Origin of the sequence: Herbihabitans rhizosphaerae (assembly GCF_004216555.1) — a bacterium.
GTDB classification, from domain to species: domain Bacteria; phylum Actinomycetota; class Actinomycetes; order Mycobacteriales; family Pseudonocardiaceae; genus Herbihabitans; species Herbihabitans rhizosphaerae.
The window spans coordinates 172,375-284,881 of the sequence record NZ_SGWQ01000007.1 but is presented as its reverse complement, the minus strand read 5'-3'; the positions used below and the strand labels follow the sequence as shown (position 1 = coordinate 284,881).

General features: G+C 69.8%; 111 protein-coding genes (2 of these 111 running past the window's edge). 48 read left to right on the top strand and 63 right to left on the bottom strand.

The genetic code is table 11. The features are described 5' to 3' along the window. The 3 genes in view from EV193_RS21800 to EV193_RS21790 are tightly spaced (at most 16 nt apart) and all read left to right on the top strand, a layout consistent with a single transcriptional unit that may run on beyond the window. Positions 1–529: the 3' end of a helix-turn-helix transcriptional regulator gene (locus tag EV193_RS21800; RefSeq protein WP_165401451.1), read on the top strand. 2,327 nt of this gene lie to the left of the window's left edge; the window shows 529 of its 2,856 coding nt (coding positions 2,328–2,856); the start codon falls outside the window, past its left edge; it ends in the stop codon at positions 527–529. A 16-nt stretch (positions 530–545) separates the two neighbouring features. Then, positions 546–1,388: a metallophosphoesterase family protein gene (locus EV193_RS21795; RefSeq protein WP_130346040.1), complete on the top strand. Its 843-nt coding sequence runs from the start codon at positions 546–548 to the stop codon at positions 1,386–1,388. Next, entirely contained in the window at positions 1,385–2,050 is a 666-nt protein-coding gene (locus EV193_RS21790) for a 4'-phosphopantetheinyl transferase family protein (protein ID WP_130346039.1), read from the top strand. The genes EV193_RS21795 and EV193_RS21790 overlap by 4 nt, the downstream gene beginning before the upstream one ends. Here EV193_RS21790 and EV193_RS21785 read toward each other — a convergent pair. From EV193_RS21785 to EV193_RS21775, 3 genes are read right to left on the bottom strand one after another with little or no spacing between them, the layout of a single operon-like run. Beyond that, the gene (locus EV193_RS21785) at positions 2,047–2,343 is read right to left on the bottom strand and encodes a WhiB family transcriptional regulator (protein ID WP_130346038.1); all 297 of its coding nucleotides are present in this window, start codon (positions 2,341–2,343) and stop codon (positions 2,047–2,049) included. The two genes, EV193_RS21790 and EV193_RS21785, sit on opposite strands and share 4 nt — an antisense overlap. Before the next feature lie 10 nt (positions 2,344–2,353). Beyond that, complete coding sequence (locus tag EV193_RS21780) at positions 2,354–2,770, bottom strand: CBS domain-containing protein (RefSeq protein ID WP_130346037.1); 417 nt, start codon at positions 2,768–2,770, stop codon at positions 2,354–2,356. A 46-nt stretch (positions 2,771–2,816) separates the two neighbouring features. Continuing rightward, entirely contained in the window at positions 2,817–3,008 is a 192-nt protein-coding gene (locus EV193_RS21775) for a hypothetical protein (protein ID WP_130346036.1), read from the bottom strand. Between the two features lie 94 nt (positions 3,009–3,102). Between EV193_RS21775 and EV193_RS21770 the strand changes: the two genes are divergently transcribed. Both EV193_RS21770 and EV193_RS21765 read left to right on the top strand, forming a co-directional pair. Then, positions 3,103–3,576 (top strand): hypothetical protein, encoded by a 474-nt coding sequence (locus EV193_RS21770; RefSeq protein WP_130346035.1) that lies wholly within the window; start codon positions 3,103–3,105, stop codon positions 3,574–3,576. Between the two features lie 14 nt (positions 3,577–3,590). Beyond that, a complete protein-coding gene (locus tag EV193_RS21765) occupies positions 3,591–4,148 on the top strand; it encodes a type 1 glutamine amidotransferase domain-containing protein (protein WP_130346034.1) in 558 nt (185 codons plus the stop codon). A 16-nt stretch (positions 4,149–4,164) separates the two neighbouring features. On the opposite strand, the gene EV193_RS21760 is transcribed toward EV193_RS21765, so the two are convergent. The 6 genes from EV193_RS21760 to EV193_RS21735 all read right to left on the bottom strand — a co-directional run bounded on the left by EV193_RS21760 (position 4,165) and on the right by EV193_RS21735 (position 13,217). Then, entirely contained in the window at positions 4,165–5,346 is a 1,182-nt protein-coding gene (locus EV193_RS21760; RefSeq protein WP_130346033.1) for an HNH endonuclease signature motif containing protein, read from the bottom strand. A gap of 252 nt (positions 5,347–5,598) precedes the next feature. Beyond that, on the bottom strand, positions 5,599–6,615 hold the full coding sequence (locus EV193_RS21755) for a YdcF family protein (RefSeq protein ID WP_130346032.1): 1,017 nt from the start codon (positions 6,613–6,615) through the stop codon (positions 5,599–5,601). 39 nt (positions 6,616–6,654) lie between these two features. Continuing rightward, positions 6,655–7,863 (bottom strand): FAD-dependent monooxygenase, encoded by a 1,209-nt coding sequence (locus EV193_RS21750; protein WP_130346031.1) that lies wholly within the window; start codon positions 7,861–7,863, stop codon positions 6,655–6,657. A gap of 116 nt (positions 7,864–7,979) precedes the next feature. After that, positions 7,980–8,651, bottom strand: coding sequence for a hypothetical protein (locus EV193_RS21745; protein WP_130346030.1), 672 nt, complete (start codon positions 8,649–8,651; stop codon positions 7,980–7,982). A gap of 115 nt (positions 8,652–8,766) precedes the next feature. Beyond that, positions 8,767–12,708: an ATP-dependent RNA helicase HrpA gene (gene hrpA, locus EV193_RS21740; RefSeq protein ID WP_207222738.1), complete on the bottom strand. Its 3,942-nt coding sequence runs from the start codon at positions 12,706–12,708 to the stop codon at positions 8,767–8,769. Between the two features lie 83 nt (positions 12,709–12,791). Continuing rightward, positions 12,792–13,217 (bottom strand): uL11 family ribosomal protein, encoded by a 426-nt coding sequence (locus EV193_RS21735; RefSeq protein ID WP_130346029.1) that lies wholly within the window; start codon positions 13,215–13,217, stop codon positions 12,792–12,794. A 246-nt stretch (positions 13,218–13,463) separates the two neighbouring features. Here EV193_RS21735 and EV193_RS21730 point away from each other — a divergent pair, with 246 nt between their 5' ends. Together EV193_RS21730 and EV193_RS21725 are read left to right on the top strand one after the other, a co-directional pair. Further along, a complete protein-coding gene (locus tag EV193_RS21730; protein WP_341273185.1) occupies positions 13,464–16,682 on the top strand; it encodes an arabinosyltransferase domain-containing protein in 3,219 nt (1,072 codons plus the stop codon). A gap of 79 nt (positions 16,683–16,761) precedes the next feature. Further along, positions 16,762–17,778 carry an alpha/beta fold hydrolase gene (locus tag EV193_RS21725; RefSeq protein WP_130346028.1) on the top strand — a complete coding sequence of 339 codons (1,017 nt, stop codon included), beginning with the start codon at positions 16,762–16,764 and terminating at the stop codon, positions 17,776–17,778. Here EV193_RS21725 and EV193_RS21720 read toward each other — a convergent pair. Then, the gene (locus EV193_RS21720) at positions 17,767–18,636 is read right to left on the bottom strand and encodes an esterase/lipase family protein (protein WP_130346027.1); all 870 of its coding nucleotides are present in this window, start codon (positions 18,634–18,636) and stop codon (positions 17,767–17,769) included. The genes EV193_RS21725 and EV193_RS21720 overlap by 12 nt on opposite strands. Before the next feature lie 66 nt (positions 18,637–18,702). Between EV193_RS21720 and EV193_RS21715 the strand changes: the two genes are divergently transcribed. Both EV193_RS21715 and EV193_RS21710 read left to right on the top strand, forming a co-directional pair. Further along, positions 18,703–19,371: a TetR/AcrR family transcriptional regulator gene (locus tag EV193_RS21715; protein ID WP_242613561.1), complete on the top strand. Its 669-nt coding sequence runs from the start codon at positions 18,703–18,705 to the stop codon at positions 19,369–19,371. A 70-nt stretch (positions 19,372–19,441) separates the two neighbouring features. Beyond that, on the top strand, positions 19,442–22,033 hold the full coding sequence (locus tag EV193_RS21710; protein ID WP_130346026.1) for a WD40 repeat domain-containing serine/threonine protein kinase: 2,592 nt from the start codon (positions 19,442–19,444) through the stop codon (positions 22,031–22,033). A gap of 3 nt (positions 22,034–22,036) precedes the next feature. On the opposite strand, the gene EV193_RS21705 is transcribed toward EV193_RS21710, so the two are convergent. Genes EV193_RS21705 through EV193_RS21690 form a run of 4 tightly spaced genes read right to left on the bottom strand, consistent with a single transcriptional unit; the run spans position 22,037 to position 24,782 of the window. After that, positions 22,037–22,735: a GntR family transcriptional regulator gene (locus EV193_RS21705; protein WP_423202204.1), complete on the bottom strand. Its 699-nt coding sequence runs from the start codon at positions 22,733–22,735 to the stop codon at positions 22,037–22,039. A gap of 6 nt (positions 22,736–22,741) precedes the next feature. Continuing rightward, complete coding sequence (locus EV193_RS21700) at positions 22,742–23,512, bottom strand: maleate cis-trans isomerase family protein (protein WP_242613560.1); 771 nt, start codon at positions 23,510–23,512, stop codon at positions 22,742–22,744. Next, entirely contained in the window at positions 23,509–24,273 is a 765-nt protein-coding gene (locus EV193_RS21695) for a maleate cis-trans isomerase family protein (protein WP_130346114.1), read from the bottom strand. The genes EV193_RS21700 and EV193_RS21695 overlap by 4 nt, the downstream gene beginning before the upstream one ends. A 14-nt stretch (positions 24,274–24,287) precedes the next feature. Further along, on the bottom strand, positions 24,288–24,782 hold the full coding sequence (locus tag EV193_RS21690) for a DUF3830 family protein (protein WP_130346024.1): 495 nt from the start codon (positions 24,780–24,782) through the stop codon (positions 24,288–24,290). 255 nt (positions 24,783–25,037) lie between these two features. Between EV193_RS21690 and EV193_RS21685 the strand changes: the two genes are divergently transcribed. The 5 genes from EV193_RS21685 (at position 25,038) to EV193_RS21665 (ending at position 31,193) form a co-directional block, all read left to right on the top strand. After that, on the top strand, positions 25,038–26,051 hold the full coding sequence (locus tag EV193_RS21685) for a D-2-hydroxyacid dehydrogenase (protein WP_165401449.1): 1,014 nt from the start codon (positions 25,038–25,040) through the stop codon (positions 26,049–26,051). Next, the gene (locus EV193_RS21680) at positions 26,048–27,466 is read left to right on the top strand and encodes an amidase (protein WP_130346023.1); all 1,419 of its coding nucleotides are present in this window, start codon (positions 26,048–26,050) and stop codon (positions 27,464–27,466) included. Before EV193_RS21685 ends, EV193_RS21680 begins: the two co-directional genes overlap by 4 nt. Positions 27,467–27,797: 331 nt before the next feature. After that, on the top strand, positions 27,798–29,081 hold the full coding sequence (locus tag EV193_RS21675) for an acyl-CoA dehydrogenase family protein (protein WP_423202199.1): 1,284 nt from the start codon (positions 27,798–27,800) through the stop codon (positions 29,079–29,081). Further along, entirely contained in the window at positions 29,078–30,292 is a 1,215-nt protein-coding gene (locus EV193_RS21670; protein ID WP_130346022.1) for an acyl-CoA dehydrogenase family protein, read from the top strand. The genes EV193_RS21675 and EV193_RS21670 overlap by 4 nt, the downstream gene beginning before the upstream one ends. Before the next feature lie 4 nt (positions 30,293–30,296). After that, on the top strand, positions 30,297–31,193 hold the full coding sequence (locus EV193_RS21665) for a PfkB family carbohydrate kinase (RefSeq protein WP_130346021.1): 897 nt from the start codon (positions 30,297–30,299) through the stop codon (positions 31,191–31,193). Here the strand turns inward: EV193_RS21665 and EV193_RS21660 are convergent. Both EV193_RS21660 and EV193_RS21655 read right to left on the bottom strand, forming a co-directional pair. Then, complete coding sequence (locus EV193_RS21660; RefSeq protein ID WP_207222737.1) at positions 31,177–31,554, bottom strand: nitroreductase/quinone reductase family protein; 378 nt, start codon at positions 31,552–31,554, stop codon at positions 31,177–31,179. The genes EV193_RS21665 and EV193_RS21660 overlap by 17 nt on opposite strands. 117 nt (positions 31,555–31,671) lie before the next feature. Then, a complete protein-coding gene (locus EV193_RS21655; RefSeq protein WP_130346020.1) occupies positions 31,672–32,727 on the bottom strand; it encodes an alpha/beta fold hydrolase in 1,056 nt (351 codons plus the stop codon). Positions 32,728–32,849: 122 nt separating this feature from the next. On the opposite strand from EV193_RS21655, the gene EV193_RS21650 reads away from it, so the two are divergent. Further along, positions 32,850–33,677 (top strand): SAM-dependent methyltransferase, encoded by an 828-nt coding sequence (locus EV193_RS21650; RefSeq protein ID WP_130346019.1) that lies wholly within the window; start codon positions 32,850–32,852, stop codon positions 33,675–33,677. Between the two features lie 164 nt (positions 33,678–33,841). Here the strand turns inward: EV193_RS21650 and EV193_RS21645 are convergent, their stop codons facing one another. Together EV193_RS21645 and EV193_RS21640 are read right to left on the bottom strand one after the other, a co-directional pair. After that, positions 33,842–35,077, bottom strand: a complete 1,236-nt coding sequence (locus EV193_RS21645; protein WP_130346018.1) for an SAM-dependent methyltransferase — start codon at positions 35,075–35,077, stop codon at positions 33,842–33,844. A gap of 26 nt (positions 35,078–35,103) precedes the next feature. Then, positions 35,104–36,474: an FAD-binding oxidoreductase gene (locus EV193_RS21640; protein WP_130346017.1), complete on the bottom strand. Its 1,371-nt coding sequence runs from the start codon at positions 36,472–36,474 to the stop codon at positions 35,104–35,106. A gap of 126 nt (positions 36,475–36,600) precedes the next feature. Between EV193_RS21640 and EV193_RS21635 the strand changes: the two genes are divergently transcribed. Further along, a complete protein-coding gene (locus EV193_RS21635) occupies positions 36,601–37,272 on the top strand; it encodes a hypothetical protein (protein ID WP_130346016.1) in 672 nt (223 codons plus the stop codon). A 58-nt stretch (positions 37,273–37,330) separates the two neighbouring features. Here EV193_RS21635 and EV193_RS21630 read toward each other — a convergent pair whose 3' ends face one another. Continuing rightward, a complete protein-coding gene (locus tag EV193_RS21630) occupies positions 37,331–38,161 on the bottom strand; it encodes an isocitrate lyase/PEP mutase family protein (RefSeq protein WP_130346015.1) in 831 nt (276 codons plus the stop codon). Positions 38,162–38,298: 137 nt separating this feature from the next. On the opposite strand from EV193_RS21630, the gene EV193_RS21625 reads away from it, so the two are divergent. The 4 genes from EV193_RS21625 (at position 38,299) to EV193_RS21615 (ending at position 41,281) form a co-directional block, all read left to right on the top strand. Next, positions 38,299–39,732 carry an acyl-CoA carboxylase subunit beta gene (locus EV193_RS21625; RefSeq protein ID WP_130346014.1) on the top strand — a complete coding sequence of 478 codons (1,434 nt, stop codon included), beginning with the start codon at positions 38,299–38,301 and terminating at the stop codon, positions 39,730–39,732. Between the two features lie 13 nt (positions 39,733–39,745). Next, a complete protein-coding gene (locus EV193_RS21620; RefSeq protein WP_130346013.1) occupies positions 39,746–40,498 on the top strand; it encodes a thioesterase II family protein in 753 nt (250 codons plus the stop codon). A 67-nt stretch (positions 40,499–40,565) separates the two neighbouring features. Then, positions 40,566–40,712, top strand: a complete 147-nt coding sequence (locus EV193_RS33450) for a hypothetical protein (protein WP_165401448.1) — start codon at positions 40,566–40,568, stop codon at positions 40,710–40,712. 8 nt (positions 40,713–40,720) lie between these two features. Then, positions 40,721–41,281: a hypothetical protein gene (locus EV193_RS21615; protein WP_130346012.1), complete on the top strand. Its 561-nt coding sequence runs from the start codon at positions 40,721–40,723 to the stop codon at positions 41,279–41,281. A gap of 61 nt (positions 41,282–41,342) precedes the next feature. Here EV193_RS21615 and EV193_RS21610 read toward each other — a convergent pair whose 3' ends face one another. Both EV193_RS21610 and EV193_RS21600 read right to left on the bottom strand, forming a co-directional pair. Continuing rightward, complete coding sequence (locus EV193_RS21610) at positions 41,343–42,317, bottom strand: hypothetical protein (RefSeq protein WP_207222736.1); 975 nt, start codon at positions 42,315–42,317, stop codon at positions 41,343–41,345. Positions 42,318–42,406: 89 nt separating this feature from the next. Then, complete coding sequence (locus EV193_RS21600) at positions 42,407–42,694, bottom strand: YiaA/YiaB family inner membrane protein (RefSeq protein ID WP_130346011.1); 288 nt, start codon at positions 42,692–42,694, stop codon at positions 42,407–42,409. A 99-nt stretch (positions 42,695–42,793) separates the two neighbouring features. Here EV193_RS21600 and EV193_RS21595 point away from each other — a divergent pair, with 99 nt between their 5' ends. From EV193_RS21595 to EV193_RS21585, 3 genes are read left to right on the top strand one after another with little or no spacing between them, the layout of a single operon-like run. Continuing rightward, positions 42,794–43,540, top strand: a complete 747-nt coding sequence (locus EV193_RS21595; RefSeq protein ID WP_130346010.1) for a class I SAM-dependent methyltransferase — start codon at positions 42,794–42,796, stop codon at positions 43,538–43,540. 21 nt (positions 43,541–43,561) lie between these two features. Further along, positions 43,562–43,909: an MmcQ/YjbR family DNA-binding protein gene (locus EV193_RS21590; RefSeq protein ID WP_130346009.1), complete on the top strand. Its 348-nt coding sequence runs from the start codon at positions 43,562–43,564 to the stop codon at positions 43,907–43,909. Further along, on the top strand, positions 43,902–44,945 hold the full coding sequence (locus EV193_RS21585) for a DNA polymerase IV (protein WP_130346008.1): 1,044 nt from the start codon (positions 43,902–43,904) through the stop codon (positions 44,943–44,945). The genes EV193_RS21590 and EV193_RS21585 overlap by 8 nt, the downstream gene beginning before the upstream one ends. 282 nt (positions 44,946–45,227) lie before the next feature. Here EV193_RS21585 and EV193_RS21580 read toward each other — a convergent pair whose 3' ends face one another. Continuing rightward, the gene (locus EV193_RS21580; RefSeq protein ID WP_242613559.1) at positions 45,228–46,769 is read right to left on the bottom strand and encodes a peptide ABC transporter substrate-binding protein; all 1,542 of its coding nucleotides are present in this window, start codon (positions 46,767–46,769) and stop codon (positions 45,228–45,230) included. A gap of 43 nt (positions 46,770–46,812) precedes the next feature. On the opposite strand from EV193_RS21580, the gene EV193_RS21575 reads away from it, so the two are divergent. Then, positions 46,813–48,138, top strand: a complete 1,326-nt coding sequence (locus EV193_RS21575) for an LVIVD repeat-containing protein (RefSeq protein ID WP_242613558.1) — start codon at positions 46,813–46,815, stop codon at positions 48,136–48,138. Here the strand turns inward: EV193_RS21575 and EV193_RS21570 are convergent. Beyond that, positions 48,113–49,072: a GlxA family transcriptional regulator gene (locus EV193_RS21570; protein ID WP_130346007.1), complete on the bottom strand. Its 960-nt coding sequence runs from the start codon at positions 49,070–49,072 to the stop codon at positions 48,113–48,115. The genes EV193_RS21575 and EV193_RS21570 overlap by 26 nt on opposite strands. 86 nt (positions 49,073–49,158) lie before the next feature. Between EV193_RS21570 and EV193_RS21565 the strand changes: the two genes are divergently transcribed. Genes EV193_RS21565 through EV193_RS21555 form a run of 3 tightly spaced genes read left to right on the top strand, consistent with a single transcriptional unit; the run spans position 49,159 to position 52,452 of the window. Further along, complete coding sequence (locus tag EV193_RS21565) at positions 49,159–49,407, top strand: hypothetical protein (protein ID WP_130346006.1); 249 nt, start codon at positions 49,159–49,161, stop codon at positions 49,405–49,407. 51 nt (positions 49,408–49,458) lie between these two features. Further along, complete coding sequence (locus EV193_RS21560) at positions 49,459–51,969, top strand: DEAD/DEAH box helicase (RefSeq protein WP_130346005.1); 2,511 nt, start codon at positions 49,459–49,461, stop codon at positions 51,967–51,969. A 33-nt stretch (positions 51,970–52,002) separates the two neighbouring features. Next, entirely contained in the window at positions 52,003–52,452 is a 450-nt protein-coding gene (locus EV193_RS21555) for a GNAT family N-acetyltransferase (protein ID WP_130346004.1), read from the top strand. A gap of 213 nt (positions 52,453–52,665) precedes the next feature. On the opposite strand, the gene EV193_RS21550 is transcribed toward EV193_RS21555, so the two are convergent. After that, on the bottom strand, positions 52,666–52,899 hold the full coding sequence (locus EV193_RS21550) for a hypothetical protein (protein ID WP_130346003.1): 234 nt from the start codon (positions 52,897–52,899) through the stop codon (positions 52,666–52,668). 86 nt (positions 52,900–52,985) lie between these two features. On the opposite strand from EV193_RS21550, the gene EV193_RS21545 reads away from it, so the two are divergent. Beyond that, positions 52,986–54,644, top strand: a complete 1,659-nt coding sequence (locus EV193_RS21545) for a bifunctional lysylphosphatidylglycerol flippase/synthetase MprF (RefSeq protein ID WP_242613557.1) — start codon at positions 52,986–52,988, stop codon at positions 54,642–54,644. Between the two features lie 7 nt (positions 54,645–54,651). Here EV193_RS21545 and EV193_RS21540 read toward each other — a convergent pair whose 3' ends face one another. Further along, positions 54,652–55,341, bottom strand: coding sequence for a GntR family transcriptional regulator (locus tag EV193_RS21540; protein ID WP_130346001.1), 690 nt, complete (start codon positions 55,339–55,341; stop codon positions 54,652–54,654). Next, positions 55,314–56,615 carry an aspartate aminotransferase family protein gene (locus EV193_RS21535; RefSeq protein WP_130346000.1) on the bottom strand — a complete coding sequence of 434 codons (1,302 nt, stop codon included), beginning with the start codon at positions 56,613–56,615 and terminating at the stop codon, positions 55,314–55,316. Before EV193_RS21535 ends, EV193_RS21540 begins: the two co-directional genes overlap by 28 nt. A gap of 57 nt (positions 56,616–56,672) precedes the next feature. Here EV193_RS21535 and EV193_RS21530 point away from each other — a divergent pair, with 57 nt between their 5' ends. Beyond that, complete coding sequence (locus EV193_RS21530; protein WP_242613556.1) at positions 56,673–57,938, top strand: cytochrome P450; 1,266 nt, start codon at positions 56,673–56,675, stop codon at positions 57,936–57,938. Here the strand turns inward: EV193_RS21530 and EV193_RS21525 are convergent. After that, positions 57,902–58,429: a CGNR zinc finger domain-containing protein gene (locus EV193_RS21525; protein WP_242613555.1), complete on the bottom strand. Its 528-nt coding sequence runs from the start codon at positions 58,427–58,429 to the stop codon at positions 57,902–57,904. The two genes, EV193_RS21530 and EV193_RS21525, sit on opposite strands and share 37 nt — an antisense overlap. Before the next feature lie 47 nt (positions 58,430–58,476). Here EV193_RS21525 and EV193_RS21520 point away from each other — a divergent pair, with 47 nt between their 5' ends. Continuing rightward, positions 58,477–59,850, top strand: a complete 1,374-nt coding sequence (locus tag EV193_RS21520; RefSeq protein ID WP_130345999.1) for an MFS transporter — start codon at positions 58,477–58,479, stop codon at positions 59,848–59,850. Here the strand turns inward: EV193_RS21520 and EV193_RS21515 are convergent, their stop codons facing one another. The 3 genes from EV193_RS21515 to EV193_RS21505 are packed head-to-tail and all read right to left on the bottom strand — an operon-like array spanning position 59,851 to position 62,590. Beyond that, positions 59,851–60,459, bottom strand: a complete 609-nt coding sequence (locus EV193_RS21515) for a LutC/YkgG family protein (RefSeq protein WP_130345998.1) — start codon at positions 60,457–60,459, stop codon at positions 59,851–59,853. Continuing rightward, positions 60,456–61,904: a LutB/LldF family L-lactate oxidation iron-sulfur protein gene (locus EV193_RS21510; RefSeq protein ID WP_130345997.1), complete on the bottom strand. Its 1,449-nt coding sequence runs from the start codon at positions 61,902–61,904 to the stop codon at positions 60,456–60,458. Before EV193_RS21510 ends, EV193_RS21515 begins: the two co-directional genes overlap by 4 nt. After that, positions 61,901–62,590, bottom strand: a complete 690-nt coding sequence (locus EV193_RS21505) for a (Fe-S)-binding protein (protein WP_130345996.1) — start codon at positions 62,588–62,590, stop codon at positions 61,901–61,903. Before EV193_RS21505 ends, EV193_RS21510 begins: the two co-directional genes overlap by 4 nt. Before the next feature lie 61 nt (positions 62,591–62,651). On the opposite strand from EV193_RS21505, the gene EV193_RS21500 reads away from it, so the two are divergent. Continuing rightward, complete coding sequence (locus EV193_RS21500) at positions 62,652–63,353, top strand: FadR/GntR family transcriptional regulator (protein WP_130345995.1); 702 nt, start codon at positions 62,652–62,654, stop codon at positions 63,351–63,353. A 4-nt stretch (positions 63,354–63,357) separates the two neighbouring features. Here the strand turns inward: EV193_RS21500 and EV193_RS21495 are convergent, their stop codons facing one another. From EV193_RS21495 to EV193_RS33445, 9 genes are all read right to left on the bottom strand, one after another. Then, a complete protein-coding gene (locus EV193_RS21495; protein ID WP_130346105.1) occupies positions 63,358–64,173 on the bottom strand; it encodes an amidohydrolase family protein in 816 nt (271 codons plus the stop codon). A gap of 11 nt (positions 64,174–64,184) precedes the next feature. After that, positions 64,185–65,150: an aldo/keto reductase gene (locus EV193_RS21490; RefSeq protein WP_130345994.1), complete on the bottom strand. Its 966-nt coding sequence runs from the start codon at positions 65,148–65,150 to the stop codon at positions 64,185–64,187. An 88-nt stretch (positions 65,151–65,238) separates the two neighbouring features. Then, positions 65,239–66,282 carry an ABC transporter permease gene (locus tag EV193_RS21485; protein WP_130345993.1) on the bottom strand — a complete coding sequence of 348 codons (1,044 nt, stop codon included), beginning with the start codon at positions 66,280–66,282 and terminating at the stop codon, positions 65,239–65,241. Continuing rightward, on the bottom strand, positions 66,275–67,783 hold the full coding sequence (locus tag EV193_RS21480) for a sugar ABC transporter ATP-binding protein (RefSeq protein WP_130345992.1): 1,509 nt from the start codon (positions 67,781–67,783) through the stop codon (positions 66,275–66,277). Before EV193_RS21480 ends, EV193_RS21485 begins: the two co-directional genes overlap by 8 nt. 125 nt (positions 67,784–67,908) lie before the next feature. Then, positions 67,909–68,952 (bottom strand): sugar ABC transporter substrate-binding protein, encoded by a 1,044-nt coding sequence (locus tag EV193_RS21475; protein ID WP_130345991.1) that lies wholly within the window; start codon positions 68,950–68,952, stop codon positions 67,909–67,911. 29 nt (positions 68,953–68,981) lie between these two features. Then, on the bottom strand, positions 68,982–69,734 hold the full coding sequence (locus tag EV193_RS21470; RefSeq protein ID WP_130345990.1) for an SDR family NAD(P)-dependent oxidoreductase: 753 nt from the start codon (positions 69,732–69,734) through the stop codon (positions 68,982–68,984). After that, the gene (locus EV193_RS21465; RefSeq protein WP_130345989.1) at positions 69,731–71,035 is read right to left on the bottom strand and encodes an L-fuconate dehydratase; all 1,305 of its coding nucleotides are present in this window, start codon (positions 71,033–71,035) and stop codon (positions 69,731–69,733) included. Before EV193_RS21465 ends, EV193_RS21470 begins: the two co-directional genes overlap by 4 nt. Then, positions 71,032–71,895 carry a fumarylacetoacetate hydrolase family protein gene (locus EV193_RS21460; RefSeq protein WP_130345988.1) on the bottom strand — a complete coding sequence of 288 codons (864 nt, stop codon included), beginning with the start codon at positions 71,893–71,895 and terminating at the stop codon, positions 71,032–71,034. The genes EV193_RS21465 and EV193_RS21460 overlap by 4 nt, the downstream gene beginning before the upstream one ends. A 3-nt stretch (positions 71,896–71,898) precedes the next feature. Next, entirely contained in the window at positions 71,899–72,042 is a 144-nt protein-coding gene (locus EV193_RS33445) for a hypothetical protein (protein WP_165401447.1), read from the bottom strand. A gap of 121 nt (positions 72,043–72,163) precedes the next feature. Between EV193_RS33445 and EV193_RS21455 the strand changes: the two genes are divergently transcribed. Continuing rightward, positions 72,164–73,162, top strand: a complete 999-nt coding sequence (locus EV193_RS21455) for a GlxA family transcriptional regulator (protein WP_130345987.1) — start codon at positions 72,164–72,166, stop codon at positions 73,160–73,162. Between the two features lies 1 nt (position 73,163). Here the strand turns inward: EV193_RS21455 and EV193_RS21450 are convergent, their stop codons facing one another. The 7 genes from EV193_RS21450 to EV193_RS21425 all read right to left on the bottom strand — a co-directional run bounded on the left by EV193_RS21450 (position 73,164) and on the right by EV193_RS21425 (position 79,925). Next, positions 73,164–74,333 (bottom strand): cytochrome P450, encoded by a 1,170-nt coding sequence (locus tag EV193_RS21450; RefSeq protein ID WP_130345986.1) that lies wholly within the window; start codon positions 74,331–74,333, stop codon positions 73,164–73,166. Between the two features lie 6 nt (positions 74,334–74,339). Further along, entirely contained in the window at positions 74,340–75,047 is a 708-nt protein-coding gene (locus EV193_RS21445) for a TetR/AcrR family transcriptional regulator (protein WP_130345985.1), read from the bottom strand. Positions 75,048–75,364: 317 nt separating this feature from the next. Continuing rightward, positions 75,365–75,568 (bottom strand): hypothetical protein, encoded by a 204-nt coding sequence (locus EV193_RS21440; protein WP_130345984.1) that lies wholly within the window; start codon positions 75,566–75,568, stop codon positions 75,365–75,367. Positions 75,569–75,649: 81 nt separating this feature from the next. Then, on the bottom strand, positions 75,650–76,795 hold the full coding sequence (locus tag EV193_RS21435) for a DUF371 domain-containing protein (protein ID WP_165401446.1): 1,146 nt from the start codon (positions 76,793–76,795) through the stop codon (positions 75,650–75,652). A 201-nt stretch (positions 76,796–76,996) separates the two neighbouring features. Beyond that, the gene (locus EV193_RS34480) at positions 76,997–77,131 is read right to left on the bottom strand and encodes a hypothetical protein (protein WP_278044206.1); all 135 of its coding nucleotides are present in this window, start codon (positions 77,129–77,131) and stop codon (positions 76,997–76,999) included. Between the two features lie 2 nt (positions 77,132–77,133). Further along, positions 77,134–78,621, bottom strand: a complete 1,488-nt coding sequence (locus tag EV193_RS21430) for a DHA2 family efflux MFS transporter permease subunit (protein WP_130345982.1) — start codon at positions 78,619–78,621, stop codon at positions 77,134–77,136. Positions 78,622–78,626: 5 nt separating this feature from the next. Then, a complete protein-coding gene (locus EV193_RS21425; protein ID WP_130345981.1) occupies positions 78,627–79,925 on the bottom strand; it encodes an FAD-binding oxidoreductase in 1,299 nt (432 codons plus the stop codon). Positions 79,926–80,082: 157 nt separating this feature from the next. Between EV193_RS21425 and EV193_RS21420 the strand changes: the two genes are divergently transcribed. Continuing rightward, positions 80,083–80,742 carry a TetR/AcrR family transcriptional regulator gene (locus EV193_RS21420; protein WP_207222734.1) on the top strand — a complete coding sequence of 220 codons (660 nt, stop codon included), beginning with the start codon at positions 80,083–80,085 and terminating at the stop codon, positions 80,740–80,742. Between the two features lie 198 nt (positions 80,743–80,940). On the opposite strand, the gene EV193_RS21415 is transcribed toward EV193_RS21420, so the two are convergent. The 8 genes from EV193_RS21415 to EV193_RS21380 all read right to left on the bottom strand — a co-directional run bounded on the left by EV193_RS21415 (position 80,941) and on the right by EV193_RS21380 (position 91,894). Next, a complete protein-coding gene (locus EV193_RS21415; RefSeq protein ID WP_130345979.1) occupies positions 80,941–82,566 on the bottom strand; it encodes an acyl-CoA dehydrogenase family protein in 1,626 nt (541 codons plus the stop codon). Beyond that, entirely contained in the window at positions 82,553–83,161 is a 609-nt protein-coding gene (locus tag EV193_RS21410; RefSeq protein ID WP_130345978.1) for a TetR/AcrR family transcriptional regulator, read from the bottom strand. Before EV193_RS21410 ends, EV193_RS21415 begins: the two co-directional genes overlap by 14 nt. A gap of 12 nt (positions 83,162–83,173) precedes the next feature. Then, a complete protein-coding gene (locus EV193_RS21405; protein ID WP_242613554.1) occupies positions 83,174–84,397 on the bottom strand; it encodes an MFS transporter in 1,224 nt (407 codons plus the stop codon). Then, complete coding sequence (locus tag EV193_RS21400; protein ID WP_242613553.1) at positions 84,394–84,882, bottom strand: MarR family winged helix-turn-helix transcriptional regulator; 489 nt, start codon at positions 84,880–84,882, stop codon at positions 84,394–84,396. Before EV193_RS21400 ends, EV193_RS21405 begins: the two co-directional genes overlap by 4 nt. A gap of 38 nt (positions 84,883–84,920) precedes the next feature. Continuing rightward, positions 84,921–88,304 (bottom strand): error-prone DNA polymerase, encoded by a 3,384-nt coding sequence (locus EV193_RS21395; RefSeq protein ID WP_130345976.1) that lies wholly within the window; start codon positions 88,302–88,304, stop codon positions 84,921–84,923. Beyond that, entirely contained in the window at positions 88,304–89,935 is a 1,632-nt protein-coding gene (locus EV193_RS21390) for a DNA polymerase Y family protein (RefSeq protein WP_130345975.1), read from the bottom strand. The genes EV193_RS21395 and EV193_RS21390 overlap by 1 nt, the downstream gene beginning before the upstream one ends. Before the next feature lie 2 nt (positions 89,936–89,937). Next, on the bottom strand, positions 89,938–90,690 hold the full coding sequence (locus tag EV193_RS21385) for a hypothetical protein (protein ID WP_242613552.1): 753 nt from the start codon (positions 90,688–90,690) through the stop codon (positions 89,938–89,940). A 121-nt stretch (positions 90,691–90,811) separates the two neighbouring features. Next, complete coding sequence (locus tag EV193_RS21380) at positions 90,812–91,894, bottom strand: epoxide hydrolase family protein (protein WP_130345974.1); 1,083 nt, start codon at positions 91,892–91,894, stop codon at positions 90,812–90,814. Between the two features lie 112 nt (positions 91,895–92,006). Between EV193_RS21380 and EV193_RS21375 the strand changes: the two genes are divergently transcribed. After that, positions 92,007–92,480, top strand: coding sequence for a MarR family winged helix-turn-helix transcriptional regulator (locus tag EV193_RS21375; protein ID WP_130345973.1), 474 nt, complete (start codon positions 92,007–92,009; stop codon positions 92,478–92,480). Here EV193_RS21375 and EV193_RS21370 read toward each other — a convergent pair. Together EV193_RS21370 and EV193_RS21365 are read right to left on the bottom strand one after the other, a co-directional pair. Further along, complete coding sequence (locus EV193_RS21370) at positions 92,472–93,302, bottom strand: DMT family transporter (protein WP_130345972.1); 831 nt, start codon at positions 93,300–93,302, stop codon at positions 92,472–92,474. The genes EV193_RS21375 and EV193_RS21370 overlap by 9 nt on opposite strands. Next, positions 93,299–93,817 (bottom strand): MarR family winged helix-turn-helix transcriptional regulator, encoded by a 519-nt coding sequence (locus EV193_RS21365; protein WP_130345971.1) that lies wholly within the window; start codon positions 93,815–93,817, stop codon positions 93,299–93,301. Before EV193_RS21365 ends, EV193_RS21370 begins: the two co-directional genes overlap by 4 nt. A 131-nt stretch (positions 93,818–93,948) precedes the next feature. Between EV193_RS21365 and EV193_RS21360 the strand changes: the two genes are divergently transcribed. Together EV193_RS21360 and EV193_RS21355 are read left to right on the top strand one after the other, a co-directional pair. Beyond that, positions 93,949–95,499 carry an alpha/beta fold hydrolase gene (locus EV193_RS21360; protein WP_165401445.1) on the top strand — a complete coding sequence of 517 codons (1,551 nt, stop codon included), beginning with the start codon at positions 93,949–93,951 and terminating at the stop codon, positions 95,497–95,499. Then, the gene (locus tag EV193_RS21355) at positions 95,496–97,043 is read left to right on the top strand and encodes an alpha/beta fold hydrolase (protein WP_130345969.1); all 1,548 of its coding nucleotides are present in this window, start codon (positions 95,496–95,498) and stop codon (positions 97,041–97,043) included. The genes EV193_RS21360 and EV193_RS21355 overlap by 4 nt, the downstream gene beginning before the upstream one ends. Here the strand turns inward: EV193_RS21355 and EV193_RS21350 are convergent. Continuing rightward, on the bottom strand, positions 96,964–97,848 hold the full coding sequence (locus EV193_RS21350) for a hypothetical protein (protein ID WP_130345968.1): 885 nt from the start codon (positions 97,846–97,848) through the stop codon (positions 96,964–96,966). The two genes, EV193_RS21355 and EV193_RS21350, sit on opposite strands and share 80 nt — an antisense overlap. A 61-nt stretch (positions 97,849–97,909) precedes the next feature. On the opposite strand from EV193_RS21350, the gene EV193_RS21345 reads away from it, so the two are divergent. Genes EV193_RS21345 through EV193_RS21335 form a run of 3 tightly spaced genes read left to right on the top strand, consistent with a single transcriptional unit; the run spans position 97,910 to position 99,417 of the window. Next, positions 97,910–98,542 carry a DJ-1/PfpI family protein gene (locus tag EV193_RS21345; RefSeq protein ID WP_207222733.1) on the top strand — a complete coding sequence of 211 codons (633 nt, stop codon included), beginning with the start codon at positions 97,910–97,912 and terminating at the stop codon, positions 98,540–98,542. Beyond that, complete coding sequence (locus tag EV193_RS21340; protein ID WP_130345967.1) at positions 98,539–98,979, top strand: MarR family winged helix-turn-helix transcriptional regulator; 441 nt, start codon at positions 98,539–98,541, stop codon at positions 98,977–98,979. The genes EV193_RS21345 and EV193_RS21340 overlap by 4 nt, the downstream gene beginning before the upstream one ends. An 18-nt stretch (positions 98,980–98,997) precedes the next feature. Further along, positions 98,998–99,417, top strand: a complete 420-nt coding sequence (locus EV193_RS21335) for a VOC family protein (protein WP_130345966.1) — start codon at positions 98,998–99,000, stop codon at positions 99,415–99,417. A gap of 34 nt (positions 99,418–99,451) precedes the next feature. On the opposite strand, the gene EV193_RS34205 is transcribed toward EV193_RS21335, so the two are convergent. Beyond that, positions 99,452–99,724, bottom strand: coding sequence for a hypothetical protein (locus EV193_RS34205; protein ID WP_242613551.1), 273 nt, complete (start codon positions 99,722–99,724; stop codon positions 99,452–99,454). A gap of 9 nt (positions 99,725–99,733) precedes the next feature. On the opposite strand from EV193_RS34205, the gene EV193_RS21330 reads away from it, so the two are divergent. Together EV193_RS21330 and EV193_RS21325 are read left to right on the top strand one after the other, a co-directional pair. Then, positions 99,734–100,504, top strand: coding sequence for a DUF4037 domain-containing protein (locus tag EV193_RS21330; RefSeq protein ID WP_242613550.1), 771 nt, complete (start codon positions 99,734–99,736; stop codon positions 100,502–100,504). A gap of 78 nt (positions 100,505–100,582) precedes the next feature. Then, the gene (locus tag EV193_RS21325; protein WP_130345964.1) at positions 100,583–101,458 is read left to right on the top strand and encodes an SDR family NAD(P)-dependent oxidoreductase; all 876 of its coding nucleotides are present in this window, start codon (positions 100,583–100,585) and stop codon (positions 101,456–101,458) included. A gap of 31 nt (positions 101,459–101,489) precedes the next feature. Here EV193_RS21325 and EV193_RS21320 read toward each other — a convergent pair whose 3' ends face one another. Continuing rightward, entirely contained in the window at positions 101,490–102,956 is a 1,467-nt protein-coding gene (locus EV193_RS21320) for a DHA2 family efflux MFS transporter permease subunit (protein WP_130345963.1), read from the bottom strand. A 147-nt stretch (positions 102,957–103,103) separates the two neighbouring features. On the opposite strand from EV193_RS21320, the gene EV193_RS21315 reads away from it, so the two are divergent. From EV193_RS21315 to EV193_RS21300, 4 genes are read left to right on the top strand one after another with little or no spacing between them, the layout of a single operon-like run. Beyond that, positions 103,104–103,493, top strand: coding sequence for a VOC family protein (locus EV193_RS21315; RefSeq protein WP_130345962.1), 390 nt, complete (start codon positions 103,104–103,106; stop codon positions 103,491–103,493). 5 nt (positions 103,494–103,498) lie between these two features. Further along, a complete protein-coding gene (locus EV193_RS21310) occupies positions 103,499–103,882 on the top strand; it encodes a VOC family protein (protein ID WP_130346102.1) in 384 nt (127 codons plus the stop codon). Between the two features lie 5 nt (positions 103,883–103,887). Next, positions 103,888–104,910, top strand: a complete 1,023-nt coding sequence (locus EV193_RS21305; RefSeq protein ID WP_130345961.1) for a sigma-70 family RNA polymerase sigma factor — start codon at positions 103,888–103,890, stop codon at positions 104,908–104,910. A gap of 9 nt (positions 104,911–104,919) precedes the next feature. Beyond that, the gene (locus EV193_RS21300; RefSeq protein WP_130345960.1) at positions 104,920–105,501 is read left to right on the top strand and encodes a TIGR03086 family metal-binding protein; all 582 of its coding nucleotides are present in this window, start codon (positions 104,920–104,922) and stop codon (positions 105,499–105,501) included. Between the two features lie 75 nt (positions 105,502–105,576). On the opposite strand, the gene EV193_RS21295 is transcribed toward EV193_RS21300, so the two are convergent. Together EV193_RS21295 and EV193_RS21290 are read right to left on the bottom strand one after the other, a co-directional pair. Then, positions 105,577–106,434: a poly(ethylene terephthalate) hydrolase family protein gene (locus EV193_RS21295; RefSeq protein ID WP_242613549.1), complete on the bottom strand. Its 858-nt coding sequence runs from the start codon at positions 106,432–106,434 to the stop codon at positions 105,577–105,579. A gap of 79 nt (positions 106,435–106,513) precedes the next feature. Continuing rightward, positions 106,514–107,143 (bottom strand): TetR/AcrR family transcriptional regulator, encoded by a 630-nt coding sequence (locus tag EV193_RS21290; protein WP_130345959.1) that lies wholly within the window; start codon positions 107,141–107,143, stop codon positions 106,514–106,516. Positions 107,144–107,237: 94 nt separating this feature from the next. Between EV193_RS21290 and EV193_RS21285 the strand changes: the two genes are divergently transcribed. From EV193_RS21285 to EV193_RS21275, 3 genes are read left to right on the top strand one after another with little or no spacing between them, the layout of a single operon-like run. Next, entirely contained in the window at positions 107,238–108,476 is a 1,239-nt protein-coding gene (locus EV193_RS21285; protein ID WP_242613548.1) for a lipase family protein, read from the top strand. After that, the gene (locus EV193_RS21280; protein ID WP_130345958.1) at positions 108,466–109,224 is read left to right on the top strand and encodes an SDR family NAD(P)-dependent oxidoreductase; all 759 of its coding nucleotides are present in this window, start codon (positions 108,466–108,468) and stop codon (positions 109,222–109,224) included. Before EV193_RS21285 ends, EV193_RS21280 begins: the two co-directional genes overlap by 11 nt. Then, positions 109,221–111,068, top strand: coding sequence for an AMP-dependent synthetase/ligase (locus EV193_RS21275; protein WP_130345957.1), 1,848 nt, complete (start codon positions 109,221–109,223; stop codon positions 111,066–111,068). Before EV193_RS21280 ends, EV193_RS21275 begins: the two co-directional genes overlap by 4 nt. Positions 111,069–111,088: 20 nt before the next feature. Here the strand turns inward: EV193_RS21275 and EV193_RS21270 are convergent, their stop codons facing one another. Both EV193_RS21270 and EV193_RS21265 read right to left on the bottom strand, forming a co-directional pair. Next, on the bottom strand, positions 111,089–111,955 hold the full coding sequence (locus EV193_RS21270) for a GNAT family N-acetyltransferase (protein ID WP_130345956.1): 867 nt from the start codon (positions 111,953–111,955) through the stop codon (positions 111,089–111,091). A 75-nt stretch (positions 111,956–112,030) separates the two neighbouring features. After that, positions 112,031–112,507, bottom strand: partial view of a TetR/AcrR family transcriptional regulator gene (locus tag EV193_RS21265; protein WP_130345955.1) — the 3' portion only. Its footprint extends 141 nt past the window's final position; only the last 477 of its 618 coding nucleotides appear in the window; its start codon lies off the right edge, out of view; its stop codon occupies positions 112,031–112,033.

The following is a 112,507-nucleotide window of genomic DNA, read 5'->3' as shown; positions in this document are numbered from 1 at the left end:
ATCGGTCGACCTGTTGCAGGCCAGCGGCGACCGGCTGGAGCTGGCGCACACGCTGGCCGACCTCAGCCACGCGCACCACGCGCTCGGCGAGTTCAAGCGGGCGCGCATGATGGCCCGCCGCGCGATGCACATCGCCAAGGGCTGCCAGGCCCAGCCGCTGTACCGCACGCTGTCCGCGGCGTCCGGCGAGACCGGTGACTCCGAGTCCACGAACGAGACCCCGACCGAGGGCGTCGCCGCGCTGAGCGACGCCGAGCGCAGGGTCGCGATGCTGGCGGCGCAGGGGCACACCAACCGGGAGATCGGGCGCAAGCTGTACATCACGGTCAGCACCGTGGAACAGCACCTGACCAGGGTGTACCGCAAGCTGAAGGTGACGAGGCGCACCGACCTGCCGACCGGTCTGCCGCTGCAGGCGATGACCTGGGAGCCGGACTTCGGCGAGAACCGCCAGCAGCAGCCGCGGCACCCCGGCCCGCCGAGCCCTCGGGTGAACCCGGTCTCGACGGCGCCGAGGCCGAGGCGGTGAGGGATACGGTGAAGGCGTGAACTTGCTCGCTGTCAGTGATCTGCATGTCTCGTACGCGGAGAACCGCGACATCGTGGACGGGCTGCGGCCCGGCTCCGACGGCGACTGGCTGATCGTGGCCGGGGACGTGGCCGAGCGGATGTCGCTGATCGAGGAGACGCTGCGGCGGCTGCGCGACCGGTTCGCGCAGGTCATCTGGTCGCCGGGCAACCACGAGCTGTGGACCACGCGCGACGACGAGGTGCAGCTGCGCGGGGTGGCACGCTACGAGGCGCTGGTGGAGATGTGCCGGGGCCTCGGCGTGCGCACGCCGGAGGACGATTTCCTTGTGTGGCAAGGAGAACACGGCGAATCCGACCGTGTAATGATCGCGCCGCTGTTCGTCGGGTACGACTACACGTTCCGCCCGGAGGGCTGTGACACCAAGGAGCAGTCACTGGCCAAGGCGCACGAGACGGGCGTGGTGTGCACCGACGAGTACTTCCTGCACCCCGATCCGTACCCGTCGCGAGAGGCGTGGTGCGAGGCGCGGGTGGCCGAGTCGGAGCGGCGGCTTTCGGCGTGCGACCCGGAGATCCCGCTCGTGATGGTGAACCACTATCCGCTCGTGCGGGATCCGACGCGGGTGCTCTACTACCCGGAGTTCGCGCAGTGGTGCGGAACCGTGCGCACGGCCGACTGGCACACCCGGTTCAACACCGCGGCGATGATCTACGGGCACCTGCACATTCCGCGGATCACCTGGCACGACGGGATTCGCTTCCAGGAGGTGTCGCTGGGCTACCCGCGCGAGTGGCGGCGGCACGGCAACCCGCACGGGATCCTGCGGCAGATCCTGCCCGCGCTGGAGTCGGTGTGATCGCCGAGTTGCTGCCGCCGAAGGTGGCCTCGGCGGAGGTGTTCACCGACGACCCGGACGTGCGGCTGTTCCCGGAGGAGGAGGCGCTGGTCGCGAAGGCGGTGGCCAAGCGCCGGGACGAGTTCGCCAACGCCAGGGCGTGCGCGCGCCGGGCGCTCGGCGAGCTGGGCTATCCGCCGGTGCCGATCCTGTCCGGGCCGAAGCGGGAGCCGCTGTGGCCGGATGGTGTGGTGGGAGCGATCACGCACTGCGCCGGTTATCGGGCGGCGGCCGTGGCCCGCGCGTCGGACGTGACGACCATCGGGGTCGACGCCGAGCCGCACGCGCCCCTGCCGGACGGCGTGCTGGACGCGGTCAGCCTGCCGGCCGAACGTGCTCGAGGACGTGCGCTCGCGGTCGCGGCACCGGACACCCACTGGGACCGGATTCTCTTCTGTGCCAAGGAAACCGTGTACAAGGCGTGGTTCCCGCGCACGAAGCGCTGGCTGGGCTTCGAGGACGCGGACATCACGATCGACGGCGACGGCACGTTCGACGCGCGCATCCTCATCGACGGGTCCACTGTGGACGGTGGCACGATCGCCGGCTTCACCGGACGGTGGATCGCCACGGACGGCTTGATTCTCACCGTGATCGCCGAGCCGTCCACAGTGGACGGTTAAGCCGACTGGAGGAACTGCCGGCGGCGCTTGACCGCGTGCCGGCGCTCGGACTCGTCCAGCCCGCCCCACACGCCGTACGGCTCCTGCACGGTGAGCGCGTGGTTGCGGCACTCCACGAGGACCGGACAGCTCTGGCAGATTTCCTTGGCCTTGGCCACCCGCAGATCGCGGGCGGCGCCGCGCTCCCGGTCGGGGTGGAAGAACATCGCGGTGTCCAGATCGCGGCACGAGCCGCGCAGTTGCCAGTCCCAGGTCTCCGTGGCGGCGCCCGGCAGGCGAGTCAGGTCCGACATGGCGTTCTCCTCAGGGGATCGAGAGGGCTTGGAGCAGTTCGCCGACCTTGGGTTGGTCGAGTGCGCGCGCGACGTCGGCCTGCGCGACCATGCCGATCAGGTTCGTGCCGTCGAGTACCGGCAGGCGGCGCACCTGGTGGCGTTCCATCACGCCGAGTACGGATGCGACGTCGTCGCCGGCGTCGACGGTGATCACTTCGCCCTGGGCGAGTTCACCGGCGTGCAGTGACCTCGGGTCCTTGCCCGCGGCGATCACCTTCACCACGATGTCGCGGTCGGTGATCATGCCTTTGAGCTTGTCGTCCTCGCCGCACACCGGCAGCGCGCCGATCCCCCGATCGGCCATGCTGCGCGCGGCGTCCAGGATCGTGTCGCTGGTTCTGGCACAAGTCGGGTCGGCCGTCATGATTTCTCGTGCGGTCGTCATGGTGATCCTTTCGTTGTGCGCCAACGGCTGTGCGCCAACGGCTGGGCTACCGGTAGGTGTCGCGGTCGTCGTCCGGGTCCAGTGCCCGGGACTGCTCGGCGGCGTCGGCCTCGGCGGCCTCCACCGGCGTCTCGCCGGTCGGCCCGGGTTCCCCGTGCTCGGCGTCGTCCTGACGCTGTTCGAGCACGTCGGTCGCGGGCTGTTCCGGCGCGATGTCGTCCTTGGGCACCTCGTGCATGGACTTGAGGTACCCACATGCGCGCGAACCAACCATCAGTTTGTGAGGGTGGACCTGGGGTACCCCTCGGTCACAACCCGTTGGAGGTGCTCTGGTGGACACCAACAGCTACCTGGCGTTCCTGTTGATCGGCGTGGTGCTCGTGGTGATCGACGGGCTGATCATCTATCGCAGTGGGCAGCGTTACCTGTCCGGTCCGGACGGGGAGGACGGCACGAGCGCGTCGTTGGCGCGGATGGTGACGGTGCTGTTTCACCTGGCGGTGCTGGGCGTACTGGCGTTGATATCGACGATCGACGTGCCGGCCGACAGCGCGGCCGAGGCCATTGTCCTGCGGCTGGGCATCGTGCTGCTGGTGCTGGCGGCGGCGCACGCGATCACGATCGGCGCGTTCACCCGAATGCGTGACCGCCGGGAGGCGGAGCGCATCAGTCGGGAACGCGCGGCACACGAACGTGGAAACCGACACCCCGAGCCAGTCGTGACGCCGGTCCCCGGCCAGGCGAGCAGCGCACAGCCGGCCGTCGCGCCGCCGATCGAACGCGGCAGGTATTCCGGTACGAGTTGAGGAAGGAGAGCTGAATGCTCCCGACGATCACCGGCAAACGAGTGGCGTTCGTGGCCACGGACGGTGTGGAGCACGTAGAGCTGGAGCGCCCCTGGGAGGCGGTGCAGAGCGCGGGCGGTCAGCCCGAGCTGGTGTCGCTGAACAGCGGTGAGATCCAGACGTTCAACCACCTGGACAAGGCCGGCCGCTGGCGCGTGGACGCCGTGGTGGACGAGGCCAGCCCCGAGAACTACGACGCCCTGGTACTGCCCGGTGGTGTTGCGAACGGCGATTTCGTGCGCGCCGACGACCGGGCCGTGTCGTTTGTCGGCGAGTTCACGAAGGCCGGCAAGCCGGTAGCGGTGATCTGCCACGGCGGCTGGGTGCTCGCCGAGGCGAACGTGGTGCGCGGCAAGCGAATGACGTCGTGGCCGAGCTTGAAGACCGACCTGCGCAACGCGGGCGCGGACTGGGTGGACGAGGAGGTCGTGGTGGATGGCGGCCTGGTGTCCAGCCGCAAACCGCAGGACCTGGAAGTGTTCTGCGACAAGACGATCGAAGAGATCGCCCAGGGCATTCACGCCGTCGCGTAGAAGTGGTGCGCCACTTCTACGCGACACCGACGTGCATCGTGTTGCGGATGGGTTTGCGCTGCGGATCGACCCACGCTGGCGGAATGTAGTACGGGAACCCGCCGCGCATGATGATTTCCCAGTCTTGTTCGTGAATGATCGTGTGGTGGTATCGGCAGAGCAGGGCCATGAGTTCTGCTGAGGTTATTCCGCCCTCGATCCACGGGATGATGTGGTGTGCGTCGGTCCACTCCGGCGGCCGATCGCATCCGGGAAAGCTGCAGCCTTTGTCTCTGGCGATGAGCGCCGCCCGAATCGTTGCGGTGACGAGCCGTTGTTCGCGTCCCACGTCGAGTGGTTGGCCTTCACTGTTCAACACGATGGGTGTGATCCCGGCATCACACGCGATCTGCCGAATCGATTGTGGAGTGATGAACGCACCGAAGTCACCTCGGCCGAGCCCGATCTGGTCACGAAGTTGTTCGTAGGAAATCGTGACCGCGAGGTGCGGCCGCCGCCCGCCGTCTTGCGGAAGCGTGTCCGAGTTGAGGATGCGGTGCGCCAACTCGACCAGCGCGTCGGCCCACCGCCGTGCAGCGGAGCGGTCGTCGTCCTTCCCAGCTGGCTTCGCCAACGGTGACAGCGCGGCTTTCAACACCTCGGCACACTCGGGTGAGAGCCGCCCGCGCACAAGGATCGTGCCGTCGATGTCTTCGACCATGGAGAATTCCATGCGCTTGCGCGCGGCTTGTTCTTCCAGGACAACCTGTTCAGGTTGCAGGTGCGCACGAGTGCGGGTGGCGAGCTTGCCGAGCTTGACCGGGTCGAAGCGCTCGGCTTCCTCCACGAGCAGTTGCTCCACGTCGGCGTGATGCTCGACCGGGAGTTTGTCGATCGTGGCGCGCACAACCTGCACGTGATCTCGGCTGATCACCCCAGCGGCGAGCGCCTGCGCCGCCACGGGGAGCTGCGCCCCGATCGGCTGCCCGGTCAACGTGGTCGACCCGAACAACGCGTTCGCGTCAGCGACTCGCCGTCGTGCGTCTGCGGGTGTGATCCGCACGGTGTCCCGCAGGAATGACGCTGTGGAGTAGGCGCCCATTTCTTTCGCGAGGCCTTGCTCATGGATTTCGTGGACGAGTTGAAGTCGCTCGTATTCGAGTTGTCGAATATGGGTTTCGCGAGCCCGGAGCTCGTCGATTAGTTGTTGTCCCCTCATACCTCGATTCTACCCAATTCGATCGACCACTATGGGGTGAACAATAGGAGCAAGGTGGCGGCGCGGAACAAATGGGGCAGGCCCCCGGCCTGCCCCATGTTCGCCTGCCGTTAGGGCCGATCGAGGCTCGCAAGTCCAGGGCGAGGCCCTCCAGGGCCGAGTCGGCGAAGCCGACGCCGAAGGCGCCCTTGACTTGCGAGTATCGGCCCGCACAATTCCGCGCCGCCACACCCCAAGCCACAACGCCGAGAACTAAGACCAAGCCCCAGTATGCCAAGCCAGCAGAGGAAACACCAAAGCCACCAACAACGTAGACACACCCACCGGCACCCAATACTGCACCAACAAAGCAACGAATTCCCGCAACAAGGCATTCGGCAAGTAGTACCGCGCCGTCCGCGCCCCCCGCACGTCCGCCACCATCCCCGACCGCCGCGTCAGAATAGCCGCCCGCAACACATGAAAATTGCTCGTCACGACAAGAACCCGCCCCTCAACCCCCCGCTCCGCCAACAACGCAGCCGAAAACTCCACATTCTCCCGCGTAGAAGTCGACCGCCCCTCCTCCAGCACCGCCCCCGCCGGAATCCCCCGCGACCGCAAATAGTCCGCCATCACCCGCGCCTCCGAAGCCGGCTCATCAGCCCCCTGCCCACCCGACGTCACCAGCACCGGCTCACCCCCAGCAGCCCGCTCAGCCCGATACAACTCCGCCGCCCGATCAAGCCGATTCGCGAGCAAGGGCCGCACCCGCCCCTCCCGCACGCTCGCGCCCAACACCACGATCGCCCCGTGCCGACTCCGCTGCGGCATCCGCCCGTAGATCACCGAATACAACAAGAACGCCGTGAACAAGAACCCGATATAGCTCGCCACCATCACCACACTCGCGGCCGCCACCACCAGAACCACGCTCTCCGTGTCCAGCGCGAGCACCGCCACGGCGGCGAGCACCACGATCAGGCCGATGATCCCGAGACCGGTGATCAGCGTGAGCGCGTTGGCCGGCCGCCGCCCCTCGCGACGCAGCAGAATCCACCCGTTGGCGACCAGGAACGCGGCGAGCACCACCACGAACAACGGCGACCCCGCGAGCAGCACGGACACGACCAGGTTCCTGGTGTCGAAGTCGACCAGGGTCAGCAGCCACATTCCGAAGAACAGCAGGAACAGCAGCAGATAGATCCCATTGCTGAGCCGCCGCGGCTCCCGGTACAGCCGCACGAGCAGGACGGCGAGCAACAGCGCCGAGATGATCAAGAGCCCCACAGCCCGCCAGCCTATTCAGAATCGGGCCGTGCCGCCCGCTCAGCGACGTGCCGGCGTGCGGTAGTCCTTGAGCGTGATCCCGTTGCTGGTCTCCTGCAGGTCGCCGGTGAGCATGGTGCGCCACGGTCCGGCGAGCATCAGCCGCATGGTCTGGGTGCGCAGCCACAGCCCGGCGCGACTGCTCGGCAGGAACGCGCGCACCCCGCCCGGCATACCCTTCTGGTTGGTGCGCACGTATTCGGCCATCTCCCGCTGGTAGGCCGGGAACGCCACGGTGTGGTCGCCGCCCGCCGCGGCCAGCTCGCCGGCGAGCACGTACGCGCCGACCACCGCCATGCTGGTGCCCATGCCGATCGAGCCGGCGAACACCGAGTCACCGACCAGCGCCACCCGCCCGGCGTGCCAGGTGTCCAGCCGCACGATGCTCTCCCGGTCCAGGTAGAAGTCCTCGGCCCGCCACATCTGCTCGAGCAGCTCCGGCACGTGCCACCCGGCGTCGGCGTACACCTCGGCAACGAACCGCTTCTGCGCGTCGATGTCGCGGCGGTCGATCGGGCGCACCGGCCCGCCGAAGTACAGCAGCGCGCGGGAACGCTCCGTGTCCGTCAACGGGTACACGCTCGCCATCCGCGAGCGCGGCATGTTGTGCATGACCTGCCAGCCGGCGCGGTCGACGTCCACGTGCGCGCTGAAGATCGTCTTGTAGAACCCGCCGTCGGTGGTCAGCCCCGACTCCGGACCGAACGCCAGCGAGCGCACCACGGAATGCAGCCCGTCCGCGCCGATCACCAGGTCGAACCGGCGCGGATCGCGATTCTCGAACGTCACGTCCACGCCGTCGGCGTGCTGGGTCATCGTGGTGATCGTGTCGTCGAACAGGTACTCCACGGCACCCTCGGTGGCGCCGTACAGGATTCGCACCAGGTCGCCGCGCAGGATCTCGATCTCGGCGATCACACCGCCCGAGTCGCCGAGCAGGTCGGCGGGCATCTCGACCAGCGGCCGGTCACCGCCGTCCACGTGCACCATGCCGGCGGCACCCGTGTGGTGCGCGCGGACCTCGTCCAGCACGCCCATCCGCTCGGCCACCTCGCGCGCGGCGCCACGCAGGTCGATCGCCTGGCCGCCCGGCCTCGGCGCGGGCGCGCGCTCGACCACGGTCACCTCGAAGCCGTGCTCGGCGAGCCAGTACGCCAGCGTCGGACCCGCCACGCTCGCCCCCGAGACGAGCACCTTCTTGATCGCCACAACCTTCTCCTAGTGCACTCGATGTACGTTGTACGCGTCAACAGTATGCGCACAACGTACACGAGTACACAAGAAGGTTTTCGCAGGTCAGCGCGCTAGTACACCGTACGAGTGCACTAGGACGCGCAGGTGGCGGGGTCGGCGACGAGCAGCGGGTCGTCCCGCCCGGCCTGGCGGATCGGCGTGACGGACTGGACGGTCACCGAGTTGCCGGTCACCTTGTAGCTGGTCCGCTCGCCGTCGTAGCGCGGGTTGCCGGACGGCGGCCCCACGAGGTGGGCGTTCACGGTGACGAACTGGCGCCCGTCGTGGTCGGTCGCGCATGTGTACCCGGACACGGCGGCGATGCCGCCGCCCTCGAACACGTCGAACGGCCCTCCGGCGTTGGTGGTCAGCGGCACGATGCCGCGCACCTGGTCGAACTTCCACACGGTGAAGGTGAGCGTGTTGGCGCCGACCACCTTGGCCACGACCACCTCGTCCCGCCCGTCAGCGTCCACGTCGACCACGCGCGGCGGCTGCAGTGGCGGCGCGGTGTCCGCCTCGAACGACACGTCCAGCGCGTCCTCGGCGAACGCGAAGATGAGCGCCTGCCGGTTCGGTGACACCTCGTTCACGGTCACCGCGTTCGGCTTCCCGTCACCGTCCACGTCCGCGTACACGGTGGTCGACTCGTAGCCCGGCTCTTGGGCCGACGCGGTCCCGGACGCGGCCACGGTGGCCAGCGCGGTGCCGGCGACGGCGACCACCGCGCCGGCGGCTGCTATCCGAATTCCCTTGTGCGGCATGCGAAATCCCCCGACCTCGGACGGGCCTCCACACGATCGTGCGGCAGCCCGTTGCTTTTATGCCTACACTGGGAAGACGTAACGAACCGCGCCGAGGTTGCCCCACGAAAGTGGGTTATCGGTCAGCCTCGAGGTCGTCCATGGCGCGGTGGATCCGCTTGACAGAAACCGGGTACGGGGTGCGCAGGTCCTGCGCAAAATAGCTCACCCGCAGTTCCTCGATCATCCAGCGAATCTTGGTGAACCGGTCGTCGGCGAGCAACCGCTCGGGCAGATCCGCGCGCAGATCGTCGTAGTCACGCTGGACGGCGTGCACGTCGGCCATCCACCGCACGTCGCGCACCGCGTCCCGGTTCACCTTGTCCAGCCTGATCCGCGCGGCCTGCAGGTACCGCAGCAACTCCGGCAGCTGTTCGGCACCCGTGTCGGCGACGAACCCGTTGTACACCAGCGAATCGAGCTGCTTGCGGACGTCCGCGACCGCCTCCCTCGGACGGTCCACCGCGGACAGTTTGGCGCGCGCGGCGGCATCCGCGCCGAGCACGTTCTCGGCGTCGCGCAGCACCGCCTGCGCGGTCGGCACCAGGCCGGCGCGCACCACCGCGAGCAGCCGGTCGAAGCCACGCTGGTCCCACGCCGGCCCACCGGCGGCGGCGATGAGCGCGTCGGTGGCGCAATCGATCACGTCGTCGAGCAACGTTGCGATGCTGCCGTGCGGATTGCGCGACAGGACGAGCTTGGCCGACTGGTCCAGCCCGGAGATGAGCGCCTTGACCGGCGACGGCGTGTTGAGCAGCAGCAACCTCCTGGTGCCGCGCCACATCCGCCGCCGCTGCTCCACCTCGCTGGCCAGCACCCGAACGGCGACCGTATCCCCACTGTCCACAAGGGACGGATAGCCGCGGGCGAGCTGGCCGTCGATGGTGCGCTCGAACGTCTTCGGCAGCTCCCCGATCGTCCACACCGTCAACCCGGTGCGCTCGATACCTTGTGCCACACGGGAAAGCGCGGTGGTGCTGCGTTCGGCGAGCTTGCTCTTGAGCGCACCGAGGTCCTTGCCGTGCGCCAGCTCCTTGCCCCCGCTGGTGATCCGGTAGGTGACCTTCAGGTGCTCGGGAACGGCGTCCAGCCGCCACTCGCCGGTGGGCACCACGATCCCGGTCACGTCGGTCAGCGCACTGGCCACGGAATCGAGCACCGAGCCGGACACGTCCCGGTTTCCCAACTGCGCCAACACCTTCTCGGCATGCTCGGGCACCGGCACGAAGTTGCGCCGCAGCGCCTTGGGCAGCGACCGGATCAGCGCGGTCACCAGCTCACGCCGCAGACCGGGCACATGCCAGGCCAGCCCGTCACCGGCGACCTGGTTCAGCACCTCGATCGGCACGTTCAGCGTGACGCCGTCGTCGTCCGCGCCCGGCTCGAACTCGTAGTCCAGCCGCAGCGCGAGGCCCTCGGTGCTCCACCGGTCCGGGTACGCCTCCGGCCCGACCTCGTCGGCCGCCGCGTTGACCAGCATCGACCGGTCGAAGGTGAGCAGCTCGGGCTGCGTACCGCGCGCCTTCTTCCACCAGGTGTCGAAGTGCCGCGCGGAGACGACCTCCTTGCCCACCCGCTGGTCGTAGAACTCGAACAGGGTGTCCTCGTCGACCAGGATGTCCCGCCGCCGCGCGCGGTTCTCCAGCTCGCCGATCTCATCGAGCAGCTCCCGGTTACGGTGGAAGAACCGGTGCCGGGTCTCCCACTCCCCCTCCACCAGCGCGTGCCGGATGAACAGCTCGCGGGACACCTCGGGGTCGATCTTGCCGTAGTTGACCTTGCGGTTGGCCACCACCGGGAGGCCGAACAGCGTCACCCGCTCGATCGCGGCGACCGCGCCCCGCTTCTTCTCCCAGTGCGGCTCGGAATAGGTGCGCTTGACCAGATGCTCGGCCAGCGGCTCGATCCACTCCGGGTCGATCTTGGCGGCCAGCCGCCCCCACAGCCGCGAGGTCTCCACCAGCTCGGCCGCCATCACCCAGCGCGGCTGCTTGCGCGCCAGCGTCGACCCCGGCCAGAGCACGAACTTCGCGTTGCGCGCGCCGAGGTACTCCCGGCCGGCGGTGTCCTTCAGCCCGACGTGCGACAGCATTCCGGCCAGCAGCGACTGGTGGATCCGGACCGCGTCCGGCTCCTCGGCGATCTGTCCACTGTGGACCTTCACGTCCACGGTGGCGGCCACCTGACGGAGCTGACTGACCAGGTCCTGCCACTCGCGCACCCGCAGGTAGTTCAGGAACTCCGTGCGGCATAGCTTGCGGAACTGGTTGGAGGACAAGGCTTTCTGCCGCTCGCGCAGGTACCGCCACAGGTTCAGGTAGCCGATCAGGTCCGAGTCCGGGTCGGCGAACCGGGCGTGCTTCTGGTCGGCCGCCTGCTGGTGCTCGGCCGGCCGCTCGCGCGGGTCCTGGATGGACAACGCGGCGGCGATCACCATCACCTCGCGAGCGCACCCGTTGCGATCCGCCTCCAGCACCATGCGCGCGAGCCTCGGGTCGATCGGCAACGCGGAAACCTTGCGCCCCAACGGAGTCAGCCGCAAACCGTCCGCTGTGGACTTCGCGGTGGATTGCTCCAGCGCGCCCAGCTCGTGCAACAGTGCGATTCCGTCGTTGATGTTGCGCGCATCGGGCGGCTGCACGAACGGGAACGCGGCGATGTCGCCCAGTCCGATCGCGGTCATCTGCAGGATCACCGACGCGAGGTTGGTGCGCAGGATCTCCGGGTCGGTGAACTCGGGCCGCGCCTCGAAGTCCTCCTCGGAGTACAACCGGACGCAGATGCCGTCCGAGGTGCGGCCGCAGCGGCCCTTGCGCTGGTTCGCCGAGGCCTGCGACACCGGCTCGATCGGCAGCCGTTGCACCTTGGTTCTGTTGCTGTAGCGGGAGATCCGCGCCGTGCCGGGGTCGATCACGTACTTGATGCCCGGCACGGTGAGCGAGGTCTCCGCGACGTTGGTGGCCAGCACGATCCGCCGGCCGGCGTGCGGCTGGAACACCCGGTGCTGCTCGGCCACCGACAGCCGCGCGTACAGCGGCACGACCTCGGTATTGCGCAGATTGCGGGCGTTCAGCGCGTCCGCGGTGTCCCGGATCTCGCGCTCGCCGGACAGGAACACCAGCACGTCGCCCGGCGCCTCGCCGGCCAGCTCGTCCACCGCGTCGGAGATCGCCTGCGTCTGATCGCGTTCGACGGCGATGGTCTCCTCGCCGTCCGAGTACTCCTCGACCAGCGGGCGGTAGCGCACCTCGACGGGATACGTCCGGCCGGACACCTCCACGATCGGCGCGTCCCCGAAGTGCTGGGAGAACCGCTCCGGGTCGATCGTGGCCGAGGTGATGATCACCTTCAGGTCCGGCCGGCGGGGCAGCAACTGCTTGAGATAGCCCAGGATGAAGTCGATGTTGAGGCTGCGCTCATGCGCCTCGTCGATGATCAGCGTGTCGTACTGGTGCAGGTTCCGGTCGTGCTGCAGCTCGGTCAGCAGGATGCCGTCGGTCATCAGCTTGACCAGCGTGTTGTCGCCGATCTTGTCGGTGAACCGGACCTTGAAGCCGACCGCCTCGCCGAGTTCGGTGCCCAGCTCCTCGGCCACCCGGTCGGCCACCGTGCGCGCGGCGAGGCGCCTGGGCTGGGTGTGCCCGATCGTGCCGAGCACTCCCCTGCCCAGTTCGAGGCACATCTTGGGCAACTGAGTGGTCTTGCCCGAGCCGGTCTCACCGGCGACGATCACGACCTGATGGTCCCGGATCGCGGCCTTGATCTCCGCGCGCCGTGCGGCGATCGGGAGCTGCTCTGGGTAGGTGATCTTCGGTAGCGCGGCCCGCCGGCGCCGCACCCGCTGCTCGGCCTGCTCCACGTCGGCGGTGATCTTCGCCAGCGTGCCGGCACGCTTGCCGTCGTCGCGAATCTTGCGCGCGCCCTCGAGCCGGCGCCGCAGCCGCACGCGGTCGCGCGACATCAGCTCGGGCAGGCGCGAGCGCACCTGCCCGAATTCGTCGTGCTTCGGAGAACCCATTTGTGTCAAGGGTATTCGTGTTCAAGTAGCAAGAACCCCGGCAGCCGGGAAGCTACCGGGGTTCTCGTGCGTCAGCGAGTGAATTAACCGACCTGCACGCCCATCGAGCGAGCGCAGCCGGCCACGATCTTCATCGCGCCTTCCACGTCGGTGGCGTTCAGGTCGGGCATCTTGCGCTCGGCGATCGCCTTGACCTGGTCCTGGGTCAGCTTGCCCGCGGTCTCGTGCCCCGGCTTCTGGGAACCAGACTTCGCGCCGAGCGCCTGACGGATCAGGAAGCTCGTCGGCGGCGTCTTGTAGCGCAGCGAGTGGCTGCGGTCCTCGTAGACGGAGACCACGACGGGGAGGATCTCGCCGCGGTGCGCGGCGGTCGCCTCGTCGTACTCGAGCTTGACCGCGCGGGTGTTGACGCCAGTCGGGCCGAGCATCTTGCCCAGGTCGACCATGGCGGCGTTTCCGGCCTCCAGCTCCAGGGTGACCTCGAACGTCTTCTTCTGCTTCGGTGGCATCTCAGCGGTCCTTGTTTGTACGTCTCGTCCGTGTCGCCAGCCGGAGCCGCACACCGTCGAACCAGCGGAGAATGCCGGAGTCTTTCGATGAGGCGCCGGGCGGCCTTACACGATGGGCTCACGCCCTAGCGAGAACAGGCTAACAGAGCACGCCCCTGCCGTTCGCGCCGGTACAGGGCCGGTCCGAACACCCTCTTACCTACCTGCCTGTCAAGCGCGAACCACCCCTCCGTTAGCGTGATTCGAGTGTCGGCTCCTCCACGTGGTTCAGCTGCCTCGGACGAGGCGGAGAACGCGCCGGGTGAACGCGATGGCGACGACAAGTCGTCGGTGCGGTCCGGAACGCGTCGCAAGCGGCTTCTGGCCGCGTTCCTCGGGATCTTCTCCGGTTTGTGCGCTCTGGCCGTGCCGTTCCTGCCGGTCGTGCACGAGACGGCGCGGATCACCTGGCCTACGGCTGGTGACACGACGCCGGTGAACGCGCCGTTGGTGGCGTACTGGGCGCAGGATCTGACCGCGGAGTTCCCGTGCGCGACGATCCAGAACCTGGACCGGCGCACGCCGAGTGAGAGTTCGGTGCTGTTTTCCACCACGCCCAAGGAGCGCAACGTCTACGGCGCCGGCATGCAGCTGGACGTGGACGGCGGCAAGTTGGTGGTGGTCAACCGGGGTGAGCGGCTCAAGGAGCAGCCGCTGCCGGCCACGGGTTGTGATCTGCGGCTGACCTCGACCAGTAGCGCCACGAAGATCACCATGGGTGACTTCACGGTGTGGGAGGCCTCCGGTGACGTGCGCCCGCGCATCGTGGGCATCTACACCGACATCGACGCGGCGAGGGGCGATCCGGCAGCGGGCCTGAGCGTGGACATCACGCCGGACACCCGCTATCAGTCGCACGCCACGCTGCTCAAGGTCGTCGCGATCATCTTCGCCGTGCTGGCCGGTCTCGGCTGTCTGCTGGTGGTGTGGCGGCTGGACTCCGCCGTGGCCCGCAGAGCGCCGCGCTGGCTGCCGACCAAGTGGTGGCGCCCGACCTGGCGCGACGTGACCGTGGTCGGCGTGCTCGGCCTGTGGGTGATCATCGGGCCGGTCACCGCGGACGACGGCTACACGTTGACCATGTCCCGCGTTCTCGAGGACGCGGGCTATATGACCAACTATTACCGATGGTATGGCGTCGCGGAGGCGCCCATCGGTTGGTATTTCCACCTGCATCAGTTGATGCAGTACATCTCCACCTCACCACCGTGGATGCGGCTGATTCCGTTCGTCATCGGGGTCGCGAGCTGGGTGTTGATCAGTCGTGAGGTGATGCCGCGGCTGGGCAAGAACGTGCGGCTGTCCCCGGCGGCCGGGTGGGCCGCCGCGGCCGTGTTCCTGGTGTGGTGGCTGCCCTACAACAACGGTCTGCGCTCCGAGCCGGCCGCCGCGGTCGGTGTGCTGCTGGTGTTGTGCGCGGTGGAACGAGCCGTGGTGACCCGGCGGATCCTGCCCATCTGTCTGGGTCTGATCGCCGCCGCGTTCTCCGTGGCGGCCACGCCGACCGGTGTGATCGCGGTGGCGCCGTTCCTGGTCGCCGGGCGCCCCCTGTTCAAGCTGGTGCGCAGCCGCGCCCAGCAGCAGGGCGGCTGGCTGCCCGTACTCGGGCCGATCTTCGCCTCCGGGTTCCTGGTGCTCGTGGTGATCTTCGCCGATCAGAGCTTCGCGTCGGTGTCCGAGGCGACCCGCCTGCGCACCACGGTCGGCCCGGCGCTGTCCTGGTTCCAGGAGCTGGAGCGCTACCAACTGCTGTTCAGCCAGTCCGCGGACGGCGCGATCGCCCGCCGGTTCCCCGTGCTGCTGCTGTTGCTCTGCGCGGCGACCTGCATGGTGGTGCTGCTGCGCCGCGGCCGGATCCAGGGCGCCTCGCTGGGCCCGAGCCGCCGGCTGATCGGCACGGTCGGGGTGTCGTTCCTGATGCTGGCGCTCACCCCGACCAAGTTCACCCACCACTTCGGGGCGTTCGCCGCACTGGGTGCCGCGATGGGCGCACTCACCGCGCTGGCGATCTCCTCGACAGTGCTGCGCTCGACTCGCAACCGCACCGCGTTCCTGTCCGCGCTGCTGGTGATCGCCGCGCTCGCGACCACCGGTCCGAACGCGTACTGGTACGTGTCGCAGTTCGGTGTGCCCTGGTTCGACAAACCGCCGTCGTTCAAGGGCATCTCCCTGTCCACGGTCCTGCTGGCCGCGGCCGGGGTCACCGCGATCATCGCGTTCGTGGAGAACGTGCGCGCCGAACGACCCGGCGCGCCACCCGAACCACCCGAACGCAGCGGCAGAGCCCTGCGCCTCGGATCGGCGTCACTGGTGATCGTGTGCGGTCTGGTGGTGCTCGGTGAGTTCGCCAGCATGGCCAAGGCGATCCACAAGCAACGCGACAGCTACAGCCTCGGCGCCGCGAATGTGCGGCACCTGTCCGGCGGCACCTGCAACATGTCCGACTACATCCGCGTGGAGAAGGACCCGGCATCCCGGGTGCTGCGGCCGCTGCCGGACAACGAGCAGACCACCAAGCCCAAGGAGCCGAAGGAGCCGCCGCCGCAGCCGCCGGGCCAGCCCCCGCTGCCGCCCGAGTCGACCGACAACGGGCCGGCGATGACCGGGTTCCACCCGATCGCCAGCGAGAGCAGCGACCCGATCGTCAAGCCGCCGCACGACTTCCAGCACAACACCGTGCTGATGTGGAGCAGCTACTCCGGTCAGAGCCTGGTCGGCAAACTGCGCACACCATGGTTCGCCCTGTCCAAGGAGGACCTGACCAAGCAGATCGTGATGGCGATCGCCGGCGAGACGGGCACCGGGATCACGCTCAACGCCGAGTTCGGCAAGCGCGGGCCACAGGGCTTCGAGGTGGTCAAGTCCATCCAGGTCCGCTCGCCGCGCGACCCGGTCAGCGTGTGGCGGGACAACCGGCTCGACCTGGGCGGCGTGGTGCCACCCGACGTCGAAGCCGTGCGGCTGACCGCCGAGGACAACGACCTGCGCACCGGCGGATTCATGGCGGTGACCGCACCCCGCGTGCCGGAGCTGACCTCGCTCACCGAGCGGCTCAAGGGCAAGCCGGTGTACATGGACTGGCCGGTGTCGTTCGTACACCCGTGCCTGTCCCCCGCCAAGTTCCGCGACGGCATCATGGAGGCCCCGGAGTACCGGATCACCGCCGGCACCATGGTGGACAGCGACATCTGGTCCAACGCCAAGGGCGGCGGTCCGACCGGCCTGCTCGAGGAGACCTACCAGATGCCGGAGATCCCCACCTTCCTGGTCGGCGACGAAGGCCGCGACTGGGGCGAGCTGCGCCAGCTCAAGCCGTACGACGAGGCGGCGAAGGCGCCGACCGTGGTGCGCGGCAGCGAGGTGCGGTCCGGGCTGTGGGCCCCCGACAAGGGCCCACAGCAGGCACGGCCGGCCGACAAGTGGTGATGGTGTTCCGCGGTCGTTCACAGAGAACTCTCAGAACGGCCGCAGAACACCGTGAGAACGCCGTGATGTCCTTGAGGGCATGAACAGAAAAATCGCGCGCGTCGTCGTCGCTGCCGTCGTACTGATGTTTCTCACGTCGAATTCGGCAGTGGCGGCGCCGACGGGACAATGGGAAACGCGTTGCACGGCGCATCGGCTCGCGGGAGAGCGAATCCATGGCGAACTGTGTTTCCGAGGCAGGCTGACCGCGGATACCCCGATTCAGATTCTGCTGCACGGTGGCACCTATGATCGCGCCTACTGGGACTGGCCGTACGAGCCGCGCAGGTACTCCTACGTCGAGAACGCCACGCGGCGCGGGTTCGCCACGCTGAACCTCGATCGGCTCGGCTACGGCGGAAGCGACCATCCCGACCCCACGACCCTCGACTTCACCGCGGGAGCGGACGCCGTGCACCAGGTCATCGACGAGGTGCGCGGCGGCGCGCTCGGCCCGTCCTTCACCACGGTCGTGCTCAACGGGCATTCGATGGGTGGAATCGTAGCGCTGAACGCGGCGGCACGAGGTGGCGCCGACGCCGTCATCGTGAGCGGAATACCGCGGAATCCGGAAACGCGCGGCAATACCGCGAGCACCGATCCCCTGTTTCCCTTCTATCCGGCGGAGCAGGACCCGAAGTTCGCCGGAAACGGGTGGGCGCCCGGTTATCTCACCACCCGACCTGGCACCCGAATGGACGCGTTCCATTACCCGGGCACCTACGAGCCCGCGATCGCCCGGCTGGAGGAATCACTCAAGGACACCCTGACCGTCGCGGAGCTCTGCTCGCTGCGGCCCTGCGGATCGGCGCCGCCGCGCCAGCAGGCCACCGCGCCGGCGACCGTGCCGGTCCTGCACGTGCTCGGCCGCAACGACATGATGTTCTGCCGGACGACCGGGGACTGCGCGACCGACCCGGGCGCCGGCGACACCGAGCACCTGATTGACGGCAGTGGGCACTCGATCAATCTGAGCCGGGGCGCGCCGGAGTTCTACCGGCTCACGTTCCGCTGGCTGACTCGGCAGGGCATCGCGCCGTCCCGATCAGCCGGGTGAGCCGACCGAGCACGGGTTGATCGGCGTGGCGTTGGCCGGATCGAGGGCGTTGCGCACCAGGTGCCAGACGTTGGTGTCATACGCCTCGCCGATGTGGCCGACCGGGTCGAGCGGGCAGAAGTCCTGCACGTACTGGTTGGTCACGCCGGGCTCACGCACGAACGACGTCTCGGTCGGGGTCACCATCTCGTCGTAACGCGAGGTGATGATCGTGTAGGTGACGCCCGGCCGGGTGATCGGCCCGTCGTTGAGCACCTTCACGGCGCGGCCGTCCGGGCCGAGGTCGGTGCACGCCGGACAGCCGAACAGCCGCAGCACCTGGTCGATCAGCTCGCGTGACACCGATCCGAACAGGTAGGCCAGCTTGTACAGGCCGCCGAACGTGGTGCCGTGGGTCGGCGGCGCGATCGCCACGACCTTGTCGATCAGGTGCGAGATGCCCTGCGTCTTGGTCACGTACAGCGACTGGAATCCGCCCTCGGAATGCCCGACGATGTCGACCTTCTGCGCGCCGGTCGCCTTCGCGACGCGCTGGACGAACGCCTTGATCTCCGGCGCCGAGTCGGCGATGGCACGCAGGCCGCCGACGAACGGGAATCCCGGGTAGGCGCCGTAGGTGAGCGAGAAGGTGCACCAGCCGCGCTGGGCCAGATCGGCCTGCAGGAAGTTCAGATCCTCGTAGTAGGTGGCGCCGAGGCCGTGCAGCACCACGACCGGCCGAGGATGCTCCGGACTCAGCCGGCAGGAGAAGTCGTTGTCGCCCCCACCGGGATCCCCGCCGGGAGCTGCCGCCGAGCTGGTCACGCCGACCGCCAGCAGACTCAGTACCGCGAAGAGGACCGTGATCGTGCGACGCATCCGCCCACCTCCAGGGCCATTCGATACCTGCCGGTATCGAGTTCGATACTCGGTAGTATCGGGTCTGTGAACCCGTTGTCAACACCGGACGTGCGGATGACCCGATCCACCAAGAGCGCCACGCGCACGCGGCCGACCCGCGCCGAGACCCGGCAGCGCATCCTGGACGCGGCGATCGAGGTGTTCGGCGAGCGCGGCATCGCGGCCAGTTCGGTCAGCGACGTCGCGGCGGCGGCCGGCATGACCAAGGGCGCGGTCTACTCCAATTTCACCGGCAAGGACGAGCTCGTGCTCACCCTCATGGAGGAGCACGCGATGCAGCGGTTGACCGCCGCCCTGGCCCGTTTCGCCGAGGCCGACGACCCGCGCACCGCGATCGGCAACGTGGGCGCGGTGCTCATCGACGCGATCCGCACCGACGCCGTGTGGCACCGGCTGCTCGCCGAGTACTTCGCGCTGAGCCACCACGATCCGCGCACCAGGGAGCAGTTGCGCGATCGTCGCCGGGAAGCGCGCGACGCGGTCACCCGCGCGCTGGAGCGGGTCTCGGACAACGCGGGCGTCCCGCTGCCGCTGCCGGCGCCACAACTCGCCGTGGTGTTCTTCGCGCTGAGCAACGGCCTCGGCATCGAGTCCGGCATCGATCCCGACGCGGTCCCCGACGACCTGCTGGGCAACGTGCTCGCGCTGATCACCCGGGACTTCGTGGCGGCACTCGGCCGGCAAGACGAGTAATCCCCACCGCACCGGCCAGGGTGTACGGCAAGATGTTGCGAACAACGCCGTACATCGAGTGGAGCGGGCCATGGAGCCAGGACAGGTGCTGGCCGACCAGTACCGGTTGGACGAGCGTCTTGGCGCAGGGGGCATGGGCGAGGTCTGGCGCGGCACCGACCTGCGGATGGAGCGCCCGGTCGCGATCAAGGTCGTGCTGACGCACCTCGGGCCGGAGCACCGTCTGGTGGAGCGGCTGCTGCGCGAGGCGAAGGCGGCCGGAGGGCTGCAGCACCCCGGCATCACCGTCGTGCACAACATCGGCGAGCACGACGACCGTCCGTTCTTCGTGATGGAGCTGCTCGGTGGCGAGAACCTGGCCACCGCGCTGCGCCGGCACCCGGACGGACTCGCGCTGGACCAGGTGCTGTCGGTCGCCGAGCAGGTCTGCGACGCGCTCGCCGCCGCGCACGAGCAGGGCATCGTGCACCGCGACGTCAAGCCGGCCAACCTGATCCTGCTGCCCAACGGCAGCGTCAAGATCTGCGACTTCGGCGTGGCCAAGCTCGCCGACGCCACCACCGGCCTGAGCCACGGCAACATCATCGGCACGCCGAGCTACATGTCGCCCGAGCAGGTCAAGGGCACCGAGCTCGATGGTCGCACCGACCTGTACTCACTCGGCTGCGCGATCTACGCGCTGCTGGCCGGCACCCCGCCGTTTCGCGGCGACCAGGCCCCGATGGCGATCGCCTACCAACACCTCAACGAGCCGCCGCCCCCGCTGCGTGATGCCCGCCCGGACGTGCCGCCCGCCGTGGCGGAGCTGATCACCGAACTGCTCGCCAAGGACCCCGCCGACCGTCCCGCCGACGCCGCGACGGTCCGTGACCGGTTCCGCGCGCTCCGGACGACGACCCCAGCGAACTCGCCCGAAACGATCACCGAGGTCGCGCGACCGCACGAACCGGCCACCCCGACCAAACACCTGCCTCCGCCACCCGAACCGCCGACCCGGGCGCCCACGACGGCGTCCGTTCTGACTGCGGTCCTGGCCGTCGCCACGCTCGCCATGGCCGTCCTCGACCTCACGATCTACACCGACCTGGCCCTCCCGGCACTGGTCGCCTTCGGGGTCGTCGCGGCGGCGGTCCTGCTCCTGCCACACCCCAAGGCCCGGCCGCGGCTGCTGATCCTTTACGCCACCGCGGCCGCTGTCGCCGTGGCCATCGTCGTGCTGGACGACCAGCTCGGCAGCAGCCGGTTCCCCACCGCGCCGGTGGCGATCGGCGCCGGCTTCGGCGCTGGCGTGGCCGCACTGGCGCTGCTGCGCGCCCCGGCCCGCCTGTTCCTCGTCCTGCTCGTCACGGGTTCGGCCGCGACGGTGGGCGCCTTCGTCGACCGGGGCGGCCCGATTCAGACGCTCCTTGTGCTCGCGGCCGTCGGCGGAGTCGCGGTGACCGTGCTCGTCGTGCTGGACGCACCGGCCCGCCAACTCCACGTCGCGCTCGTGACCGTGTTGGCTCTTGGCGTCGCGGTCTTCGTCCTGCGGGAAACCCAGACCACACAGGAAGTGACGACCGGCGTCGCCGCCACCCTCGCGGCGGTCACGGTGGCGGGCCTGATCGGGCTCGTCTCGCCACTCAGAGTGGTCCCCGTCGCGCTGGTCACCGTGGCGTCGATCGCCACGAGCGTCGTCGTCGCCGTGAACCCGTTCGCACCGCCGGCAGCGGCCGATACCGGGTCCGACACCGGGTCCGACTCCTGCGCGGCGTGTCCCGGCGAGCTGCCGGCCAGCCCGGTGTCGACAACGAGAACGTCGTCCGTGGCGTTCAGTCCGGACGGCAACACGATGGCCAGCAGTGGCGGCGACGCCGGCCCCGGCGCGGTTCGCCTGTGGCCGTTGACCGGCACCGCCACCACACCCGTCGACTTCCATGGTCCCGGAGGAGACTTCACGTCGGTGGCGTTCAGCCCCGACGGCGGCACGCTCGCCTTCGCCGGATCCAACGCAGCGGGCATCGGAATCCTGCACCGCGCCACCGGGCAGGTCCCGGTGCGGATGGCGAGCGAGGCGAAGAACGTGTACTCGGTGGCGTTCAGTCCGGACGGCAAGACCCTGGCCGGCGCCGGCACCGAGGCGGCGGTTCGGCTGTGGGACCCCGTGACCGGGCGCGAGTTGGGCGTGCTCACCGGCGACATCACCGGTTCGCTGTCCTCGCTGGCGTTCAGCCCGGACGGCACGAAGCTCGCGGGCGCCGGCGGGAGCAACGTGATCTACCTGTGGGACGTGTCGACCGGAAACATCGGCAGCCCGGCGGTGCTGACCGGCCACACCGGGTGGATCAACTCCGTGGCGTTCAGCCGGGACAGCAGCACGCTCGCCAGCGGCAGTCGCGACACCACGGTGCGGCTGTGGGACGTCGCGACACAACGAGCGACGGCCACGCTGACCGGGCACACCGGGCCGGTCAGCTCGGTGGCGTTCAGTCCGGACGGGAAGACACTGGCCAGTGGAAGCTGGGACTACACCATTCGACTGTGGAACATGGCGACCGCGGCCAGCACCGGCACGATCGAGGAACACACGGGCGGGGTCGCCTCGGTGGCGTTCCGTCCGAACGGCAGGACATTGGCGAGCGGCAGCTACGACGGAACGATCCGGTTCTCGACGATCGAGTAGCGATCAGGCCGGCTCGGACTCCGGCACGGTCGACTGCGGCAGGTTCAGCCGCAGCACGGCGTCGGCCATGTGCTTCTCGATCAGCAGCAGCAGGCCCCCGGTGTCGCCGGCGGCGATCGCCTCGACCAGGATGCGGTGCTCGGCGACCAGATCGTGCGGCGCCGGGTAGCGCTTCTGCAGCGCGTCCAGGCACAGCCGGGTCTCCACCAGCAGCGTGTGCGCCATGCGCTCCAGCCGCGAGTTGCCCGACAGGCGCACCAGCGTCTCGTGGAACTCCTGGTCGGCGTCGCTCATCGCGATCCGGTCGCGGGACTTGGCCGCCACCTTCAGGCCCTCCATCGCGGCGGTCAGCTCGGCCACGGCGGCGCTCCGGTCGCCCTCCATGATCAGCTGGCAGGCCATCCGCTCGATCGCCAGCCGCGCGTTGTACACGTCGCGCACGTCCTCGGCCTCGAGGCTGATCACGAACAGCCCCCGGTGCGGCTCGGCACGCAGCAGGCCCTCCTGGACCAGCCGCTGCATCGCCTCGCGTAAAGGCCCCCGGCTCACCCCGAACCGGGCGGCCAGATCGGCCTCGCCGAGCTGCGCACCCGCCTCGAGCGACCCGTACATGATCGCCGACCGAAGCTGCTCGGCGATGATCTCCGCGGTCGACTGACGTGCGACGGGTTCCAGCTCACCCTGGCCGTTCACGACACTGATCAACTCCTATGACGGGCGCACCCCCGTGGTGCCCCGGTCCCCGCATCGGAACAGCGTTCCCAGCCCTTCCCGGGTGCTGTGATCGCCGATCAGCCGCAAACCCTCCCAGACAGTGACCTGGTTCGCGGTGAGCACCGGCTTTCCGATACGAGTCTCCAAGTCTTCCAAACAGTCCGCCGTGTGCAGCGCGGTGTCCGGCACCAGCACCGCTTCGGCGTCCGGGTGGTCGTTGGCCGCGACGAAGTCGATCACCTGCTCGCGGGTCAGCGTGCCGACCTCCGCCGCGGTGAAGATGCCCTCGTAGGACAGTGAGGTCACCTCGATGCCCACGTGCCCGAGGAACTCCACGAACCGGCTCGCCACGTCCCGCGGATAGGTCGCCGCCACCGCGACCCGCCGCACGTCCAGCGCCCGGCAGGCGTTGACGAAGGCGAACGAGGTGCTGGACGCCGGCACGCCGGACGCCGTCCGCACACCCTCCACCTGCGCCTCGGCGCCGTCCCAGCCGAACACGAAGCTGCCCGACGTGCAGGCCCACACGGCGGCGTCCACACCCTGGGCGCGCAGCGCGTCCGCGCCCTCGCCGAGCACGTCCTCGCCGCCGATGTCCAGCAGCGCGTTCACCTCGTGCGCGTCGGTGCGCATCAGGGTGTGCCGCACGACCAGGCGCACGTTGCCGAGCATCCGCTCGAAGGTCGGGTAGTCGTCCTCGGCGCTGTAGCCCGGGTACAGGAAACCCACCGTCGGCACGGGTGGCACCTCCTCGAGATCGGTCACGCTGCGTGCATCGGGGTGAGGGTGACGAGTTGCTGCCCGTCGGCGACGGCGGTGCGGCCCATCGAGCGCAGGGCCGACCAGATCGTCACCTGGTTGGCGGTGAGCACCGGCTTGCCGAGCATCCGCTCGAGCGGCGCGATGATGTCGTAGGTCGGCACGTTCGTGCAGCTGATGAACAGGCCCTCGGCCTCGGGCACGTCGACAGCCGTGGCGGCCTGCATGACCTCGGCGTAGCCGACCTTCCAGATGTGGTCGAGCAGCCCGAGCCCGACGCTGGAGACGACCTCCACGCCGTACTCGCCGAGGAAGTCCAGCAGCCGCTGGGTAACGCTGTCGATGTACGGCGTGACCACGGCGATCCGGCGCAGGTTGAGCAGTTCCAACGCGTCGATCAGCCCGCCGGACGGGGTGGTGGCGGCCGGCGCGCCCGCGTCGATCATGGTGCGCCGCAGCCGCCGCTCGCCGATCGCGCCGCCGACGAAGCTGCCCGACGCGCAGGCGTAGGCCACCACGTGCGGCTCCGGCGCGAGCACGTCCTTGGTGGCCCGCTTGACCCGCTTGCGGTTGCTCAGCGCGGTGGCCATCTCGACGGTGACCGGCACGGGCACGAACGGCAGCCGTGTCATGTAGAGCGACACGTCGTCCGGGGCCCACCGCCACAGCTCGCGATCCAGCGCGAAGTCGAACGGCGCGACCACGCCCACCCCGGACTGGGTGAGCAGTTCTGGCCCGGGGTGGATGTCCACCGGGTGCGGCGTCATGGTGAGTACGCCCGTCATTCCGAGTGCCGTTCGTAAACCAGGCGCTCTCCTAAAGCACCGGCGCGCCACACGTCATGACAGGCTTCGGCGATCCGGTCGAGGCCCTCCACGATGGTGCCGTAGACGTTGCCGGGCACCCAGCCGACATCGCCGTTGAGCAGCAGGTTGTTGCGGCCGTAGAAGATCGCCAGGTCTACCACCCCGGCCAGCTCGTGGATGCCCTTCTCCTCCTTGAAGGCGCGATCGAGCATGCCTCCGTGGAAGTCGAAGTACACCAGGTCGCCGGGGATCGGGGTGACGGTCGGGTTCTCCTGGCCGACCGCCTCCTCGGCGAACCGCTCGACCATCGTGTAGACCTCGTTGCGCGCGTACTTCGCGTGGTAGGCGGGGCCGCCCTGGGGCAGGCCGCGCCACACCGCCTCCGCTGTGCGCGGAGCGTCCTTGTCGAGCAGTTCGGCAACGCAGGACACGCCTCTGCGCTCCAGCGTGATCTTGACGTATCTCGGCATCTCACACCCCCATGGGCTCGGGGTAGGCGTCATACCTACGACGATTGAATTTGCCCACAGAGCGCTTTGGGATCCGTCCTCGCCCCGACGCGATCGCGACGATCTTGCAGCACACTGTCGAAATTAGAAACTCTCGCGGGCTGCGACGGCCGCGCTGATTGTTGACAATCATACGAGCGGTTCCTAGCGTGTCAATCCCCTACACACAGCGTGTCTGCCCCTGCTAAGAATCCTCTAAGAGCGGACCATCGAGTCATGCCCGAAACCCACGCCAGCACGGTCGCCGTGCTCTACGGCCGCACCGCGGACGCCGAGAAACCCCCTGCCATGCAAGGGATCCAGCGCGCCGCGGAGGTCCGCTACGCCACCGACGAGACGCTCGGCGACGCGCTCGACGGCGCTGACGTGCTGTTCGTCTGGGACTTCAACTCCACGGCGCTGTTCGACGCGTGGCCGCACGCCGGGGCGCTGCGCTGGGTGCACGCGGCCAGCGCGGGCGTCAATCACGTGTTAACGCCCGGCGTGGTCGACGGCGACATCGCGGTCACCAACTCGCGCGGGATCTTCGACGAGCCGATGGCCGAGTACGTGCTCGGGGTGATCCTCGCGTTCGCCAAGGACCTGGCCGGCACCGTGCGGCTGCAGGCCGAGAACCGGTGGAAGCACAGGGAAACCGAGCGTGTCACCGGTGCTCGTGCGCTGGTCGTGGGCACTGGACCGATCGGGAGGGCGATCGGAAGGCGGCTGCGCGCCAACGGGCTCGTGGTGACCGGCGTGGGGCGCACAGCCCGGTCGGGCGATCCTGATCTGGGTGACGTCGTGGCGTTCGCCGACCTGCCGGACGCGCTGCCGGACGCCGACTACGTGGTGCTCGCGGCACCCCTCACCGACCAGACCCGCGGCATGATCGACACGGCCACGCTGGCCAGGATGCGGCCCACCGCGCGGCTGATCAACGTCGGACGCGGCCCTCTGGTGCGCGAGGACGACCTGGTGACAGCGCTGGCACATCGGCGGATCGCCGGTGCCGCGCTGGACGTGTTCGAGGCCGAGCCGCTGCCCGCCGACTCTCCACTGTGGACGATGGACAACGTGATCGTGTCGCCGCACATGTCCGGCGACGTGATCGGCTGGCGGCACGAGCTGGTGGAACTGTTCGCCGACAACCTTGCCCGCTACGGCGACGGACAGCCGCTGCGCAACCTCGTGGACAAATCCCGTGGGTATGTTCGATCAGAGGCCCGATCGGAACAGAGGGGGCAGGGATGACCGCACCGTCCACTGTGGACGCCGCAGAGTTGAGCGCGACCGACCTGCTGGCCGCCTACCAGGCGGGCACGCTCTCGCCGGTCGAGGCCACCCGCGCGGTGCTGGCGCGCATCGAGGAGCGCGACCCGTCGGTGAACGCCTTCTGCCTGGTGGACGCCGAGCGGGCGCTGGCCTCGGCGCACGAGTCCGAGCAGCGTTGGCTGGCCGGCTCGCCGCGCGGCCTGCTGGACGGCGTGCCGGTGTCGATCAAGGACATCCTGGTCACCAAGGGCTGGCCGACCCTGCGCGGCTCGCACACCGTGTCGCCGGACCAGAAGTGGGACGTCGACGCGCCGTCCGTGGCCCGGCTGCGCGAGCACGGCGCGGTGCTGACCGGCAAGGTCACCACGCCCGAGCTGGGCTGGAAGGGCGTGACCGACTCGCCGCTGTACGGCGTGACCACCAACCCGTGGGACACCAGCCGCACGGCCGGCGGATCCAGCGGCGGCAGCGCGGCCGCGGTGGCACTGGGCATGGGGCCGCTGAGCGTGGGCACCGACGGCGGCGGATCGGTGCGGATTCCCGGCTCGTTCAGCGGCGTGTTCGCGCACAAGCCGACCTACGGGCGGGTGCCGCTGTTCCCGGCGAGCCCGTTCGGCACGCTCTCGCACATCGGGCCGATGGCCAACACGGTGGCCGACGCCGCGCTGATGCTCGACGTGCTCTCCGGCGCGGACAGCCGGGACTGGTCGGCCGCGGCACCCGTCACGGCCGGCACGTTCAGCTCGGCGCTGGCCGACGGTGTGGCCGGCAAGCGGATCGCGTTCAGCCCGACGCTCGGGTACGCGGACGTCGACCCGAAGGTGGCCGGCGCGGTGGCCGACGCGGTGCGGGTGTTCGCCGACCTCGGCGCGACCGTGGATCAGGTGGATCCGGGGTTCGCCGATCCGGTGGAGAGCTTCCACGTGCTGTGGTTCTCCGGCGTGGCGGCGTCGGTGGAGGCGTTGGCCGACGAGCAGCTCGCGCGGATGGACGCCGGGCTGCAAGAGGCCGTCGAACTGGGGCGCTCGTACTCGGCGCTGGACTACCTGCGGGCCACCGCGACACGGATGGCACTGGGGCAGGCGATGGGCGACTTCCATCAGCGGTACGACCTGCTGGTGACCCCGACGATGCCGATCACGGCGTTCGAGGCCGGGGTGGAGGTGCCGGCCGGCTCACCGTCGCCGAGGTGGACGAGCTGGACGCCGTTTACCTACGCGTTCAACATGACCCAGCAGCCGGCGGCGAGCGTGCCGTGCGGGCTGGTCGACGGCTTGCCGGTCGGGTTGCAGGTGGTCGGGGCCAGGTGGGACGACGCGGGAGTGCTGGCCGCGTGCCGGGCTTTCGAAGCGGCCCGGCCGTGGAGCCGCCCCCCGTTCACCCCGTCCCCCTGACCCGCGAGTCCCGCGCCCCGCACACCCGCGAGTCCCGCGCTGTGCACCGGCGAGTCCCGCGCTGTGCACCGGCGAGTTCCGTGTTCGCGCGGCTGATCACAAGACCGCGCCACACCTTTGGCAGGTCGTGCGCACTCTTCGTGACCGACTTGGCACGCGCGTGTCGAACGTGTGCGATGAGTCATAGCCCAGCCGACTCGGCTGATAGCCTACTCTGGAGTAGGTTAGCGGCCTGGCAGCGATGACAGCGCGGAAATGGAGTTGGTGCGCCGTGGCGCGGAGCAGTGGTCCTGGCGAACAGCCGCACAGGAGAAACGCCATCGGGGTGGCGATGGGCGCACTCAACAAGGTGGCGTCCGCCCCCATCGTGGGGCGCCTCGGCTTGAAGAAACCCGTCGAGAAGACCGTCTACCAGGCGACCAAGACCGGATTCACCACGCTCGGCGCCGCGACGCGGACGTTCTCCGCCGCGCAGAAGCTCACCAAGCCCAAGCGGCTGCCGAGCGCCGGCAAGGCGAGCCTGTTCGACCTCACCCCCACCGACGAACAGAAGATGATCACCGAGACGGTGACCGAGTTCGCCGGGGAGCAGCTGCGCCCCGCCGCGGCCCAGGCCGACGACAAGTGCGCCGCGCCTCAGGAACTGCTCAGCACCGCGGCGGAGCTGGGCGTCACCCTCATCGGTGTCCCCGAGGAACTCGGCGGCGTCGGCGTCGAGCGTTCCGCGGTCACCAACGTCCTGGTCGCCGAGGCCATGGCGCACGGCGATATGGGCCTCGCCCTGGCCTGCCTCGCACCGTCCGCGGTGAGCACGGCGCTGGTCCTCTGGGGCAGCGCCGAGCAGCAGGCCACCTATCTGCCGGCCTTCGTCGGCGAGGACGTCCCCGCCGCGGCGCTCGCGATCCAGGAGCCGCGTCCGCTGTTCGACCCGTTCTCCTTGCGCACCAAGGCATATCGGCGCGCCGACGGGTATGTACTCGACGGCGTCAAGTCGCTCGTCCCGCTCGCCGGACAGGCCGAACTGTTCGTCGTCGCCGCCGACATCGACGGGCGCGGCCCGGCGCTGTTCGTCGTCGAATCGTCCACCGCGGGCGTGACGATCGCGTCCGAGCCGGCCATGGGCCTGCGCGCCGCCGGCCTCGGCACGCTCAAGCTGAACCAGGTCACCGTCCCCGAGAGCGCGCTGCTCGGTGACGGCAGCGCCGAGTCCTACGCCGAGTGTGTGCGCCTGTCCCGCCTCGGCTGGTGCGCGCTCGCCCTCGGCACCGGCAAGGCGGTGCTCGACTACGTCGTCCCCTACGTGAACGAGCGGGTCGCCTTCGGCGAGCCGGTCAGCCACCGCCAGGGCGTCGCGTTCAAGGTCGCCGACATCGGCATCGAACTCGAGGGCATGCGGCTGGTCACCCTCCGCGCGGCGAGCCGGGCGGACCAGGGTCTGCCCTACGCCCGCGAGGTCGCGCTGGCCCGCAAGCTCTGCGCCGACAAGGGAATGGCCATCGGCAACGACGGCGTGCAGCTCCTCGGCGGCCACGGCTACGTCAAGGAGCACCCGGTCGAGCGCTGGTACCGCGACCTGCGCGCGGTCGGTCTGATGGAAGGTGGCGTGCTCGTATGATCAACCTCGAGGTTCCCAAGAAGTTCGCCCAGCTCGTCGACCAGGCGAACCAGGCAGCCGCCGAGTTCTTCCGGCCGCACTCGCGCACCTACGACCACGCCGAGCACACCTATCCCAAAGAGCTCGACATGCTCGCCACGCTGCTGGACGGCCTCGCCGCGAGTGGTGGCGGCGCGAGCGCTGGCGGGGTGCGCCGCGACGACAACGGCTCGTCTAAGAAGAAGGGCGGCGTGGTCAACGGCTCGAACCTGCAGTTGCTGCTCGGCACGATCGAGATGTGCTGGGGCGACGCCGGTCTGCTGCTGTCCATGCCGCGCCAGGGCCTCGGCAACGCGGCCATCGCGTCGGTCGCCAACGACGAGCAGCTCAAGCGCTACGAGGGCAAGTGGGCCGCGATGGCGATCACCGAGCCCGACTGCGGCTCGGACTCCGGTGCCATCCGCACCACGGCCGTGCCGGACGGCGACTACTACGTGCTGAACGGCGAGAAGATCTTCGTCACCTCCGGCGAGCGCGCGGACTGCGTGGTCGTGTGGGCCACCCTGGACAAGTCCAAGGGCAAGGCGGCGATCAAGTCCTTCGTGGTCGACCGGGACACGCCCGGCTTCGAACTGGTGCGGCTGGAGCACAAGCTCGGCATCCGCGCGTCGGACACCGCGCACTTCCGGCTGGACAACGCGCGCGTGCACAAGGACAACCTGCTCGGCAGCCCGGAGATCAACACCGAGCAGGGTTTCGCCGGCGTCATGCAGACGTTCGACAACACCCGTCCGCTCGTCGCGGCGATGGCCGTCGGTGTCGCGCGGGCCGCGCTGGAGGAGACCCGGCGGCTGCTCAAGGAGGCCGGCGTCAAGATCGACTACGACCGGCCGGCCAACTCGCAACACGCGGCCGCCGCACTGTTCCTGCAGTTGGAGGCGGACTGGGAGGCGGCGTACCTGCTGTCGCTGTCGGCCGCGTGGATGGCCGACAACCGCCAGCCGAACTCGCTGGAAGCCTCGATGGCCAAGGCCAAGGCGGGCCGCACCGGCACGGACGTGACGCTGCGCGCGGTGGAGCTGGCCGGCAGCGTCGGCTACGGCGAGGACTCGCTGCTGGAGAAGTGGGCGCGCGACTCGAAGATCCTGGACATCTTCGAGGGCACGCAGCAGATCCAGCAGCTCATCGTGGCCCGCCGCCTGCTCGGAAAGTCGTCCGCGGAACTCAAGTAGCGCCGTGGCCGGCGCGCTGTTCGTCGGGCTCACGACGCTCGACATCGCGTATCTCGTCGACACATATCCCAGGGAGGATTCCAAGGTACGGGCGTCCGGGCAATTCACCGGTGCGGGCGGGCCGGCCGCGAACGCGGCGGTGACCTACGCGTTCCTGTCTCGACAGGCGCCGACGTTGGTCACCGCGCTGGGTTCGCATTATCTGACGAGCGTCGTGCGCGACGAATTGCGTGCCAACAATGTGGAGGTGGTCGACGCGATCGTGGACGAGTCGGCGCCGTTGCCGATTTCCTCGATAATCGTCGCGGAATCAGCGCGGACTCGCACGATCGTGTCACTGGACGCGTCTCGGATCACCGCGACGCTCGACGCGGAATCGTGTCGCAAAATGGTGCGGGACTCGACGATCGTCCTGGTCGACGCCCACTACGGCCAACTCGCGTCGACCGTGGCGCGGCAGGCCAGAAGCCTTGGCGTGCCGGTGGTTCTGGACGCGGGCCGATGGCAGGACGCGCACCGCGATCTCCTGGCCGACATCGATGTCGCGATCTGCTCTGAAGCGTTCACGCCACCCGGTGTCGCCGGGCACGATCAGGTCATCTCGTATCTTCAGGACAGCGGCCCCACGCATGTGGCGATCACTCGGGCTGATGAATCAATCCTCTATTCGACCGGCTCCGAACGCGGTGAAATACTCGTGTCATCGCCGCACGCGATTGACACACTCGGCGCCGGCGACATCTTTCACGGCGCGTTCTGTCATTACTACGAGCCAGCGGAATCGAACTTCGTGGAAGCCCTCACGCGTTCCGCCGACCTCGCGAGCTATTCATGCGGGTATTTCGGCACACGCGAGTGGATGAAGCACTTTTCCGCCGGCGAACTCACGCGGTCGGAGTGAGCACGACGATCGGGATCGGGCGCTCGGTCGCCTTCTGGTAGGCGTCGTAGCGGTTGTGGTTGACCGAGTTGACGATCTTCCACAGCCGCTCGAAGTCGGGGTCCTCGCGGGTCACCATGCTCGCGATCGCGTCCCGGCGGTCGGTGCCGATCTGGATCTCGCACTCCGGCCGCGCGCGCACGTTGTGGTACCAGCCGGGCGCGCGGGCGGCGCCGCCGTTGGACGGCACCACCAGGTAGCGCTCGCCGTCGCGGCCGTAGACCAGGCCGTTGGTGCGCGCCCGGCCGGTCTTCGCGCCGACGGTGTGCATCGTGCACAGCGCGGGACTCGCGGGTGCAGGGCGCGGGACTCGCGGTGCCAAGCAGCCGCACCTTAGGGGAACGGGACGCAGCCCAGCCACGGTGACGACGACACGGCACCGTGCGCTGGAAGGCACCCATTACTGGGAAATGCCGGGGAGGCGGTCGAGCCTCGCGAATCAAGTGGCGTGCGCGTCGAGGAACTCGTCGATGTAGGTCCAGGTGGTGGCACGTGCGCCTCGGCCGGTGAGTACGCCGAGGTGCCCGCCCGGCGCGGTCTTCCAGCGCACCTCTGCCGAGTTCTCCAGCACGTCGACCAGTTTGCGCACGGCCCGCTTCGGCGCGATCCCGTCGCCCTCCCCCGCGATCACCAGCACCGGCGGCTTCACCTTCGCCAGTGACACCCGCCGCCCTGACAGGTCCACCTCCCCCTCGGCCAGGTCGTTGGACCGGAAGAACCGGTGGTACAGCTGCCCGAACGTGCGGCCGGGGTAGGCGATCATGTTGTCCGTGAAGTGATCGACCGCCTCGATCTGCGCGAGGAATTCGCGATCGTCCAGGTGCTGCAGGATCGCGATCGGCTTGGTCACGTACTTGTCGATCGCCGACACCTGGAACGCCCGCTTCACCAGAGCCCGAGGCGCGCCGCCCATCAGCCGCACCGCCGCGCCGAACACCCGCCCGCCGGCCACGTTCACCAGCGGGCGCATCGGCGCGAACAGCGAGATCGCGGTGAAGTCGATCGGCACCGCCACCGTGGTGATCGACGCGATCGGCAGGTCCGGCTTGTCGGCCGTGGTGAGCAGCGAGAAGATCCCGCCGAGGCACCACGACACGACGTGCACCCGCTGGCCGCCCGAATCCTTGCTCACCGCTGCGATCGCGCGCGGCAGCACCTCGTCGATCCAGTGCTCCACGCCGAGCGACCGGTCCGAGAAGCTCACCGTGCCGTAGTCCACGAGGTAGGTCCGCCGCCCGCCGTCCAGCAGGTGCTCGGCGAGGCTGCAGCCGCGGCGCAGGTCGAAGCACAGCGCGGGCGCGGCCAGCGGCGGCACCAGCAGCACGGGCTCGCCGCCGAGCCAGCGCGAGGTCGGCGCGAACCGGTACACCGACCGGTGCGGTCCTCGGTCGATCAGGGCACGCGGCACCGGACGCAGATCGGCCACACCACCCCGGAACACCTTGGCCATCACGTTCGACGATGCGGACGCGAGCCACTCGGGCGGTGTCGTCATGTGGTGCTCCTTCCGGTCAGACGCCCCATCCTCCGTCGCGACCGCACGCGGATCAACTCACCCGTCGAGCGGCACCGGGCGCCGCGAGCGACCAGTAGGCTCCGCCACAACACCCACCGACCATGATCGAGGTGACCTCCGTGCAGGATCGGCCGAGCTGGGCCCCAGAAGGTGTGGATCTCGACCGGCCCAACGTGGCCAGGATCTACGACTACTACCTCGGCGGCGCGCACAACTTCGAGAAGGACCGGGAATTCGCGCGCAACATCGTCAAGATGGTGCCGGAGGTGCAGCACGCGGCCCGGCTCAACCGCGCGTTCCTGCGCAGGGCGGTGAAGTTCTGTGTGGACAACGGAATCCGCCAGTTCCTCGACGTCGGGTCCGGCATCCCCACGGTCGGCAACGTGCACGAGATCGCCCAGGGCGCCGACCCCACGGCCAAGGTCGTCTACGTGGACGTCGAGTCCGTCGCCGTGGCGCACAGCGAGCTGATCCTCAAGGACAACCCGAACGCCGCGGTGCTGCAGGCCGACTTCCGCGAGCCGGAGGCGATCCTCGGCTCGGAGGTCGTGCGCGAGCTGATCGACCCGAACAAGCCGACCGCGCTGCTGCTCGCCGCGGTGCTGCACTTCGTCCAGGACGCCGACGCGCCGAGGGAGAAGGTGCGCCAGTACGTCGACTGGCTCACGCCCGGCAGCTACCTGGTGCTCTCCCACGGCACCAAGGAGGACGAGGGCGACCCGGCGAACAAGGCCGAGCAGGCCTACCAGAGCACCTCGGCGCAGTACGTGGACCGGGGCAAGGCGGCGATCACCGAGTTCTTCGCCGGCACCGAACTGCTCGATCCCGGTGTCGTGTACGCGCCGCAGTGGCACCCGGACTCACCGGAGGACGTCGGCGAGCACCCCGAGCAGTCACACATCTACGCCGGAGTCGGCCTCAAACGCTAGCTAGCGGACTTTAGCGGGCTAAAGTCCCCGGAAAATCGCACGGATCGCTGCCGGTCGGAACAATCGAAGCAGGTCAGGTGCCTGTGAACGATCGACTTGACACAGGGAGCGATTCGTGCCTGCGTACTTTAGCCCGCAAAAGTACGCACCGGGGGCTTCGGGTGTCAGCTCAACCAGTTCGGGCGCAGCGGCATGTGCGCGTCCATGCCGTCCAGCTTCACCCCGAGCACCTGGTGGAGCTGGACGGTGTTGCGCTCGAACCCGACCCGCGAGCCGGCCAGGTACAGCCGCCACACCCGCGCCCGCGCCGGCCCGACCTCGCGCACCGCGGCGTCCCACCGCTCGTCCAGGTTGGCGCACCACGCGGTGAGCGTCTTCGCGTAGTGCTCGCGCAGGTTCTCCAGGTGCCGCACCTCGAAGCCGGCATCGTGCGCCAGCGACACGATCGCGCCCGGGCTGACCAGCTCTCCGTCCGGGAACACGTAGTGGTTGAGGAACCCGCCGACCCGTGCCGGCGCGGCGTTGTCCGGGCGGGTGATGCAGTGGTTCAGCAACCGCCCGCCGGTGCGCAGCTTGCCGTACAGGAACGCGAAGTACCCCGGCAGATTGGCCTTGCCGATGTGCTCGGTGAGCCCGATCGAACTGATCGCGTCGAACCCCGTCTCCGGCACGTCGCGGTAGTCCAGGTGGCGCACCTCGGCGAGGTCGGACAGCCCGCGCTCGGCGATCGCCTTCTGCGCCCACTCGGCCTGCCGCCGCGACAGTGTCACGCCCAGCGCGCGCACGCCGTAATGCTCGGCGGCGTGCATGACCATGCCGCCCCAGCCGCAGCCGACGTCCAGCAGCCGCATACCTTCCCCCAGCCCGAGCTTGCGCGCCACCAGGTCGTGCTTGGCGAACTGCGCCTCCTCGAGCGTGGCGTCCTCGTGGTCGTACACCGCGCACGTGTAGGCCATCGACGGGCCGAGCACGTCGGCGTAGAACTTGTTGGACACGTCGTAGTGGTGCGCGATCGCCTTGCGGTCGCGGGCCTTGGAGTGCCGCCGCCCGTGCAGCCGCTGCTCCAGTGCCGGCCGGCGCACCGGCCACCACACGCGCGCGGCCCCCATCCTGGCCACCAGCCGCATCTTGTCGGTCCACGTGAGACTGTCCACAGTGGACTTCTCGACCTCGATGAGTGCCGCGTGCGGGTCGCCGGTGATCTCCAGCGCCCCACTGACGTACGCACGCGCGAGCCCCAACTCCCCCGGCGCGGACGCCACGTAGGACAGCGCGATCGGCGAGCGCACGGTGAAGCCGGCCGGCGCGTCCGGCGGGCCGGCGCGACTGCCGTCGTAGGCACGCACCTCAAGATCGGCGTCCTCGCCGATCATCTGCAGGAACTGCTCAGCCAACCGCATCGCCCGACTCCCTTCCGCCGTCGTGATCACCTGGCTCGAACGCACTTGTCGTACAGGTCCGGCAGCCGTCCGTTGCCGTCGTAGGTCTGCTTGAGCCGCCGGTAGTGCTCGCCGTCGTAGAGCCGGTCGAACTCCTCGCGGTCGTAGAAACTGTTGGAGTACAACGACTTGTGGCCGCCCAGTTCGGTGACGACACGCTCGATCAGCCGGTTGTGGTGCCCGTCGGACTGGCCGGGCCGAAGCGGCACGGTGGCCCAGAAGCCGACGTTCACGTAGAGCGTGTCCGGCCGCAGCGGGTACAGCGGCCAGGCCCGGTCGTCAGCCTGGCGCAGCGGGCACAGCCACACCGGGCTGATCCCGACCTCGCGGTGGAAGAAGTCGAGGAACTTCGGCAGCGCGTCCACCGGAACCTCGATGTCCTGGATCACCGGCTCGTGTTCGGGCGCGCGGCGCAGCCGGTCGATCCGCGCCGACAGCCGGTGCCGCCGGTCGAACGCGACCAGCCGGCGGTAGACGTCCGAGCGCCGGTACCGCTTCGGCCACAGCCGGCGCACCAGCGGGTGCTGCGCGCCGAACGCGCGCGAGCACCAGAACCAGTCGGGATCCCACCGCCACAGGTAGTCGTGCACGGTCAGGTGGTCGTCGGCGCGGCGCGGGATCGAGCGGTAGTACACCTGCTCGCCGGTGTAGTCGCTGGTGGCCGGCGCGGTGTCGGTGAACGTGCCGATCGTGAGGTAGTGCTCGTCGGGCCCGAATACGGTGCCGTCCAGGAAGTCGACCGGCTGACCGTCGAAACCGTTGGCGCACAGGGATTCCACGGCGGCCGCCGTCTCGGCTGCGTCACCGTGGCGCAGATGTCTGATGTGGACGTACGGCTTCACCGGCCGCAGCTCGATCTCCAGCCGCAGCGCGTAGCCGAGCGTGCCGTAGGAGTTCGGGAAGCCGAAGAACAGGTCGCGGTGCTCGTTGTCCGGCCTGGCCAGCAGCACCCGGCCGTCGCCGGTGAGGATCTCCATCTCCAGTACCGACTCGTGCACCAGCCCGCTGTGGAACGAGGTGGACTCGATGCCGAGCCCGGCGACCGCGCCGCCCAGGGTGATCGTCTTGAGCTGGGGCACCACGGCGGGCATCAGGCCGTACGGCAGGGTCCTCGCGACCAGGTCCTCGTAGGTGGTCATGCCGCCGACCTCGGCGGTGCGCCGCGCCGGGTCGACCGACAGCACGCCGTGAAAGGCGCTCACGTCCAGGCCGGGGCCAGCGTCCGGATCACGGAAGCGGAACAGGTTGGAGGTCGGCTTCGCCAGCCGGACCGGCGAGCCGGGTGGCAGCGCGGCCAGGCGCGCGCGGAGGTCGTGGACCGCCGCGTCGTGCCCGAGCCGCTCTCTGCTGGCTCCCATGTTCCGATCATATGGCGGCGCACCGACAAGGGCAGGCGAGTTATTTCCGGCGCCCGGGAAACCGAACGGCCCCACCTGGAGTCCGAGTGCGCGAACATTCGCATTCACCAGCGGGAGCGACACACGATGAAGACACGAGACCACATCCGGCCGGCCAGGATCGGCGCCGTGATCGCCGGAGCGTTGCTCGTGGCGCTGACCGCGACCGCGTGCGGTGGCGACAAGGTCGACGAGGCCACCAAGAACATGACCACCACGAACGCCCCGACCACCGCGCAGGCCGGCGCCACCTCGACCGGCAAGGCCGGCACCGGGTCCACCGGCACCAGCACCCCGACCGAGGCGCCGGAGCCGGACGTCAAGGACAACGACTGCGTGCGCATCGACCGCGGCGCCCAGAACAACGCCAAGATCACCGTGCTGAACTGCGCCGACCCGGGTGCGGTGCTGCGCATCGGAACGCGGGTGAACGGCATGTTCTGCCCCGGCGAGCTGGGAGTCGGCGACCAGAGCAGCAACTACGTGACCTACACGGTCAGCACCAAGTACGGCAGCGGCAGCGGTGCGGGCATCCCGAAGTACAAGCTGTGCATGTACCTGAACGTGAAGCAGGGCGACTGCTACACGGACAACTCCACCAAGACCGAGGTCCAGATCGCCAAGGGGGCGTGCGGGCCTGGCGCGAACCGCGTGGTGAAGGTGGCGCAGCAGGCCAGCGAGAAGGCCTGCACCGGTAGCGGCGCGAACGGCTACCTGCGCTACACCACGCCGCCGCTGACCATCTGCGTGAAGAAATAGCGGCACGCCCGACACGGCGGGTTCCCTTGCGCGACAAGGGAACCCGCCATTCGTGCGGTCAGCGGCCGAACAAGCTGTTCAGCGTGCCGTAGTCGGTCGCGTCGGCCAGCGGGCCGTAGCCGCCCGTGGAGTGCAGCTCCTCGGCGGCACGCGCGGCCACCGCGTAGGCGGCCTGGGCGATCCACGAGCCGACGCTCACCCTGGCCACGCCGGCCTCGGCGAACTCCGGCACGGTCGGCGCGCCGGGCCAGGCGAGCACGTTGACCGGGGCGTCGATGCCGTCGACCAGGGCGCGAGCCGTCTCCAGGTCGACGACGCCCGGCACGAAGACCCCGTCCGCTCCGGCGTCCACGTAGGACTTCGCGCGGGCGAGCACGTCGGGCAGCCAGGACGACGGATCGCCCTGCCGCCGCAGGAAGTTGTCCACGCGCGCGTTCACGAACAGCGCGACGCCCGATGCGTCGGCCGCCGCGCGGGCGGCGGCGATGCGCGCGGACGCGTCGTCGATGGTGCGTTGCGGTGCCGAGCCGCCGTGCCAGCCGTCCTCGAGGTTGACGCCGACCGCGCCGGCCTCGATCACCTTGCCGATCGTGTCTCCGACACCGTCGGCCGTCTCGGCGAATCCGCTCTCGATGTCCGCGGTCACGGGCACCTCGACGGCGGCGGCGATTCGGGCGATGAGGTCGATCGCGCTGTCCCGGTCCAGCTTGTCGCCGTCCGGGGCGCCGAGCCCCCACGCGACGCCGGCGCTGGTGGTGGCGACGGCCGGCGCGCCGGCCGCCTCGACGACGCGCGCCGACGCGACGTCCCACGCGTTCGCCAGCGCCAGCGGCGAGCCGGGAGTGTGCAGCGCGCGGAACGCGGCGGCCTTGTCCTGTTGAGTGGTCATGGCCGAAGTCCACCACGTGCCACCGACAGGACGCTTGCGGCTTTCGGACGTGAACAGGGGCGCCCTAGGGGTCGTTCACCTCGGGAAACGCTGGCATCGTGACCGCTGACGGTCCAGCGATGTGTGCGGAGAGACGAATGACGTCGGTACTTGCTCGTTCGCAGTCGGCGGCCACCGAATCGGATCACCGCGACCCACTGCTGCGCCTTTCCCAGTTGCTCGACGTCGATTCCGTGACCTCTCTGCACCATCCCGACGACAGCGGTGTGCTCGCCGTTCGCGGGACCATCGACGGTTCCCCCGTATTCGCCTATTGCACCGACGCCACGAAAATGGGCGGCGCGCTGGGGCTCACCGGAACGCGGCACATCGTGACCGCGATCGACGCCGCCGTACGCGAAGGCGCGCCGGTGATCGGACTGTGGCACTGCGGCGGCGCGCGACTGGCCGACGGTGTCGAGTCGCTGCACGGCTGCGGCCGCATGTTCTCCGCGATGACCCGCGCGTCCGGCAAGGTTCCGCAGATCTCCGTGGTGCTCGGGCCCGCGGCGGGCGCCGCGGCGTACGGGCCCGCACTGACCGACGTGATCGTGATGGCCGAGCAGGGCAGGGTGTTCGTCACCGGGCCGGACGTGGTCAAGACGGTCACCGGCGAAGAGATCGACATGGAGGGGCTCGGCGGCGGAAACTCGCACAGCCGCAAATCCGGTGTCGTGCACGTGACCGTCGGCACCGAATCGGAGGCGTATTCCCGCACGCGCAGGCTCGTCGGATTCTTCGGCAAGCCCGGCCTGTACGACCTCAGCCGAATTCGGGGCGAACGGAATCTGCGCGAACTGCTCCCCGACTCGCCGCGCCGCGCCTACGACGTGCACCCGCTCGTGCACGCGATCGTGGACGCCGAAAAGGGCGGGCCGGTATTCGAGGAACTGCAGCCGAAATGGGCGCCCAACATCCTGATCGGGCTCGGCCGGCTCGGCGGGCACACGATCGGCGTGATCGCGAACAACCCGCTGCGCAAGGGCGGCTGCCTCGACTCGCTGTCCGCGGAGAAGGCGGCCCGGTTCGTCCGGCTGTGCGACGCGTTCGGCATTCCGCTGCTGGTGCTCGTCGACGTGCCCGGCTACCTGCCCGGCGTCGGCCAGGAATGGGGCGGCGTGGTGCGGCGCGGCGCGAAACTGCTGCACGCGTTCGCCGAGACCGTGGTCCCGCGCGTCACGCTGATCACCCGCAAGTCCTACGGCGGCGCGTACATCGCGATGAACTCCCGCTCGCTCGGCGCCACCGCGGTGTTCGCCTGGCCGGAGGCCGAGGTCGCGGTGATGGGCGCCGAGGCGGCGGTGAACATCCTGCACCGCCGCAAGCTCGCCGCCGCGCCCGAGGAAGAGCGCGAAGCACTGCGTCTCGAGCTGGTCGCCGAGCAGCAGCGGGTGGCCGGCGGCGTGGACCGCGCGATGGACATCGGCGTGGTCGACGAGGTGATCGAGCCCCGGCACACCCGCCGCCGGCTCGCCGAGGCACTGGCGGCGGCACCCGCCGCCCGAGGGCAGCACGGCAACATTCCGCTGTGAGGGAAGGACGACCATGACCGGCGTGGCCATCGACAGCAACGTGTGGATTCGGCGTTTCCACCCGAAGGCGGACGCGGCGCACCGGCTGGTGTGCTTCGCGCACGCCGGCGGGTCGGCGAGCTACTTCTTCCCGGTGTCACGCACCCTGCCGGCGGGCGTGGACGTCCTGGCGCTGCAGTACCCGGGCCGCCAGGACCGGCGCTCGGAGCGGTGCGCCGAGGACCTCTACGACCTGGTCGACCCGATCGCCGAGGCGCTGCGCCCGTGGTTCGACCGGCCGGTCACCTTCTTCGGGCACAGCATGGGCGCCACGCTCGCGTTCGAGGTGGCCCGGCGGCTCGAGGAGGACGGCGTCACGCTGGCCGGTCTGTTCGCGTCCGGCCGCCGCGCACCGTCGTGCCACCGCGACGAGCACGCGCATCGCTTGGCGGACAACGAGTTCATCGCCGAGATCCAGAGCCTGTCCGGCACCGACTCGCAGGTGCTGGACGACGAGGAGATCCTGCGGATGGTGCTGCCGGCGATCCGCAGCGACTACAAGGCCGCCGAGACCTACCGGTACCGGCCCGGCCCGAAGCTGCGCTGCCCGATCACCGCGCTGATCGGGGACAGCGACCCGAAGGCGACGGTCGAGGAGGCGCGCGCCTGGGGCGAGCACACCGACGGCGCGTTCGAGCTGACCGTGTTCGACGGCGGCCACTTCTACCTGAACAACCACACGAGTGAGGTGCTCGGCGCGATCACCGCGCATGCCGAACGCACATGATTGGCGCACTCCGCTCCCGGGTACTCGCCTGACGAACCAACCCGCGAGCGAATGGGGAGTGAGCGACATGCGAGACGTCCGCGTCCCTCCACAACGGACAGAGACCGACGAGCCCGCTCGGCGCCGTCCGGAAGACGTGCCGACACAGGAGATGCCGGTGATCCCGGCCGATGCCGACGAGCAGGAGTCGGTGCTGGTCAGAGGACGCGAGTAGAGCCGGCCATGCGCGACTTCGACCGCGACGAGGTTCGTCGCGAGGGGCCGTGGATGGTACGCGCCGGCCAGGGTCCGGGCACCCTCGTCGTGCTCGACCCGGCCGGCGCCGCCAAGCACGACGAGTTACCCGCGACCTGGCGTGAGCTGACCGCCGACCACACCGTGGTGTGGATCAGGCTGCCGGCCGGCGGTTCACTGTCCGAAGTGGACGACGAGCTGGTGACCCTGGCGCGGGACGGCGGGACCGTGGACCTGGTGACCAGCGGCCCGGAGGCCGAGGCGGCGCTGCGGTTCGCGACGCAGCACGCCGAGGCGGTCCGGTCGGTGCTGCTGGTGGACCCGGCGGCCGAGGACACCCGGTTCGAACGCACCGAGGCGGACATCGCCGACGCGTTGTGGGAGAAGCGGATGCGGCCGGCACTCAAGGAGCTCACCGAGGCCGGCGTGGCCGTGCGAGTGATCGCGCACAGCCACGCCGACTCCGAGGACCGCGTGCCGGCGCCACTCCCCCTCGGCCACCCCGAGGTGGTCACCGCCGTCCGGCACGCCCTCGCCGAGATCGCCTGACCTCGCGAGTCCCGCGCCCCGCACCCGCGAGTTCCGCGCCCCGCACCCGCGAGTTCCGCGCTCAGCCGGTGTACGGGTTGCTGGTGTAGGTGCGGCTGAACGTGCCGGTGTTCGCGAAGTAGGTCGCCACCACGCGCGCCGGGTCGGTGGCGAGCATGCCGCGGGTGATGTCGCCGTCGTCCTTGTCGTCCCAGCCCCACGGCGCGTTGGCCGCGTTGTCCTTGCCGTTGTCGCCGCGGAAGGTGCCCGGCGAGACGAACGTCTTCGAATCGGACCGGTGCGCCCACAGTCCGCCGGACGCGAACACGTCGGTCAACCGGTACGCGACCGAGCGGTCGTTGCCGCCGGAGGGCACCTCGGACGCGGTCGCGCTCGGCTGGTACACCACCCCGTCACCGCCGGGGAACTCCTTGCCGTCGTGCGCGTACAGGCCGTGCCCCTTGGCCTCCTGGCGCGTCGTCGGGTGCTGACTCCCGCCGTGCGACACCATGATCACCGGACCGTCGATGTTCTCCCGGCCCGAGGTGTACGGGCTGCCGGCCGGCGTGTACGAGTAGAAGTCGCTGTGCGCGACGGTGATCATCGCCTCGAGTTTGCCGTAGGCCGACCCGTCCTTGCGCACCGTCAGCAGCGTGCCCTCCATGTCGTTCTCGTGGGTGAGCAGGTCGAACGGGTCGGGCACGTCGTCCCAGTCGCGCGGGTGGTAGTACGCGTACAGCACGAACCAGTGCGTCGAGGTCTGCACCACCGACTGGTATGCGTTGCCGCGCAGGCGATCCGGCTGGTCGTCCTGGTGCTCCCAGTTGTTCAGCGTGTCCCACTCGCCGTCGTAGTCCACAGTGGACAGATAGTCCGCGTCGTAGTCGGTCGAGTCGGTGTCCTGGTAGTGCACCGGCGCCCAGTGCAGGGCGAGCGCGGCGTCGGACACGGAATTCGACAGGGCGGCGGACGCGGGCGCCGGCACGGCGATCAGCGTGGCGGCGGCTACGGCGGCGGTGACGGCGGCGGTGACGGCGGCGGGACCACGTAACGGCATCGGAACCTCCAGTAATCAGACGGGTCCCGATGTTCGTACCGCACCGACGCTTCCCGCGGGTGTCGCGCGAGCGAACGTTGAGGCGCCGCCTAGGCCGGTTCCCTGAACGGGTCGTGCTCGGCGAGCAGCTTGTCCAGCCGCGCCTGGTCGACCCGGCTGACCAGGTAGGTGTCCTGCTGCCGGTCACGCACGCACTTGGCCAGCGTGAACGCCGAGGTCACGGTGTACAGCAGACCGACGGTGAGGAAGCCGCGCACCCACGGGTCCACCGGCAGGTAGGCGATACCGAGACCGACCGCGACCAGCGACACGGCGAACGACGCGATCGCCTGCACGTAGAACGCGGTGGTCGTGGAGTTGGTCGACGGAGTGGTCATACCGGACAGCCTGTCGCGGCGGGGCTCGTTCGCCATCGGTAGACCTACTCAACCTTCGCCGGTACCGTTGTTGCAAATGGTTTGCACCAGGGGGCTCTGATGGACACCGCGATCGCACGGCGCTGGGTGCAGCGCTGGGACACCCAACAGGAGCACTACATCGCCGACCGCGAGGAGCGGTTCACGGTCATCTGCGACGTCGTCGCGCACGCCACCGCGGCGCAGCCGTGCCCGCTGGTGCTCGACCTCGGCTGCGGCCCCGGCTCGCTGTCGGCCCGCGTCGCCGAGCGTCTGCCGAAGGCCGAGATCGTCGCGCTGGACAACGATCCGCTGCTGCTCGCCCTCGCCCGAGGCGCCTACCCCGAGGTCGCCGAGTTCACCGAGGCCAATCTGTCCACTGTGGACATCGGCTCGCTGCTGTCCGGCCGGGGCCGGCTGGACGCGGCGGTGTCCACCACCGCGCTGCACTGGGTGCCCGAGCACGATCTGGTCGCGCTCTACCGCAGGCTCGCGGCGGTGATGCGCCCCGGTGGCGTGCTGGTCAACGGCGACCACATCGAGGACGACCAGCCGACGATCTCCGAGCTGGCGAGCGCCGTGCGCGACGGGCGCGAGACCAGGACTGGCGTCACGGACAACGAGAACTGGGAGCAGTGGTGGACGGCCGTGCGCGAGGAGCCGACGCTCACCGCGCTCGCCGAGGAGCGGGCCCGGCTCGGGCTCGGCGGCAGGGGCAACCGGCTGACCGTGCGCCGGCACGTCGAGCTGTTGCGGGACGCGGGTTTCGCCGAGGTGGCACCGGTCTGGCAGGTCGGCGACGACGTCGTGCTGGTGGCCGTGCGCTGACACCACGGGCATCATGAGCGAATGGTGACCGAGGACGACGTCCGGCGGGTGGCACTGTCGCTGCCGCGCACGACGGAGAAGCCGTCGTACGGCACGCCGGGCTTCCGCGTGAAGGACAAGGGATTCGCCCGCATCCGCGAGGAGGGTGACGTCCTCGTGCTGTGGGTGGCCGACGAGGGCGAGAAGGACGGGCTGATCGCCTCCGATCCGGACAAGTTCTTCACCACCCCGCACTACGACGGCTACCCGCTCGTGCTCGTGCGCTTCTCCGCGATCGACGTCGACGAGCTGACCGAGCTGCTCACCGAGTCGTGGCGGCTGCGCGCACCCAAGCGGGTGCTCGCCGAGTTCGACGCGGCCGATGGCTGACACTCAGCCGTGGGTGTTGCACGTCGACCTGGACCAGTTCATCGTCGCGGTCGAGGTGTTGCGCAAACCCGAGCTGAAGGGCCGGCCGGTGATCGTCGGCGGCCGGGGTGACCCGACCGAGCGGGCGGTGGTGGCCAGCGCGTCCTACGAGGCGCGCGAGTTCGGTGTGGACTCCGGCATGCCGTTGCGCGTCGCGGCGAAACGGTGCCCGGACGCGGTGTTGCTGCCCAGCGATCCGACCGCCTACGACGAGGCGTCCGAGCACGTGATGGCGACCCTGCGCGAGGTGCGTCAGCCGGACGGCCGGCTCGTGGTGGTCGAGGTGATGGGCTGGGACGAGGCGTTCGTCGGCGTGACCACCGAGGACCCGGAGGCCTTCGCGACCGTGATCCAGGACGCCGTGCTGGAGGCGACCGAGCTGTGGTGCACGGTCGGCATCGGCGACAACAAGCTGCGCGCCAAGCTCGCCACCGGGTTCGGCAAGCCGCGCGGGCGGTTCCGGCTGACCGCGGCGAACTGGTACGAGGTGATGGGCGACCGCCCGACCGACGCGCTGTGGGGCATCGGCCGCAAGACCGCGCGCAAGCTCGCCGAACTCGGGTACACGACGGTCCGCGATCTGGCCGCCGCGGACGCCGATGTGCTCGCCGGACGGCTCGGCCCGACGATGGGCCCGTGGTACCGGCACGTGGGCAACGGCTACGGCTCCAAGGAGGTCGTCGGCACGCCGTACGTGCCGCGCTCGCGCAGCCGGGAGACCACGTTCCAGGAGAACCTGACCGACCCGGCGCGGATTCGCGAGGAGGTCGCGGTGCTCGCCGGGCGGATCACCGAGGACGTGCGCACCGAGGGCCGGCCGGCGGCGCGCATCGCGGTGAAGGTGCGGTTCGCGCCATTCTTCACGCACACCAGGAGCATGACGCTGCCCGAGCCGACCAGCGACGGCGCGGCGATCGAGCGGGCCGCGCTCACGGTGCTCGACCTGTTCGACGACGACCGGCCGGTCCGCCTGCTCGGCGTGCGCTGTGTTTTTTGATCGAGGGCAGGGTCGCCTGGTTCGGCTTCGCCGAACGGGGTTGTGGTCTTTTTGGGTGGGTGGCTGGGTGCCGAGTGTGGGTGGCTGGGTTTCGTGGGTGGTTCAGTCACGGCTCCTCCGAGACAGTGGGCTCGTTCCTCGCCCTCTGTCTCTCCGTCACCGTAAGGGCGACCGCCCTCGACAATGAGTTTCGACCTCAGCGTGGCTTTTGATCGGTGCGGTCAACACACCCGGCTGCGGGAAGTCGGGTAGGTGGGGTAGGTGGGCCGGGTAGGTGTGCTGTCAGGCGACCTTGATGGTGGCGAGGTCGATGGCCAGTGAGGGGCTCGGCGTGACCTCGCTGAGGCGTTGCCCCCAGACCGCGTGCCCGTGGCCCGACCACAGCGGCAGCACCGGAAGATCGCGCAGCACCTGGTTCTCCGCGCGCCGGTAGGCGTCGCCGCTGGTGGTCAGGTCGGCCGTATCGGCGGCGGTCATCGCCTGGTCGAACGCGGCGTTGGCGTAGCCGAGCGCGGTCAGCGAGGCGAGCAGTTCGTGCGGGCTACGGGTGTGCGGCGTGCGGGTCAGTACGGACAGCCCGTCCTGCGATTCTCCGACCTTCGGCGACACGGTCAGGTTCAGCGTGGCGCCGAGCTGCTTGGCCAGCGCCTGCGCCCAGGCGTCCGCGCCGGCGGGAAAGGTCAGCGACAGCTCGGTGGCCGGCGAGTTCGCCTGTTCCCACAAGGCTTTCGCGGCCGTGGGGTCGAAGTTGCACGGCCGGCACTTCGCCGAACGCCGGCCGAGCACCACGGCCGGCGGCAGCACGGAGGTGGCCACGTCGACCTGATGTCGCAACGGCCCGGCCTCGAGTGCGGCGCGATCGACGGCCAGGGCGAGCGCGTGTCTGGCGGCCGCGTCGGTGAACCGCTTGTCCCGCAAGGGAATGCCGAGCATGGTCACCTCGGGCAGCGGCCACATCAGGACCCGGTCACCGAAGTCGGAGTGCATCTGGTGGTGCCGCCCGCCGGGGACCTCGGTGGCCAGATCGACCTGGCCGGAGCGGGCCAGTTCATACTGCTCGTCCGGGTTCGCGGCCACCCGCAGCGTGATCTCCCGCGCGATCCCCTTCGCCGGCCCCTGATAGTCCTCGACCCGGGCCAGCCGTGCTCCGGAACCAGGCCGCCACGGTTCGACCATGCGGTACGGGCCGTTGCCGACGGGGTGCTTGGCGAACTCCGTCCAGTTCCCGGCCGACAGCGCCGACGGCGGCAGCGGAACCAGCACGACGGCGCAGAGCATCAACGGAACCTGACCGAGTGGCCGCTCCAGCACCAGCTCGACGGTGAGCGGATCGGCGGCCCGGAAATCCTTGGCGCGCAAGGTTTTCGTCAACACCTCGGCACCCCGCCATTGCCGCAGCAGCACCGTTCGCCAGGTGTCCACATAGGACTGTGCGGTGACCGGCGAGCCGTCGTGGAAGCGCATCCCGGGTCGCAGCCGGACGGTCCAGGTGATCAGGTCGGTGCTGGTCGCGGAGAGCGCGGCGAGCGGCCGGACCGCGGGTGCGTCGGTACGGGCGGCGAACAGCGGGGTCCACACCGCGTCGGCCACCAGCCGTCCGGGCAGATCGGTCACCTCGGCGGGCAGTAACCGCGCCGGCTCGGACAGCGCGACCGAGAACGTGCCGGGCACCGCCGGCGCGCGCTCGGGCTCCGAGCACGACCCGGCGACGACAAGCAGCATGGCCGTGAGGACAACGCCGATCCTGCGCACCATGCAGTTCTTAGCACCGGGGATCAGCGGCCCCAACCCGTCGATCGGCTCTACTGCGCCATGGACGGGCATTTCTAGTCTTCTGGGGTATCCGTGCGACGTACGGAGGTACGCGATGTCGCGCCGTCAGGGTTTTCTCGCCTTCACCATTGCCGCGACGATGGTGCTCGCCGCACCGGTCGCACTGGCCTGCGACCCCGATCATCTGCACGGCGGCGGTCACAGTCACGCCGCCGATACGCCGAGGACGAGCCCGCCCACCCGTGCGGTCAAGGGCGTCGATCTCGTCGGCAACGTGCCGGACGCGCAGGGCGCGATCTCCATGCAGTTCCTGGATTACAGCGGACGCCAGGTGATCGCGGTGTCCGGCGAGTTCGGGGTGCGCACCTACGACCTCGCCGACCCGGCCAAGCCGAAGCTGATCGGCGAGCTGTCCATGCCGGGTATGTGGGAGACCGAGGACACCGAGGTCGACCCGAAGCGCAAGCTGATGTTCCTGTCCCGCGACCCGAGGGCGTTCGGCGGCAACACGAACACCGGCGAGTCCGGCATCTACGTGGTGGACATCTCGACACCGGAGAAGCCCGTCCAGCTCAGCTACGCGAAGGTTCCGGCCGGACACACCACGAGCTGTATCAACGACTGCCAGTACCTGTGGACCGGCGGGCCGGCCAAGTCCAGCTCGATGCCGGCGGACTGGGGCGGGCGGCCGATCTGGGTGACCGACGTCCGGGATCCGCGCAACCCCAAGGTTTTCCCGGATCCGATCGAGCTGGCGCGCAACGACGGCAAGACCGACTACGTGCACGACGTGCAGGTGGACGCGCAGGGTGTCGCGTGGGCGTCCGGCCGGGGTGGCGTGCGCGGCTACTGGACGCAGGGCAGCCACCCGGACCCGGTGCAGGGCGGGACGCGGGAGGCCACGCCGACCAACCCGGTCCCGTACGCCGGCGGCGGCATCAACGAGCTGGCCGCGAAGTCGAAGTTCATGCACAACAGCTACCGCCCCACCGGTGATCTCATCTACGTCACCGAGGAGGCGTTCGAGAGCGGCTGCGCCAGCGACGGTGTGCTGGTGATCGCCTCGCTCGCCGGCTCCTACGAGGGCCAGGGGTGGAAGTCGACGCCGTCGGACCCGTTCCGGCTGACCACCGTCGGCACCTGGAGCGTGGCCGGGCAGGACGGCAGCGATCCCAACAGCGCGGACTGCTCGGCGCACTATTTCGACGTGCGGGACAACATCCTCGTGCAGTCCTTCTACGGGCAGGGCACCCGATTCCTCGACGTCAGCGACCCGTCCAACCCGACGCAGATCGCGTATCACCGGGAGGCCGACACCGCGGCGTGGCAGCCCTACTGGCACGGCGACTACATCTACGTCGCCGACAACAACCGCGGGATCGACATTCTCAAGCTCACGGCCGGACGCGCGCCGAACTGAACGTGCGCCGGTAGTCCTTGGGCGCCACACCCACGATCCGGTGGAAGTGGTGGCGCAACAGGGTTGTGGTGCCGAAGCCGCACTCGCGGGCGACGTCGTCGATGGACAGCGCCGTCTCCTCCAGCAGCCGGCGCGCGTGCAGCACCCGCTGCATGGACAGCCAGCGCAGCGGCGTGATACCGGTCTCGGCGACGAACCGCCGGGCGAACGTGCGCTCGGACATGTTGGCCCGCCGCGCCAGGTCCGGCACCGTGTGCTCGGCGGAGAGCTGGTCCAGCATCCACTCCAGCACCGGCTGCAGGCTGTCGCCGGCCTCCGGCACGGGTAGCTCGACGAACTGCCGCTGCCCGCCGTCGCGCTGCGGTGCCACCACCATGCGGCGCGCGATCGCCGTGGCCGGACCAGAGCCCAACTCCCGGCGGACCAGGTGCAGGCAGGCGTCGATCCCGGCCGCCGTGCCCGCGCTGGTGACGATGTCGCCGTCGTCCACGAACAGCACGTCCGGATCGAGCTTCGCCTCGGGGAAGCGCTCGGCGAACCGCTCCGCGTAACGCCAGTGCGTGGTGCACCGCCGGCCGTCCAGCAGGCCGGTGGCACCGAGCAGGAACGCGCCGCTGCACACCGACATCAGGGTGGCCCCGCGTTCGTGCGCGGCGACCACCGCGTCCAGCACGGCCTTCGGGTACTCGCCGCGGATGGTCGCCGCCGGTACCGCGATCAGGTCGGCGTCGTCCAGGCCGTCCAGCCCGAACTCGGGCACGAACGCCGCGCCGACGCTCGTGGTGAGCGGTTTTCCCGCGTGTTCGCCACACGGCCGGAACTCGATCGGGGGAACTCCGTCAGCCGTTCGGTCGATCCCGAACACCTCGCATAACACGCCGAACTCGAACGGCGCGGCGCCGTCCACGAGCACGGCGGCAACGGTTCGCAGCATGGCGCGAGACTAGTTGGCAGAATATTGTTGCACAACGTCCGCTCTGCCACTGGTGGCGGGAACTAGCGGGGCGCATACTTTCTGCCATGACTGCCGCACTGTTCGCCCTCATCGTGGTCGCCCTGGCGGTGCTCGCCATCGAGCGCAACCACGCACGCCAACCGCGCCCGCTGCCGCGCATGTACGGCAGCAACGACATCGACGACCGCGACGTGGCCCGCGCGTTCGCCGACCTGAGCGCCGCCAGCGCACACGATCTCGTTGGCGCGCAAGGGATCTCGCGTCCGTCGCGCCCGTCCAACATGCCGAGCATCTCGATCCGCCACGGCCACTAGTCGCACCCCGGACGCGAGCGTCGGGCCGTCGGCGGGCACCATCGTCAAACGATGCTGACCGATGTGGTGCCCGCCGACGCTGATCCGGACGCCCTGTTCGACGCGTTCTCCGAGTGGGCGCGCGGCCAGGGCCTCGAGCTGTACCCGGCGCAGCAGGAAGCGCTGATCGAGATCGTCTCCGGCTCGAACGTGATCCTGTCCACGCCGACCGGCTCCGGAAAGAGCATGGTCGCCGTCGGTGCGCATTTCACCGCGCTGGCGCGGGGCGAACGCAGCTTCTACACCGCGCCGATCAAGGCGCTGGTGTCGGAGAAGTTCTTCGCGCTGTGCGAGATCTTCGGCGCGGACAAGGTCGGCATGATGACCGGCGACTCCAGCGTGAACGCCGACGCGCCGATCATCTGCTGCACCGCGGAGATCCTGGCCAACCTCGCGCTGCGGCAGTCCCCCGACGCGCCGGACCACCCGGTCGACCAGGTCGTGATGGACGAGTTCCACTTCTACGCCGAGCCCGACCGCGGCTGGGCGTGGCAGGTGCCGCTGCTGGAGCTGCCGCGCGCGCAGTTCGTGCTGATGTCGGCGACGCTGGGCGACGTCGCCCGGTTCGAGAAGGACATGGCCCGCCGCACCGGCCGCCCGACCGCGGTGGTCACCTCCGCGCAGCGCCCCGTGCCGCTGTTCTACAGCTACCGGCTCACACCGCTGCAGGAGACGCTCACCGAGCTGCTGGAGACGCAGGGCGCGCCGGTCTACGTCGTGCACTTCACTCAGGCGGCGGCGATCGAGCGGGCGCAGGCACTGATGAGCATCAACGTGTGCACGCGCGCGGAGAAGGACGCGATCGCCGAGCTGATCGGCAACTTCCGGTTCACCGCCGGGTTCGGCAAGACGCTGTCCCGCCTGGTGCGGCACGGCATCGGCGTGCACCACGCCGGCATGCTGCCGAAGTACCGGCGGCTCGTGGAACGCCTGGCACAGGCCGGCCTGCTCAAGATCGTGTGCGGCACGGACACCCTCGGCGTGGGGATCAACGTGCCGATTCGCACGGTCGTGTTCACCGCGCTGTCCAAGTACGACGGCGTGCGCACGCGGCTGCTGAAGGCGCGCGAGTTCCACCAGATCGCCGGCCGCGCGGGTCGCGCCGGCTACGACACCATCGGCACGGTCGTGGTGCAGGCGCCCGAGCACGTGGTCGAGACGGAGAAGGCGCTCGCGAAGGCCGGTGACGATCCGAAGAAGCGGCGGAAGGTGGTGCGCCGCAAGCCACCCGAGGGATTCGTGTCCTGGGGCGAGCCGACGTTCGACCGGCTGGTGGCCGCCGAGCCGGAGCCGCTCACGTCCAGCTTCGCGGTCAGCCACACGATGCTGCTCAGCGTGATCTCGCGACCGGGCGACGCGTTCACCGCGATGCGCAAACTCCTGACCGACAACCACGAAGACCCTGCGGCGCAACGCAAGCACATCCGTCGGGCGATCGCGATCTACCGCGCGCTGCGGGCTGCCGGGGTGGTCGAGCAGCTCGACGAGCCGGACGAGCAGGGGCGGCGGATCCGGCTCACCGGCGACCTGCAGCTGGACTTCGCGCTGAACCAGCCGCTGTCGCCGTTCGCGCTCGCGGCGATCGAGCTGCTGGACCGTGAGTCACCCAGCTATCCGCTGGACGTGCTCTCGGTCATCGAGTCCACTTTGGACGATCCGCGTCAAGTGCTTGGGGCGCAGAAGTTCCAGGCCCGCGGCGAGGCGGTCGCCGCGATGAAGGCCGACGGCATCGAGTACGACCAGCGGATGGAGCTGCTCGACGAGGTCACCCATCCGAAGCCGCTCGAGGAGTTGCTCACCGCGGCGTACGAGATGTACCGGCAGGGCCACCCGTGGGTCGCCGACTACCGGCTGTCGCCGAAGTCGGTGGCGCGGGACATGTACGAGCGGGCGATGACCTTCGCCGAGTACACCGGGCTGTACCAGCTCGCGCGCTCGGAGGGGCTGGTGCTGCGGTACCTGGCCGACGCGTACAAGGCGGTGCGCCAGACGGTGCCGTCGGACGCGCAGACCGAGGAGGTGCTCGACCTGATCGCGTGGCTCGGCGAGACCGTGCGGCAGGTCGACTCCAGCCTCTTGGACGAGTGGGAGCGGCTGGCCAACCCGGACGCCGATCCGTCCACTGTGGACACCGTGGACGAGAAGCCGCCCGCGGTGACGGCGAATACCCGCGCGTTCCGGGTGCTGGTGCGCAACGCGTTGTTCCACCGGGTGCGGCTGGCCGCGCGCCGGGCGTACGCGGAGCTGGGTTCGCTCGACGCGGAGTCCGGCTGGGACGCGCAGGCGTGGGAATCCGCGCTGGAGCCGTACTTCGAGGAGTACGACGAGATCCAGACCGGCCCGGACGCGCGCGGCCCGGCGTTGTTGATCATCGAGGAGGAGCCGGACCTGTGGCGGGTGCGGCAGATCTTCGACGACCCGGCCGGCCACCACGACTGGGGCTTCTCCGCCGAGGTGGACCTGCGCGGCTCCGACGAGGAAGGCGTGGCGGTCCTGCACATCACCGACGCTGGCCAGCTCTGATTCTCAACGCGGACTTTTCGTAGGGTGGGGCGCATGACGAGCACGCTGCGGACCGCCCGGCCGGATGACTTCGAGCGCATCGTGGCGGTGGCCGACGACTGGTGGGGGTGGCCGATCTCGGGGCTGCTGCAGCGGCTCATGCTGGATCACTTCTTCACGACGAGCACGATCGCGGAGGGCGCGGACGGCGAGCTCGCCGGGTTCGTGGTGGCGTTCGTGTCGCCGTCGGTGCCCGATGAGGCGTACATCCACTTCACCGGGGTGGCTCCCGGGCTCCGTCGTACCGGTCTGGGCGCCCGGATGTACGAGCGTTCGTTCGCCGAGTTCCGGGCGCACGGGTGTCGCGTCGTCCGGGCGATCACGTCGCCGGGCAACGACACGTCGATCGCGTTCCACCGCGGCGTGGGCTTCTCGGTGAGCGACCCGATCCCGAACTACGACGGCTCTGACAAGCACCGCGTCCTGTTCGAACGCCCCCTCTGAACCCCACCCGACCCCAGCTCGATCTCGCCCTACGTACTGGACGTAGCCCCCACCCGCACCGGGGCACCCCACCAGACCATTGTATCGGTGGTTGACGGGCAGTGGGGCGCTCAAGATCCACCTGTGGATAAGTCGTGCCTGTGGATAACTAGCCCGACAAATGCATTTTCAGACATTTCGTTGCGCCCGTTATTGGGGCGATGTTCGTTCATGTCATATGTGGGCTTGAGCTTGTCTCGAGGATTTCATTAGCTGGGGTTGACCGTTCAACAGGAAATCCAACAGAGCGAGCCTTTCACTCCATCGTTGACCAGGGAAAACGTTGTGCGGCAAGGCTTCCGCGCCGTCTCGACCCAGGTTCGAGCGACCGCCCTGGCGCGCGTCCACATCGGATGGTGGAGTTAACTCCACCATTTGTTCGGGATCGACCACCAGTGTGTCAGTCACGCGGCGACGGCAGTATTTCAGGAAAGAACCGGCCGTGAGCGAGGGAGACGACGATGGGATCGCTTATTCGCCGAGTTCCGTTCACGGTGACGGGACTTGTGACAATGGTGGTGCTCGGCACGATCGCCGGCACCCTCATCACACGCGTGGCCGAGAAGCCGTGGGGACACACGGTCTCCTACGGCCTCCCGTCCTTCTCCGAAGGCCGGTGGTGGGCCGTGTTCACCGGAATGCCGTTCGCGGTGAACCCGCTCTGCTACGTCGCGGTGCTCAGCAGCTTCGCGATCTGCGTGGGGTTCGCCGAGATCCGGATGGGCACCAAGCGGACCATGCTGGCGTTCGCCTACGGCCACGTGGCCGGGGTGTTCGGCGCGGCCGCGCTGATCGGGCTCGGCGGTAGTTGGACCGACCAGTGGGCGCACGCGCTGGACGTCGGCCCCTCCGGCGGCGCGCTGGCCACCGCGGCCATCGTGTCGGCGACCTTCCCCGCTCCGCACCGCACCCTGCTGCGCCTCGGACTCGTCGGCTACGTCGTCGGCGCGCTCTTCGTACTCGGCAACCTGGCCGACGTGGTGCACCTGACCGCCGTGCTGCTCGCGCTGCCGGTCGGCGCCCTGTTCGTCCGCCGCACCGACCGGCACGCTCGGCTGACCACCGTCCCCGACGCGGCGACCGACCTGCTCGCCAGGCACGGCGGCGGCACCCTGTCCTGGATGGCGACCTGGCGCGGTACCCGGTACCTGATCGCACCGGACGGCGACGGCTACCTCGCCTACCGCCAGCACGCCGGCGTGGCCATCGCGCTCGGCGACCCGGTCGGCTCCCCCGACTGGCAGCGCGCCGCCGCGGACGAGTTCGCCGCGCACTGCACCCGCTCCGGCCTCGTGCCGTGCTGGTTCTCCGTCGGCGCGGACACCGCGAACGACCTGGCCGAGGACGGCTGGCGCAACGTCCAGGTGGCCCAGGACAACCTGATCGACCTGCCCAGTCTGAAGTTCCAGGGCAAGAAGTGGCAGGACGTGCGGACCGCGCGCAACCGGGCGGCCAAGGAGGGCATCGAGTTCCGCTTGATCACCCTGGCCGACGCCGAGCCCGCCGTGCTCGCCCAGGTCCGCGAGCTGTCCACGAACTGGCTGCGGAACAAGCGGATGCCCGAGCTCGGCTTCACCCTCGGCGGCATCACCGAGGCGCTGGACCCGAGGGTGCGGGTCGGCATCGCGGTGGACGCCGAGGGCGTCGTGCACGGCGTGACGTCCTGGTTGCCGATCATGGGCTCGGACGGCCGGCCGCACGGCTGGACGCTGGACCTGATGCGTCGCCGCTCCGACGGCTTCCGCCTGGTGATCGACTTCATGATCGCCTCGGCGTGCCTGACCTTCCAGGACGAGGGCGCCGCGGTGGTGTCCCTGTCCGGCGCCCCGCTGGCCAGGGCCGAGGGACAACGGCCGACCCGCTTGCGCCGCCTGCTCGACATGCTCGGCTCCGCGCTCGAACCGTGCTACGGATTCCGCTCGCTGCACGCGTTCAAGTCGAAGTTCCAGCCGCGCACCGAACCGCTGTACCTGGTGTTCCGGCACGCGACGGACCTGCCGCGGATCGGCACCGCGATCACCCTGGCCTACCTGCGCAAGCCGGCGACGACCACGCACCGGCCGCGCCAGGCCACGATCGGCATCGAGGTGCCGGCACCGCGGCAGGCTCGGGCGGCCACCGCCTCGCCGGTCCTCGAACCAGCCGGCCGCTGACGGCGAGTCACAGGGCCACGGTCATGATCTGCTCGCTGGAGCGCAGGATCTCGGTGAGTTCACCGCGGAACGACTCCAGCGCGGTGGTCATGTGCCAGCGGGCCATCACCTGATCACGACCGGCCAGCGCGTCCACCAGATCGTCGTGCTCGTGGTGCAGCCGCAGCCCGCGCTCCCCCGCTCCCGCCGCCAGCGCCAGATGCGTCGCCCGCTCCGCCTCACCCAGCAGCCGCGTGATCACCGCGGCGAGCCGGCCGTTCCCACTGGCCTCGGCCACCCCGACGTGGAACTCCCGGTTCGCCGCGAGGAAGCCGGCCACGCCCTCCCTCGATGCCGGGTCGTAGTCGTGCTTTCCCTGATCCCGCAACGATTCCAGCGTCCGCTCGTCGATCCGCACGGCAGCCAGCGCGGCCGCCTCCGGCTCGAGCAGCAGCCGCATCTGGAACACCTCGTCCACGTCCCGCAGTGTGATCGCGGAGACCACGTGCCCGCGCCGGGGCACCGCGTCCACCAACCCCTCGGCCCGCAGCCGGGCCAGCGCGCCGCGCACCGCCGCCGTGGACAGGGCGAACTCGTTGACCAGTCGCGCCTCGGACACCTCCGCGCCCGGCGCCAGTCCGACGCTGACGATCTCGGCGCGCAACCTGCGGTACGCCTCGTCGGTGAGGCTCATGCCGCTGGACTCGCCGCGGCGCACTCGGTCAGCGCACGGTCCAGGATCTCCAACCCGAGGTCCAGGTCCGACTCGGTGATCGTCATCGGCGGCGCGATCCGCAGCACGCTGCCCAGCCCACGGAACTTCACGATGTTGACGTTGAGCCCGAGTTCGAGGCACCGCGCGGTGACCGCCGCGCCGAAGTCCTCGGCCGGCGTGCGCGAGTCCCGGTCGGTCACCAGGTCCACGCCCATCATCAGCCCGACACCGCGCACGTCGCCGACCGCCTCGTGGTTGTGCCGCAACGAGTTCAGCCCGTCGCGCAGCCGCGCGCCCAACTCGGCGCCGCGCTCCACCAGCCGCTCGGCGAGCACGGTGGCGAGCACCGCCCGGCCGACCGCCGCGGGCAGCGGATCGGACACGTGCGAGGTGAAGAACAGGAATCCCTTCTCGTACACGTCCTGCTCGATCTCCTCGGAGGTGACGGTCGCCGCGAGTGGCAGCCCGCCGCCGAGCGTCTTGGACAGCGTGAGCACGTCGGGCACCACGCCGTGCCGCTCGAAGGCGAACATCGAGCCGGTGCGGCCGAGCGCCGTCTGCGCCTCGTCCACGATCAGCAGCATGCCGCGCTCGTCGGCGAGTTCCCGCAGCCGCGCCAGATACCCGTCCGGCAGCGGCACGATCCCGCCGGAGCTGAGCACCGGCTCGACGATCACCGCGGCGCCCGCGTCGACCGACTGGCTGTCCACTGTGGACATTCCGGCGTCCAGGCAGGCCAGGTCGCACCGGTCCCGGCAGTGCTTGATCGGGCAGCGGTAGGCGTTCGGTGTGGGCAGCGCCATCGTGCCGGGCATCGCCGGGCCGTAACCCTTGCGGCCGGCGCTGTACGTGCTGGACGACGCGCCGCCGGTCATGCCGTGCCACGATCCGGTCAGCGCCAGCACCTCGAACCCGCCGGTGTGCAGCTTCGCCAGGCGCAGCGCCGCCTCGTTGGACTCGCCGCCGGTGGACAGGAACATGGTGCGCCGCAAGGGTTCCGGCAGCAGATCGAGCAACTCGCCAGCCAGCGCGATCACGTCCGGCGACACCATGCCGCTGAACAGGTGCAGCACCCGATCGCCTGCCGAACGCATCGCGTCGACGATCGCCGGGTGGTTGTGCCCGAGCGTGGCGCACATCTGCCCGGAGGTGAAATCGAGGATTCGCCTGCCGTCCGTGGTGGTCAGCCACGCACCGCGCGCGCTGTCCACCACGGTCTCCACGAAGTCCCCGCCGTACCGCAGCAGGCCGGCGAACGCGGCCGTCGAGTCGCCCATGCCTGACATGTTAGAAGCCGCTGGCTGAAATGTCAGCATGCCTTGTAGGTTGGTGTCGTGGGGACTTTGAAATCACGGGTCATCTCCTGGATAGCCCGGCGCTACATGGCCAGGAAGGGCGGCAGCGGCGGGCTCGACCTGTCGAGTATCGGCATGCTGCCGGACAAGGTGCTCGTGCCGCTGCGCCGTGACGGGCTCGACCCGATACCCGAGCTGTACAAGGCCGGCGAGCCGATCAGGCGCCTGCCGCTGCGGTTCGGCCTGAAGGCGTGGCTGGTCACCGGGCACGCCGAGGCGAAGCAGATCCTTGGCGCCAAGCACGTGAGCACGGACTTCGCGAACCTGGTCGGCCAGGGCGCGTCCACCGACAGCAACCCCGGCGGCCTCGGCATGGCCGACCCGCCGGTGCACACGCGGCTGCGCAAGCTGCTCACGCCCGAGTTCACGATGCGCAGGCTCAACCGGCTCACGCCGAGGATCCACGACATCATCGAAGGTCAGCTGGACGCGATGGCCAAGGTCGACGGCCCGGTCGACCTGGTGCAGGAGTTCGCGCTGCCGATCCCCTCGCTGGTGATCTGCGAGCTGCTCGGCGTTCCGTACGACGACCGCGACGACTTCCAGCGGCTCGCCATGGCCAGGTTCGACCTGTACGGCGGGGCCGGCGCGTCACTCGGCGCGATCTCCGAGTCGCTGGACTACCTGCTGGGCGTCGTCGAGCAGCAGCGCAAGGACCCGGGCGACGGACTGCTCGGCATGATCATCAAGGAGCACGGGGACGAGACGTCCGACCTCGAGCTGGCCGGTCTCGCCGACGGCGTGCTCACCGGCGGGTTCGAGACCACGGCGAGCATGCTCGCGCTCGGCGCGGTCGTGCTGCTGTCCGACCCGGAGGCGATGCGCCTGGTGCGTGACGACGACGAGGCGATCGGCCCGTTCGTCGAGGAGCTGCTGCGCTACCTGACCGTCGTGCAGGTGGCGTTCCCCCGGTTCGTCAAGCAGGACATGGAGATCGGCGGGGTCACGCTGTCCGAGGGCGACGTGGTGATCGTGTCGCTGAGCGGCGCGGACCGCGACGAGGCGCTCGGCGAGAACATGAACAGCGTCGAGCCGACCCGCAAGCCCACCTCGCACCTGGCGTTCGGGTACGGCATCCACCGGTGCATCGGCGCGGAGCTGGCCAAGATGGAGCTACGCGCGGCCTACCCCGCGCTGGTGCGGCGCTTCCCGTCGATGCGGCTGCACGTGCCGGCCAGCGAGCTGGCCTACCGCCAGACCTCGATCGTCTACGCCGTGGACACGCTGCCGGTCGTACTCTCCTGAGCGCGCCCGCGGTGCCGGCGCACGGCGTCGCGGTTGGCGCACACCCGTGAGCAGTACCGCTGCCGGCCGCCCCGGCTGACGTCGACGAGCGCCGCGCCGCATTCGGCCAGCGCGCACCGGCCGAGCCGGTGCATGCCGAGGTCGGTGAGGTGCCGCGCGGCCGCCATCGCGACGAGAACCGTGAGCACCACGGCCAGTGATACGCCGTCGTCGCGGTAGTGCAGGTGCCAGCCGGAGCCGTCGTGGTCGGTGATCCTGGGGTAGGCGGCGGTCTCGGCGAGCAGCGCGTTCAGCAGATCGACGCGCCGCTGTTCGGTGTCCGCGTCGACGATCTCGGTCCACCGGGCGACCAGCTCGCGCACCGCGTCGACGTCGTCCGCCTCGGCCTCCGCGTCGAGCAACATGTCGGATTCAGCGCACCGGCGGCGCAGATCGGCCAGATCCACGAGCGGCTCGTTGGTGAGGTCGGTCACCAAACGCAAGGCTTCCACGTAGTAATGGTTCTGTTGCATAAGACCATTACAGCATCGTGTGATCCATGACCGTCACGCTCCAGCCGAGCCGCGACCAGGCGACCGCCGTCTCCTGGAGGCCACTCGTCGCCGCCTGTGTCGGCACCTTTCTGTTGCTGTTCTACACAACGATCGTCACCATCGCGCTGCCCAGCATCGACGCGGACCTGCACGTCGGGTTCAGCGCGATGCAGTGGATCGTGGACGTGTTCACGGTGGCGCTGGCCGGTCTGCTGCTCGGCATGGGCTCGCTGAGCGACAACCTCGGCCGCAAGCGGGTGTACCTGGCCGGGCTGATCGCCTTCGGGCTGGCCACACTCGCCTGCGGCCTGGCGGATTCGGCCGCGATGCTGATCGCCGGCCGGGCCGTGCAGGGCATCGCGGGTGCGGCGATGTTCGCCACGATCCTGCCGCTGATCGGGCTCACCTACCAGGGCGCGGCACGTGCGAAGGCATTCGCCGTGTGGGGCACGGTGGCCGGTGTCGCCGGGGCGACCGGCACGGTGGCCGGCGGGGTGCTCGCCGAGTTGCTCGGCTGGCGATGGATCTTCCTCGCCTCGCTGCCGATCTGCGTGGTCGCGATCATGCTCGCCGTCACCTCGTTCACCGAGAGCCCGCGCGCCGGCAACCGGGTCGACGTCGCCGGGATCGTCACGTTCACACTGGCCGCGACCGCGTTCACGTACGCGGTGATCAACGGGGGTGAGCACGGCTGGACCGCGCCGGCGACGCTGATCGCGATCGCCGTCGCGGTGGTGTCCTCGGCGGCGTTCGTGATCACCGAACGAGTCACGCCCGCGCCGATGGTGCCGGCACGGCTGTTCGGCACGCCCGCGTTCATCGGCGTGTTGATCGCCGCCTTCACGTACTACTTCGCCTATGCCGGCGCGATTCCGGCGATCTCGATGTGGCTGCAGGGCCCGGCCGGCCTGAATCCGCTGGCCGCCTCGCTGGTGCTGGCGAGCCAGATCGCCGTGTTCATCCTGGTGTCCGCACTGATCAGCCAGCGACTGCACGGACGAGCCGCCGGCTGGGTGCTCGGTGGTGGCACGGTGCTGATCGGTGTCGGCTACGCGACCGCCGTCGCACTGCTCGCGGCGCCGAACTGGGTGGCGCTGATGCCCGCACTGGTGATCACCGGCATGGGGGCGGGCATGGTGTCGCCGGTGTTCCCGGCGGTGGCGATCGCCTCCGTGCCGAGCGCGTTCGGCGGCACAGCCGGCGCGGCGGCGAACAGCTCGCGGCAGCTTGGGATGGCCCTCGGCATCGCGACGTGCGGCTCGATCTATCGGGGTGGCTCGGACCCGACCGTTGGCATCGTCACGGGACTGCTGTTCTGCGCGGTGCTGGCGATCGTGGGCGGGCTGGCCGCGGCCCGGCTGCTGCGCGGGCACACGTGATCAGCCGACGACGAGCACGGTCAGGGTGCGTGGGCCGTGCACACCCTCCACCCGGTCCATCTCGATATCGCTGGTCGCCGACGGCCCGCTGATCCAGGTGAGCGGGCGGGCCGGGTCGAGCCGCTCGATCGCCTCGGGCACCGAGCCGACGATCTGGTCGGCGCCGACCACGCACACGTGCACGTCCGGCACCAGCGTGAGCGCACGCTTTCCTTGTGCCACACCGGAATCGAGCACGATCGTGCCGGTCTCGGCGATCGCCAGCGCGCAGCCGGTGAGCACGCCGCCACACCCGTCAAGGTCCATTGTGGACAGTGGTGGCACGTCGCGCCGGAGCACCGCGTCGGTGACGCCGAGCCAGTCCGGCGGCACGTCGGCCGGCACCGCGAGCACCCCGACGCCGGCCGCCTCCAGTTCCTCGGAGATCGCCAGCGCCAGCCCGTCCCAGCCGAGGCGGCGGACCGTGGCCCGGTAGTCGGACACCCGCTCGGCGAACAAGTCCACCACGTCGTGGTCCACGGTCCGCGCGTACTCGCGACTCACCTCCGGCACGGGCGCACCCGCGACGGCCGACCGGATCCAGCCGAGGATCTCCTCCCGTGCGCTCATTCGCCGGTCCCCCGCGTGCGCCGCCACCATTCGCGGAACGACTCGGGTGGCGGAGCCGGGGCGTCCCTGGCGTCGGTCCACTTGGACAGCGGCCACGGCAGCCTGCCGATCCGCCCCCGCCGGCCGAGCACCCGTCCGCCGAGCGCCGCACCTCGTTGCGCCGCCTCGAATCGTCGTCGCGAGGAGAACACCCAGCCGGCCGCCCGCATCGCCAGCCGCTCCCCGACACCCTTGCCGGAACCCTTGCGGCGCTGCGCATCCACCGCCTCGGCCCGCAGGTGCACCAGTGCCTCGGGAATGTCGATCAGCACCGGGCACGCCTCGAAGCACGCGCCGCACAACGACGAGGCGAACGGCAGCGAGGCGGCCACCGGATCGGCTCCGGCGCCGCGCAATTGCGGGGTCAGGATCGCACCGATCGGCCCGGGGTACACCGAGCCGTAGGCGTGCCCGCCGGTCCGCTCGTACACCGGGCACACGTTGAGGCACGCCGAACACCGGATGCATCGCAACGCCTGCCGCCCGACCTCGTCGGCCAGCGCGTTGGTGCGACCGTTGTCCAGCAACACCAGGTGGAACTCGCGCGGCCCGTCGCCGGGGGTGACACCGGACCAGATCGAGGTGTACGGGTTCATCCGCTCGCCGGTCGAGGAGCGCGGCAGCAACTGCAGGAACACCTCCAGGTCCTGCCAGGCCGGCACCACCTTCTCGATGCCGACCACACTGATCAGCACCTCGGGCAGGGTCAGGCACATGCGGCCGTTGCCCTCCGATTCGACCACCACCAGCGAGCCGGTCTCGGCCACGGCGAAGTTCGCACCGGACACGGCTACCTTGGCGGACAAGAACTTCCGCCGCAGGTGGGCCCGCGCGGCGGCGGCCAGTTCGGCCGGCGAGTCGGTCAGACCGGCCGGCACGTCGGGCATCTCGCGGGCGAAGATCTCGCGGATCTCCGCGCGGTTGCGGTGAATCGCCGGCACGAGAATGTGCGACGGCTTGTCGTGTCCCAGTTGGACGATCAGCTCGGCGAGGTCGGTCTCGTACGCGGCGATCCCGGCGTCGGCGAGCGCCTCGTTCAGCTCGATCTCCTGGGTGGCCATCGACTTCACCTTGACCACCTCGGACGCGCCGGCCCGCCGGGTCAGGTCGATCACGATGCGATTGGCCTCGGCTGCGTCCCGTGCCCAGTGCACTGTGCCGCCGGCCATCGCAACGTTGCGTTCCAGCTCGAGCAAATGCTCGTCCAAATTCGCAATGGTGCGATCCTTGATCTCCTTTCCGGCCTGCCGCAACGCCTCCCAGTCGGGCTTCTCGGCGACAACGGCCTCCCGGCGCGCGCGGATGGTGCCGGTGGCGTTGCGCAGGTTCACGCGCAACTGGCTGTCCGCCAACGCTTTCCGCGCCGCCACAGGGAACGCGGGCATCCCGATCCACGTGCCGGTCATGAGGCCAGGATCTCCGCCAGGTGCATCACCCGCACGCCGGAACGCGCACGGGAGAGCAACCCACCGATGTGCATCAGGCACGAATTGTCCGCCGCGGTCAGCACTTCCGCCCCGGTCGCCGCAACGTTGCGCGCCTTGTCCGATCCCATCGCAACGGAGACGTCCGAGTTCTTCACCGCGAACGTGCCGCCGAATCCGCAACACTCGCGCGCACCGGGCAACTCGACCAGCTCCAGCCCCCGCACCGCGCGCAACAGCCGCTCCGGCCGGTCGCCCAGCCCGAGCATGCGTAGGCCGTGGCAGGTCGGGTGCAGGGTGACCCGATGCGGGAACGACGCGCCCACGTCGGTCACCCCGGCGACGTCGACAAGGAACTCGGTCAGCTCGTACACCGCCGGCACCTCCCGCGAGCTGATCAGCTTCACGTAGTGATCCCGGATCGTGGCCACGCACGACGCGGACGGCGCGACGATCACGTCGTACCGCTCGAACACGTCAACGAACCGGTTCGCCAGCGGCGCGGCTTCCCGCCGGTATCCCGAATTCAGGTGCATCTGCCCGCAGCAGGTCTGCGCGACCGGGAAGGCGACCGAGTGCCCGAGGCGCTCGAGCACCCGCACCACCGCGCGCCCCGTCTCGGGAAACAGCGTGTCGTTGAAGCAGGTGATGAACAGGGCGATTCGCATCGACGTCCTTCCCAACCCGGCTATCGTAAGAAACTCTGATGACCGATGAAGGGTTTGGCGCGTGCCCGTTACCGATGAGGCCATCGAGAAGATCAAGGCCATGATCGTCAGCGGCGAGCTCGGCCCGGGAGACCGGCTGCCCAAAGAGGCCGACCTGGCCCAGCGGCTCGGGCTGTCCCGAAGCTCGCTGCGCGAGGCGGTCAAGGCGCTGTCGCTGATCCGCGTGCTCGACGTCAAGCAGGGCGACGGCACGTATGTCACGAGCCTGGCGCCGAACCTGCTGCTGGACGCGCTCGGGTTCGTCGTGGACTTCCACCGCGACGACACCGTGCTGGAGTTCTTCGAGGTCCGGCGCATCCTCGAGCCGGCGGCCACCGCGATGGCGGCGGTGGCGATGTCCGACGCCGAGATCGCGAGTCTGCGTGCCGTGCTGGCCGAACTCGGCGAGAACCCGACCGTGGAAGCGTTGGTGGCCAACGACCTGGAGTTCCACCGCCGGATCGCGGCCGGCTCGGGCAACACCGTGCTGTGCTCGCTGATCGACGGGATGTCCGGGCCGACCGCCCGCGCGCGGGTCTGGCGCGGGCTGACCCAGGAGGGCGCGGTGGAGCGCACCCGCGAGCAACACCTGTCGATCTGCGAGGCGATCGAGTCGCGCCAGCCGGACGTCGCCCGCGCCTGGGCCACCGTGCACGTGGCCGGCGTGGAGCAGTGGCTGCGCAACACGCTCGGCTCGCCGGCCTCGGTGCTCCCACCGGGCTGAGATCTCATACCGACAGCCCGTAGACGCGGATCGCGTTGCGCCCCAACACGTTCGCCTGTTCGTCGGCGGACAGTCCGGTCAGCACGCGGGCGGTCGCGTCCAGCACGTCGGCGTAGCTCCCGGCGAGTTCGCACACCGGCCAGTCGGAGCCGAACAGCACCCGGTCCGGCCCGAAGACCTCCAGCACGTGCTCGACGTAGGGGCGCAGCGTCGCGACGCCCCAGGTGGCCCAGTCGGCCTCGGTGATCAGGCCGGACAGCTTGCACACCACGTTCTCCCGCGCCGCCATCCCGGCCAGCCAGGACGCCCACGGCTCCCACTCCCCCGCCGCGATCCCGGGCTTGCCCGCATGGTCGAGCACGAACGCCACGTCGTCCAGCTCACCGGTGACACGCAGGGCGGCCGGCCGCTGCGGCGCGCGCACCAGCAGGTCGTACACCAGACCGCGCTCGCCGAGCGCCCGCAACCCGCGCAGCACGTCCGCGCGCAGCAACCAGTCCGGGTCCGGCTCGTCCTCCACCTGGTGCCGCACGCCGACCAGCAGGCGATCGTCCGGCAACTCGGGCGCGGTGAGGTCGGCCCAGCCGACGACACCGGCGACCAGCCCGCCGCTGTCCGACGCCACCTCGAGGAACTCGACGGTCTCCGCCGTGGACGAGACGGTCTGCACGAGAACCGTGGCGCGCACCTGCGTACCGGCGATCACCGCGCGCAGGTCGTCCACCGCGTACCGGCGGCGGATCGGCACCAGCGCGTCGCCGGCCATCCACGGGTACTCGCGGACGCTCGGATCCCACAGGTGGTGATGCGCGTCAACGATTTTCGAACCGATCACGGAATCAGCCCCTTGGCCGCGAGGTCTGTCCACAGCTCGGGCGGCACCCCGGCATCGCACAGCGCAACGTTGCGGCGGGCCTGCTCGGGCGACCGGGTGCCCACCACCGCGCTCACCACGGCCGGGTGCGCGAGCACGAACGCGATCGCCGCACCGGGCAGCGAGACGCCGTGCAGCGCGCAGATCTCCTTGATACGCAACGCCTTCTCGCGCACCTCGGGCGGCGCGGGCCGGTAGTCGTAGCGCGCGTCCGGAGCCGGGTCGTCCACGGCCAGCAGCCCGCTGTTGAACACGCCCGCGGCGAGCACCGAGACGCAACGTTGCGCACACGCCGGGAGCAATGCGCGCAACGCCGGCTGTTCGAGCAACGTGTACCGGCTGGCCAGCATCACCACGTCGAGGTCGGTCTCGCGGACGAACCGCGCCAGCATCGGCCACTGGTTCATGCCGACGCCGATGGCCCGCACCACGCCCTGCGCGCGCAGCTCGTGCAACGCCGGATACGCCTCGGAGATCGCCTGTTCCCAGTGCTCGTCGGGATCGTGCATCAGCGCGATGTCCACATGCGACAGTCCGAGTCTGTCCACACTGGACTCGAGTGAGCGGCGCACGCCGTCGGCGCTGAAGTCGAATCGTCTGGTCAGGTCGGCCGGCACGTCGAACTCGGCGTCCCGGCGGCCGCCGCCAGCCGGGTTGGGCACGAGTAGCCGTCCGACCTTGGTGGACACGGTGTACTCGTCGCGCGGGCGATCGCGCAACGCCTCGCCGAGCCGGCGTTCGGAGAGCCCCAGCCCGTAGTGCGGTGCCGTGTCGAAGTACCGCACGCCGGCCTCCCACGCGGCGTCCACAGTGGACCGTGCGACCTCGGGATCGATTGCCGTGTACAGGTTCCCGATGTCCGCGGCGCCGAACCCGAGCGCGCTGACCCGCACCCCCGTCCGTCCGACGACGGCGGTCTTCACGGCTAACCCGCCTCCCCGGAATTCCCCAGTACTGGGTACGTTCCAGCGAACAGTTCGTTCGATTGCGAGACACGAATTCCGTTGACCACTAGTCCTGGGCCTTCCCGCTGGTGAGGCGGGCGAGCACGAGCGCGACGAGGATCACCAGACCGTTGACCGCTTGGATCTGGTCGGGTTTCACCTCGGCCAGCGTGAGCACGTTCTGGATCAGCCCGAGCAACACGACACCGGTCAGCGCACCGAACAGCGAGCCCTTGCCGCCGTCCAGACTGATCCCGCCGATCACCGCCGCCGCGAACACCGTGAAGATCATGTTCTGGCCCTGTGCGGCGGCCACCGAACCGAGCCGAGCGGACAGCATCAGCCCGGCGAACGCGGCCAGCATCGCGGCCACAATCAGCGTCACCCAGATGACCCGCTCCACCCGGATTCCCGCCGCCCTCGCCGCGTCCGGGTTACCACCGACGGCGTACAGCGACCGCCCGATCCGGGTGTAGCCGAGCACCACGATGCCCAGGCCGAACACCAGCACCACGATCCAGATGGACAACGGGATCGTGAGAATCCGCAGGCTGCCCAGGTTGTCGATGACCGGAACACGGTTGGCCAGGTTGGAGATCGTGGCACCGCCGACGATCGCGAGTTGTAGGCCGCGCAACGCGATCAGCATCGCCAAGGTGACGATGAACGCGGAGAGTTTGAATCTGACGATCAGCAGCCCGTTGAACAGCCCGATCAGCGCACCGAAGATCAGCGCCACCGGCAGCACGGTCCAGGTCGGCCACGGTGCGCCGAGCATCGACGTGTTGCCGACCGCGAGGAACACCGCGACGGCCGGTGCGATGCCGACGATCGACTCCAGTGACAGGTCGAACTTGCCGACGATCAGCACCAGCGCCTCGGCCAGCACCACGAGCGCCAGCTCGGTCTGGTACTTCAACACCGTGTCGACCAGGTACGACTTCGTGAGGAAGACGTCCGGCTTGAGCGTGTACCCGTAGATCAGCAGCGCGATGATCGGCGGAATCAACGCCAGATCGCGCAGCTTGGCCAGCTTCAGGCGGTTCGCCGGGCGGCCTGGTTTCTGTTGCGGCGCTTGATCTTCCTGGCGCTCATCGGTCTGCTCAGACATCCCCGATTCCTTCGATCTCGGCAACCAGCTCCGCCTCGGCGAAGCCGCGCTCGTGCTCGGCGACGACTCGCCCGGCCACCATCACCACGACGCGATCGCACACACGCAGGTCCTCCAGTTCGTCGGAAACCAGCAACGCGCCCCGCTGCCGCCTGGTCTCCGCGTCGACCGCGCCGAGCAACGACTCCTTGGAGCGCACGTCCACCCCGGCGGTCGGCTGCACGAGCACCAGCACGTCGGGGTCGCTGGCCAGTGCCCGAGCCATGACGATCTTCTGCGCGTTGCCGCCGGACAGCTCCCCGACCAGTTGATCGGGTCCGGACGTGTGCACGTCGAGGTCGGCGATCGCCTTGCGCGCCTTGGCATCCCGATGCTTGGGCAACACCAGCCCGGCCGGCCCGAGCCGGTCGGCGACGGTCATCGTCGTGTTCTCGGCGACCGACAACACGGACACGAATCCGTCCACGTTGCGATCGCCCGGCAGATATCCGATGCCGGCTTTCAGCGAGTCCGGCACGCTGGCCGGCCGCACCGTTCGACCGGCGGCGCGGATCGTGCCGGTGCGGGACCGCAGGCCGACCACCGCCTCGGCCAGCTCGCGCTTGCCGCTGGCCGCCGACCCGGCGACGCCGACGATCTCGCCGCGCCGCACGGTCAGGTCCACCGGCTCGAAGATCCCTTGCACCGCAACGTTTTCCAGCTCCAACACCGGCTCGGCGTCCGCCGGGACCGGCGACCGGTCCTCGCCGAGCCGCACCAGCTCTCGTGCCTCGCCGATCATCGCGGCGACCAGCGCGTCGGTGTCCATCTCGGCCACCGGCGCGGTCACCACGTGCCGGGCGTCCCGGAACACGGTCACCCGCTGGCAGATCTCGTACACCTCGGGCAGGTGATGCGAGATGAACAGGAACGTCACGCCCTGCTCGCGCAACGTTGCCAGCCGGTCGAACAATCTTGCGATCGCCCGCGCCTCGAGTTGCGCGGTCGGCTCGTCCAGGATCACGAACCGCGCGCCGTGCGACAGCGCGCCGGCGATCTCCACAAGCTGCCGCTGCTCCACGGTCAGCTCCTTGGCCGGCACGTCCGGCGCGACCGGGACGGCCCACTCCTCCAGCAGATCCGACGCGGCACGACGCAGCTTCGACGGCGAGAGCAAGCCGAACCGGCCGCGCGGCTGGCGGTGCAGGAACAGGTTCTCCGCGACCGACAGCTCGCCGACGACCGACGGCTTCTGGTACACGCACGCGACGTTGCGCCGCCAGCCGGCACGATCGCCGAGCGAGGGTGCCGGCTCGCCGTTGAACCGCACATCACCCGCGTCCGGTTTCAACAGCCCGGTGAGAACACCGACCAACGTCGACTTGCCCGCACCGTTGCGCCCCACCAGCCCGTGCGTCTCACCCGGCAGCACGGACAGCCGACCGTCTGCCAGCGCCACGGTCGGCCCGTACCGCTTGGCCACCCCGACCGCCTCGACGACCGGTGTCTGTTCATCGTCCACTTAGGACACTCCAACCGTCGTGTCGGCGGACTTTAGCGGGCTAAAGTCCGTTTGGGGCGCAAAGGCGCAGGTCACAGGAAGGTGTTACCGGGAGTTTGGGATGAAATCCGTGTGAGGCACGCCCGTCACTTCTTTCGGTTGCCCCACAAAGCGGGGTCGTTCACGTTCTCCTTGGTGACCAAGGGAGCGGGGAGCTGGTCCTCGTAGCCGTTGGGCAGTTTGATCACGACGCTGCCGTGATCGGTCGGGCCCTCCTTGGGCGTCACGCCGGCCATCGCCTGCTTGGCCCAGTAGATGCCGTAGCCCGCGTACGCGTCGGCGGGCTGGGACACGGTCGCGTCGATCTCGCCCTTGCGGATCGCCTCCAGCTCCTGCGGAATGCCGTCGTTGGACACGATGAAGATGTGCCGCGGATCGGTGTTCGGCACGAGCAGGTTGCGCTGCTTGAGCACCTGGATCGTCGCGTCCATGTACACGCCGCCGGCCTGCATGTAGATGCCCTTGATGTCCGGGTCGGTGGACAGCCGGGTCTCCAGCGCGGCCTGGGCCTTGCTGCCCTCCCACTCGGTCGGCTCCTCGAACACCTTGATGTTCGGGAACTTCTGCGTCATGCACTGCTTGAACGCCTCGGACCGCTCACGCCCGTTGATCGAGGACAGCGCGCCCTGGAACTCGACCACCTTGCCGGTGCCGTTCATGCGCTTGCCCAACTCGTCGCACGCCTTCTGGCCGTAGGCCTTGTTGTCCGCGCGCACCACCATGTAGACGTTGCCGGTGTCCGGCCGCGTGTCCACGGTGATCACCGGGATCTTCCTGCGGTACAGCTCGTCCAGCTTCGGGCCGATCGCACCGGTGTCCTGCGGCGCGATCAGCAACGCCTTGGCGCCCTGCGTGACCAGACTGTCCAGGTTGCTGATCAGCTTCTGGATCTCGTTCTGCGAGTTGGTCGGATTGCTGATCTGCGCGCCCAGCTCGTTCGCCTTGATCGGGACGTAGCTGGCGTAGGCGTTCCAGAAGTCGGAGTCCGCGCGCGGCAGGTCGACGCCGATCGCGCCGGGACCGGTGCCGCCCGCCGGCAGGCCCCCCTCGGTGGAATCCTTGGTACACGCGGCCGTTCCGACCGCGAGCGCCGCGGCCAAAGCCACTCCGAGAACCCGTGTGATCTTCATTGGTCACCCTCGATTCGGCCGATTCTTGGTCAACTCTTGCGAAGTCGGAGCCCGTGCATGCCGCCGTCGACGGCGAGCACGGTGCCGGTGACCGACGCGGCGGCCGGGCTCGCCAGGTAGGCGATCGCCGCGGCCACCTCCTCGGCGGTCACCAGGCGGCCGGTCGGCTGCCGCGCTCGCAACGCGGCCAGTTCCGCGTCCGGGTTGGGCGCGGAGTCGAGCAGCCCGCGCACCCACGGCGTGTCCACGGTGCCGGGGTTGACGCAGTTCACCCGCACGCCGTCGGCGACGTGGTCGGCCGCCATGGCCAGGGTCAGCGACTGCACGGCACCCTTGCTCGCGCTGTACAGCGCACGGTTGGGCAGGCCGGCGGTCGCGGCGATCGAGCAGGTGTTGACGATCGCGGCGTTGCGCGAGCGGCGCAGGTACGGCAGCGCGGCGCGGGTCACGCGGGCGATGCCGATGACGTTCACGTCGAGCACCTGGCGCCACTCGTCCTCGGAGTTGTCCGCGACGGTGCCCTGCGCGCCGATCCCGGCGTTGTTCACCAGGATGTCCACACCGCCGAGCCGCTCGGCCGCGGTGTCCACGGCGCCGACGACCGAGCGCGTGTCCGTGACGTCGCACTTCAACGGCAGTAAGGGGTGTCGCGCCTCGGACGGTTCGAGATCGAGGCAGGCCACGAACGCGCCCCGCTCGGCGAGCAGCCGCGCGGTGGCCAGGCCGATACCCGACCCGCCGCCCGTGACCACGGCCGCCATTCCGTCCAGTTCACCGCTCATCGAACCCTCCACATCGGACCGTCCGGATAGGCGTACGCGTCGAGCGACTCCTGCCGCATCGTCGCGCTGAACCCGGGGGCGACCGGCGCGACGTAGTTGCCGCAGCGCATCGTGACCGGGTCGACGAAGTGTTCGTGCAGGTGATCGACGTACTCGATGACCCGGTTCTCCAGGGACCCCGAGACCGCGACGTAGTCGAACATGGACAGGTGTTGCACCAGCTCGCAGAGGCCGACACCGCCGGCATGGGGGCAAACGGGTACGCCGAACTTGGCCGCCAGCAAGAGGATCGCCACATTCTCGTTGACTCCTGCGACGCGTGCGGCATCTAGTTGAAGGTAGGAGATCGCGCCCGTTTGGAGCAACTGTTTGAACACGACTCGATTCTGTACGTGCTCGCCGGTGGCCACCTTCACCGGGGCGATCGCCCGCGCGATCGTCGCGTGTCCGAGCACGTCGTCGGGGCTGGTCGGCTCCTCGACCCACCACGGATCGAACTCGGCCAGCTCGCGCACCCAGGCGATCGCCGCGCCGACGTCCCACCGCTGGTTGGCATCGATCGCGATCCGCACGCCCGGCCCGACGACCTTCCGTGCGATCCGCATCCGCCGCCGGTCGTCCTCCAGGTCGGCGCCCACCTTCAACTTGATCTGCGTGAACCCGTCGGCGACCGCGCGCTCGCACAGACGGGCGAGCTTGTCGTCGTCGTAGCCGAGCCAGCCGGGCGACGTTGCGTATCCGGGGTATCCGTTGCGAAGCAACGACTCGGTGCGCGCAACGCGCCCCGGTTCGGCGCGCCGGAGAATCTCCAGTGCCTCGCCAGGGGTGAGCGCGTCGGTGAGGTAGCGGAAGTCGACCAGCTCGACGATCTCCTCTGGGGGCAGCTCGGCCAGCAGCCGCCACAACGGCTTGCCGGCCCGCTTGGCCCGCAGGTCCCACAGGGCGTTGACCACCGCGGAGATCGCCATGTGCATGACGCCCTTCTCCGGGCCGAGCCAGCGCAGCTGCGAGTCGTGCACCAGGGCCTTCCACAGCTCGCCGAGGTCGGCCAGCGTGGCGTCCACCGGGCGTCCGACGACGTAGGAGGACAGCGCGTCGATCGCCGTGGTCTGGATGTCGTTGCCGCGGCCGATGGTGAACGCGAACCCGTGTCCGGCAAGGAAGTCCGGCGCGTCGGTCTCGATCACCACGTACGCGGCGGAGTAGTCGGGGTCGGGGTTCATCGCGTCCGAGCCGGCCAGGTCCGCCGAGGTGGGGAACCGGATGTCGAACGTGCGCAGGCCGGTGATCGTGGCGGTCACGTCTGCCCCACTGGTTGCCCCAGTGTTTGCCGCTGCCGGCCGAGCCCGTCGATCTCCAGCTCCATGACGTCGCCGGGCCGCAGGTAGGGTTTGGGCTCCGGCATGCCGAGCGCGACGCCGGCCGGCGTGCCGGTGTTGATCACATCGCCCGGTTCGAGCACCATGAACCGGCTCAGGTAGCGCACCAGCTCGCCGACACCGAAGATCATGTTCTTGGTGCTGCCGTCCTGGTGCCGCTTTCCGTTGACGGACAAGCGAAGCGCGAGGTTCTGGACGTCGCCGACCTCGTCCGCGGTGACCAGCCACGGGCCCAGCGGGTTGAACGTCTCGCAGGACTTGCCCTTGTCCCACTGGCCGCCGCGCTCGATCTGGAACTCCCGCTCGGAGACGTCGTTGGAGATCGCGTAGCCGGCCACGCACGCCAGCCCTTCGTCCACAGTGGACAGATAGCGGGCGGTCGTGCCGATCACGACGGCGAGCTCCACCTCCCAGTCGGTCTTCGTACTGTCGCGCGGGATCAGCACCTCGTCGTTCGGGCCGATCACGGTGTTCGGTGCCTTCATGAACACGATCGGCTCGGCCGGCTCCGGCGCGCCGGTCTCCTCGGCGTGGTCGCGGTAGTTCAGCCCGATGCAGACGATCTTGCCGGGCCGCGCGACCGGCGGGCCGATCCGCTCGGCGGTGCCGACCTCGGGCAGGCCGCCGCCGGCCACGGCGTCGCGAATTCGCTCGATTCCTTGTCCAGCAAGGAGATCGCCGTCGATCTCACCGACGATGCCGGACAGGTCCAGCAGCCTGCCGTGCTCGTCCAGCACGGCAGGGCGTTCACGGCCGGCCGGTCCCACCCTGAGCAGCTTCACTCGTCACTCCCCTGTGATCCGCGCGCGGTAGCCGATCCCCGCTCGTGCCTCGAACGTCAGCCGTTGACCGTCGACCAGGTGCTGGACCGGCCGCCCGTCGGCCGTGCGGACCCGCACGATCGCGTGACGGCCGCGTCGGATAGACATCCGATGTTTGTGGCGTCACAGTAACCCGGTTCACGCGCCCTGCTCAAGAGTGCTGGCCAAAAAGTCGGATGTCCCGAGACACTCGACTGGCCTGACTAGTGACATGTGAAAGAATCGAGCCATGTCGATTTTCGCGCGGGACGGCCGCCACCGGGTCGCGGCATTCGTGCGGCACGGCCTGGTTCCGATGGAGTTGGGCGTGGTGCACCGGTTGTTCGGCAACGCCGAGTCGAGCGCCGGCGAGCCGCTGTACGAAGTGGTCACGTGCGCGCTGACCCCGGGAAAGATCCGCACCGACACCGACTTCGAGATCCACGTCGAGCACGGCCCGCGGGCACTCGCCGAGGCCGACACCGTCGTCGTGATCGCCATTCACGAGGACGACGAACCCGAGGTCAACGGCCGCCTCTCCCCCGCGCTGGCCGACGCGTTCGCGCGCATCCGGCCCGGCACCCGCGTCGCGTCGATCTGCACGGCGGCCTTCGTACTCGCCGCGGCCGGCCTGCTCGACGGCCGGACCGCCACGACGCACTGGAAGAACACCGACCAGTTCCGCGCGCTGTTCCCGTCCGTGCACATGGATCCCGACGTGCTCTACACCGACTGCGGCGACGTGCTCACCTCGGCCGGCGAGGCGGCCGGGATCGACCTGTGCCTGCACATGATCCGTCGCGATCACGGTGCGGCGGTGGCCAACACCGTCGCGCGCAACACGGTGGTCGCACCGCATCGGGACGGCGGGCAGGCGCAGTACATCCAGCGCCCGGTGCCGCAGCCGCGGATGTCGTCCACCGGCGCCGCGCGCGCCTGGGCGCTGGAGCAGCTGCACCGCCCGCTGAGCCTCGCCGAACTGGCCGCGCGCGAGTCGATGAGCACCCGCACGTTCACCCGCCGGTTCCGCGAGGAGGTGGGCGTCTCTTTCGGGGAATGGCTTGCCCGCCAACGGATCGAGCGCGCACGGCAGCTGCTCGAGGAGAGCGATCTGTCTGTCGACCGGGTCGCCGAGGAAGCCGGCTTCGGCACGGCCGCGTCATTGCGGCAGCACCTGCACAGCTCCCTCGGCGTGTCCCCGAGCGCCTACCGCCGCACCTTCCGCGGCGACGTTCGGGGCGTCGGCTGAGTCATGCCGCGCGCACTCGCATGTGTTTCGCCGAGGCCATCGCGTACGGGCTGAACACCTCCGGCTCGCCGGACACGCGAAGCTCGGTGTACCGGTCGAGCAACTGGTTCAGCGCCACCCGCGCCTCCAACCGGGCCAGCGGCGCGCCGATGCAGAAGTGGATGCCCTTGCCGAACGCCAGGTGCTTGTTGTCGGGCCGGTGAATGTCCACCCGGTCCGGGTCGGCGAACCGCGCGGGATCACGGTTCGCCGCGGCCAGCCACGGCATCATCAGGTAGTTCGCCGGAATGGTCACGCCACCGAGTTCCAGCTCTTCCCGGGTGCGCCTGCCCAACCGGGGAAACGGCGAGCGCACCCGCAGGAACTCCTCGACCGCCTGCGGAATCAACGATCGGTCGGCGGCGAGTTCGGACCACAGGCCCGGGTTCTCGTCCATGATCATCACGCTGTTGCCGAGCAGCGCGGTAGTCGTGATGTGTCCAGCGATCAACAGTACGGCGGAGAACCCGGCGATCTGGTCGTCGGTGAGCCGCTCGCCGTCGGCCTCGGCCTGAGTCAGCAGGCTGATCAGGTCATCGCCCGGATTCGCGCGCCGCCGCACGATGTGTGCGCACAGGTAGTCCGACATCTCCCTGACGACGGGGAGCGTCTTCTCGAACAGGCTGTCGTCCAGCTTGATCTTCTCGGTGTTCTGCTGGCTCAGCAGCGCGTCGGCCCAGCGGCGAAACAGCGGCCGGTCCGACGCGGGAATGCCGAGCAGCTCCGCGATGACGATCACCGGCAGCGGATAGGCCAGCGAGTCCACCAAGTCGAACTCGGCGTCCACACCGTCGAGGAGTTCACTCGTCACCTCGGCGATGCGCGGTTCCAGGCCGGTGATCACCTTCGGAGTGAACGCCTTGCTGACCAGACCGCGCAGCCGCTTGTGGTCCGGCGGATCCATCCGGAGGAAGTTGCCCTCCCCGAACTTCTCCATCTCCTTCGGGATGGGCAGCAGATCGTCCAAATCCGAGGAGAAGTCGTGGAACTCGGTGAGGACGTGGTGAGCCAGGTCGTAGTTGAAGATCTGGACGGTGCGGTTCTCCTCGTCGATCAACACCGGCGCCTGCGCACGCTGCCGGTGCAGCCACTGGTGGAACTCTTCGAAGGTGATAGTCGCTGTGGCGGTCATGGGATGTCAGCCCCCTTCTGAGATATCCGGTCGGTAGATCAATTCGTGGTACTGGGTGGCGAGGTCCTCGAGCAGGGATACGATCTTGGGTGCGAGCGCCTCGGCGGCGCGCTTGCTCGGGCGCGGCGGCTCGAACCGGGCACGCAGGACGCCGGCGAGCATCCCGGCCTCCTGCTCGCGCGGCTGGGCGAACTCGGCCGGCGCGAGCTGCGACATCGTGAAGAACCCGAACAACACCGCGGCGCAGGCGTAGCTGACCTCGTCGTTCGAGACGTCGGCACGCAGCAGGCCGTGCTCGCGCAGCAGGTGGTAGTACTCCTCGAAGGTGACCAGCTTGACGCCCTGCACCTGGGTGCCCGACGAGGTCTGCACCAGCGTGCCGAGCGTCTCGGTGTCCTTGGTGTACAACGCGAGCACGAGCGGGCGGGCGCTGGACTCGAGGTAGAGGGCGCTCATCAGCGCGGACAGGCGCACCTGGTCGGGATCGCGGCGGACGTGCTCGGCGACCGCGGTGAACATCCCCACCGACTCGCGCAGCAGCACCGCCATCAGCAGCGCTTCCCTGCTGCGCCAGTGCAGGTAGACCGTGCCCTTGCCGACGCCGGCCCGCTTGGCCACCTCGTCGATGGTGACCCGGCGGTACCCCCAGCGCAGCAACAGGTCCGCCGCGGCGTCGAGGATCCGGTCCGCACGGGCGCTCTTGTTCTCCGGCATGACGCGCTCCCGTTCTGACCCTGTGACCAGATTTCAAAACTGGTCACACAGTCAAGGTAGGGCTGATCGCCGTGATCGGCAAGTAGGTCACTCAACCGGCGTGGCGGGACGGACTGGGCGACTGCCGAACAACACGTGCCGCCCAAACTTGACAAACGCACCAACGCCCGTCCGCGTACTTTAGCCCGCTAAAGTCCCTCAGCCACGAAGAAAGCGCAGGTCAGACAAGATCAACAGGTGCGGGGAAACGTGAGGGTGATGCACATACGTGCCTTAGGTCGCAGTGGGTCACCCTCATGGCTGGATCAGCGCAGTTCCTAGATGGCTAATACCACGAACTCCCACTGGCGCAACGGGTTCGCGGGGCGCGGCAGGCCGTCGCGGTAGTCGGCCGGCAGGCGGTCCCCGCGCGCGTCGATGTGCGTGCACACCGCCGGGGTCGGCATGCCGGCCGGCAACCGAAGGGTGATCTCCTCCTGCGTGAGAGTGACAGCGATCGTTCGCCTGTTCCTGGGTCGCATGGCAGCGCTCCCTCCGAGCGCGATCTCGCACCGACCACGCTCACGATCGGACTCGCGCGCAGCGGCGTTCGTGTTACGGAGCTACCGGCGCAGGCGGGACACCGCGTCATAGGCGCGGTTGCGTGACCAGCCCAGCGCCGACGCCGCGGCCGAGGCCAACGTCTTGGTCGGCACGCCGTCCTCGGCGAGCGCCTTGAGCGTCGCGGCGAGATCGTCCGGCAGACCGTCCACTTCGGACTCCTCGATCGGGTCGAGGCAGCAGGTGATCTCGTCGCGGACGTCCGGCAGCGGGCCCCAGGTGGCCCACGGCCCGTCGAGCAGCACGCCGTGCGCCGGACGGCCGGCGGCCTTCGCGGCGGCGATCAGGGCATCCGCCGGTGCGGTGATCGCCACCCGGGCGCCCAGGTCGGCGGGCCGGAGCGCGGGCCGCTCGGCCAGGTGCAACGGCCCACGATGTGGCGACGCGGCCGCGGCGGCGAGTGCGGCAGGCAGACCGGCCACCTCGACGCGGACCAGCTCCGGCCGGCCGAGCAGCTCTGACACCGTGTCACCCGGAAGGTCCACAGTGGACACGACAAGCACGCGATCGAGGTCGTCGCGTTCGATCATCGCCGAGATCTCGTTGCCAGGCGGTCGATCCGGGGCGAGGTCCGGTGCGGCCACGCGCACCAGATCGCGGGCTCGCTCGTCCTCCGCGATGATCAGATCGGCGGCGGCCAGCTCGGCGCGCAGCCGGTCGTCCACGGTGTCCGTGCGCAGCAGCACCAGGCCGGCGCGCCCGTCGGAATGCCGGCGCAGCGGCTCCACCACGACATCGACCTCGGCGTCCGATGTGGACAGTGCGGCGGTCAGCTCGCGGGGCAGGTCGGAGGCGGCCAGGTCGGCGTCGGTGGCCAGCGTGCCGGGCGCGCGGTTCGAGCTGCGGCGGACCACCGCGGTCTCACCCGGCCGCCAGTCCGGGTTGGCCACCGCCTCGACCACGCTCGACTCGCCGCCGGCGGTGATCGTCAGGCGGACCGGACCGGCCAGCGCGGCACCGGTCACCGTCGTGCCGACCGCGATCACGCAGGTCGCCCGGCCGGTGATCTCGGCGGCGTCGGTGAACTCCAGCGTCTTGTGGTGGGTGGCCCTGATCGCGGGGTGCCCTCGGCCGGAGAATCTCAGTGGCGCAACGGTTTCCGGGGTGCCGGCCCATGCGAAGACGCGCGCTGCTCGGCTCCTGGACACCGGCCGAGCATACGCCGATGCAGGGCGCGGGACTCGCCGGTGCACAGCGCGGGACTCGCGAGGTCAGGGGTGCTGGTGCCAGGTGCCGGTGAGGAGGCGATCCTCGCTGCTGAGACGGGCCTTGCGGTGGGCTCTGCACCATGGCGGTCATCTGAATGTTGGCGATCCGCCAGCGTTCGTCCTCGCGCACCAGCACCTGGCTCACCCGCAGCGGCGCGGCTGGAGCGGGCCCGCCCTGGAAGGTCGCCCGCTGCCGGTACCCGCGATCTCGACCTCGACCCACTCGTTGAGCACGTCGCCGATCTGTTGCCGTACAACGATTTCCTCGTTACTCATGATCACTTTCCCTTCTGTTCGGCGCGCCGGCGCGGCAGCAGCAACGCGGGGACGAGTGCGCACGCGGCGAGTGCGAGCGCGAGCCAGAACGTCGTGCCGAACACGTCGGCCAGCGCGGGTGCGAGCGCCTCCCTCGCCTCGGTCGGCATCGGACCGAGTGCCGCGCCACCGCCGAGCGACGGGAGATCGGCGGCGATCCCGCGTTGCAGCGCGATCGCCATCGCCGCGGTGCCCAGCGACGAGCCGAGGCGCTGGATGGCGTTCAGCGCACCGGTCACCTTGGGCATCAGCGACTGCGGCATCGAGGCGTACGCGGCGGCCATCGACGGCATGATCGTGCCGCCGAGCCCGAGGCCGACCAGGAACAGCGCGCCGGCCAGCACCCAGTACGGCGTGTCCGCGCCGACCTGCGTGAACACCGCGGTGCCGGCCAGGGCCAGCGCGACGCCGACCGGCACCACGAAGCCGGAGCCGAGCCGGTCGGTGAACCGTCCGGCCAGCGGCATCGCGGCCGCCGCGCCGAGCGCCTGCGGCACCATCAGCAGGCCGGTCTCCAGTGGAGTGGCGCCGCGCACGACCTGCCAGTACAGCGGCAGCAGGATCAGCATGCCGAACAGTGCCACCGCCACCACGAAGTTGGTGATCGTCGCCGTGGTGAAACCGCGGTGGGCGAACAGCGACAACTCGATCAACGCACGACCGCGCCGGATCCGTGCGTGCACGACGTAGGCGACGATCAGCACCGCACCGGTGATCACGCCGCCGAGCGCGCCGGCCGAGCCGAAGCCGCCCGTCGACCCCGCCTCGGACAGGCCGTAGACGAACGCCGCCATGCCGCCGGAGAGCAGCGCGAGCCCGCGCGCGTCGAGCTTGTTCCCTTGCCGCGCAACGGTTTCCCTCGGCAGCAGCCGGTGCGCGAGCCACATCGCGAGCACGCCGAGCGGCAGGTTGACGAAGAAGATCCACCGCCAGCTCGTGGTCTGCACGATCAGTCCGCCGACGATCGGCCCGGCGACCGAGCCGAAGAACATCGGCAGGCCGACCATGCTCATCACGCGGCCCATGCGCTCCGGGCCGGCGGCCTTGGCCAGCACCGCCTGACCGACCGGCGACAGCAGTCCGCCGCCGATGCCCTGCAGCACACGGAACACGATCAGCGACTCGACCGACCAGGCCAGGCCGCTGGCCGCCGAGCCGGCGGTGAACAGCGCGAGTGCGGCGATCCACACCCGCTTGGCGCCGAACCGCTCGACCGCCCATCCGCTGATCGGGATCACCGCGGCGACCGCGAGCAGGTAGCCGGTGAGCACCCACTGCACGGCGGCCAGCGAGGCGTTCAACTCGGTGCCGAGTGTTCTGGTCGCGACGTTCACAATGGTCGCGTCCATGATCGACAACACGATGCCGATCACCACCACGGCGCCGATCGCGACCAGGCCGGGCTTCTTCTCGTCCACTGTGGACGGTGGAATGACCGTCTGCGTACTCATATTGGTCACCTCGGTGCGATGTTGTGGTTGAGGTGGAAGAAGTTGTCCGGGTCGTAGACGCGCTTCACGTGCGTCAGTCGCCGGTAGTTCTCCCTGGTGTAAGCGGATTGGACTCGGCTCGGGTCGGCGAGGAAGTTGAGGAACGCGCCGCCGGTGGCGTGTTCCGCGACCACCTCGGGCAGACCGGCCGGACGCGCGTCGACGGTCACCGAGAACTCGGCGTCCCGTGCGCCGACCGGTCCGGCGTCGGCGGCCGGACGTGCCATCGCGCCGCCCCAGTGCCGCACCTCGACGGTCGGTGCCACGTCGTCGGCGACCGCGGTGGTGAGCACGTCGATCACCTGGTCGGGCAGCGTGCGCAGCAGCTCGAACACCTTGGGCGGGGTCCCGCCGACCGAGCCGGCCGCGTAGCTGGTGACGGTCCAGGTGTCGGCGATCGGCGTGCCGGCCTTCGCCCGCAGCGGAGCCAGTACCCGCTCGGTGGCCGCCGGGTCCAGTGTGGACAGACCACGGATGGCGAGAACCTTCTTGCCCCGCAACGGTTCCGGCGAGCTCTCCGGCATCCGGCGCACCAGCACGGCGGTGCTGATCTCGTCGGGTGCGGTGGCGGTCCACTCCCGGTAGCCCGCGAGCGTGTCGGCCGCGGCCTCGATCGGGTAGTAGGTCACCCCGGCGTACACCTCGGCGGCCGGGTAGAGCCGGAACTCCAGCGCGGTGACCACGCCGAAGTTGCCGCTGCCGCCGCGCAGCGCCCAGAACAGGTTCGGGTGCTTGTCCCGACTGACGGTCGCGATCGCGCCGTCCGCGGTGACGATCTCGGCGCGCAGCAGGCTGTCCGCGGCGAACCCGTACTGACGGGCGAGCCAGCCGTGACCGCCGCCGAGGGTGTACCCGGCGACGCCGACGGACGGCGAGGTGCCCGACAGCGGCGCCAACCCGAACGGCTCGGCCGCGGCGATCACGTCCTGCCAGCGCGCGCCGGGGCCGGCGCGGGCCACCCGGCGATCCGGATCGACCAGCACGGTGGCCATACCCGAGGTGCGCACGAGCAGCCCGCCGTCGGACGGCCGGACCAGGCCGTGTCCGGTGGCCTGCACGCCGAACGGCAGGTCGTGCTCGCGAGCGGCGATCACCGCGGCGCGCACGTCGGCCGCACCAGACGCCTCGACGATCATCGCCGGCTTCGGGTCGTGAATGGGCAGCACGGGCTTGCGCCGCTCGTCGTAGCCGTCCTGCCCCGGCAGATAGATCGGCCCGGTGAACCGGGTCCGGCGGATCGGGGTGCTGATGATCGGCTGACTCATGGCGGTCTCCTCAACACAATATGGAGGGCTTCCCTCCGATTGCGACCGACGCTAGCACTAACCGAAGGGCATGTCTCCGCTTTTCACCGATATACGGAGAGAGATCCTCCATATACGTGCTAGCGTGTACGTCGATGTACTCGAGGAGGCGTACGTAGTGACGGAAACCGGCGGTGAGCGCCCGCTGCGGGCCGACGCCCGGCGCAACCGGGAGCAGATCCTGGCCGCCGCGCGGGACGCCTTCGTGGAACTCGGTCCCGCCGCTCCGCTGGAGGAGATCGCCCGGCGCGCGGGCACCGGCATCGCCACGCTGTACCGCCGCTTCCCTGATCGGGCGGCGCTGATCAGGTCGGTCGTGCTCGACGCGTTCGAGCGCACGGTCGCCGTGATCGACGAGGCGCTGACCGAGGAGAAGGACCCGTTCGGCGCGCTGGTGCACTACATGCACGGTGTACTCGACGTGCGGATCGCCGCGGTGATCCCGTCGCTGCTCGGCGAAATCCCGTTCGACGACGAGGAGTTGGAGGCGCTGAGCAGAGCCGCGGTGTCACCGATCGAGAAGTTGATCGCCGAGGCGCACGAGGCCGGCACGCTGCGCGCCGACGTGACCTTCGGCGACGTCGGGATGATGATCGTGCGGCTGTCCCGCCCGCTGCCCGGCTCGTTCCCGCGCGAGCTGAACGATCAGCTCGCGCACCGTCACCTCGATCTGCTCGTCCACGGACTACGCGGCGACAGTGCATCGAAGCCGGACCTCCACGGCCCCGCGATCACTATGGCAGACCTGCGCGAGATGCGCCCCGAACTCCCCGAGTGACCCGTCAAACCCGAACATGATTCAGCGGGCTCAATCCCGCCCTCGGCGCCCGGATTCAGCGGGCTCAATCCCTCAAGAGGCGACGAAACACCCCGAATCGACCAGCATGTGGGCCTATCGGTCTTCGAACGCGAACATGATTCAGCGGGCTCAATCTCGCTCTCGCGGACGGGATTCAGCGGGCTCGATCCTGCGGGGTCAGTGGGTGACGCGGCCTCGGGCGATGATCGCTTCGAAGTCGAGGCCGGAGGGCAGAGTGCCGAAGGCGTTGCCGTGGTCGCGGGCGAGGCGGCTGGCGCAGAACGCGTCGGCCACGGCGGCCGGCGCGTGCCGCACGAGCAGGGATCCCTGCAGGGTCAACGCCATCAGCTCGACGATCCGGCGCGCCCGTGACTCGATGTCGTCCACATCGGATAGTTCCTTCTTGATCAACGCGACCGCGTCGTCCAGCCGGGTGTCCGCGCCGGCGGCCAGCTCGATCTCGTCGAAATAGGCCTGCACGCTCTCCGGCTGCTTCACCATGGCGCGCAACGCGTCCAGCGCGGCGACGTTGCCCGAGCCTTCCCAGATCGACAGCAGCGGCAGCTCGCGGTAGAGCCGCGGCATGCCGGATTCCTCGACGTAACCGTTGCCGCCCAAGCATTCCAGCGCCTCGACGGCGTGCGACGGGCCGCGCTTACACACCCAGTACTTGCTCACCGCGAGCGCGAGCCTGCGGAACGCCGCCTCGCGCTCGTCGCCGCGCACCGCGCGATCGGTGGCGCCGGCGAGCCGCATGCCGACGGTCGTGGCGGCCTCCGACTCCAGCACGAGGTCGGCCAACACGTTGCGCATCAACGGTTTCCGGTCCAGCGGGTCACCGAACGCGGTGCGATGGGAGGCGTGGTGCACGGCCTGCAGGACACCGGCGCGCATCCCGGCCGCTGAGCCCAGCACGCAGTCCAGCCGAGTCATGTTGACCATCTCCACGATGGTCCGCACGCCACGCCCCTCCTCTCCCACGAGCCACGCCAGCGCGCCGTCGTACTCCACCTCGGACGACGCGTTGGACCGGTTGCCGAGCTTGTTCTTCAAGCGCTGCAACGACATCGGGTTGCGCGTGCCGTCCGGCAGCACCCTCGGCAGCAGGAAGCAGGACAGTCCGCCGGGCGCCTGCGCGAGCACCAGGAACACGTCCGACATCGGTGCGGAGGTGAACCACTTGTGCCCGGTGAGCCGGTAGCTCCCGTCGGCCTGCGGCACCGCGCTCGTGGTGTTGGCGCGCACGTCCGAGCCGCCCTGCTTCTCGGTCATCGACATGCCGGCGATCAGCCCGCGCTTGCCGAGCGGCGGGCGTAGCCCCGGGTCGTAGTCGGTGGACGCGAGCAGCGGCTCGTACCGCGCGGCCAACTCGGGGTTCGCGCGCAGCGCCGGCACCACGGCGTAGGTCATCGAGATCGGGCAGCCGTGCCCCGCGTCCACGTTCCACACCAGGAACTTCGCCGCACGCGCGACGTGCGCGCCCGGGCGGTCGTCGGCCCACGGCGCGCCGTGCAGGCCGTTGGCCACGGCGGTACGCATCAGCTCGTGGTAGGCCGGGATGTACTCGACCTCGTCGATCCGGTTGCCGTACCGGTCGTGCGTGCGCAGCACCGGCGGGTGCTCCTCGGCGACGCGGCCCCACTCCTGGGCACGCGCCGTCCCGGCGAGCCGGCCGAGTTCACGCACCTCGGGTTCCCAGGCCGCGGCCCCCTCGCGGTGCAGACCGGCGAGCAGTGCTGGGTCGTCGGCCGTGTCGTGGTCGACGAGCGGCGGCACCTGGTTGAACACCTCATGCGTGGTCATCGGTTCCTCCTATCGCACGAATGACAACCGCCTCCAGTGCCGGCACGGTCCGGCGCGATCCGGTGCCGGCGGCGAGCGGGACGACGAGTGCCTCCGCGATCGCTCCGACCACGGCGGCGGCGGTCACCTCGGGGTCTTGCCGAGGCAGTTCGCCGGCGTCCACGGCGTCCGCGATCGCCGAGGCGAAGATGTCCCGGTAGGCGCGGCGGAACAGCAGTCTTTCCTTTTCCACCAACGGGTCCACCGGTTCGGCGAGCAGCGCGTAGGCCAGCCTCGGCGACTTCAGCGCACGGTTGGCGAAGGTGCGCACGGCGGCCGAGGCGCGTTCGGTGAGCGTGCCCGGCTTGGTCGCCGCCTCACGTACCGCCTCCACCTCACGGGTGGTCGCGACCCGGAACACCTCGGCGAACAGCGCGCCCTTGTTCGGGAAGTGCCGGTACACGGTGCCGGTCGCGACACCCGCCGCGTCGGCGACCACGGCGACCTGGCAGTCGGCGTACCCGCGCTCGGCGATCAGCGCGAGCGCGGCGTCCACGATGGACGCCTTGACGGTGTCCAATCGCTGCTGGGTCGCCTCGGTTCGCCGGTACGCCACACAAGTAGTGAATCACCGTTCATTGCTTGAACGCAATACTCGCCGGTTCGTCACCGCGATAAGCACGACGGCGCCGGCGCACAGCAACCCGCCGCTGACCAGCGCGGTCGTGCCGGACGTGGCACCGGCGACCAGTCCGCCGCGCAGGTTGCCGATCTCCGGCCCGGCCTGCCCGACGATCTGCTCGGCCGAGACCGCCCTGCCGAGCATCGCGTCCGGCGTGTGCCGCTGCACGACCAGACCTCGGCAGATCACCGCGATCGTGTCCGCCGCGCCGGCCATGATCAGGAAACCCAGTGCCACCACCGGATCCGGCACGATCCCGAACAGCGCGATCGACACACCCCACCCCAGGGAGCCGGCCAGCATCAGCGCGCCGGGCCGGACCGACCGCGCCACGCTGCCGGAGAACACGGTCGCCACCGCGCCGCCGACCGCGATCGCGCTGAGGAACAGGCCCAGCGTTCTCGGATCGCCGCCGAACCGCTCCGCGTTGACCAGGGGGAACAGGCTGATCGGCATGGCGAGCACCATGGCGGCGAGATCGGTGAGCAGCGCGGCGCGCACGGCCGGCTCGCGCCCCAGGAACGCCAGGCCGTCGAGTACCCCGCCGAGGCCGGCACGGGAGGACCCGCCGTCCGGGCGCAGCGACGGCAGGCCCCGCGCGCAGGCCAGCGCGATCGTGAAGGTGACCGCGTCGATCAGGTAGCAGGCACCGACGCCGAGCCAGCCGACGATCAGACCGCCGAGCGCAGGGCCGGCGAGCATGGCCGTGGAGAACGCGATCCGGTTCAGTGCCAGACCGGCGCCGAGTTGCTCCGGCGGCAGCAGTCGGGGCACGAACGTGCGCGCCGCCGGGCCGGCACCGGCCACGAACGTCGCCTGCGCGGCGACCAGCGCGAGCACCCCGATCGCCGGCGCCGGTCCGAGAAACCCTTGTGCGGCAAGGAGAAGCGAGCACACCGCCTCGCCGGCCGTGGCACGCAGGTAGAACACGCGCCGGTCGGTCCGGTCCACGAGCGAACCGGCGAGCAGCCCGAACACGATGACCGGCACCGCGGCGGCCAGCCCGACGGCACCGGTCCACGCCGGGCTGTGCGTGGTCTGCCAGATCTGGAACAGCACGGCGACCAGCGTCATCTGGCTGCCGATGCCGGAGCAGAGCTGCCCGATCCAGAGCCTGCGGTACTTCGGAGAAGTGCGCAGGGGCGTCACGTCGAGCAGCGCACGCCTCATGTCCAGTCCGGGTCCACGGCCAGCTTCTCGGCGATGCGGTCGTGGAAACTCTTGCGCGCCAAGGCTTTCTCGATGTCACCGACGACCTGGCTGAGCGGGTACGGGATCTCCGACTCGATCTCGGCGACCGCCGCCTCGGTGGCCCGCCACTCGGCCGCGAGGCGATCGGCGACTCGGCGCGCCCTGGCGGTGAGGTGCACGGTCTTGCTGCGCGCGTCGGCGCCGGCGGTGGTGCGCACCAGACCGGCGGTGCGCATGGCGGCGACCTTCTGACTGACCGCCGAGTGGGTGCGCTGGACGGACTTGGCCAACTCAGTGATCGTTATCGGGCCGCGGGCGTGCAGGCGCAGCAGCTCCTGCACGAAGCTGGGTTTGATCCCGTCGATCTTCGCGTCGGCGTAGATCTTCGCGATGTCGGCGTCCATCTCGGCCTGCAGCAGGCGAAGCGGACGCCAGCGGCTGTGCCGCGTCGGATCGTCGTTCACGGCGGCAACTATAACAGCACTTATATAAGCACTGTTACTTACTGGAAGTCCCGCGACCTCGATCGGATACGCATGGGCAGGTCCTCCATGCGGTCGGCGAGCAGGCTGACCACGGAGTCCGTGCGCTCGATCGTGCCCCGGATGAGCATCGCGGCACTGTCCCGCGCGACCCGGTGGTAGCGCCGCCACACCGAGCCCCGGCAGACCACGTTCACCATGCCGGTCTCGTCCTCGATGTTGATGAACGTGATCCCGCCGGCAGTCGCCGGACGCTGCCGGTGGGTCACCGCGCCGGCGATCAGCACCCGGTCGCCGTTGGCGTACTTCCCCAGCCGGGACGCGGTGACCACGCCGAGTTCGTCGAGCCGGTCGCGGATGAACTGGGTGGGAAAGCTGTCCGGCGAGATGCCCGTCGCCCACACGTCCGCGGCCGCCAAGTCGATCTTGGACATCCCCGGCAGGTGCGGCGCGTCGACCCCGACGGACAGCCCGGGCAGGTGGGCCGGGCGCTCCTCCGCCGCGGCACCCGCCGCCCACAGCGCCTTGCGCCGCTCCGGCTCGAAGCACCCGAACGCGCCCGCGGTGGCCAGCGCCTCGACCTGCGGCCTGGTCAGCCGCACCCTCCTTGTCAGGTCGACCATGTCGCGGAACTGCCCGTTATCCTGCCGCTCGGCCGCGATCGTCTTGGCCAGTTCCGCACCGACCTTGCGCACGGTGGACAGCCCCATCCGAACAGCGAACTCGTTGTCCGCCAAGGGTTCCAGGGTCGGGTACCAGTCGCTGGCGTTCACGTCCGGACCGTGCACGGTCACCCCGTGCCGGCGCGCGTCGGCGACCAGAGACTGCGGCGAATAGAAGCCCATCGGCTGCGCGCGCAGCAGCCCGGCGAGGAACGCCGCCGGGTGGTAGTACTTGAAGTGCGCGCTGGCGAACACCAGGTAGGCGAAGCTCAGCGCGTGGCTCTCCGGGAAGCCGAAGTTGGCGAACGCCCGCATCTTCTCGAAGATCCGCTCGGCGACCTCCGGCTCCACTCCCTTGGCCGCCGCGCCGTCGTAGAACCGCTGCCGCAGCCGCTCCATCTTCTTGGTCGATCGCTTGGCGCCCATGGCGTGCCGGAGCTGGTCGGCCTCGGCGGCGGTGAAGTCGGCGACGTCCAGCGCGATCTGCATGAGCTGCTCCTGGAACAGCGGCACGCCAAGGGTTTTCCCGAGCGCCTTCTCCAGCAGCGGGTGGTCGTAGTCCCAGCTCCTCGGCTCGCCTTTCTTCTCCTCGGTGTAGCGCTTGATGAACGGGTGCACCGAGCCGCCCTGGATCGGGCCGGGTCTGATCAGCGCCACCTCGACCGCCAGGTGGTAGAAGGTCCTCGGTTCCAGCCGGGGCAGTGTGGCGAGCTGCGCGCGGCTCTCCACCTGGAACACGCCGATCGCGTCGGCACGGCAGAGCATGTCGTAGATGTTCTCGTCATCCAGCTCGAGCTTCGCCAGGTCGATCTCCTTGCCGGTGCTCTCCTGCACCAGGTCGATCATGTACTTCAACGCCGAGAGCATGCCCAGCCCGAGCAGATCGAACTTGACCAGCCCGGCGGCGGCACAGTCGTCCTTGTCCCACTGCAGAACGCTGCGGTCCGCCATGCGCGCCCATTCGATCGGGCAGACGGTGCTGACCGGTTTGTCGCAGATGACCATGCCGCCGGAGTGGATCCCCAGATGGCGGGGAAAGTCTTGCAACACAACGGAAAACGCGATCACCTCGTCGGGGATGTCGTGATCGTGATCGTCCTTTGTGTCTTCGAGCGGGCCCCAACGATCGATCTGCTTGGCCCAGGCGTCCTGCTGCCCCGGCGAGTAGCCCAAGGCTCGCGCGGCGTCTCGCACCGCCGAGCGCGACCGGTAGGCGATCACGTTCGCCACCTGCGCGGTGCACAGCCTGCCGTACGTCTCGTAGACGTACTGGATGACCTCTTCGCGGCGGTCGGACTCGATGTCGATGTCGATGTCCGGGTAGCCGTCTCTGTCTGGAGCGAGGAATCGCTCGAAGAGCAGCTTGTGCTTGACCGAGTCGACCTTGGTGATGCCGAGCGCGTAGCAGACCGCGGAGTTGGCTGCCGATCCTCTGCCCTGACACAGGATCCGGTTCTCCCGGCAGAAACGGACGATGTTCCAGACGATCAAGAAGTAGCCGGGAAACCCCTGCGATTCGATGATGTCCAGTTCGTGGTCGATCTGCCGGTACTCCTTCTCCTTCTCGTGTCGCGGACCGTACAGCCGCGCGGCGCCGAGGTAGACCTGATCACGGAGAAAGCTCGCCTCGGTGTGTCCAGCCGGGACATCGAAGGGCGGCAGGTCTGGCGCGATGAGCTCCAGATCGAACGCGAACTGCGCACCGAGCACCGCGGCGCGCTTGACCGCGCCGGGGTAACGAGCGAACCTCTCCGCCATCTCCTTGCCGGAGCGCAGGTGTGCGTACCCCGACGCCGGGAGCCACCCCTCCATGTCGTGGAGCCCTCGGCGCGCCCGGATCGCGGCGAGCCCCGCGGCCATCGACGCGCCGCTCGGCGTGGCGTAGTGCACCGCGTTGGTCGCGACGGTGGGCAGGGCGAGCCGGGCGGCCAACTCGGTGAGCATGTCGTTGTCCCGGCTGTCGGTGGGATGGCCGTGGTCGATGAGCTCCACGTACACGTTGCCCCGGCCGAACAGGTCCATGAGCTGCGTCAACTGATCGGCTGCCGCGTCGAATCCCCGCTCGGCGAGGGCTCTGCGCACGGCGCCCTTGCGACAACCGGTCAGCACGGCACAGCTGCCGTGCACCATCGTGGCGACTTTCTCCAGGTCGTAGACGGGTCGCCCCTTCTCCGCGATCGGGTCGGTCGACAGCTCTCGGTCATGGCCGAACAGCAAGCCGGACGTGGTCGCACTACACAGGTTCGCGTAGCCCTTCTCGTCCTTGGCGAGCAGCAGCAGGTGCTCGCCCTCGGGGTCGGGGATTCCGTTCTGTGGCTTGGAAAGGCCGAGGCTCAGCTCGGTGCCGAACACCGTACGGACGCCGAGTTCCTTGGCCGCTTCGGCGAAGCGCACCACGCCGTACATGCCGTCGTGGTCGGTGAGGGCGATGGCGTCCAATTCGAGCCGTGCGGCCTCCTCGACCAAGGTCTCCGGGTGGCTCGCACCGTCGAGGAAACTGAAGTTGGAGTGACAGTGCAGCTCCGCGTACGGAGTTCGTCGGGACGCGCCGATCATGTCGTTTCCTCGGAGCTTGCTGAGGTCGACCGGGCGCAGGTATCCCTCGCGACGGCGGGTGTACGCGGGACCGTCACCGCCGTCGGGCCGCTGCGCATGATCCGGCCACGCCGCGTCATCTCGAGGTTGACCAGCCAGCACCCTGACGAGCTCGCGCCACGCGACCTTGGGATTGTTCCAACCCATCAGTCGTACTTCCCCTCGATTGTCCACTGTGGAGGGTTGTGCTCGTCGCCGAGCCGACCTAACAGAAGGAACGCCATGTCCACCCGCTGTTCGTCGACGGCCGCGAGCAGCACCTGCATGTGTGCGAAGGGCCCGCCGTCGTCTCGGGCCCACCAGCGGCGGACCACTTGCCACGGGCCGGCCCAGTCGAGCACCCGCCTCGGGTGGCTGCCGTCCACGGAGGCGAGATGGGGTGCTCCGGTGAGCAGGTTGCGCTCGTCCAGCCGGACCGCCAGGCCGGAGACATCCCTGACGTCGACGGGGATTCGCCGTTGGTAGACGGTCGCCGGGGACGGTGCGGGAAGCCGGCCGGGCCACGGCTGCTCGTCCGCGTCCGGCCGGACGTCGCCCCACGGGATCAGCCGCACTCGTTCCGCCGGACCACGCCCACCAGCCAGTACGGCGGTGACCACGCCGTCGGGGCCGAGCAGCCCCTGTACCCGGACCAGCGCGCGCCCGGCCCGCTCCGCGGCGAGCACCTGCTCCTCGCCGGCCGGGTCCAGCGAACCGTCCACACCGGTACCACCGCGCCACAGGCCGAGCTGAAGTGACCGTCCCGCAACGGTTTCCTCGGGCACCAGTCGCAGCTCGACCACTCCGGCGGTCGGGCGGATGCCGTCCGCCGCGCGCAGCCACCCGTCGAACTGCCACCTGACCCGGTCCGCGATGCCTGGCGCCGTCAGGGGTTCCGCGCATCGCCAGACGCGGGCCAGCTCCTCACCGTTGGCCGTGGTGGCCTCGATTCCGAGCCGCGTGCAGGCCAGCCCGCTACCGGCCAGGACGGCGTGGAACCGCTCGGCGAGCGACCTCGCCACGAAGGCGGCCGCGTCGATCCGGTCGAGCGGATCGTCGAACCGCTCGACCAGCGACAGCTCCGGCGGCGGCCTGCGCCTGTTCGGCGGGCGGTCGGACAGGCCGCGGGCGAGCCGGTGCGCCACCAGCCCGACCACGCCGAACCGGGTCGTCACGTCCCGCTCGGACAGCGCGGCGAACGCGCCGAGGGTGCGCAACCCCAAGCGGCGCAACAGATCCACGAGATCGGTGCGGTCGGAACCGGGTTGGTTCAGCTCGCCGATGCCGAGCGGGGCGAGGAACTCCGCGCCGGCGCCGGCGTCCACCCTGACCGAGCGGTGCGCGGCGAGCAGTGCGGCGAACAGCCCGTCGGCCACCCCGATCTGGCACTCCACGCCCGCCTTCGCCGGCACGTGGTCGAGCAGCAGCTCGGCGAGCCGGTCCTCACCGCCGAAGTACCCGGAGGCACCGGACACCGGGACGGCGACCACGCCGGGCCGAACCACCTCCACCCCGACGATCAGCTCCTCCACCGCCGCGGCCACCGGCTCGAACAGTCGCGCGTCCCGGTCGGGGTCGACACCGAGCACGGCGAGCTCCGGGCAGCGGGACTGTGCTTCTCTGCGCCGCATGTCCCTGCGCACCCCGGACCGCCGCGCGACGGCGGAGCGGGCGACCACCCGGTTGGTCGAGAACACGGCGGCCGGCACGTGCGGGGCGATACCCGCGGCGGCAGCGGCGGCCACCACCGGCCAGTCCGGACACCACAGCACGAGCAGCCTGACCGGCGGGCCCGTCATGGTCAGCCCACTTCCTCTGCCGTCCAGGCGGCATGCACGCCGACATGCTCTTCCGGCGTGCGCTCGACCCTGCCGCTCGGGCCGGGCAGCAGCAGCCGCGTGCGCACCGGACGGGCGGCCGCTCCCCTGCCCGTGGTGTGCACGACCGTCGCTCGCTCGCGCAGGAACCCGTATCCCGACTCGACACCCCTCCAATCGCTTGTCTCGCAACGAAGTTCGACATCCGCGCCCGGCCACGAACCGGCGGCGAGCAGCACCGTGCCGCGATGCCGCGCCCGCCGGGACAGCCTGCCCGCCGTGCCACCGCCGAGGCCCCTGCCGAGACCACCGCCGAGCACCACCAGATCGACGCCGTCCAGCAGGGCAGCCGTGACCGCGGCGAGCTCCGCACCCGGGTGGGGTACGAGTGCGAGCCTCGCCACTTCGACCCCGAGCTCGCTCGCGGCCACGACTCCGAGGTCGGGTACGCCGACCACCGCCGCCCATGCGCCGCGCGCCGTCGCCTCGGCGAGCAGCGCGAGCAGCAGCGAGGTGGACCCGCGCACCGAAACCGTGCTGCCCCTTCGCAATCCGCTCCAGGGCAGCGCGTCCTCCAATTCGGCGAGCACAGGCAGGACCTCTCCCGTGGTCCGCGCCTGCTGGGCCCGCTCGGCCACCCCGCTGGCCGTGCCGACCCCCGGCAGCGAGGCGAGCCGAGCGACCGCCGGCGGCCCAGCACCCACCGGCGGTGCGTCGACAACCACGTTGCCGGTCACCGAAAACCACCTCCCCATGGAGAACCGCGACGAACCGTCGCGACGACCGACGCGACGGTTCCTTTCCGTTCGCCGCGGGGAAGGCGGCACTGCTATATTCGAACACGTGTTCGATGAACTGTCAAACGACGCCGCCGAGGAAGAAGTCCCGGACGTCCCCGGCGAGCAGCTCCGGTACCTCCATCGCGGCGAAGTGCCCGCCGCGCTCGAACTCCGACCAGTGCCTGATGTCGTACAACCGCTCGGCCAGCGGTCGCACCGACTGCGTGATGTCGTGCGCGAACACCGCCACACCAACCGGTACCGGGCACGGCTCGATCCGCCTCGGCGCGTCATGGTGCAGCCGCGCCGAGGAGGCCGCGGTGGCGGTCAGCCAGTACAGCGAGATGTCGGTCAGCATCCGATCGTCACTGATCCGCGAGCGAGGGTCCGTCCACCGCTCGAAACGCTCGGCGATCCAGACCAGCTGGCCGACCGGCGAGTCGGTCAGCGCGTAGCCGATGGTCTGCGGGGTGAGAGCCTGCAGAGCCTGGTACGGCGGACGATTCGCCATCAGCTGCCTGACCTTGTCCAGCCGGGCCTCGTCCGTTGGGGACAGTTCGATGCCGGCGTCCGGGTCCGGCCGGGTCGGCAGGTAGTTGACGTGCACGCCGACGACCCGCTCGGGTGCCACCGCGCCGAGTGCCAGCGAGATGCCCGAGCCGAAGTCGCCGCCCTGCGCGCCGTAGCGCTCGTACCCGAGACGGCGCATCAGCTCGGCCCAGGCCCGCGCGACCCGGACGATGTCCCAGCCGCGCTCGTGGGTCGGCCCGGAGAAGCCGTAACCCGGGATGGACGGGATCACCAGGTGGAAGTCGCGCGACAACGGCTCGATCATGTCGAGGAACTCCAGGAACGAACCGGGCCAGCCGTGGGTGAGAACCAGCGCGAGCGCGTCCGGGTTCGAGGACCTGACATGGACGAAGTGGATGTTCTGACCCTCGATCTCGGTGGTGAAGTGCGGAAGCTCGTTGAGCTCGGCCTCGTGCTCGCGCCAGTCGTAGCCGGTGCGCCAGTACTCGGCCAGCTCCTTGAGCCGCGCCAGCGGGAAGCCGTAGTCCCACCCGGCGCCGGCGACCTCGTTGGGCCAACGGGTGCGGGAGAGCCGGTCGGTCAGATCGTCGAGGTCGGCCTGCGGAATGTCGATGCGGAACGGCTTGATCATGGTCTTCCTCCACGAGGGGTCGGTCGGCGTATAAACGTTTGGGCGACTAACGTTTATCGCCCGAACGATATCACTATCGTTAGTGCGCCCAACGATTCGTTAGAGTCGTCACATGGAGAACCCGTCCGAAGAGGCGTCTGCCAGGTGGAAGAGCCTTCCCAGCTGGCTGCTCACCCAGACCGCCAACCACGCGCACCGTCTGGTGACCGACGGGTTCTCGTCCGTCAACGCCCGTGGCTACCACTACCGCCTGCTGGCGACGCTGGAGACGTTCGGCCCGGCCAGCCAGGCCGCGCTGGGCCGCCACAGCGGCATCCACCTCAGCGACATGGTCGCGACGATCAACGAGCTCGCCGACCGCGAACTGGTCGAGCGCGCCCCGGACCCAGCCGACCGGCGGCGCAACATCATCTCGCTGACCGCCACGGGCAAGCGGCAGCTGCGGCGATTGGAGAAGCAGCTGGCCGAGACCCAGGACGAGCTGCTCGCTCCGCTGTCATCCCAGGAGCGACAGCGGCTGACCGATCTGCTGTCCAGGCTGTTGGACCACCACGACCGGCGAACCGGCACCGACGGCTCACAGTGACAGCAGCACGGTCGCCGCGCCGGCGCCGAGCAAGCCGGCGACCTGCGTCCGGCACAGCCGCTCGCGCAGCGCCGTCATCCCGAACACCACGGGAATCACCGGATACAGCGAGGAGAGCACCACGGCCACGACCACCATCTGCTGCCGCGTGGCGAGCAGGTAGAGCGACAGCGCCAGCGCGGCCATCCCGCCGATCGCCGCGGCGAGGCCGACGTGCGCCGCCGAGATCGACTCCCGCGCGCGCCGGGCCACCACGGGCGCGAGCGCGAGTACGGCGGCCACCCGCCCGGCGACCACCGGCCAGATCCCGGCGTCCGGTCCGGCCTGCGCGAGCGCGAGGTACTGCACGGCGATCCCCATACTCGCCAGCAGCGCGTCGGGCACACCCGACACGACGTCCGCCCGCGCCGAGGACCCGGTCCAGGAGACCAGCCACAGCGCGGGAACCGCCACCACGATGCCGACCCACGCGAGCCCAGATGGCCTGTCCCCCAACAGGATCACGCCGACCAACACCGGCAGCGCCACGCCGCCGACCGCGCTGACCGGCACCACGACGCTCATCGCGCCCCTGCTCAGCCCGCGGTACAGGAACGCCATACCGGCCCCGGTACCCACGCCGGACAGCGCGCCCCACCCGAGATCGACGAGCGTCACCGTGGACGGCACCGCGAGCGCCACGCCGACCGACAGCACCAGCCCGCCGACCTGGCCGAGCAGCGCCACGGCGGCGAACCCGACCCGGCGCGACAGCAGCCCGCCGGCGAGGTCGGCGACGCCGTAGGTGGCCGCCGACCCGAGTGCGAGCAGCGTGCCGGTCATCGCGACGCCCGTTCCGCCTCCCCGACCGGGCAGTTCGAGCCGGTGGTGCACACGCCCCGGTCACACAGCCGGCAGATCAGGTCGGAGTCGCCGATCTCGTTGTACAGCACGGAAAGCAGCCGTTCGAGCAGCCTGGTCAGTGCCACCTGGTCGTCGCCGTCGAGCCCGTCGAGCACCTCGGTCAGCGGTGAACCGCGCGCGTCGAGCACGGCTTGGGCGGCGCGCCGGCCGGGCCGAGTGAGCCGCACGGCGACACCGCGTCCGATGCCGGGCCGCCGCTCGACGAGCCCGTCGCTCTCCAGCGAGTCGACCATGCGCGCGGCGGCCGACTGGGTGAGCCCGACCCGCCGCCCCAGCTCGGTGACACTCACTCCCGGCGCGGCGTTCAACACGACGAGCGCGGCGGCACCGCTGGCGCTCACACCGGCGGCACGTGTCGCGCCGCCGACGGTGAGATCGGTGACCGCCAATGCCGTGGCACCGAGCAGGTTCGCGAGCCTCTCGTTGTCATGCATGACTCATGCATACCACAGTGCACCCGCCGGTAAACATGGCGAACCGTTGTACGTCCGTCGCAGCTCTGCTACCTTCCGCAATCATGAACAGACGTGTTCGTAAAGTTGCGCTCGCCCTGACCGTCGGTGCCATGGCCGTCGCCACGGTGCCGGTCCTGGCGAACGCGAACCCGTCGGCGCCACCGGAGATCACCTGGTCCGGCTGCGACGTGATCCACCAGTGCGCCACCGCGCGGGTACCGCTGGACTACGACGAACCGGACGGCACACAGATCACCCTCTCACTGCGCCGGCTGCCCGCGGCCAAGCCGGAGCGGCGGATCGGCACGCTGTTCGTGAGCCCCGGCGGCGCCGGCCCGGTCGCCACGAACCTGGTGTTCTTCGCCGGGCTCGCCGGCGGGCTGGGCCAGCAGGTGCGCGACCGGTTCGACATCGTGGCGTTCGACCCGCGCGGCTCGGGCGGCAGCACGCCGCTGCGGTGCGAGCCGGCCCCGGGCGTCGAGCCGGTGGCTCCCATCGCCGATCCGTACCCCGTTCGCCCCGAGCAGGTCGACCAGTACCTGGCCCGCGACGACTACGTGCGCCGGAGTTGTGCGGCGACCGGTGGCGAGATCCTGCACCACATCAGCACCGCGAACGTCGCGCGCGACATGGACCTGCTCCGCCAGGCGCTGGGCGAGGACAAGCTCAGCTACTACGGCGCGTCCCAGGGCGCCAACCTCGGCGTCACCTACGCGACGCTGTTCCCCGACCGGGTGCGCGCGGTGGCCGTCGACGCGGTGCTCGATCCGAACGCCTACCTCGGCACCCCGGGCAGCGTCGACCCGATGACCTCCCGGGTGCGGCTCGGCGACGCGACGATCGAGTCGTTGCGATCCGCGCTTTCCTTGTGCGACAAGGTCAGCGTCATCCAGTGTCCGCTGACCGGCTCGCCGAATGTCAACGCCATGGGCCGCTGGTACCGGGTGCTCGAGTCACTGGACAAGCAGCCGCTCGCACTCCCCGGCGTCACACTCACCAAGTCGTCGTTCCACACCCTCACCACCGCCGCGCTGACCGGCTATCGGCTGGCCGGCGTTCCGCTGGACACCTTCGGCCCGTTCGCGGCGCTCACCAAGATCGTCGACACGCTTCGCTTCGGCCCGCTTTCCGTGCCCCACAACGGTTTGCTCGACCAGGCGGCGAACCTGGCCAAGCAGCTCGGCGCCGCGCCGACGGCTGGCGAGGACCTGCTCGCCGGCGTCGGCGGGCTGCGCGGTCTGTGGTGCGCGGACAGCCACAACCCGGCCGACCCGCGAGCGTGGATCGAGGCCGCGCGGCGCGACGAGGCCAGGGCACCTGGCGGCGCCGCCGCCGGCGCGTGGACCTCCTCGATCTGCGCGAGTTGGCCCGGTTCGGCCGAGGACGCCTACCGGGGCCCGATCGGCGGCCGGACCGCGACCCCGCTGCTCGTGATCAACAGCAGCCACGACGCCACCACCGGAATCGACGGCGCGCGGGCCGCACGTGCCGCGTTCGAGGGCTCCCGCCTCGTCGAGGTCACCACCTGGGGCCACACCACGTTCGGCAAGAGCCGCACCTGCCTCACGCCGATCACCGACACCTACCTGATCGAGCGGAGACTCCCCGCCGGCGATGTGAAGTGCAAGGCGGACAACGGAATCTGGGGGTTGCCCGCGTGAACAAGCGCAACACGATTCTGGCCGCGGCGACGGCCGCCGTGCTGACCGCCGCCGTCGCGCCGGCCCTGCTCGCCAACGCCGAGCCGGACGCCGGACCGAACGCGCTCACCTGGTCCAGTTGCCTGGTGCTCTTCCAGTGCGCGAAGACCGAGGTGCCGCTGGACCACGCCGACCCGGCCGGCAAGAAGATCACCATCTCGATGATCAAGGCGCCGGCCGCGGACCAGAGCCGCAAGATCGGCCCGCTGTTCCTCAACCCGGGCGGCCCCGGCATCACGATGACCGACGGCATCTACTTCGCCGGCATCGTCAACGCGCTCGGACCGGCGGTGCGCGACCGGTTCGACATCATCGGCATCGACCCGCGCGGCACCGGCCAGAGCACGCCGTTCGGCTGCACGGCCGCACCCGGTGTACCGCCCGCCGAGGCGGTGTCGAACTGGCCGGATCCCCCGCAGTACCAACAGAAGTTCGCGCACGACGAGTACCTGCGGGCCAGTTGCGCGGCCACCGCGCCGGAGATCACGTACCACCTGTCCACCGCGGACACGGCACGCGATCTGGACCTGGTGCGCGAGGCGCTCGGCGAGCAGAAGATCAGCTACTTCGGCACGTCCTACGGCAGCTACCTCGGCGCGACCTACGCGGCGCTGTTCCCGACCCGGGTGCGCGCGATGGCGCTGGACGGCGTGGTCGACCCGACCATGTACGCCGAGGGCAAGCTGAGCGCGAAGTGGTCGGAGGCCTCGGCCGAGGCGGTGTACTCGGGGTTCGAACGCTGCGACCAGGTGGGGTTCTTCCGCTGCCCGCTGGCCGGCGACGCGCGCGGCCGCTGGGAGCGCGTGGTCGATTCGCTGTACCGCGAGCCGCTCGCGCTGCCCGGGATGACGCTGGACGGCAAGACCTTCCAGGGGTTGACCCAGAACGCGATGTCGATGGACCGGCTGGCCGGCGTTCCGGTGAGCACGTTCAGTGTGCTGGTCGCGTTCACCAAGGGCGTGGACCTGCTGCGGTTCGGCCCGCTTTCCGTGCGTGGCAACGGTTTGCTCGATCAGCTCGGCGGCCAGCTGCGACAGTTGCTCGACGCGACGAAGGAGGAGGAGAAGGTCGCCGTCGACGCCGCGCGGGCGATCCAGTGCGTCGACTCGCCGTGGCCGGCCGACCAGCAGTCCTGGATCGACAGCGCCGAGCAGGCCGAGGCGGCCTACCCTCGGTTCGGCGCGATGGGCGCGTGGTCGGTGTCGCTGTGCGCGAACTGGCCCGGCTCCGGCAAGAGTTCCTACCGCGGCCCGTTCGACCTGAAACTGGACACGCCGCCGCTGCTGAGCAACCCGACGCACGACGCGAATACCGGGATCAGCGGCGCACGCGGGGCGCAGCGGCAGTTCGCCGGCTCACGCCTGGTCGAGGTGGAAACGTGGGGTCACACCGCGCTCGGCAAGAGCGCGAACTGCCTCACGCCGATCACCAATGCCTATCTGATCGACCTGAAACCGCCGGAGCGGGATGTCCGGTGTCGGCCCGACCACGCCCTGTTCGGCTAGGCGGCGACACCATACCGGCGATCACGCCGACGATCACCGCGGCGACACCGGCGCCGGCCAGGATCCAGAGCATCACGCCGGCACCGCTGGTCATCGCGTCGTAGAACCCGCCGGCGAGCTGCGGCGACGGGCTCTGGTCGGCCACCAGGCCACGGGCGAGCCACCCGATCGCGAGGGTGATTCCGGCCACCACCGCGACACCGATTCCCGCCGTGATCAGCGCGCCGCGCCGGCGGACGGCCAGCGCGATGCCGCCGAGGATCAGGACGGCGGAGGCGATCGGGAGCACCGCGCTGAGATCCTCCAGCGTGGTGTACACGGGGACCACGCGCTTGATCGCGGACCCGCCCGCCAGCTCGACGGTCATCCCCTCGGCCGGGAGTCGGCCGAGGCCGGGCACGCGCACGTCGTCGACGAGGGCGCGCATGTCGAGCACGATGGAATCGCCCTGGAGGCGCGCGGCACCGTTCTGGCCGCGGAGCATCGCGAGGATCTGTGGGTGTGCGGCCGAGTTCGCCTCGATCCACCAGGTGCGGAACGCGGGACTGTCCACGGCCTTGCGGGCGGCGGAGTCCACCGCGTCGCGCGCGGCGGCCGAGGGACGCGAGCCGAGTCGCGTGGCGAGCTTGTCCGCGAGCAGCTCGGCGACGGCGCCGCGGACAGCCGGATCGTCGGCGAGATCACCCACGGCGTCGAGGTATTCCTGACGGTCGGCCACGCGTTGCTCGACGGCGACGGCGACCACCGCCGGGCCGGACAGCAGACAACCGATCAGCACGAGCAGGGTGGCGATTCCGTTGCGCACGCCGCACGGTAGCAGTGATCGCCAGTTGACAGCACACTGTCAAATCTGACAGAATGCTGTCATGATGAAAACAGTGCACCTCGCCGTTTACGACACGCTCTCCGACTGGGAGACCGGCTACGCGGTCGCCTCCGTCAACCAGCCCATGTGGCAGCGCGAGCCGGGTCGCTACCGCGTGCTCACCGTCGGGCCGAGCACCGACCCGATCACCACGGCCGGCGGCGCGCGGATCGTGCCGGACGTCGCGATCGCCGACCTCTCGCCGGCCGACAGCGCGATGCTGATCATGCCGGGCGCGAACACCTTCACGCCGTCCGGTGACCACGCGCTCGCGCCGTTCGCCCAGGTCGCAGGCGAATTCCTGGACGCGGGTACACCGGTGGCGGCGATCTGCGGCGGCACGATGGGCCTCGCCTCGGCCGGTCTGCTCAACGATCGCGCGCACACCAGCAACGCGCGCGAATACCTGGCGATGGCGCCCGCGTACACCGGCACGGAGCACTACCGGGACGAGCCGGCGGTGCGTGACCGAGGCCTGATCACCGCGGCGGCGATCCACCCCGCCGAGTTCGCCAGGGAGATCTTCGCCGAGCTGGACCTGTACACGCCGGAGGTGGCCGACGCCTGGTACCGGTTCTACGGCAAGCACGAGGGCGCCGCGTACTTCGACCTGGAGAAGGCCGCCGCCTCATGAGCCAGCGCACCGAGTCCGGCGATCTGCTCACCGACCTCGTGATGCGCACGTTCCGGCTCAACGGCCAGTTCCTCGCCGCCGCCGAGCGGATCGCGCGACCGGCCGGACTGACCGCCGCGTGGTGGCAGGTGCTCGGCGCCGTGCTGGCCGAGCCGGCCCCGGTCGCGGGCATCGCGCGCTCGATGGGGCTGGCCCGCCAGAGCGTGCAGCGGATCGCGGATCTGTTGGTGGACAAGGAACTCGCCGAGTACGTGCCGAACCCGGCGCACCGGCGCGCGAAGCTGTTGCGGCCGACCGATCAGGGCCTCGACGCGATCGCCCGGCTGCGCGGCACGCAGGCGCGGTGGGCCGACGAGGTGGCCGGCGGGATCACGCCGGAGGAGCTGCGCGCCGCGTTGGACGTGATCGACCGAGTCCTCAAGGCGACCGACAACTAGCGGTGACACGATCCCCCCATGGACGTGCCGCACCTTCGACAGGTCGTACTGGACACGACGGACGCGCGCGGGCTCGCCGAGTTCTACCGGCGGCTGCTGGGTTTCCGGTACCGCGACGGGGACGAGCCGCCGGCCGACGGCGAGCCGGACCCGCGCGGCCAGGACTGGCTGGTGTTGTGGGACGACACCGGTCCGAAGATCGCCTTCCAGCAGGTCGACAGCCTGCCCGAGGCGACCTGGCCGACCGGTCCCTGCCCGCAGCAACTGCACCTGGATCTCACCGTGCCGAGCGTCGAGGCGTTGCTGGCCCAGCACGAGCGGGCGCTGGCACTCGGCGCGCGACTGCTCTACGACCGCGTGGACGACCCGGAGGAGCCGCTGCGCGTGTACGCCGACCCGTCCGGACACCCGTTCTGCGTATTCGTGGCGCATGTCTGAGTTGGCACGGGCGTTCATTCCCGGATTGGAACTGTCACGTCGCTTCTATCGCGAAGCGGTGTGGCCGTTGGTGCGAGAGCATTTCGGCGACATCACGCATACGGCCGCCCGAATCGGCGGTGGTTCCGAGGTTCTCGGGTTCGACACCGCCCGGTCCGCCGACCACGAATGGGGTCCGCGCCTCCAGTTCTTCCTCCACCGCGACGACGCCGCCATGGCCCCGGACATCTCCGCCGTGCTCAGCACGGAGCTGCCGAGGGAATTCCTCGGCTATTCGACGAACTTCGTTCCCGCGGACGACGGACACATCCGCACGATGGCGTTCACCGACGGCCTGGTCTTCCACCGGGTGGACGTGACCACGCTCGACTCCTGGTTCGCCGACCACCTGGGTTTCGACCCGCGAGACACCGTCTCCACGCTCGACTGGCTGGCGCTCCCGACACAGGTGCTCGCCGAGGTCACGGGCGGTGCCGTCTTCCATGACGGGCCGGGTGAGCTGACGTCCGCGCGTTCCCGGCTCGCCTGGTATCCCGACGATATCTGGCGTTACGTCCTGGCGTGCCAATGGCAGCGCATCGGTCAGGAGGAGGCATTCGTCGGGCGCTGCGGAGAGGTGGGTGACGACCTTGGCTCGGCCGTCGTCACCGCCCGCCTCGCCAGGGACCTGATGCGTCTGAACCTGCTCACGCACCGCCGTTATCCGCCTTACGGCAAATGGCTCGGCAGCGCATTCGCGCGAATTCCGTCCGCGGCGACCATCGGCCCAGCACTGAGAGCGACAATCGGCGCGATCACCTGGCAGGAACGGGAAAATCACCTCGCCACCGCGTATACCGCCGCCGCCACGTCACACAACGAACTGGGCCTGACCGACCCGCTCGATACGAGCATTCGGAATTACCACGAACGGCCGTTCCGCGTCCTGCGGGCCGAGCGTTTCGCGGACGCGCTGATCGACAGCATCAGCGATCCCGAGATTCGCGCCCTGCCGCGCACCGGATCGGTCGACCAGTTCGTGGACTGCACCGACCTGCTCACCGCCGCGCCGAAGGCTCGCGCCGTGACCACGAGGCTTGTCGGGTGACCATGACGTGGCCCTATGCCCAAACGGCATGAGCGCGGGTATTGGACGGTGGTGAAGCCCGCTGGTTGCCTGATCGACATGACGAACAAGCCGAACCGCCGAACCGTGCTCACCGCCGGAGCGCTGGGCATCACCGCGAGCGCGATCGCCCCCGGGGCCGCCGCGGGATCCGTCGCGGGGACGCCCGGCCGGCGGGGCCGGTTCGCCGACAAGGTCGTGCTGATCACCGGCGCCACGTCCGGGATCGGTGCGGCGACCGCACGCGCGATGGCCGCCGAGGGCGCCAAGGTCTACTTCTGCGGGCGGCGCGAACGCCTCGGTCACGAGGTGGCCGCGAGCATCCGGGCCGCGGGCGGCGACGCCACGTTCCGGCGGGCCGACGTCCGCAACGAGCCGGAGGTCCGCGACCTGGTCGAGGCGTGCGTGCGCCGGTACGGGCGGCTGGACATCGCGGTCAACAACGCCGGGATCGAGAGCCCGCGCGCGGTCCGGCTGCACGAGCAGACGCTCGCGGACCTGGAGAACGTGTGGCGCACCAACGCGGCCGGCGTGTTCCTCGGCATGAAGTACGAGATCCCGCGAATGCTCGCCCAGGGCGGCGGCGCGATCGTGAACACCGCCTCGATCTCCGCCGAGGTCGGGTTCGCCACGATCGCGCCGTACAACGCCAGCAAGCACGCGGTCGCGTCGCTGACGAAGGTCGCCGCGCTGGAGTACTCCGCCGACCGCATCCGGATCAACGCGTTCGCGCCGGGCGCGGTCGACACCCCGATGCTGCGCCGCGCCGCCGAGGCGTTCGGCATGACCTACGAGGAGATCGCGCAGTCCTATCCGATCAAGCGGATCGTGGCCGCCGAGGAGATGGCCACCGTGGTCATGTTCCTCGCCTCGACCGACTCGAGCGCGATCGTCGGCTCCGACCTCGACGCATCCGGCGGTTACCTGACCGGATGAGTCGAGGCCGTGGCCTTACCTCCAGAAAACCTTACGCCGCAACGGGTTCCAGCTCCGGCTCGACGACCGGCGTGGTGCGGTCGCGGCGCAGCACGGTCAGCACCACACCGATCGCCACCACCACGAGCCCGGACGCGATCAGGAAGCCGAGCTGGTACCCCTCGGTCAGCGCCTGCTCGACCGGTGCGCCCTGGGCCGCCGCCTCGCCGGTGCGGGTCGCCGACAACGTCGCCAGCACGGCCAGCCCGAGCGCCGCGCCCACCTGCGTGGTCGTGTTGATCAACCCGGAGGCGAGGCCGGCGTCGCTCTCGGTGGCACCCGACATGGCCAGCGTCGCCAGTGCCGGGAAGCACACGCCGACACCCGTACCGATCAGGATCATCGTGGGCAGCACGTCGACCAGGTAGACGCCGTCAACCGGAACGCGGGCGAACAGCGCCAGACCGGCGGCGATCAGCACCAGTCCGGGCAACAAGGTCGCCCGCGCGCCGAACCGCGTGATCAGCTTCTCCGAGTACTTCAGCGACAGCGTGCCGATCACCACGGTCACCGGCAGGAACGCGAGGCCCGTCTCCAGCGCGTCGTAGTGCAGCACGTTCTGCACGTACAGCACGCCGAGGAAGAACATGCCGAACATGCCGGCCACGGTCACCGACTGGATCAGGTTCGCACCGGACACCACGCGGGACCGAAAGATCCGCAGCGGCACCAGCGGGTTGGCCGCCGTCGCCTCGCGGACCACGAACGCCACCAGCAGCGCGATCGACGCGGCGCCCAGCCACAGGGTGGTCGGCGCGGTCCAGCCGTGCTCGGCGGCCGGGCTGACGATCGTGTACACGCCGAGCATCAGCGATCCGGTGATCAGCGCGCCGCCCAGCACGTCGGCGCCCTTGCCGAAGCCGGTGCCGCGATCCGGGGACAGCACCCGCAGCGCGAAGATCGCGGTGACGATGCCGATCGGGATGTTGATGAAGAAGATCCAGTGCCAGTTGATGACCTGGGTGAGCACACCGCCGGCGAGCAGCCCGACCGAGCCGCCGGCCGACGCGACGAAGCTGTACACGCCGATCGCCTTGGCCTGCTCGCGCGGCTCGGGGAACATCGTGACGATCATGCCGAGGATCACCGCCGAGGTGAGCGCGCCGCCCACACCCTGCACGAACCGCGCCACGATCAGCATCGTCTGAGACTGCGCGACACCGCAGAACAGCGACGCCACGGTGAAGACCCCGAGCCCGGTGAGGAACACCCCGCGCCGGGAGATCAGGTCGCCGAGCCGGCCGGCGAGCAGCAGCAGCCCGCCGAACGCGATCAGGTAGGCGTTGACCACCCAGGCCAGGCTGGACTGGGTGAAGCCGAGGTCGGACTGGATCGCCGGCAGCGCCACGTTCACCACGGTGGCGTCCAGAACGATCATCAGCATGCCGACGCAGAGCACGATCAGGGCCGCCCAGCGGGAACGGTTGTTCCCACTGACGACCGTTCCATTGCTGGTCATTGTTGGTCCCTTTCGGTGATCAGTGACGCGGACAGCGGTATTGACCAGAGCCGCCGCGAAAACTCATCGGCGCGATCGCGATGACTTTTCGGCGCGCGGGTGGTCAGTACTCGTGAAGGCGCATCCGACACCCGAGGAGGGACCCCCATGGCAGCACTCGGCAGCCTGTTGTTGTCCAGCACGAAGCCCGACCGGCTCCGCGATTTCTACGCGACGGCGTTCTCCCCGAAGGTCGAGCGCACGCCGGGCGACGGACCCGGCTACGACGTGCTCGACTTCGACGGCTTCTACGTCATGATCGACACCCGCGACGACATCGGGGACACCAACCCCGAGCCGGGACGGGTGCTGCTCAACTTCGACGTCGAGGACGCACGGTCCACTGTGGACAGTCTGAACGCGGCGGGCGCGACCTGGCTCGCCGAGCTGGAGGACCGCGACGGCTCCTACTTCGCCACCGCGATCGACCCGGACGGCAACTACGTCCAGATCATCCAGCTCAGCGCGGAACACCGCGCGCAGATGGAAAGGAAGTGACCCGAATGTTCAGCGGCAGCAAGGCGTTCAGTGGTTTCGCCGTACCGGATACGGCGGTGGCGAAGAAGTTCTACACCGAGGTGCTCGGCCTCGACGTCGACGACAGCGAGATGGGCATCCTCCAGCTCAACATCGCCGGCGACACGACGATCGTGGTGTACCCGAAGGAGAACCACGAGCCCGCGGGCTTCACCGTGCTCAACTTCCCGGTCGAGGACATCGACGCGGCGATCGAGAAGCTGACCGGGCGCGGTGTGGAGCTACTGCGCTACGAGGGCTTCGGCCAGGACGACAAGGGAGTCGTGCGCAAGAGCGACGAGAATCCCGGTCCTGCGATCGCCTGGTTCACCGATCCCGCGGGTAACGTCTTCTCGGTCATGGAGCTCTGAGGACGATGAGGGGCACGGCCGTGGTGGAGAAGACCGCTGAGACGATCACAGGCAAGCCGGCGACCGAGGATTTCGGGAAGCTGGCCGATCCGTTCCGGCGAGAGCTGCTCGCGCACTGCTACCGGATGCTCGGCTCGGTGCACGACGCCGAGGACCTGGTGCAGGAGACGTATCTGCGCGCGTGGCGGGCCTACGAGAACTTCGAGGGCCGTTCCTCGCTGCGCACGTGGCTGTATCGGATCGCCACCACGGCGTGCCTCACCGCGCTCGAAGGGCGCAACCGGCGGCCGCTGCCGTCCGGCCTCGGCTCGTCCAGCGCGGAACCGGAGACCCCGCTCGAGGTGCGCGGCGAGGTGCCGTGGCTGGAGCCGATCCCGGACTCGATGCTGGGCGACCCGTCCGACCCGGCGTCCATCGTGTCCTCGCGGGAGTCGATCCGGCTGGCGCTGGTGGCCGCGCTGCAGCACCTGCCGGCCCGCCAGCGCGCGGTGCTCGTGCTGCGTGACGTGCTGCGCTGGAAGGCCGCCGAGGTGGCCGATGCGCTGGAGATCACCACCGCGGCGGTGAACAGCATGCTGCAGCGGGCGCGCGCGCAACTGCAGCAGGTCCAGCCGACCGAGGAGACGGTCGACCAGGAGGTCACCGCCGAACAGCGCGACCTGCTCTCGAAGTACCAGGCGGCGTTCGAGAACTACGAGTTCGACAAGCTCGTGGAGATGTTCACCTCCGACGCGGTGTTCGAGATGCCGCCGTTCCCGTTCTGGTACTCCGGTCCGGTCGACATCGTGCGGCTGATCAAGTTCGCCTGCCCGGCCAAGAGCGCCGGCGACCTGCGGCTGGTGCCCACGGTGGCCAACGGACAGCCGGCGTTCGGCATGTACCTGCGCGACGAGCACGGCGTGCACAACAAGTTCGGCATCCAGGTGGTGGAGCTGGGCGACGGCGGCGTCGCGCACACCGTGGTGTTCTTCGAGCAGAGCCTGTTCGACAAGTTCGGGCTGCCCGACACACTTCCGACAGCGGGTTGAGGAGCGGTGATGGCGGGGTCCATGGCGCTGGCGACGATCGGCGGCATCGCGCTGCTCGAGCGCGCGGTCAACTACACACTCGGCAGTCTGCACCTGGTCACGCCGGACGCCATGACGCGTCAAACCCCTTGTGCCGCATGGGATCTGCGCGCGCTGCTTGATCACATGAACGACTCGCTGCTGGCGCTCACCGAGGCGGCCGACATCGGGTACGTGGACCCGGTGCCGGCCAGCGGCATCGATCCGGACGAGGAGCCGGTCGCCGCGCTGAAGGACCGCGCCTGCCGGTTGATCGGCTCGTGGACGACGGCCGAGCGGGACGGGCCGGTGCTGGTCGGCGGCTGCCCGCTGACCGCGGCCGTGCTCACCGGGGCCGGTGCGGTCGAGGTGGCCGCGCACGGCTGGGACGTCGCTCGGGCGTGCGGGCGGAACCGGCCGGTGCCGCCGTCGCTGGCCGAGGAACTGCTGGATCTGGTGCCGCTGCTGGTCACCGACGCCGACCGGCCGCACCGGTTCGCGGCACCCGTCGCGGTGCCGGCGGACGCCAGTGCCGGTGCGCGGTTCGTCGCGATGCTGGGTCGCACGCCGTGACGTTGACCTCGACATTGGTCGAAGTTCTACCGTCGAGGACATGACCGCACGGCTGAACCACACCACCGAGTTGGTCTAGGGGCCGGGAATCGCCTCGGCCTTGGGGTTGCGGGTGAACGCGGACCACTCCCGCGAGGTGCAGTAGCCGCAGCCGGGGCCGAAGAACTCGCCGCGGGCGTGCTCGTCGGCGAGCAGGTGGAAGCGGAACCAGGCGGTGAGCGGACCGCGCAGCCGGCCGCCGTCCCGGCTGGCCTCGAAGTGGCCGGCGCCGCGAAGTTCGGCGTAGATCGCGGGCACCTGTGCGGCCTGGTCGTACTGCGAGCGAACCACGGAGGGCCACACCAGCCCGTCGCGCTGGCCGGCGGTGAACAGCGCCGGGCCGTGCAGCTGAGCCGGTTTGTTGAACGGCCCGCCGAGCAGCGGGGCGACCGTGTCCACCCTGGGGTCGGCACCCGCGCCGACGGCGGCACCGCCACCGAGCGAGTGACCGGTCGCGCCGACATGCTCGACGTCCACCTTGCCGGCGAAGACGCTGTTCGGGTCGGCGTTCTGGCGCGCGAGGTAGTCGAGCCCGTCGAGCATCGGTTGCCCGGAGCTGGACCGGCCCTCCCCCGCGGCGACGATGAAACCGTGTGAGGCGAGGTGGGTCAGCAGCTCGGTGTAGGCCGCCACGACCGCCGCCGCGCCGTTGCTCCACAGGATCACCGGGTGCTTCTCGCAGCCGAGCCCGCCGAGATCGGTCGGCCGGAAGATCGTGTGTCCCGTTCCGTTGGACCCCGAGGTCACCGCGAACGGACCGGGTGCGGCCCAGTTCCCGTTGACCGAGGGGCAGGTCGCGGCGGACGGCCCAGCTCCTTCCGCCGACGCGAACGTCTGGGTCGCGAGCACGCCGGCGAACGCGAGTGCCGCCGCCGTCCAGGTCAGCTTCCGCACGATCCCACCTCGATGTGGTAACAGCAATTTTCCGATATGGGCACGCTACCGCCGGTGACCCTTCGGCGACAAGGGGTCGCTACCGCTCGCGGGTGATCACGGCGAGCATGAGCGCCTTGATCTCGGCGGTGATGTCGGCGACCTCGTAGCGGTCGGTGTGCGCCTGCCATTCGCGCAGCAGCCCGGTCACGGCACCGACCACCGAGATCGCCGTGAGGTGGTAGTCGCGGCGCGGGGCGGCACCGCGCTCGGCCGCGCGAACGGCTTCCTGTTCGATCAACTCGCCCCAGCGGATGACCCATTCCTCGTGCTGCCGCTCGACGTCGGCGTTGACCCCGACCGCCTCGACGTAGTTCAGCCGCGGCAGCCGGGGGTCGGACGTGATGGCCCCGAGGAACACGTCGAGCAGGGCGCCGACCCGGGTGTCGAGATCGGTGTCGGGCAGCGACGCCAGCGCGCCGGAGACCCGGTCGTAGGCGAGCTGGTTGATCCGCGCGTGCAACGCCAGCAGCAGCGCCTCCTTGTTCGGGAAGACCTCGTAGAAGCTGCGCGTGGACACACCGGCGGTTGTGCACACGTGAGTGATTTTGGCGTTCTGGAAACCCACCGACGTGAACTGGTCCAACGCGGCGGCGAGCAGCCGTTCCCGCCGGTCATCCCTGCGTTGGTCCAGCGAGACACCGGCGTAGGTGCGCGCGGTCGGCTCCACCTGACCTCCAGATTGAAAAACAGTGATTGTCAGATCTTACCCGGAACGCTATGTTCGAAAATCTAAATTACCACTCCAACCGTTGGAGGCAGCGGTGCTCCGCAAACTCGCGACCGGGCTGTGCGTGGTGGCCCTCGGACTGGGCGTCGCGGTGGCCGCGCACGCCGACGACTCGCCGGCGGCGGCCCAGGACGAGCGCCCACCGGTTCCGCAGAACGATTCCTTCTACACGCCGCCGTCCCCGCTGCCCGACGTACCGGCCGGCGACGTGCTCCGCTCCCGCGAGGTCACGCTGTACGCCGAGCCGTTCCGGGTCTTCCCGGCACCGGTGAAGGCGCACCAGGTGATCTACCGGTCGACCTCGGCCACCGGCGCGCCGAACGCCGTGTCCGGCACCGTGATCGTGCCGCCGACCCCCTGGATCGGCCCGGGTCCGCGCCCGGTCATGGCCTACGCGCTGGGCACCCAGGGCCTCGGCGACCAGTGCGCGCCGTCCTACCAGCTCCGCGTCGGCACCGAGATCGAGATCGCCTTTCTGGTGCAGGCCATGGTGAAGGGCTGGGCGGTCGCACTCACCGACTACGAGGGGCTCGGCACCCCCGGCACGCACACCTATGCCACCGGCGTCTCCTCCGGCCGCGCACTGCTGGACGTCGCACGCGCGGCGACCAGGTTGCCGGGTGCCGGCATCGACCCGGCCGCGCCGATCGGCGTGTTCGGCTACTCGCAGGGCGGTCAGGCCGCCGCCTCGGCCGGCGAACAGCACGCCGGCTACGCGCCCGAGCTGAATGTCCGCGGTACGGCGACCGGAGGCGTGCCGTCGGACCTGAACCTGGTCGCGCGCAGCAACAACGGCGGCATCGGGTTCGGCCTGGTGCTCGGCGCGGCGGTCGGGCTCTCCGCGGCCTACCCCGAGCTGGGACTGGACCAGGCACTCAACGCCGAGGGCAAGAAGCTCGCCGAGCGGGTCGCCAACGCCTGTGTCGCCGAGATGGTCGTGGCGGCGCCGTTCCGGCGGCTCAACGACTTCACCACGACGCCCGACGTGATCGACCAGCCGAAGTGGCAGAAGCGACTGGCGGAGAACAGGCTCGGCACGGTCAAACCGTCCGCGCCGGTGTACCTGTACCACGGCACGATCGACGAGCTGATCCCGTACTCGGGAGCCAAGGAACTCAAGGCCCGCTACTGCGCGGTCGGTACCAACCTGGAGTGGCACTCGATCCCGCTCGGAGAGCACGTCCTCACGGTGTCGGTCTGGGGCACCAACGCGCTGAACTGGCTCGGCGACCGGTTCGCCGGCAAACCGACGAAGAACTCCTGTGCCGGCTGATCGATCGGGCGCCGCGCTGGTCACCGGCGCGGCGTCCGGCCTCGGTCTGGCGACCGCACGACTGCTGCGCGAACACGGCATGCCCGTCGTTGTGTGCGACCAGAACGCCGACCTTGGACGGCGTGCGGCCGAGGAACTCGGCGCGACGTTCGTGTCCGCCGACATCACAGACGAGCAGGCCGTCGAACAAGCACTCGACACGGCCGCCGCGCTCGGGCCCGTCCGCGCGGTGGTCAACTGTGCCGGCATCGGGCTGCCCGGGCGCGTCGTCGACCACGGCCGCCCGCTGCCGCTCGCGGCGTTCGCCGCGGTCATCGAGGTCAACCTCGTGGGCACGTTCAACGTGACCAGACTCGGCGCGGCTCGCATGCTCGCCAACGAACCCGTGGACGGCGAGCGTGGCGTCATCGTCAACACCTCCTCGGTCGCCGCGTTCGACGGCCAGATCGGGCAGGCCGCCTATGCCGCGTCGAAGGCGGCCGTGGCCGGCATGACCCTGCCGTTGGCACGCGACCTCGCCGAGCACTTCGTTCGCGTGGTGACCGTGGCTCCCGGCATGTTCGACACGCCGCTGCTCGCGGCACTACCGGACAAGGCGCGGCGGTCGCTGGAGACGCAGACGCCGCACCCGGCGCGGCTGGGCCGACCGGAGGAGTTCGCCGCCCTGGTCGCGCACGTCCTCGCGAATCACATGATCAACGGCGAGACCATCCGCATCGACGGAGCGATCCGGATGGCACCCCGATGACCGACGCGGCAACCGAGAGGCGGAACGTGCCGATGGCGAGCCCGGACCGTGGCACCGTGCTGGATCTGTTGCGCCGCAACGCGATCCAGCACCCTGACGTGCCCGCGCTGTTCGATGACGACCAGTGGTTGACGTGGAGCGAGTACGAGCGCGAGGCCTCGGTCGTGGCGCTGGCCCTGCTGGACCTCGGCGTCCAACACGGCGACGTGGTCGGGCTGCACATGATCAACCGGATCGAGCACGCACTGTGCGACATCGGCGCGCTGCTCGCCGGGGCCACCCCGACGTCGTACTACAACACGCTCTCACCCGAGCAACTCGCTTACGTGGCAAGGGATTCCGCCTGCAAGGTGTCCATTGTGGACGCTTCACAGGTGAACACCTGGCTGTCGATCAAGCCGTGGTTGCCGGACCTGCGCGCGATCGTCGTGGTGGAGGGAGACACGACGTCCGCGGAGGTGCTGCGCTTCGAGGAGGTCACCGCCATCGCCCGGTCGGCGCTGGACGACCGGATCGCCGAGGTCGAGCGGGCGGCGGCGCGAGTACGCCCGGACGACGCGGTGACCATCGTGTACACGTCCGGCACCACCGGTCACCCCAAGGGAACGATCATCACGCACGCGGGAATCCGTTCCGTGCTCGACGGGGTGCTCGCCCGCGTGGTCGAGGATCTGGGCGAGCGTCCTGAGCCCGGCCGCGCGCAGGCGTCCTACCTGCCGTTGGCACACCTGGCCGAGCGCATGATCACCCACTACCTCGGCTGCGAACTCGCCTCGACGGTGACCTTCGTGCGCGACATGCGGGCCCTGGCGCAGGCGTTGCCGGCGATCCGGCCGCACGTTTTCCTTGCCGTACCGAGGATCTGGGAGAAGTTCCTCGGCGCGGTCACCGAGCGGGCGGCCACCGAAAGAGGCGCTTTGCGGCGAGCCCTGATCCGCCGCGCCATCGTGATCGCCAAGCGGGTCGGCCGGGCCAGATTCGACGGTGCCCGCATCGGCCCGGCGACCCGGCTGCAGCACGCGCTGCTGGACCGGCTCGTGCACCGCAAGCTGCGCGCGGCGCTCGGCCTGGACGAGGTGATCGTCGCGGTCAGCGGTGCGGCGCCGATCTCGGTGGACGTGCTGACCTTCTTCCGCGGTCTGGGCATCACCATCGTCGAGGTGTACGGCATGACGGAGACCTCGGCCGTGCTGACGATGAACTCGATGCGCGCGCCTCGGCTGGGCACCGTCGGCACCGCCCTGCCCGGCGTCGAGCTGCGCATCGCCGAGGACGGCGAGATTCTGGCCAGGGGCAAGGGAATCGTGCCCGGCTACCTCAATCGCCCGGAGGCCACCGCGGAGACGTTCGTCGACGGCTGGCTGCACACCGGCGACCTCGGCCGGATCGACCAGGACGGGTACCTGAGCATCGTCGGCCGCAAGAAGGAGATCATCATCAACTCGGCGGGCAAGAACATCTCCCCCGCCAACGTCGAACAGGCGATCTCCGGCGCGTCGGAACTGATCGGCACGGTGTACGTGGACGGCGACGCCCGGCCGTTCCTGGTCGCCCTGATCACCCTGGACCCGACGAGCTGGCGCGACTGGTGCACCGCTCGCGGCATCGAGGCGGCCACACCTGAACAAGCCGCGGCGCACTCCGAGATACGGGCCGAGGTGGAACGGGCCGTGCGGACCGGCAACGCCCAGCTCTCTCGCGTCGAGCAGGTCAAACGCTGGACGTTGCTCGACGGGACCTGGGACGGCGTCACCGGTGAGCTGACCCCCACGTTCAAGCTCAAGCGCGCGGTCATCCGGGACAGGTACGCCGACACCCTCACCAACCTGCACACCGCACGCTGACCCCGCCGGGCGCCGCACGCCTAGGCCGCGCGGTAGTTGTCCCGGATCTCGGAGAGTGGCTGGAAGCCGGCCGACTCGTAGGTGGCGACGGCGCCGACGTTGACGCTCGGGGTGACGACGATCGCGCTCGACGAGCCCAGCTCCCGAAGTGCGGCCGCCGCGGCGACAGTGATCGCCTTGCCGTAGCCGCGACCGCGATGTTCCCGGTGCACGCCCATCGGCTCGAGCAACCCGGGCTTCCCCGGACCGGCCGACCACACCGTCGCCGCCGCCACCGCGCTGCCCTGGTCGTCGTACCCGACCAGACACCGGGCTTCGGCGTACGGCAAACCGGCCGCCATCGCGTGCCAGCGCTGATCGGTGAACGTCGACCTGTCGAACGATGCCCGCTGTACCGCGGTCCGCACGTGCGCCTGCTCCGGCCCGATCATCTCGATGCGCACGCCTGGGTCCTTCACCGGCTCCGTGAGGTCGCGGCGCAGCGGCGTCCATGGCTCATCGGCGTTCCAGCCGATCTCGAACAGCAGGTCTTGGATCAGCGAACCCTTCGGCGCCTCGACGGCCACCTTCCCCGCCGGTAGTACGCCGCGCCCCGGCTCGGTCACGTCGTCAACCAGCCGCCGCGCCAGCTCCTCGTCCCGTACCGCGTCCGGCGCGATCGTCAGCCGCAACAGCTCGGGTCCGTCCAGCAGCCCGACGGCGAGAATCTGTCCGTCCCGGCTCCAGGTCCGGACCGCCGCGGCCGTCGCCTCCGCGCCGAACCGCCAGAACCAGCCAAGGTCTCCCGGATGCAGTTGCGTCGGCGCCCCGTCGTACTGCCACTCCCGCAGCACGTCCACAGCCACGCTCAGCCCGTCGACTCCCGGATTGCCCAACACGATCGCCATATCCCCGATCTCACACCACCGCGCCGATCGTCCGCACCCGGTTTCCCGCCGGCGAGATGACCCGAAGAGACACGGCTACGGCCCGACCACCTCGTCGAGGTAGGGGCCGAACATCTCGGCCATGCCGGCGGCCGTCACCGAGGGCGGGTTCGACGGCGAGGCGGCGTGGCTGACCGCCAGGCGCACCATGTGCTCGGCGATCAGCTCCAGCGCGTGCTCCTCCACGCCGGGCCAGGTGTCACCGAGGAACACGGCCAGCCGTTCGGTCGCCACGTGCAGGATCGGCCCGGACTGGTTGGTCACCAGCGAGAGCAGCCCGTCGCTGTCGTCGCCGGCCACGATCGCCTTGATCAACGGCTCGTCGGCCGCCGCCTCCAGGAACACGGTCACCGCGCCGGCCAGTGCCGCGCGCGGATCGTGCACCTTGGCCGCGATCGCGTTCTCCACGCTGGTCAGGAACCGCTCCGACTCGCGCATGATGTACGCCTCGGCGAAGGCCAGCCGGGAGCCGAACTCCTTGTACAGCGTCTGCCGGCTCACCCCGGCGGCGGT

Bases quoted from the DNA above. Each gene is read 5' to 3' on its own strand.
- EV193_RS21725 (WP_130346028.1), top strand. From the start codon at position 16,762: ATGAACAGAAAAATCGCGCGCGTCGTCGTCGCTGCCGTCGTACTGATG.
- EV193_RS21560 (WP_130346005.1), top strand. From the start codon at position 49,459: ATGCTGACCGATGTGGTGCCCGCCGACGCTGATCCGGACGCCCTGTTC.
- EV193_RS21575 (WP_242613558.1), top strand. From the start codon at position 46,813: ATGTCGCGCCGTCAGGGTTTTCTCGCCTTCACCATTGCCGCGACGATG.
- EV193_RS21370 (WP_130345972.1), bottom strand. From the start codon at position 93,302: ATGACCGGCACGCTGCTCGCACTCGGGTCGGCGGCCACCTACGGCGTC.
- EV193_RS21675 (WP_423202199.1), top strand. From the start codon at position 27,798: ATGGGCGCACTCAACAAGGTGGCGTCCGCCCCCATCGTGGGGCGCCTC.
- hrpA (WP_207222738.1), bottom strand. From the start codon at position 12,708: ATGGGTTCTCCGAAGCACGACGAATTCGGGCAGGTGCGCTCGCGCCTG.
- EV193_RS21570 (WP_130346007.1), bottom strand. From the start codon at position 49,072: ATGCTGCGAACCGTTGCCGCCGTGCTCGTGGACGGCGCCGCGCCGTTC.
- EV193_RS21485 (WP_130345993.1), bottom strand. From the start codon at position 66,282: ATGTCTGAGCAGACCGATGAGCGCCAGGAAGATCAAGCGCCGCAACAG.
- EV193_RS21405 (WP_242613554.1), bottom strand. From the start codon at position 84,397: ATGAGGCGTGCGCTGCTCGACGTGACGCCCCTGCGCACTTCTCCGAAG.
- EV193_RS21310 (WP_130346102.1), top strand. From the start codon at position 103,499: ATGTTCAGCGGCAGCAAGGCGTTCAGTGGTTTCGCCGTACCGGATACG.
- EV193_RS21625 (WP_130346014.1), top strand. From the start codon at position 38,299: ATGACGTCGGTACTTGCTCGTTCGCAGTCGGCGGCCACCGAATCGGAT.
- EV193_RS21445 (WP_130345985.1), bottom strand. From the start codon at position 75,047: ATGCCGGAGAACAAGAGCGCCCGTGCGGACCGGATCCTCGACGCCGCG.
- EV193_RS21685 (WP_165401449.1), top strand. From the start codon at position 25,038: ATGCCCGAAACCCACGCCAGCACGGTCGCCGTGCTCTACGGCCGCACC.
- EV193_RS21610 (WP_207222736.1), bottom strand. From the start codon at position 42,317: ATGCCGTTACGTGGTCCCGCCGCCGTCACCGCCGCCGTCACCGCCGCC.
- EV193_RS21690 (WP_130346024.1), bottom strand. From the start codon at position 24,782: ATGCCGAGATACGTCAAGATCACGCTGGAGCGCAGAGGCGTGTCCTGC.
- EV193_RS21695 (WP_130346114.1), bottom strand. From the start codon at position 24,273: ATGACGCCGCACCCGGTGGACATCCACCCCGGGCCAGAACTGCTCACC.
- EV193_RS21440 (WP_130345984.1), bottom strand. From the start codon at position 75,568: ATGCGACCCAGGAACAGGCGAACGATCGCTGTCACTCTCACGCAGGAG.
- EV193_RS21300 (WP_130345960.1), top strand. From the start codon at position 104,920: ATGGCGGGGTCCATGGCGCTGGCGACGATCGGCGGCATCGCGCTGCTC.
- EV193_RS21640 (WP_130346017.1), bottom strand. From the start codon at position 36,474: ATGGGAGCCAGCAGAGAGCGGCTCGGGCACGACGCGGCGGTCCACGAC.
- EV193_RS21415 (WP_130345979.1), bottom strand. From the start codon at position 82,566: ATGACCACGCATGAGGTGTTCAACCAGGTGCCGCCGCTCGTCGACCAC.
- EV193_RS21645 (WP_130346018.1), bottom strand. From the start codon at position 35,077: ATGCGGTTGGCTGAGCAGTTCCTGCAGATGATCGGCGAGGACGCCGAT.
- EV193_RS21475 (WP_130345991.1), bottom strand. From the start codon at position 68,952: ATGAAGATCACACGGGTTCTCGGAGTGGCTTTGGCCGCGGCGCTCGCG.
- EV193_RS21365 (WP_130345971.1), bottom strand. From the start codon at position 93,817: ATGCATGACAACGAGAGGCTCGCGAACCTGCTCGGTGCCACGGCATTG.
- EV193_RS21430 (WP_130345982.1), bottom strand. From the start codon at position 78,621: ATGAGTACGCAGACGGTCATTCCACCGTCCACAGTGGACGAGAAGAAG.
- EV193_RS21510 (WP_130345997.1), bottom strand. From the start codon at position 61,904: ATGACCGGCACGTGGATCGGGATGCCCGCGTTCCCTGTGGCGGCGCGG.
- EV193_RS33445 (WP_165401447.1), bottom strand. From the start codon at position 72,042: ATGTCTATCCGACGCGGCCGTCACGCGATCGTGCGGGTCCGCACGGCC.
- EV193_RS21555 (WP_130346004.1), top strand. From the start codon at position 52,003: ATGACGAGCACGCTGCGGACCGCCCGGCCGGATGACTTCGAGCGCATC.
- EV193_RS21320 (WP_130345963.1), bottom strand. From the start codon at position 102,956: ATGACCAGCAATGGAACGGTCGTCAGTGGGAACAACCGTTCCCGCTGG.
- EV193_RS21630 (WP_130346015.1), bottom strand. From the start codon at position 38,161: ATGACCACTCAACAGGACAAGGCCGCCGCGTTCCGCGCGCTGCACACT.
- EV193_RS21455 (WP_130345987.1), top strand. From the start codon at position 72,164: ATGTCGATTTTCGCGCGGGACGGCCGCCACCGGGTCGCGGCATTCGTG.
- EV193_RS21305 (WP_130345961.1), top strand. From the start codon at position 103,888: ATGAGGGGCACGGCCGTGGTGGAGAAGACCGCTGAGACGATCACAGGC.
- EV193_RS21615 (WP_130346012.1), top strand. From the start codon at position 40,721: ATGCGCGACTTCGACCGCGACGAGGTTCGTCGCGAGGGGCCGTGGATG.
- EV193_RS21620 (WP_130346013.1), top strand. From the start codon at position 39,746: ATGACCGGCGTGGCCATCGACAGCAACGTGTGGATTCGGCGTTTCCAC.
- EV193_RS21735 (WP_130346029.1), bottom strand. From the start codon at position 13,217: ATGCCACCGAAGCAGAAGAAGACGTTCGAGGTCACCCTGGAGCTGGAG.
- EV193_RS21775 (WP_130346036.1), bottom strand. From the start codon at position 3,008: ATGCACGAGGTGCCCAAGGACGACATCGCGCCGGAACAGCCCGCGACC.
- EV193_RS21580 (WP_242613559.1), bottom strand. From the start codon at position 46,769: ATGCCCGTCCATGGCGCAGTAGAGCCGATCGACGGGTTGGGGCCGCTG.
- EV193_RS21270 (WP_130345956.1), bottom strand. From the start codon at position 111,955: ATGGCGATCGTGTTGGGCAATCCGGGAGTCGACGGGCTGAGCGTGGCT.
- EV193_RS21425 (WP_130345981.1), bottom strand. From the start codon at position 79,925: ATGAGTCAGCCGATCATCAGCACCCCGATCCGCCGGACCCGGTTCACC.
- EV193_RS21315 (WP_130345962.1), top strand. From the start codon at position 103,104: ATGGCAGCACTCGGCAGCCTGTTGTTGTCCAGCACGAAGCCCGACCGG.
- EV193_RS21595 (WP_130346010.1), top strand. From the start codon at position 42,794: ATGGACACCGCGATCGCACGGCGCTGGGTGCAGCGCTGGGACACCCAA.
- EV193_RS21650 (WP_130346019.1), top strand. From the start codon at position 32,850: ATGATCGAGGTGACCTCCGTGCAGGATCGGCCGAGCTGGGCCCCAGAA.
- EV193_RS21375 (WP_130345973.1), top strand. From the start codon at position 92,007: ATGGAGAACCCGTCCGAAGAGGCGTCTGCCAGGTGGAAGAGCCTTCCC.
- EV193_RS21330 (WP_242613550.1), top strand. From the start codon at position 99,734: ATGGCGTTCACCGACGGCCTGGTCTTCCACCGGGTGGACGTGACCACG.
- EV193_RS21760 (WP_130346033.1), bottom strand. From the start codon at position 5,346: ATGAGGGGACAACAACTAATCGACGAGCTCCGGGCTCGCGAAACCCAT.
- EV193_RS21505 (WP_130345996.1), bottom strand. From the start codon at position 62,590: ATGCGAATCGCCCTGTTCATCACCTGCTTCAACGACACGCTGTTTCCC.
- EV193_RS21635 (WP_130346016.1), top strand. From the start codon at position 36,601: ATGAAGACACGAGACCACATCCGGCCGGCCAGGATCGGCGCCGTGATC.
- EV193_RS21565 (WP_130346006.1), top strand. From the start codon at position 49,159: ATGACTGCCGCACTGTTCGCCCTCATCGTGGTCGCCCTGGCGGTGCTC.
- EV193_RS21710 (WP_130346026.1), top strand. From the start codon at position 19,442: ATGGAGCCAGGACAGGTGCTGGCCGACCAGTACCGGTTGGACGAGCGT.
- EV193_RS21390 (WP_130345975.1), bottom strand. From the start codon at position 89,935: ATGACGGGCCCGCCGGTCAGGCTGCTCGTGCTGTGGTGTCCGGACTGG.
- EV193_RS21450 (WP_130345986.1), bottom strand. From the start codon at position 74,333: ATGACCGCCACAGCGACTATCACCTTCGAAGAGTTCCACCAGTGGCTG.
- EV193_RS21600 (WP_130346011.1), bottom strand. From the start codon at position 42,694: ATGACCACTCCGTCGACCAACTCCACGACCACCGCGTTCTACGTGCAG.
- EV193_RS21585 (WP_130346008.1), top strand. From the start codon at position 43,902: ATGGCTGACACTCAGCCGTGGGTGTTGCACGTCGACCTGGACCAGTTC.
- EV193_RS33450 (WP_165401448.1), top strand. From the start codon at position 40,566: ATGCGAGACGTCCGCGTCCCTCCACAACGGACAGAGACCGACGAGCCC.
- EV193_RS21275 (WP_130345957.1), top strand. From the start codon at position 109,221: ATGACCGACGCGGCAACCGAGAGGCGGAACGTGCCGATGGCGAGCCCG.
- EV193_RS21780 (WP_130346037.1), bottom strand. From the start codon at position 2,770: ATGACGACCGCACGAGAAATCATGACGGCCGACCCGACTTGTGCCAGA.
- EV193_RS21765 (WP_130346034.1), top strand. From the start codon at position 3,591: ATGCTCCCGACGATCACCGGCAAACGAGTGGCGTTCGTGGCCACGGAC.
- EV193_RS21340 (WP_130345967.1), top strand. From the start codon at position 98,539: ATGAGCCAGCGCACCGAGTCCGGCGATCTGCTCACCGACCTCGTGATG.
- EV193_RS21590 (WP_130346009.1), top strand. From the start codon at position 43,562: ATGGTGACCGAGGACGACGTCCGGCGGGTGGCACTGTCGCTGCCGCGC.
- EV193_RS21515 (WP_130345998.1), bottom strand. From the start codon at position 60,459: ATGAGCGCACGGGAGGAGATCCTCGGCTGGATCCGGTCGGCCGTCGCG.
- EV193_RS21360 (WP_165401445.1), top strand. From the start codon at position 93,949: ATGGCCGTCGCCACGGTGCCGGTCCTGGCGAACGCGAACCCGTCGGCG.
- EV193_RS21520 (WP_130345999.1), top strand. From the start codon at position 58,477: ATGACCGTCACGCTCCAGCCGAGCCGCGACCAGGCGACCGCCGTCTCC.
- EV193_RS21470 (WP_130345990.1), bottom strand. From the start codon at position 69,734: ATGAGCGGTGAACTGGACGGAATGGCGGCCGTGGTCACGGGCGGCGGG.
- EV193_RS21670 (WP_130346022.1), top strand. From the start codon at position 29,078: ATGATCAACCTCGAGGTTCCCAAGAAGTTCGCCCAGCTCGTCGACCAG.
- EV193_RS21745 (WP_130346030.1), bottom strand. From the start codon at position 8,651: ATGCCGCACAAGGGAATTCGGATAGCAGCCGCCGGCGCGGTGGTCGCC.
- EV193_RS34480 (WP_278044206.1), bottom strand. From the start codon at position 77,131: ATGAGTAACGAGGAAATCGTTGTACGGCAACAGATCGGCGACGTGCTC.
- EV193_RS21345 (WP_207222733.1), top strand. From the start codon at position 97,910: ATGATGAAAACAGTGCACCTCGCCGTTTACGACACGCTCTCCGACTGG.
- EV193_RS21785 (WP_130346038.1), bottom strand. From the start codon at position 2,343: ATGTCGGACCTGACTCGCCTGCCGGGCGCCGCCACGGAGACCTGGGAC.
- EV193_RS21680 (WP_130346023.1), top strand. From the start codon at position 26,048: ATGACCGCACCGTCCACTGTGGACGCCGCAGAGTTGAGCGCGACCGAC.
- EV193_RS21380 (WP_130345974.1), bottom strand. From the start codon at position 91,894: ATGATCAAGCCGTTCCGCATCGACATTCCGCAGGCCGACCTCGACGAT.
- EV193_RS21720 (WP_130346027.1), bottom strand. From the start codon at position 18,636: ATGCGTCGCACGATCACGGTCCTCTTCGCGGTACTGAGTCTGCTGGCG.
- EV193_RS21535 (WP_130346000.1), bottom strand. From the start codon at position 56,615: ATGGGCGACTCGACGGCCGCGTTCGCCGGCCTGCTGCGGTACGGCGGG.
- EV193_RS21395 (WP_130345976.1), bottom strand. From the start codon at position 88,304: ATGGGTTGGAACAATCCCAAGGTCGCGTGGCGCGAGCTCGTCAGGGTG.
- EV193_RS21655 (WP_130346020.1), bottom strand. From the start codon at position 32,727: ATGACGACACCGCCCGAGTGGCTCGCGTCCGCATCGTCGAACGTGATG.
- EV193_RS21325 (WP_130345964.1), top strand. From the start codon at position 100,583: ATGACGAACAAGCCGAACCGCCGAACCGTGCTCACCGCCGGAGCGCTG.
- EV193_RS21335 (WP_130345966.1), top strand. From the start codon at position 98,998: ATGGACGTGCCGCACCTTCGACAGGTCGTACTGGACACGACGGACGCG.